This window comes from Pseudomonas sp. P5_B3 (assembly GCF_056400405.1).
Genome location: NZ_JBFULI010000013.1, coordinates 1 through 112,693, shown reverse-complemented (window position 1 = coordinate 112,693; position 112,693 = coordinate 1). Strand labels below are relative to the sequence as shown.

Sequence of the window (112,693 nt, the reverse complement as noted above, 5' to 3'; positions counted from 1 at the left end):
CTTGCCTTCTTACCCCGCTGCGCCGCCTCTATCCGCTTCCTGTTCGTCAGGCCAGCATTTTGCCTCGGGCTTCCTTCAGATTCGCAGTCACCCGCGACACCCTTGCCTCTGGCTAACACTTCCCCTTGCCGGGTGTGTAGAGGACTTTCACCTCCAAGTCACCAGCGAGGCCACCACAGCCAAGCTGGTTGCGCTTACGCGCAACGCGCCATGCCTGGCGCACAAGCAAAAGAGCAGCCGAGGCTGCTCAATCTGTTTTGCCGATTATCCCGCGCACCGCGCGGGAATAACCATTTCAATCAACGTTTCTGGGTCAGGGCGCGGCGTTCAAATTCCACGATCCGCTGACGGTAATGCTCGATCGTCTGGGCGGTCAGTACGCTGCGCTGGTCGTCCTTCAGTTCGCCGTTGAGCTCCTGGGACAATTTGCGCGCCGCTGCCACCATCACATCGAAGGCCTGCTTCGGATGACGCGGGCCTGGCAGCCCCAGGAAGAAACTCACCGCCGGGGTGCTGAAGTGGTCGATGTCGTCCAGGTCGAATACGCCCGGCTTGACCGCGTTGGCCATGGAGAACAGGACTTCACCGTTGCCGGCCATGCTTTCGTGGCGGTGGAAAATATCCATCTCACCGAAACGCAGGCCGCTCTCCAGAATGTTCTGCAACAGCGCCGGGCCCTTGAAGCCGGCAGCGTCGCGGCAGATCACGCTGATCACCAGCACTTCTTCAGCTTGCGGTTGTTCTTTGCCGTTGACCGCTGGCGAAGCCTTGGTGTCATCCGGGAAATCGTCGTCGCGGCTGCTGAAGCTCGGGCCGCCGTCCAGATCCAGGCTGAGGTTCATATCGCCCTGGGAAGGTTCGCCGTGGCCACGCTTGCCGCGCTTGGACCCCGACTCGCGAGGCTCGCGGGCCGGCATGCTCACCGACGGCAGATCCTGCTCGTCCAGTTGCGGCTCTTTATGTGTGTCCAGCACGCGCGGCGGGCCCAGCAGCTCGGCGCTGGTGCTGCCTTCCTCGTCTGGCAGGCTGGACAGACTTCGATCAAGACGGAACTTCAGTTTTCCCTTGCCGCCGCGCATACGGCGCCAGCCATCGAAAAGAATACCGGCAATGACAATAATGCCGATGACGATCAGCCACTCGCGCAGACCGATTTCCATGTAATCCCGTGCCTCTATGAAAAATGCTGAAAAATAAGGGGTTTACAACCTGCAAACCGCTTTAAAACGTGGCGCCAACTCTATGTTCTGACAGGCGTTTTGCCCACGTATACGAAAAATTGACATTAAACTAGCACGACCAAAGGTAACTTTACACCGTCTACCACATTGGCTAGCGCGAATATGTCGATTGGCCAGCAAGTCGAAGCCAGTAAAAGAGTCCTACAAACCGTAAACACCCTTTCCTGCAACCACGACTCAGGCATCCACCATTGCCATCGCCTCCTCGACATCCACCGCCACCAGACGTGAGCAACCGGGTTCATGCATCGTTACCCCCATCAGTTGTTCGGCCATTTCCATGGCGATCTTGTTGTGGGTGATATAGATGAACTGCACTGTCTGTGACATTTCTTTTACCAATCGCGCGTAGCGTCCAACGTTAGCGTCATCCAGCGGCGCGTCAACCTCATCGAGCATGCAGAACGGCGCCGGGTTCAATTTGAAGATCGCAAAAACCAGGGCCAATGCAGTCAGGGCTTTTTCGCCGCCGGAGAGCAAATGGATGGTGCTGTTCTTCTTTCCTGGCGGCTGCGCCATGATTGTTACCCCTGTATCGAGTAGATCTTCGCCCGTCAGTTCCAAATACGCGCGGCCTCCACCGAAAACTTTTGGGAAAAGCGCCTGTAAACCGCCATTGATCTGATCAAAGGTATCCTTGAAACGGTTACGGGTTTCCTTGTCGATCTTGCGAATCACGTTCTCAAGGGTATCGAGCGCTTCCACCAGATCGTCGTTCTGCGCATCCAGATAACGTTTACGTTCCGATTGTTGCTGGTACTCATCGATGGCCGCCAGGTTGATCGCGCCCAGACGCTGAATCCTCGCGGCGATACGCTCGAGTTCTTCCTCGGCCTCTTTCTCGCTGGCCTCTGCAGTCAATGTCGCGAGTACGCCGTGGAGATCGTAGCCGTCTTCCAGCAATTGGTCCTGCAAGGTCTTGCGGCGCACGCTCAGGGCTTGCCATTCCATGCGCTGGGTTTCGAGCTGGCTGCGAATCAACTGGGATTGCTGTTCGGCCTGACTGCGACGCTTTTCGGCGTCGCGCAGTTCGCGGTCGGCGTCTTCGAGGGTGATCTGCGCGGTCTTGAGTTCTTCGTCGACGGTCATGCGCTTGTCGAGCAACTCCTCGAGTTTCAGGCGCAGCTCTTCCAGCGGTGCTTCGCCCTCCTCCAGATTGAGGCTCAGTTGCTCGCGTTTTTCCGTCAGCCGCTCGGACTGCATCTCCAGACGCTCCAGCGCCTGGCGCGTGGAATCGTGCTGCGCCTTGAGCGAGCCCAGACGCACCGCCAACTGGTGGGCGTGATCCTTGTGCTGCCGGGCTTCCTGACGTACCCGGTCAAGACGCTCACGCAGGCTGTCGCGCTGGGCCAACAGCAACTCACGCTGCTCGGTGTCCAGCGCCATGCTGTCGAGGGCTTCCTGCAATTGCAGGCGCGCTTCACCGATGTTTTCGTGCTCCAGGGCCCGCTGCTCGTCCAGCTCGGTGAGCTCTTCGTCGAGGCGGCTACGGCGCAGGGTCAATTGTTCGGCCTTGGCTTTGCCGGCGGACAATTGAGCCTTCAATTCACCTTGCTGGCGTGCTTCGTCCTGCAGCAAACGGCGCAAATGTTCGCGACCGTTTTCCTGCTGACGCTGCTGCGCCCTGAGATTCTGCAGCCGGGTTTCCAGGGTTTCGACGGCGGCTTCGCGCTCTTCACGCTCAAGGCCCAGTTGCTGGATTTCCTGACCGCGAGCGAGCACACCGCTTTCCGCTTCACTGGCCCGACGCACCCGCAGGAAATGCCGTCCAACCCAGTAACCGTCACGACTGATCAGGCTCTGCCCGACGGCCAGTTGACCGCGCAAGGCCAAGGCCTGCTCGAGGCTGTCGACCGGCTTGACCTGCCCCAGCCATGGCGACAGATCGAGCTGCGCCTCGACCTTGTCCAGCAGGCTGCCCGGCACCCGTACGCCATCGCTGGACGGGCTGAGCAAACGCAAATCGCCCTGGGCAAACCCGGACAGATCGAAATCGTTGAAGTCGTCCACCAGCACCGCTTGCAGGTCGGCGCCGAGCACGGTTTCCACCGCCAGCTCCCAACCGGCTTCAACCTTCAGGCCTTCGGCCAGGCGCGGGCGATCCGCAAGATTCTGATCGCGCAGCCATTCGGCGGTGCCGGTGCCCGGATCGAGCGCGGCTTGTTGCAAGGCTTCGAGTGAAGCCAGTCGACCGTTGAGGCGCTGCAAATCGCCCTGGGCCTGCTGTTGCGCCGACAGCGCCTGCTGCAACTCCTGACGCAATTGCTCAAGCTTTTCGACCTGAGCTTCTTCACTGGTCTGCAAATCTTCAAGGGTCGCTTCGGATTCAGCGAGCTGCTCGCTGAGCTCCATGATTGCCGCGTCTTCGGGATCTGCCGAAAGCAAGGCGCGTTCTTCGCCAAGGCGCTTGTGCCGGTCCGCCAGACGTTCCAGGCTGGTTTCCAGCTGCTGGATCCGCGACTGCTGCACTTCGGCCTGACGGCGCGGCTCGGCGGCGGTGAGGTTGAACGTATCCCACTGCTCTTGCCAGCCGTGCATGGTGGTTTCGGATTCTTCCAGCGCGGCAGCGGCCTCTTCGGCGGCGGCGCTGGTGACTTCCTGCTCCGGGGTGAGCATGTCCAGCTCTTCGCCGAGGGTCAGCAGCAGCGTGCGGTCGTGGCCCAGGTGCGATTCGGTTTCCAGGCGTGCGCGCTCGGCCTCTTTCAGGTCGTCCTGCAACTGGCGCAAACGCTGCTGACCGTGCTGGATGCTCTGCTCGACCCGGGCGATGTCGCCACCGACCGAGTAGAAGCGTCCCTGCACCAGATTGAAGCGTTCCGAGAGATCGTGATGCCCGTCGCGCAGGCGCTCGATGCTCGCATCGGCGTTACGTTGCTCGGCGACCAGGGCTTCGAAAGAAACTTCCTGGTTGCCGATGATCGCTTCACGCTGGCCAACCTGATCGTTCAGCGCCTGCCAGCGCAGGGCCGACAGCTGGGCCTTGAGCTGACGCTCCTCGCCCTTGAATTCCTGATACTTCTTGGCGGCCTCGGCCTGGCGATGCAAGCGTTCTAGTTGACGCTCAAGCTCTTCGCGCAGGTCGGTCAGGCGCTCGAGGTTTTCGTGGGTGCGGCGGATGCGGTTTTCCGTCTCTCGCCGGCGCTCCTTGTACTTGGAGATGCCTGCGGCTTCTTCGATGAAGTTACGCAGGTCTTCGGGCTTGGACTCGATCAGCTTGGAAATCATCCCCTGCTCGATGATCGAGTAGCTGCGCGGGCCAAGGCCGGTGCCGAGGAAGATGTCAGTGATGTCGCGGCGGCGGCATTTGGTGCCGTTGAGGTAGTAAGTCGTCTGGCTGTCGCGGGTCACTTTGCGGCGAATGGAAATTTCCGCATAGGCGGCGTACTCGCCAAGCAGTGTCCCGTCGGAGTTGTCGAACACCAGTTCGATGCTCGCCTGGCTCACCGGTTTGCGACTGGTGGAGCCATTGAAGATAACGTCGGTCATCGACTCGCCGCGCAGGTTCTTCGCCGAGCTCTCGCCCATCACCCAACGCACGGCGTCGATGATGTTCGACTTGCCGCAGCCATTGGGCCCGACCACTGCCGCCATGTTACTGGGGAAGTTCACCGTGGTCGGGTCGACGAAGGACTTGAACCCCGCCAGCTTGATGCACTTGAGCCGCACGTTTAAGCGTCCGTCAGGGCAGAAACCACCAGATCGCAACTGCGCTGGGCGTAAGCCGTCAGCACTTCGCGGATCTGCGGAAAGTCACGGGCCAGCACGGCAGCGAGCAAGCGCTCGAACAGTTCCAGGAATTCGCTCATCGACGCTTTGCGCTGGTCCAGCGCGAGGAAATACGCACGGCTCATGGCCGGTTGCAGATTCTCGACGGTTTCCTGCAAGTACGGGTTGTTGGCGAACGGATACGCGGCGCGCATCACATTGAAGCTATCGTCGACGAAGGTGCGGATGTCCTGACGCTCGTAGCTGGCAGTCAGGCGCTGCTGGATCTGCAAGAACGGCGCCATGTCGGCCTGGGTTTTCCAGCCACTGGCCACCGAGTTACCGAGCAGAATGTAGAGCTCGCTCATCAGCGTGCACAGACTCCGCACCTTGTGCGCGGTGAGTTCGGTAACGTGGGCGCCACGTCGCGGCAGGATCGCGATCAGGTGCCGACGCTCGAGGATCAGCAAGGCCTCGCGAACCGAACCACGGCTGACATTGAGGGCCAGCGTGACTTTCTGTTCCTGGATGCGCTCTCCGGGCTTCATTTCGCCGCGAATGATACGTTCGGCGAGGTGGTGAGCGATTTGCTCGGCGAGGCTGTCCGGCGCCTTGAACGTCATGGTTGTCCTTCAAACTCTTCGATCTGTACAAGCGGCGCAGTGTAGCGCAATTGCTGCATCAGGGCGGAGTGCCCGTCCGGAGGTTTTTGGCACGATTCAAGCAAAAAAGCAGGCTATCGAACCAACGACAATAATTAAGGAACAGGTGGTTGATCGACAAATTGCAATTTCCTGACCTTTAAGTCAGAAAATCATTGACCGAAAAGTCAGACCTGCTAAATTCAGTTCCTGTCGGTTAACAACAATAATGAGTCTGCGAGGCCTTCCGTGATCCAGTTTTTACTAAACCAGGAACTCCGTAGCGAGCACGCCCTGGACCCGAACCTGACCGTGCTCAATTATCTGCGCGACCATGTGGGCAAACCCGGTACCAAAGAAGGCTGCGCCAGCGGTGACTGTGGCGCCTGCACCGTGGTGGTCGGCGAGTTGCAAACGGATGATGACGGCCGCGAACACATTCGCTATCGCAGCCTCAACTCGTGCCTGACGTTCGTGTCGTCCCTGCACGGCAAACAGCTCATCAGCGTTGAAGACCTCAAGCACAAGGGTGAACTGCACAGCGTGCAGAAAGCCATGGTCGAGTGCCACGGCTCGCAATGCGGTTTCTGCACCCCCGGTTTCGTGATGTCGCTGTTTGCCCTGCAAAAGAACAGCGATGCACCGGACCATGCCAAGGCCCACGAAGCACTGGCCGGCAATCTGTGCCGCTGCACCGGCTACCGGCCGATCCTGGAAGCCGCCGAGCAGTCCTGCTGCGCCAAGCAGCCGGACCAGTTCGACGCCCGCGAGGCCGACACCATCGCGCGCCTGAAAGCCATTGCCCCGACCGATATCGGCGAACTCAACAGCGGCGACAAACGCTGCCTGGTGCCGCTGACCGTGGCCGACCTGGCCGACCTCTATGACGCCTATCCACAGGCCCGCCTGCTGGCCGGCGGTACCGACCTGGCGCTGGAAGTCACGCAGTTCCACCGCACCCTGCCGGTGATGATCTACGTTGGCAACGTCGCCGAGATGAAGCGCATCGAACGTTTTGACGACCGCCTGGAAATCGGCGCCGCCACGGCCCTGTCCGATTGCTACGAGGCCTTGAACGCCGAGTACCCGGACTTCGGTGAATTGCTGCACCGCTTCGCGTCCTTGCAGATCCGCAATCAGGGCACCCTTGGCGGCAACATCGGCAACGCCTCGCCGATTGGTGACTCACCGCCCCTGCTGATCGCCTTGGGCGCGCAAATCGTGCTGTGCAAGGGCGAAACCCGCCGCACCCTGGCGCTGGAAGATTACTTCATCGATTACCGCGTCACTGCGCGTCAGGAAAGCGAGTTCATCGAGAAGATCATCGTGCCGCGTGCCAGCGCCGAAAAACTGTTCCGTGCCTACAAGATCTCCAAGCGTCTGGACGATGACATTTCGGCGGTGTGCGCCGCCTTCAACATTCGCCTGGAAAACGGTGTAGTCGCTGAAGCCCGCGTCGCCTTTGGTGGCATGGCGGCTATCCCGAAGCGCGCCGCCGCCTGCGAAGCCGCGTTACTCGGTGCGCCGTTCAACAACGCCACCATCGAGCGTGCCTGCGCTGCCCTGGGCGAAGACTTCACGCCGCTCTCGGACTTCCGCGCCAGCAAGGAATATCGCCTGCTCAGCGCGCAGAACCTGCTGCGCAAATACTTCATCGAACTGCAAACACCGCACATCGAGACTCGGGTGACCGCTTATGTCTAATCATCACGCCGTAGAGAAGACCCAAGCCGAATTGGCTGAACTGTTCGCCAAGGACCTGACCACCGGTGTCGGCCGCAGCGTCAAGCACGACAGCGCCGCCAAGCATGTGGCCGGTGAAGCGCAGTACATCGACGATCGCCTGGAGTTTCCGAACCAGTTGCACGTTTATGCGCGCATGTCGGACCGTGCCCACGCCCGGATCATCAGTATCGACACCGCCCCCTGCTACGCCTTCGAAGGCGTGCGCATCGCCATCACCCACGAAGACGTGCCTGGCCTGAAGGACATCGGTCCGTTGCTGCCGGGCGATCCTCTGCTGGCCATCGACACCGTGCAATTCGTCGGTCAACCGGTGGTCGCCGTTGCCGCGAAAGACCTGGAAACCGCGCGTAAAGCGGCCATGGCCGCGATCATCGAATACGAAGACCTCGAGCCCGTGCTGGATGTGGTCGAAGCCCTGCGCAAACGCCACTTCGTACTCGACAGTCACACCCACAAACGCGGCGATTCAGCCACGGCGCTGGCCACTGCCGAACATCGCATCCAGGGCACCCTGCACATCGGTGGCCAGGAGCACTTCTACCTGGAAACCCAGATCTCTTCGGTGATGCCCACCGAAGATGGCGGCATGATCGTCTACTGCTCCACGCAAAACCCCACCGAAGTGCAGAAACTGGTGGCGGAAGTGCTGGACGTGTCGATGAACAAAATCGTCGTCGACATGCGCCGCATGGGCGGCGGTTTCGGCGGCAAGGAAACCCAGGCGGCGAGCCCCGCGTGCCTGTGCGCGGTGATCGCGCACCTCACCGGCCAGCCGACCAAGATGCGCCTGCCGCGGGTCGAAGACATGCTGATGACCGGCAAGCGTCACCCGTTCTATGTCGAGTATGACGTCGGCTTCGACAGCACCGGCCGCCTGCACGGCATCAACCTGGAACTGGCCGGCAACTGCGGTTGCTCCCCTGACCTGTCGGCGTCGATCGTCGACCGGGCGATGTTCCACTCGGACAACTCGTACTACCTGGGCGATGCGACCATCAACGGTCATCGCTGCAAGACCAACACCGCATCGAACACCGCCTACCGTGGGTTCGGCGGCCCGCAAGGCATGGTCGCCATCGAAGAAGTGATGGACGCCATCGCCCGGCACCTGGCCCTGGATCCGTTGGCGGTGCGCAAGGCCAACTACTACGGCAAGACCGAGCGCAACGTCACCCACTACTACCAGACTGTCGAGCACAACATGCTCGAAGAGATGACCGCGGAACTTGAAGAAAGCAGCCAGTACGCCGAGCGTCGCGAAGCGATCCGTCGCTACAACGCCAACAGCCCGATCCTGAAAAAAGGCCTGGCGCTGACCCCGGTGAAATTCGGCATTTCCTTCACCGCGAGTTTCCTCAACCAGGCAGGAGCACTGGTGCACGTCTACACCGACGGCAGCATCCACCTCAACCACGGCGGCACCGAAATGGGCCAGGGCCTGAACACCAAGGTCGCGCAGGTCGTGGCCGAAGTGTTCCAGGTGGAAATGGACCGCGTGCAGATCACCGCGACCAACACCGACAAAGTGCCGAACACCTCGCCGACCGCCGCTTCCAGCGGTGCCGACCTGAACGGCAAGGCCGCGCAGAACGCTGCCGAAACCATCAAGCAACGCTTGGTGGAATTCGCCGCTCGCCAATACAAGGTCAGCGAAGAAGACGTGGAATTCCACAACGGCCACGTGCGGGTTCGCGATCACATCCTGACCTTCGAAGCACTGATTCAGCAGGCGTATTTCGCCCAGGTGTCGCTGTCGAGCACCGGCTTCTACAAGACCCCGAAAATCTACTACGACCGCAGCCAGGCCCGTGGCCGGCCGTTCTACTACTTCGCCTTCGGCGCGGCGTGCTGCGAAGTGCTGGTCGATACCCTGACCGGCGAATACAAGATGCTGCGCACCGATATCCTCCACGACGTCGGCGCCTCGCTGAACCCGGCCATCGACATCGGTCAGGTCGAGGGCGGTTTCATCCAGGGCATGGGCTGGCTGACCATGGAAGAGCTGGTGTGGAACAACAAGGGCAAGCTGATGACCAATGGCCCGGCCAGCTACAAGATCCCGGCCGTGGCGGACATGCCGCTGGACCTGCGGGTGAAGCTGGTGGAAAACCGCAAGAACCCGGAAGACACGGTGTTCCATTCCAAGGCTGTGGGCGAGCCGCCGTTCATGCTCGGCATTGCCTCGTGGTGTGCGATCAAGGACGCGGTGGCAAGCCTGGGCGATTACAAGCATCAACCGAAAATCGACGCACCGGCGACTCCGGAGCGGGTGTTGTGGGGTTGTGAGCAGATGCGCCAGTTGAAGGCGGCGAAGGCTGTCGAAGCCGAGACCGAGTTGGCTTCGCTCTAAGACCGAGGTGCGGCTATCGCGAGCAAGCTCGCTCCCACAGGGTTATGTGCTGACTGATGGACCTGTACAAATCCAATGTGGGAGCGAGCTTGCTCGCGATGGCGGACTAACAGACACACAGATGTCGAGGTGAACATGTACAACTGGATCGACGCCCTCGCCGACCTGCAAAACCGGGGTGAGCCCTGCGTGCTGGTCACTATCATCGAAGAGCTCGGCTCGACGCCGCGCAACGCTGGCTCGAAGATGGTCATCAGCGCGAACCAGAGCTTCGACACCATCGGTGGCGGGCACCTGGAATACAAGGCCATGAAGATCGCCCGCGAGATGCTCGCCAGCGGCAAGCAGGACACGCATCTGGAGCGCTTCAGCCTCGGCGCCAGCCTGGGCCAATGCTGCGGTGGTGCGACGGTATTGCTGTTCGAACCGATGGGCCAGGTGCAGGCGCAGATCGCCGTGTTCGGTGCCGGCCACGTGGGCCGCGCACTGGTGCCACTGCTCGCTGGCCTGCCCTGCCGGGTGCGCTGGATCGACTCGCGGGAGGAAGAATTCCCCGAGCAGATCCCCCACGGTGTGCGCAAGATCGTCAGCGAAGAACCGGTGGATGAAATCGATGACCTGCCCGCCGGCAGCTATTGCATCGTGATGACCCACAACCATCAACTCGACCTCGAACTGACCGCTGCGATCCTCAAGCGCAACGACTTCGCCTACTTCGGTCTGATCGGCTCGAAGACCAAACGCGTGAAGTTCGAACATCGCCTGCGCGACCGCGGTTTCGACAGCAGCGTTGTGCAACGCATGCGCTGCCCGATGGGCATCGGCGAAGTCAAAGGCAAATTGCCTGTGGAAATCGCCATCTCCATCGCCGGCGAAATCATCGCCACCTATAACGCGAACTTCGGGCAGCACACCGCCAGCGCCGGATCGATTGCCAAACTGCTGCCTGCGTCACGCCGCAGCCAAGCGTCGAACTAAAGAGCCACCATTTGAGAACGCCCATGCCACTGACTCGCAAAGCCTACCGCGCCGCCATCCTGCACAGCATCGCCGACCCCGCCATCGTGGGCATCGAAGCCTCCTACGAGTATTTCGAAGACGGCTTGCTGGTTGTGGATAACGGCCAAATCAGCGCCCTCGGCCACGCCAGCGAATTGCTGCCGACCCTGCCGGCTGACGTCGAAATCACCCACTACCAGGATGCACTGATCACTCCAGGTTTCATCGACACCCATATCCACCTGCCGCAAACCGGCATGGTCGGTGCCTACGGCGAGCAATTGCTGGACTGGCTCAACACCTACACCTTCCCGTGCGAAAGCCAGTTCGCCAACAAAGCCCATGCCGATGAAGTCGCGGAGATTTTCATCAAGGAACTGCTGCGCAACGGCACCACCACTGCGCTGGTATTCGGCAGCGTGCATCCGCAATCGGTGAACTCGTTCTTCGAAGCCGCCGAGCAGTTGGACCTGCGGATGATCGCCGGCAAGGTGATGATGGACCGCAACGCCCCGGACTACCTGACCGACACCGCCGAATCCAGCTACGTACAAAGCAAGGCGCTGATCGAGCGCTGGCACGGCAAGGGTCGCCTGCACTACGCGGTCACCCCACGCTTCGCACCGACCAGCACTCCGGAACAGCTAACCCTGGCCGGCCAATTGCTGACCGAATACCCGGATCTGTACATGCAGACCCACATCAGCGAAAACCTCAAGGAAATCGAGTGGGTCAACGCGCTGTTCCCGGAGCGCAAGGGTTACCTGGACGTCTACGATCACTACCAGTTGCTCGGCGAGCGCTCGGTATTCGCCCACGGTGTGCATCTGTGCGATGACGAGTGCGCGCGACTGGCGGAAACCGGTTCAGCCATCTCGTTCTGCCCGACCTCGAACTTCTTCCTCGGCAGCGGCCTGTTCAACCTGCCGATGGCCGAGAAGCACAAGCTCAATGTCGGCATCGGCACCGATGTGGGCGGCGGCACCAGTTTCTCGCTGCTGCAAACCCTCAACGAAGCCTACAAGGTCATGCAGCTGCAAGGTGCACGCCTGAGCCCCTTCAAGTCGCTGTACCTGGCGACCCTCGGCGGCGCCCGTGCACTGCGCCTGGAAGACAAGATCGGCAACCTGCAACCGGGCACCGACGCCGACTTCCTCGTGCTGGACTACAACGCCACGCCGCTGCTGGGCTATCGCCTGAAGCAGGCCAATAACATCGCCGAGACGTTGTTTGTGTTGATGACGCTGGGTGATGACCGGACTGTGCTGCAGACTTATGCGGCGGGGAATCTGGTGCATCAGCGCTAAAAGTTTGCGCCCATAAAAAATCCCCCGTCGCTGTACAGCCCGGGGGATTTTTATTGCCTGTCAGATCGTCATCGCGAGCAGGCTCGCTCCCACAGTTGATCTTCAGTGATCACAAATTTCGCATTCGACACAAAACCCTGTGGGAGCCAGCCTGCTGGCGATAGGCGCGACGCGGTCTATCAGAGTTTCGCGGTCGACCGCCCTGGCTTCTTGGTCTGCAACAAATGCGAGAACACCGCATGCAGATCATCCGAAGCACTTTCTTCGTCGAGGTTGAGCTTGCTGTCGATGTGATCCATGTGGTGCATCATCAGGTCGACCGCCAGTTCAGCGTCGCGTTTTTCGATGGCGTCGATCAACTGGGTGTGCTCGTCGTAGGAGCAGTGGGAGCGGTTGCCGCTTTCGTACTGGGCGATGATCAGCGAAGTCTGGGACACCAGGCTGCGCTGGAAACTGATCAACGGGGCGTTTTTCGCCGCTTCGGCCAGTTTCAGGTGGAATTCGCCCGACAGGCGGATGCCGGCACCACGGTCGCCACGGGAAAAGCTGTCGCGCTCGTCGTTGACCATCTGGCGCAGTTCGGCGATCTGCTCGGCGGTGGCGTGCTGCACCGCAAGCTCAGTGATCGCGCGCTCGACCAGACGCCGGGCCATGAACACCTGGCGCGCCTCCTCGACACTCGGACTGGCGACGACGGCACCGCGGTTCGGACGCAACAGCACCACGCCTTCATGGGCCAGGCGCGACAAGGCGCGGCGAATGATGGTGCGGCTGACCCCGAAAATTTCCCCCAGCGCTTCTTCGCTCAACTTGGTGCCGGGCGCCAGGCGCTGTTCGAGGATGGCCTCGAAGATATGCGCGTAGACAATATCGTCCTGGGTGCCGCTACGGCCGGCTTTGCCTGCTCGCGGTTGTTTCTTTAGGGGTTGCAACTGTTCGTTCATGGGCACTCGAGTCGGAAGAACTGCGGCGAATTGACGGTGACTGTATTACGGCACGGTGGGTCGCTGGCAAGTATCGCGTAAATAACACTGTGATTGTACACAATGGTTAGTGCCAACACGACTGTACGGCTGAATGTTGCTACGGCTGTATTGCAACGTCTGGTTACTTTTGAGTTTAGGCTTGTTCGTAGAATCCGCCTTTGTAACGCGATCCCTGTGGGAGCGAGCTTGCTCCGGGCGGCGTTCCGACGATGGCGGCGTCACATTCAGCACTCCTGTTGGCTGATCCACCGCTATCGCGAGCAAGCTCGCTCCCACAGGGGTTCAGACGTTGCCGCGGACATCTTCATTTGTAAAAGGAACACCATCCGTCATGAACGACGCCACCCAAACGCAGCTCCGCCCGTTGGCCGACACCTCGCCCTCGGCCATCGTCGCCGGATTCATCGCCATGATGACCGGCTACACCAGCTCCCTGGTGCTGATGTTTCAGGCCGGGCAAGCGGCGGGCCTGAGCAGCGGGCAGATTTCTTCGTGGATCTGGGCCATCTCGATCGGTATGGCGGTGTGCTCCATTGGCCTGTCCCTGCGCTATCGCACGCCGATAACCATTGCCTGGTCGACCCCCGGCGCCGCGCTGCTGATCACCAGCCTGGGCGGCGTGAGCTACGGCGAAGCCATTGGTGCCTATATTACCTGCGCGGTGCTGGTGACGATTTGCGGGCTGACCGGCAGCTTCGAACGGCTGATGAAAAAGATTCCCGCATCCCTGGCCGCCGCCCTACTGGCGGGGATCCTGTTCAAGATCGGCAGCGAGATTTTCGTCGCAGCGCAACACCGCACCGCCCTGGTACTGGGGATGTTTGTCACTTATCTGGTGGTCAAGCGCCTGTCGCCACGCTATTCGGTGTTGGCAGCATTGCTGATCGGCACGGCATTGTCAGGCTTCATGGGGCTGCTGGACTTCAGCGGTTTTCACCTGGAGGTGGCGACGCCGGTCTGGACCACGCCGCACTTCTCCCTGGCCGCGACCATCAGCATTGGCATCCCGCTGTTTGTCGTCGCCATGACCTCACAAAACATGCCCGGTATCGCCGTATTGCGCGCCGATGGCTACACGGTGCCTGCCTCGCCGCTGATCACCACCACCGGCATCGCCAGTTTGCTGCTGGCACCGTTCGGCTCCCACGGGATCAACCTGGCGGCGATCAGCGCAGCGATCTGCACCGGACCGCACGCCCATGAGGATCGCCACAAGCGCTACACCGCAGCCGTCTGGTGCGGGATTTTCTACGGGATCGCCGGGGTGTTCGGCGCGACGCTCGCGGCATTGTTTGCCGCGCTGCCCAAGGAGCTGGTGCTGTCGATTGCGGCGCTGGCGCTGTTCGGCTCGATCATCAACGGCTTGAGCATCGCCATGAGCGAAGTGAAGGAACGTGAAGCAGCGTTGATCACCTTCATGGTCACGGCATCGGGGCTGACGCTGTTTTCCATCGGTTCGGCGTTCTGGGGGATTGTCGCGGGGGTGGTGACTCTGCTGATCCTGACCTGTAGGAGCGAGCCTGCTCGCGATGGTCGTCAACGATAACGCTGGAAACCTGAGACCCCGCAGCGCTCTCAGGTTCATCGCGAGCAAGCTCGCTCCTACAAAAAAAGCAAAAAAAACGGCGACCCTTGAGTCGCCGTTTTTTACTGGAACATCAAGCTACCGGATTGATCGGCTTTTCCGGGTACCAGACGTCCAGCAGCGGGCTGACTTCAACGCTGGTCAGCTCGGTGCGGCCTTTGAGCCAGGCTTCAACGGCAGCGCGCTGTTCAGCGCTGACCGAGCCACGCTTCTGCAGGCAAACCAGACCGTAGTCGTCGCCGCCAACATAACCCAGACCGTTGGCTTCCATGGCTTCTTTGAGGAACGCATCGAGGAAAGCATCAATGGCTTCATCAGCCAAATCTTCTTTGAAATCCAGGTTCAGTTCGAAACCCAGCTCTTGAAATTCATCGACGCACAGTTTTTTGCGCAGACGCTGGGAACGGTTAGTCGCCATTGAAACAATCCTCTTAAGTAATAACGGCCGGCACTTTAGCAGTTTAAGCCGCCGATTGCCTGACTCTCTGGGCCACGATGCCTACCGTCGGTAAAAAAATAGCCGATCAGACAGCCCGCGCACGGCACAAGCTGTGACACCTTGGGGCATAATGCCGACACTTTCATGACCATTGAGGGAATTTATCTCCATGCCCTCATCTTTTTTCCCCTCGACTGTAGGGTTTTATTTCAGATGATCAGATCTTTGCGTCCATTGCTGTTGGCCGGTTTTCTTCTCCCCCTGGCCCTCTCCGTTTCCGCCGCTCCAATCAATACCGCGTTGTCGCCCAACGTTGAAAAAGCCCTGAAAGCCAGCAAGTTGCAGGACAACGCCCTGTCGCTGGTGATGATCCCGCTCACCGGCCCCGGCACCCCGACAGTGTTCAACGCCGACGTGTCGGTCAACCCGGCGTCGACCATGAAACTGGTCACCACCTACGCAGCCCTGGAAATGCTCGGGCCGAACCACCAGTGGAAAACCGAGTTCTACACCGACGGCACCTTGAGTGGCGGCATTCTCAACGGCAACCTCTACCTCAAGGGTGGCGGCGATCCGAAGCTGAACATGGAAAAACTCTGGTTGCTGATGCGCGACCTGCGTGCCAACGGTGTCACCCAGGTCACTGGCGACCTGGTGCTGGATAAAACCTTCTTCGTGCAACCGCAATTGCCGGAGTTCAATGACGACGGCAACGACGAGAACAAACCGTTCCTGGTCAAACCCGATTCGCTGCTGGTCAACCTCAAGGCGCTGCGCTTCGTCGCGCGCAATGACTCGGGCAAGGTGCTGATCTCGGTGGAACCGCCGATTGCGACCATCCGTATCGACAACCAGGTCAAGGCCCTCAATTCCAAACAGTGCACCGGCGGCGTGCGCTACAACCCGGTGGCACAGGCCGACGGCAGCATGACCGTGACGGTCGGCGGTCAGCTGGGTGAAGGCTGCAGCTCGCAGACTTACCTGTCGCTGCTCGACCACGCGACCTACACCGCTGGCGCCGTCCGCGCGATCTGGAAGGAACTGGGTGGCAGCATTCAGGGCAAGGATGTGCTGGCGCCAACACCGAAAGACGCCAAGGTCCTGGCCCGGGCGTTTTCGCCAGACCTGGCGGAAATCATCCGCGACATCAACAAGTACAGTAACAACACCATGGCCCAGCAGTTGTTCCTGAGCCTGGGCCAACGCTTCCGCACCGATGCCGATGGTGACGACGCCAAGGCCGCCCAGCGCGTCGTGCGTCAGTGGCTGGCGAAAAAGGGCATCACCGCACCGCATCTGGTAATGGAGAACGGCTCCGGCCTGTCCCGTGCCGAGCGCGTCAGCGCCCGGGAAATGGCCTCGATGCTCGAAGCTGCGTGGCACAGCCCGTATGCCGCCGAGTACATCAGTTCGATGCCGATTGCCGGCACCGACGGCACCATGCGCAAGCGCCTGAAGACCACTGCGATGCGCGGTGAAGCCCACGTCAAGACCGGCACCCTGAACACTGTGCGGGCGATCGCCGGTTTCAGTCGCGACGTCAACGGCAACACCTGGGTGGTGGTGGCGATCCTCAACGACAAGGCCCCGTTTGGCGCCTCTTCGGTGCTCGATCAGGTGCTGCTCGACCTGTACCGCCAACCGAAACTGCCGCAGACGGCTTCGGTGTTGTAACCCGGCCCCTGAGAACTACAGAGATCCACTGTGGGAGCGAGCTTGCTCGCGATGACGGAGTGTCAGTCACATTAATACTGACTGAACTGTTGCTATCGCGAGCAAGCTCGCTCCCACAGGGTTAGCGTGCAACCCGGGTTAATTCATCTCCCCTTCTACCCGATCCCTTCCCGCCTGCTTCGCCGCGTAAACTCCCGAATCCGCGCGCAACAGCAAGGCATCGGCGCCCTCCCCGGCCCGCCAACTGGCAATCCCGAAACTGGCGGTGACCGTACCTACATCGTCAATGGGTGAACTGCGCAAGCCTTGCCACAATTGCCGGGCCAACACAAAGGCATGTTCGCCGCTGATATCCGGGCACAGCACCATGAACTCCTCACCGCCCAGGCGGCAGAACACATCGGTCCGGCGCAGCCGGTGACCGATCCGTTGGCACACGGCCTGCAACACCCGATCACCGATGGCATGCCCATGCAGGTCATTGATGCGTTTGAAATGGTCGATATCGAGCATGATCACCGACAGATCCCCACCGCCGCGCTCCACCCGGGCCATTTCGGTGGTCAAGCGCTCCTGGAAATAGCGCCGGTTGTGGATACCGGTCAGCGAATCGGTGACCGACAACGCGCGCAACTCTTCCTCCACCCGCTTCATATCGGAAATGTCCGAGACGTAGCCGTGCCACAGCACGCCGCCACCGGGCAGTTCCTCCGGAGTGGCTTCGCCGCGAACCCAACGCAAACCACGTTGAGGCAGTTGCACCCGGTATTCCTCGCGCCAGGGGCTGAGGGTGTCGGCCGAGGCGCGGATCGAGGCGCGGACACGAGTGGTGTCCAGAGGGTGAATCCGGGTAAAGATCGCTTCGGCATTGAGCACCAGCACGTCGGATTCGAGTTCGTAGATCTCGCGAATGCCGTCGCTGGCGTAGATCACACTGAAGCGTCCGTCGAACTCCATCTTGAACTGGTAGATGCCACCGGGCACGTGGGCACTGAGTTTCTTCAACAGCAGGTCCCGCGCCGCGAGCGCTTCGTGGACTCGTTTGCGTTCGGTGATGTCGATGCACACCGCCAGGTGCCCGACCCACAGGCCTTGCTCATCGAGCACTGGCGTGGCGAGCATGTTGACCATCAAATGGCTGCCATCGTCGCGCACCAGCGTCCATTCCCGCGCCTCGTGGTTGCCCTCTACGTCGCCTTCGACCAGCATCGCGTGGCAGGTTGGAACCGGCTTGCCATAGCGTGCGCTCAACTCCGCCGAGCGAGCGACCAGCTCCCGGGGCAGGTGCAGGTTCTCCAGGGTCATGTGCCCCACCACCTCGGCGCTGGCATAGCCGAGCATCTGCTCGGCACCGGCATTGAAGGTGCTGATGACGCCACGCAGGTCGGTGGCGATGATCGCAACCTGAGTGGCGGCATTCAGCACGCCACGCAACTGACCATGGGTACGACGCAGCTCCTGTTCTCGATCCCGCAGCTCCCGGGTGCGTTGCTCGACCAGTTTCAGCGCCCGCTGCCGCTGACTGACCAGCACATACAGCAAGGCACTGAGCAACACGCTGAGCAAACCACCCAACACCACCAGACTGRTCACGGAGGAATGGTTGGCCTGTACGAACGCGTCGCTGGGCTGGATATCGACTTGATAGTCATGGTCGGCCATGCGCAACAGGCGCGTGGCGGACAACTCGCTGATAGCCGGCGGGTTGGCCGACTCGAACAGCACCTCGTGCTGCTTGTCGGTCGACAAATCGAGGATGCGCACCGAGAGATAGTCACGGCTCGCTTCCGGCAGTCCGTCCGCCAGCAACTGGCGCATGCTGATCACTGCCATGACATAACCGTAGGGCTTCGTGAGATTGAGGTCTTGACTGTTGCGTTGCGTGACCGGCGCGACCAGCAGCACGCCTCGCGCATAAGCCGGCTCGATACTCACCAGATGCATCGGTTGCGACACTGCCATGCCACCACGCTGATCGGCCCGATCGAGCGTGGCACGCCGTAGCGGCTGGGCCAGCAAGTCGTAACCGAGGGGGGGGCCGAGTCTGCTTTGCGTCTGGCTATACAGGACCGCTACGTATTCATCTCGCTCACCGGCCAGTTGCAATTGGCCGTCAGCGTTGAGTTCTCTCAGGGTGAAGCTGCTCAAGCCTTCGTCACGCACTCGCCCCTCGAACGCCGCCCGCTCGTCACGAGTGACCCGTTTGGCAAAGGAGTAAGCCTGGGTTCGCAGCAGTAAAGGCTGGGTGTAACCGTCGAAATCCGCTCGAGAAACCGATTCGGAGTTGGCGAAAAACCGGCGCAGGCCATCGAGGCGCTGCTCCTGATCTTCGAAACGCTCTTCGATACGGCTGTAACGCTCACTGGCCAGCAGTTGGAAACGTTGCCGCAATTGATGGTGATACAGATTCAGCGTCGACCACGCCAGCAACCCGGTGAGCACCCCGCCGACAAGCAATGCCAGCAGCGCGACCAGCCAGGCCGAAACATCTTCACTGATAAAACCCAGGATCTTGGGGCGCACGGCGTGCAACGACATAAAACGCAAACTCAAAACGCCAGGTGCGGAGAAGCCCTTTGGCCATGGACTGAGTTATAGCTATTAGCCACTAATTTGACCAGCACTGTAGGAGCGAGCTCGCTCGCGATGGACTCAAGAACACCGCGTGCATTCAGAAAGCACGCGTTATCGTTGTCGACCATCGCGAGCAGAGCTCGCTCCTACACAGATCCAGGTGTCAACGAGCCATGATTTTCCAGGCACGATGGATTTTGGCGTTGCGGGAAAAATCCGGATCGATGGTCTGGGCAGTGATTTCCTCGACCGCATAACGCTCGCCGAGGTTGGCCTCCAGTTCGAACTTGCGGAAGTTGTTGGAGAAGTACAACACGCCGCCGGGTGCCAGCCGCGCCATGGCCAGGTCAATCAATTGCACCTGGTCGCGCTGCACGTCGAACACACCTTCCATGCGCTTGGAGTTGGAGAACGTCGGCGGGTCGATGAAGATCAGGTCGTACTCGTCACGACTGGCTTCAAGCCACGCCATCACATCGCCCTGCTCCAGGCGGTTCTTGTCGGAAAAACCGTTCAACGACAGGTTGCGCCGCGCCCAGTCCAGATAGGTTTTCGACAGGTCGACACTGGTGGTGCTGCGCGCGCCGCCCTTGGCCGCATGCACACTGGCCGTTGCGGTGTAGCAGAACAGATTGAGGAAGCGTTTGCCGGCCGCCTCCTTCTGGATACGCATGCGCATCGGCCGATGGTCGAGGAACAGCCCGGTGTCGAGGTAGTCGGTGAGGTTCACCAGCAGCTTCACGCCGCCTTCATTGACTTCGACGAACTTGCCCTGCGCCGCCTGGCGCTCGTATTGTTTGGTGCCGCTCTGACGCTCGCGGCGCTTGACCACCACACGGTTCTTGTCGATGTTCAACGCCTGCGGGATGGCTGCCAGGGCATCGAACATACGGCCCGAAGCCTTTTCCGGATCGATGGATTTCGGCGCGGCGTACTCCTGGACGTGGACCCAATCGTGATACAGGTCGATGGCCATGGAGTATTCCGGCATGTCGGCGTCATACACGCGGTAGCAGTCGATGCCTTCACGCTTGACCCACTTGCCCAGGGCCTTGAGGTTCTTTTGCAGGCGGTTGGCGAACATCTGCCCGCCTTCGCTCAGGCGCGGCTGCTCGATCACCGGAGCCGGTGCCGGCGTCGGTTTGATCGGGTTGCCGTTTTTGTTGAACTTGCGTTCCTGCGGCTCGTTCGGCGCCTGATCGTAGGCAGCTTGCTCACGCTCGACCTGGCGTTGCTCCGGGGTACGACGCTCGCCGGTGACGAACTGGTCCGGCAGCACCTTGATCAGCAGCAGCTTGCACGGCAAGGCGCCGTTCCAGAACGAATACTGCTTGTGGCTGCGGATGCCCATGCGCTTGCCCAGGTCCGGCGCACCGGTGAACACCGCCGCCTCCCAGTTCAGGCAGGCCTGACGCAGGCGCTCGCCGAGGTTCTGGTAGAGGTAGAGCAGGCTCGCCTCGTCACCCAGACGCTCGCCGTATGGAGGGTTGCAGATCACCAGGCCTTTCTGGTTCTGGTCCGGACGCGGCTCAAAAGTCGCGACTTCGCCCTGGTAGATCTTGATCCACTCGCTCAGGCCGGCTCGCTCGACGTTGTTGCGACCCGGTTGAATCAGCCGTGGATCGGCTTCGTAGCCGCGAATCCACAAGGGTGTTTTGGCCAGGCCGGCCGCAGCACGTTCGGAAGCTTCTTCGTGGAGTTTTTTCCACAGCGCCGGGACGTGACCGAGCCAGGCGGTGAACCCCCACTGCTCGCGACGCAGGTTCGGCGCGATGTCGGCGGCGATCATCGCCGCTTCGACCAGGAAGGTACCGACACCGCACATCGGGTCGGCCAGCGCGCCGCCTTCGGCCGCGATACGTGGCCAGCCGGAACGGATCAGGATGGCGGCCGCGAGGTTTTCCTTGAGCGGCGCCGCACCTTGCTGCAGGCGATAGCCGCGCTGGTGCAGGCTGTGGCCGGACAGGTCAAGGGACAGAATGGCTTCGCCACGGTCCAGGCGCAGGTGAATGCGCAGGTCCGGGTTGAGCTTGTCGATGGACGGACGGTCGCCTTGCGGGGTGCGCAGTTTGTCGACAATGGCGTCCTTGACCTTCAGCGCGCCAAAGTGGGTGTTGTCGATACCCGAGCCATGACCGCTGAATTCGACGGCCAGGGTGCCGTCATTGAGCATGTGGTCTTGCCACTCGATGTCCAGCACGCCGTGGTACAGGTCTTCGGCGTCCTTCATCGGAAAACGCTTGAGCACCAGCAGCACGCGGTTGGCCAGGCGCGACCACAGGCACAGGCGATAAGCGGTTTCCATGGTGGCCATGCCGCGCACGGCCGAGGTGTGCTCCCGCGCTTCCTCAAGGCCAAGCCCGACGGCTTCCTCGATGAGCAGGCCTTCAAGGCCTTTTGGGCAAGTGAGGAAGAGTTCGAAACGATCGGACATGGGAATTCCAGAACCTTTAGCTGAGTGACCGGGCAACGCATTGCCGGTCCGGTTTTCAATCAGGCGCTTTTCTCGAAGAGCGCCCGCGTGGCACGAAGGTGTGCCGTTCCACCCTTGCTGCCCGGGTTAAAAGAGCTTAGATGCAAGGACAGATAAAAAAGTTGATGCAACAAAATGTCATAAGTCGACCCTTCGTCGAATAGTGCTTCCCGGTAACGGGAGCCATTCTCACTAAAGGATTAAGCCCATCATCCAGCGCGGGGCCGATCATACCGGGGTTTGGCCAATAAATACGGTAAAACACGCTGTTACTTATGGCCTTAACATATGAACGGTTACGTCCTTATGACAAAACGATCATTCCCTCGATGTGACGCATTGGTTAGAACTCAATACAGGTTGGCGCCGCAATGACGCCAACACTTTGGCTCGTCACGCCGGCAACGAGCCCCCAACGGCAGAATTTTTCTGCCAGACCTCAATTGAGGTCGACGCGATAAATACAGTCAACAAGTGAGGGCAACACCCTATGAGAAGACTTAAGCGTGATCCGTTGGAAAGAGCATTTTTGCGCGGATATCAATATGGCGTTGGTGGTAAATCCCGTGAGCTTTGCCCATTTACTCTACCGTCGGTACGTCAAGCCTGGATCAATGGCTGGCGAGAAGGACGCGGCGACAACTGGGACGGTATGACCGGCACTGCGGGAATCCACAGACTCAACGAACTTCACGCCGTCGGCTAATTACAGGGCATAACACTCCGACACGACAATCTGATTTTGTACCGAATTAACCATGCGCGTCCCATCCGGACGGCGGGCTCCGGCCCAGGGGCTCCTTTTAAGGAGCCCTTTTTTATGTCTGACGATTCAACGTTCGAACTGCAAACACACCTGTGGGAGCGAGCTTGCTCGCGATAGCGGTTTAACATTCAACGATGATGTTGACTGAAAGGCTGCCATCGCGAGCAATCGAGCGTCGACCGGCTGCTCCCACAGGGGATCAGCGTAGCGCTGCGATTGCGTCTACCGACTCGCGAATCAGCGCCGGGCCTTTGTAGATGAAGCCCGAGTAGATCTGCACCAGGCTCGCGCCTGCGGTGATTTTTTCTGCAGCGTGCTTGCCTTCGGTAATGCCGCCGGCAGCGATGATCGGCAGGCGACCACCCAGCTCCGATGCCAGCACTGTCACGGTGTGGGTGCTCTTGTCGCGAACCGGTGCGCCGGACAGACCACCAGCTTCTTCGCCATGCTCCATGCCTTCGACGCCTACGCGGCTGAGGGTGGTGTTGGTGGCGATGACGGCGTCCATTCCGGTTTCGATCAGCGCTTGTGCAACCTGGGCGGTTTCTTCGTCGCTCATGTCCGGCGCGATCTTGATCGCCAGCGGTACATGTTTGCCATGACGCAATGCCAGTTCCGCGCGGCGCTCGGCCAGATCGGCCAGCAACTGCTTGAGCGAGTCGCCAAATTGCAGGCTGCGCAGGCCCGGCGTGTTCGGCGAACTGACGTTGACCGTCACATAGCTGGCGTGGGCGTAAACCTTGTCCAGGCAGATCAGGTAGTCATCCACGGCACGCTCGACCGGGGTATCGAAGTTCTTGCCGATGTTGATGCCCAGCACGCCCTTGTACTTGGCCGCCGCCACGCGGGCCAGCAKGTGATCGACGCCGAGGTTGTTGAAGCCCATGCGATTGATGATCGCCTCGGCTTGCGGCAAACGGAACAGGCGTGGCTTCGGGTTGCCCGGCTGTGGACGCGGCGTGATGGTGCCGATCTCGACAAAACCGAAACCCAGTTGGGCGAAACCATCGATGGCCGCACCGTTCTTGTCCAGACCGGCGGCCAGTCCCACCGGATTCGGGAAGTCCAGGCCCATCACATTCACCGGCACCTTCGCCGGGGCCTTGCACAGCAAGCCGTTGAGCCCAAGACGTCCGCCCGCGCCGATCAGGTCCAGGGACAGATCGTGGGAGGTTTCCGGAGAGAGTTTGAACAACAGCTGACGGGCCAGGGTGTACATGGGCGGATTTGACTCGATTGGCGGCGAATTGAGGCGGCGATTATAGCCGGGCAACGGGGTTGCAAGCGAGGCGCGTGAGCAAATCAGCGGTTAATGGCATATGCCTTGCACCAATCCAGGTACCAGCACTCATGCCGACGACGGAATGTGTGCAAAGACAATGGCGTCGTCCACGGCCTGCTCATGCAAGGACTCGGGACGACGTTTTTTTTGCAAGGTGAACACGCGATGAACGAACCGTCAGCCGGCCCTTTGGCCTGGGTCAATGGCAGCGATGCCCCGGAAAAAACCGAAATCAATCTCGGCTTCATGGCCCTGAGCGACTGCGCCTCGGTGGTGGTCGCCGCCACCCAGGGCTTCGCCCAACCCCACGGCTTGACCCTGAATCTCAAGCGCCAGTCGTCCTGGGCCAACCTGCGGGACAAACTGGTCAGCGGCGAACTCGATGCAGCCCACAGCCTCTACGGACTGATTTACGCCGTACACCTGGGCATCGGTGGCGTGGCCGCGACCGACATGGCCGTACTGATGGGCCTGAATCAGAACGGCCAGAGCATCAATCTTTCCGGAGGCTTGCAGGCGCTTGGAGTGACCAGTCCTGAAGCACTGGATCGGCACGTGCACCAAACTCGCTCAAAACTCACCTTCGCCCAGACGTTTCCAACCGGCACCCACGCCATGTGGTTGTATTACTGGCTCGCCAGCCAGGGCATTCACCCATTGCAGGATGTCGACAGCGTGGTGGTGCCGCCACCGCAAATGGTCGCGCACCTGCGAGCCGGACGTATCGACGGGTTCTGCGTCGGCGAACCCTGGTCCGCCAGTGCCGTGCAACAGGACCTCGGCTTCACCCTGGCCACGTCCCAGACCATTTGGCCCGATCATCCGGAAAAAGTCCTGGGCTGCACCCACGCGTTCGTCGAGCAATACCCCAATACCGCCCGGGCATTGGTGATGGCGGTTCTGGAGGCCAGCCGCTTCATCGAAGAAAGCACCGAGAATCGTCGCAGTACCGCACAATTGCTCAGCGCCGATCAGTACCTTGACGCGCCACTGGACTGTATCGAACCGCGCCTGCTGGGTGAATACGCCGACGGCCTTGGCCACCGCTGGCAAGACCCGCACGCGCTGCGCTTGCACGGGGATGGCGAGGTCAACCTGCCGTACCTGTCCGACGGCATGTGGTTCATGACCCAGTTCCGCCGCTGGGGCTTGTTGCGCGATGACCCGGACTATCTCGCGGTGGCCCGGCAGGTCCAGCAACTGGACCTGTACCGTGAGGCCGCCAGTGCCGTCGGCGTCGCCTCACCAGCCGAGGAAATGCGCAGCAGCCAGTTGATCGACGGCAAAATCTGGGACGGCTCGGACCCGACCGGTTATGCCCGCAGTTTCAAACTGCACGCCATGAGCGACAGCTCCCATCGATCCGCCAGCCGCTGACAGGAGACCACGACCATGCTGCGTATCCTGCTGATCAACGACACCGCGAAAAAAGTCGGACGCCTGAAGGCCGCCCTGACCGAGGCCGGATTCGAAGTGATCGATGAATCCGGCCTGACCATCGACCTGCCCGAACGCGTCGAAACGGTGCGTCCGGATGTGATTCTGATCGATACCGAGTCACCGGGTCGCGATGTCATGGAACAAGTGGTGCTGGTGACTCGTGACCAGCCACGACCGATTGTGATGTTCACCGACGAACACGACCCCGGTGTGATGCGACAGGCGATCAAGTCCGGGGTCAGTGCCTACATCGTCGAAGGCATTCACGCACAACGCCTGCAGCCGATTCTCGATGTGGCCATGGCACGCTTCGAAAGCGATCAGGCCTTGCGTGCCCAGTTGCAGGCCCGCGACCAGCAACTGGCCGAGCGCAAGCGCATCGAACTGGCCAAAGGGCTGCTGATGAAAATGAAGGACTGCAACGAAGAAGAGGCCTACACCCTGATGCGCCGCCAGGCGATGAGCCGTCAGCAGAAGCTGATTCAAGTGGCGGAGCAGATTATTGCCATGAGCGAGTTGCTCGGCTGAAGTCCTGTAGCGCCTGTCCAGCCGCCATCGCGAGCAAGCTCGCTCCCACAGGGGAATTGTGTTCGACGTCATTCCCTTGTGGGAGCAGGCAAGCCCGCGATTGGCCACGACTCGATTTCGAGTGTTGGCACAGATCTCGCTATGTAATCACCACAGGTAACCAACGGCGGTTGCCCCACCTACGACAAAGACGTCGCGCACCTCATTTGCCCTTGGCGAATCGGGTGGCGGCGTTTTTTCGTTTTGGCCCCACAGCACGGGGCCGGTGGTGCGGCCGTAACGGCGCCCCACCTGCAAGCTCATGACTCCTTTCGAGACTCTTCACAGCTGAGGTGCGCGATGAATTCAAGCTTCTGGAAATCCGGCCATACACCCACATTGTTCGCAGCCTTCCTCTATTTCGACCTGAGCTTCATGGTCTGGTACCTGCTCGGTCCGTTGGCGGTACAGATCGCCGCCGACCTGCACCTGACGACGCAGCAACGCGGGCTGGTGGTCGCCACGCCGATTCTGGCCGGGGCGGTCTTGCGTTTCGTGATGGGGATGCTGGCTGATCGCCTGTCGCCAAAAACTGCCGGCCTGATCGGTCAGGTCATCGTGATCTGCGCATTGTTCGGCGCCTGGAAGCTCGGTATCCACAGCTACGAGCAAGCGCTACTGCTGGGGCTGTTCCTCGGCATGGCCGGCGCGTCTTTCGCCGTCGCCCTGCCCTTGGCATCGCAGTGGTATCCGCCGCAGCATCAAGGCAAGGCCATGGGCATCGCCGGCGCGGGGAACTCGGGTACGGTGTTCGCTGCGTTGATCGCCCCGGTGCTGGCGGCGGCGTTTGGCTGGAGCAACGTGTTCGGGTTCGCCCTGATCCCGCTGATTCTGACCTTGATCGTCTTCGCCTGGCTGGCCAAAAACGCCCCCGAGCGGCCAAAAGCCAAATCCGTGGCCGACTACTTCAAAGCCCTGGGTGATCGTGACAGCTGGTGGTTCATGTTTTTCTACAGCGTGACATTCGGCGGTTTCATCGGCCTGGCCAGCGCCCTGCCCGGTTACTTCAACGACCAGTACGGCTTGAGCCCGGTGACTGCCGGCTACTACACGGCAGCCTGCGTGTTCGGCGGCAGTCTGATGCGCCCCTTGGGCGGCGCGCTGGCTGATCGGTTTGGCGGCATTCGAACCCTGTTGGCGATGTACACCGTCGCGGCAATCTGCATTACCGCGGTCGGTTTCAACCTGCCGAATTCCTACGCCGCACTGGCGCTTTTTGTCTGCACCATGCTCGGTTTGGGTGCAGGCAATGGCGCCGTATTCCAGTTGGTGCCACAGCGTTTTCGTCGGGAAATCGGCGTGATGACCGGTCTGATCGGCATGGCTGGCGGCATCGGTGGTTTTGCCCTCGCGGCCGGCATGGGCGCGATCAAGCAAAGTACCGGCAGCTATCAACTGGCGCTGTGGTTGTTCGCCAGCCTCGGTGTACTGGCGTGGTTCGGTCTGCACGGTGTGAAACGGCGCTGGAGAACCACCTGGGGTTCGGCTGCCGTGACGGCTGCGCGGGTCTGAGGTCTCGATGAGCCTGCAACTGAGTTTCGCCGAAGCCAGCGCCATCGGTCCTCGCGAGGAAAACCAGGATGCCCTGCGCCTGGTCACGCCGGCTCCGGCGCTGGCCGCGAGCAAAGGTTACCTGTTCGCCATCGCCGACGGCGTCAGCCAGTGCGCCGATGGCGGTCTGGCTGCCCGTTCGACGCTGCAGGCCCTGGCGCTGGATTACTACGCCACGCCGGAAACCTGGGGCGTCGCCCAGGCACTCGATCGTCTGTTGTTGGCGCAGAACCGCTGGTTGCAGGCCAATGGCGGCGGACAACCGTTGCTGACCACCCTCAGTGCACTAGTCCTGCGCGGCCGGCGTTTCACCCTGGCCCATGTCGGCGATTGCCGGGTGTATCGCTGGCACGCCGACCAATTGCAGCGGATCAGCGAGGATCACGTCTGGGACCAGCCGGGCATGCAGCATGTGCTGAAACGGGCGCTGGGGCTCGACCAACATCTGGTGCTGGATTTTCTCGACGGTGAGTTGCGCCTCGATGAAAGCTTCGTCCTGCTCAGCGACGGCATCTGGGCGGTCCTGGGCGATACCGCCATTGCGGCGATCCTGCGCGATCAACCGGATTTGCACAGCGCCGCGCAAACCCTGGTCAATGCCGCGCACCTGGCGGGCAGCCAGGACAACGCCAGCGCCCTGCTGGTGCGAGTCGATGCCCTTGGTGAAGCGAGCATTGGCGATGCGTTGATTCACTTGCAGCAATGGCCACTGCCGCCAGCCCTGAAACCGGGTCAGGCGTTCGAGGGCTGGCAGGTCGAAGGAATCGTCGCGCAGAGCCAGCAATCGCTGCTTTATCGGGTGCGCGACAGTCAGCACCAACCCTGGCTGCTGAAAACCCTGCCGGGACGTCTGCACGACGATCACCAGGCCGGACAGGCGTTACTCTCGGAAGAGTGGTTTCTCAAACGCGTGGCCGGTCGACATTTTCCTGAAGTGCATGCCGCCAGTCAGCGTCAGCATTTGTACTACGTGATGCGTGAATATTCGGGCGCTACCCTGGCCCAACGGCATGAGCGAAGCGGACCGTTGCCGCTGCCCCAGTGGCAGGACATCGCCGAACGTTTGCTGCGGGCGGTCGGCCTGTTGCATCGACGGCAGATTCTGCATCGCGATATCAAACCGGAAAACCTGTTGCTGGGGGACGATGGTGAGTTGCGCCTGCTGGATTTCGGCCTCGCCTATTGCCCCGGTCTCTCGCAAGATCTGCCCTGGGCTCTGCCGGGTACACCCAGTTACATCGCGCCAGAAGCCTTTCGCGGCGACATGCCAACGCCACAGCAGGACTTGTACGCCGTCGGTGTGACCTTGTATTTCCTGCTCACCGGGCACTATCCCTATGGCGAAATCGAAGCGTTCCAGCGCCCGCGGTTTGGCCTCCCGGTCAACGCCAGCCGCTACCGGCCCGACCTGCCGGACTGGATCGCCCATAGCCTGGAACGCGCCGTGGCGGCGGCCCCCGAACAGCGTTTCGAAACGGCGGAAGAATGGTTACTACTGATCGAGCAGGGCGAACGCCGCAGTTTGAATGTGCGCCCAAAGCCGTTGTTGGAGCGCGAGCCGCTGAAAGTCTGGCGGACATTGGCGCTGGTATCGTTGCTGCTCAACCTGGCGCTGCTGGTGGTCGCGCTCCATTAGCGGGCAGCGCGCTTTGAATCAGTGCATTCCCTCACGATTCTGCCCTTGTGAACTGGAAGAAAGCCAACGAATACGGGACCTGAGCGAGTTGGCACAACCACTGCATTACCTCTTTCAACAGACATAAAGCGCGGGCTTCAACGACGAAGGCTGCACTTCCCGAGAGAACGGGACCAGGACAAAGGCGTCCTCGCTAGGCAACTAGCGGGACGCCTTTTTTTGTTTGCGCAAAATTTGTCGAGCGTGGCCTGAACCCTGATGAGGCAGGTCTGAGCTCCCCGGAGAACCTGATGAAAAAACTAAAACTGGTGATGATCGGCAACGGCATGGCCGGGGTCCGGACCCTGGAAGAACTGCTCAAACTGAGCACAGAGCTGTACGACATCACGGTCTTCGGTGCCGAACCGCACACCAACTACAACCGCATCCTGCTGTCGCCGGTGCTGGCGGGCGAACAGACCTTCGAAGAGATCGTGCTCAACGACCTGGACTGGTACCTGGACAACAACATCAAACTGCTGCTCAACCGCAAAGTGGTGGAGATCGACCGGGTCAAGCGCCGGGTCATTGCCGAAGACGGCAGCGAAGCCGAATACGATCGCCTGCTGATCGCCACCGGCTCGACGCCTTTCATCCTGCCCATTCCCGGCAACACCCTCGAGGGCGTGATCGGCTACCGCGACATCGCCGATACCCAGGCCATGATCGACACCGCGAAAACCCACCGGCACGCCGTGGTGATCGGTGGCGGCCTGCTCGGTCTGGAAGCCGCCAACGGCCTGATGCTGCGGGGCATGCACGTCACCGTGGTGCATCTCGGCGAGTGGTTGCTCGAGCGGCAACTGGACAAGACCAGCGGCCAGCTGCTGCAAACGGCCCTGGAGTCTCGCGGCCTGCACTTTCGCCTGTGTGAGCAGACCCAGGCCTTGCACGACGCAGGCAACGGCCGCGTCGGTTCAGTGCAATTCAAGAACGGCGACATCATCCCCGCTGACCTGGTGGTGATGGCTGCCGGCATTCGCCCCAATACCGAACTGGCGGAAAAATCCGGCATTCCGTGCAACCGCGGGATTCTGGTCAACGACACCCTGCAAACCTACGATCCCCGGATCTATGCCATCGGTGAGTGCGCCAGCCACCGAGGCATCGCCTATGGTTTGGTGGCGCCATTGTTCGAACAGGCCAAGGTCTGCGCCAATCACCTCGCTCAACTGGGTTTCGCCCGTTATCAAGGCTCGGTCACGTCGACCAAGCTGAAAGTCACCGGCATCGATCTGTTTTCCGCCGGCGACTTCATGGGCGGTGAAGGCACGGAAACCATCACCCTCTCCGACCCGATTGGCGGGGTCTACAAAAAACTGGTGATCAAGGATGACGTGCTGGTCGGTGCCTGCCTGTACGGCGATACGGCAGATGGCGGCTGGTACTTCCGGCAGATCCGTGAGAATCACGCCATCGGCGAGATCCGCGATCACTTGATGTTTGGTGAAAATGCGCTTGGCGACGTAGGACATCAGGGCCAGGACAAAGCCATGAGCATGGCCGACACGGCCGAAGTCTGCGGCTGCAACGGCGTGTGCAAAGGCACCATCGTCAAGGCCATTCAGGAACACGGGCTGTTCAGTGTCGACGAAGTCAAGAAACACACCAAGGCCGCCAGCTCCTGCGGTTCCTGCGCCGGCCTCGTCGAACAGATCCTGATCAACACCGTGGGCGGCGCCGCCGACGTCAAACCAAAAAGCGAAAAGGCCATCTGCGGCTGCAGCGACCTCAACCACGGGCAAATCCGTCAGGCCATCCGCGAGCAGCACTTGCTGACCATCGCCGGCACCATGAGCTACCTGAACTGGCGCACCCCCAATGGCTGCGCCACCTGCCGGCCGGCGCTCAACTACTACCTGATTTCCACCTGGCCGGGGGAAGCCAGGGACGACCCGCAATCGCGCCTGATCAACGAAAGGGCTCATGCCAACATTCAGAAAGACGGCACTTACTCTGTAGTCCCGCGGATGTGGGGCGGTGTGACCAATCCTTCGGAACTGCGGCGCATTGCCGATGTTGCCGACAAGTACAACGTGCCGATGGTCAAGGTCACCGGTGGCCAGCGCATCGACTTGCTGGGCATCCGCAAGCAAGACCTGCCGGGGGTATGGAAAGACCTGGACATGCCGTCCGGCCATGCCTACGGCAAATCCATCCGCACGGTGAAAACCTGCGTCGGCAGCGAGTTCTGCCGCTTTGGCACGCAGAACTCCACACAGCTGGGTATCGAGCTGGAACATGACCTGTTCAACATGTGGTCACCGCACAAGGTAAAACTGGCGGTCTCCGGTTGCCCACGCAACTGCTCGGAAGCCGGCATCAAGGATGTGGGGATCATCGGCGTGGACTCCGGCTGGGAGATGTACATCGGTGGCAACGGCGGGATCAAGACCGAAGTCGCGGAATTCTTCGTCAAACTGAAAACCGCCGAAGAAGTCCGCGAATACAACGGTGCATTCCTGCAACTGTATCGCGAAGAAGCCTTTTACCTCGAACGCACCGTGCACTACCTGCAACGGGTCGGCATGGACCACATCAAGAAAGCCGTGCTCGAGGACCCGGAGCGTCGCAAGGCGCTCAACGATCGCCTGCAATTCTCCCTGTCGTTCGAACAGGACCCGTGGAAGGAACGCCTGGAACAGCCACAACTGAAGAAAGAATTCGACGTCATCCCCGTGAAAAACCTGGAGGTGCTGGCATGAACTGGCTGGATATCTGCGCACTGGAAGAGATCAATGCCCTGGGCTCGCGGATTGTCGCCGGCCCCAAGGGTGACATCGCGATTTTTCGCACCAGCGACGACGAAGTGTTCGCCCTCGACGACCGTTGCCCGCACAAGGGCGGGCCGCTGTCCCAAGGCCTGATCTACGGCAAACGGGTGGCCTGCCCGTTGCACAACTGGCAAATCGACCTGCAAAGCGGTGAAGCCCTGGCCCCGGACATCGGCTGCGCCCATCACCATCGCACCCGGGTGGAAAATGGCCGGGTCCTGCTGGCCCTGCGGGATGCAGGCTGATGGACCGCCAGATCACCGCGTCCACCTGCTGTTACTGCGGGGTCGGTTGCGGGGTGCTGATCGAGCATGACGGCGAGCGCATCCTCGGCGTCAGCGGCGATCCGGCGCACCCGGCCAATTTCGGCAAACTGTGCAGCAAGGGCTCGACCCTGCACCTGACCGGCGACGAGACCGCGCGGGCGCTTTACCCCGAGCTGCGCCTCGGCAAAGGCCTGGCCCGCCACCGCACCGACTGGGATACCGCCCTCGATCACGCCGCCAGCGTTTTTGCCGCGACCATTGCCGAACATGGCCCGGACAGCGTGGCGTTTTACATTTCCGGGCAACTGTTGACCGAGGACTACTACGCCTTCAACAAGCTGGCACGTGCCCTGGTGGGTACCAACAACATCGACAGCAATTCGCGGCTGTGCATGTCCTCGGCGGTGGTCGGCTACAAGCGCAGCCTGGGTGCCGACGCGCCGCCCTGCAGCTACGAAGACCTGGAATCGAGCGATTGCGTGATGATCGTGGGCAGCAACATGGCCTACGCCCATCCGGTACTGTTTCGTCGGCTGGAAGAAGCCAAATCCCGCCGACCGCAGATGAAGGTCATCGTCATTGACCCACGTCGTACAGACACCTGCGATCTGGCTGACCTGCACCTGCCGATCTTGCCGGGCACCGATGTCGCTTTATTCCATGGGATTTTGCATTTGCTGCTGTGGGAAGACTGGATCGATCGTGACTTCATCAAAGACCACACCGAAGGCTTGCCCGATCTGAAGAAACTGGTGCGCGATTACACACCGCAGATGGTGTCGCAGCTGTGCGGAATCAGCGTTGAGCAACTGCAGCAATGCGCTGAATGGGTCGGTACTTCACCGTCTTTCCTGTCGTTGTGGTGCATGGGGTTGAACCAGTCCACCGCCGGCAGCGCGAAAAACAGTGCACTGATCAATCTGCACCTGGCCACCGGGCAAATTGGTCGCCCGGGTGCAGGACCTTTCTCGTTGACCGGCCAGCCGAATGCCATGGGTGGGCGGGAAACCGGTAGCCTGTCTAACCTGCTGCCGGGCCATCGTGACGCCGCCAACCCTGAGCACCGTGCCGACGTGGCCGCTTACTGGGGCGTTGATCAACTGCCTGAAAAACCGGGGCTGACTGCCATCGAGTTGTTTGAGCAGGTGGGCAACGGAAAGATCAAAGCCTTGTGGATCGCCTGCACCAACCCCGCGCAATCTCTTCCCGATCAGACTGCCGTGCGCGCGGCACTGGAAGCCTGCCCGTTCGTGGTCCTGCAGGAGGCTTTTCGCACCACTGAAACCGCCAGGTTTGCCGACCTGTTGTTGCCCGCCGCCAGTTGGGGCGAAAAGGACGGCACGGTGACCAACTCCGAACGGCGTATTTCCCACGTCCGCCGCGCGATCGTCGCACCGGGTGAAGCGCGTCCGGACTGGGCGATCACGGTGGATTTCGCGCAGCGCCTGGAGAAACATCTGCGTCTGGAAGCGACCAGCCTGTTTGCCTTTGAAACCTCGGCACAGGTCTTCGACGAATACAAACAACTGACGCGTGGCCGCGATCTGGATTTGTCCGGGATCAGCCACGGGTTGATCGACAAAATCGGCCCGCAACAATGGCCCTTTCCTACGGGGTCCAGCGCAGGCACCGCCCGCCTCTATCTCGACGGTATTTTCCCGACTTCCAGCGGACGCGCGCAGTTCGTGGCCGATCCCTATCGCGCCGCCAAGGAACAACGTGATGCGCGTTTCCCGCTAACGCTGATCACCGGTCGTCTGCGCGATCAATGGCACGGCATGAGCCGCACCGGCACCGCCGCGCAGTTGTTCGGTCACGTCAGTGAAGCTGTATTGAGCCTGCACCCGGATGAGCTGCGCCGGCATCGCCTGCAAACGGGCGATTTGATCTGCCTGAAAAGCCGACGCGGCGCGGTGATCGTACCGGTCGCCAGTGACGACAGCGTGCGTCCGGGCCAAGCCTTCTTGCCGATGCATTTTGGTGACCGTTTCCTCAAGGGGGGCGTGAACAGCCTCACCCTGCCCGCCTTCGACCCGTTGTCGAAACAACCGGAACTCAAACACAGCGGCGTGCGCCTGGAACCGGTGCATTTACCTTGGCACCTTTTCGCGCTGATAGAGGGCGATGTCCAACAACACTTTGAGACTCTGCGCCCCCTTTGCGAGGCGTTTTCCTACGTCAGCGTCAGTTTGACCGGCCGTGAGCGCCCTGCGCTGCTGATACGCGCGGCCAGCGCCATGGCGCCAGATCCGCAACTGCTGCGCGATATCGATCAATGCCTGGGGCTAAACGATGGACCGGTCCTGGCCTACGACGATCCACGACGCTCAATCGGTAAGCGGGTGCGGATCGAGAACGGCCGGATCACCGCGATCCGCTTGGCGGGTGAAACCCTCGCCCGGCACTGGCTGCAAAACCTTTGGCTCGAAGGTCGCACCGATGAACAACTACGGCGCTGGCTGCTCGCGCCACTGAGTGCCCCACCGGGCCAGGTTGACGCCGAAGCGACCGGCAACAAAACCCTGTGCAACTGCAAAAACGTCAGCCAAAACGCGGTCTGCGCTGGCATCCGCCGCGGCCTGGACTTGCCGGGTTTGAAACAAGAATTGGGTTGCGGCACGCAATGCGGCTCCTGCGTCCCGGAAATCAAGCGTTTGCTGGCCGCCACCGCGCAGTCGCAAGCCGCCATCTCGTGAGGAAAACACTATGAGCGCAAAAGTCTGGCTGGTGGGTGCAGGTCCCGGTGATCCTGAATTACTGACCCTCAAAGCTGTTCGGGCGTTGAGTGAAGCGGATGTAGTGCTGATCGACGATCTGGTCAACGACGCGGTGCTGGAGCACTGTCCCGGCGCGCGGATAATTCCGGTGGGCAAGCGCGGCGGCTGTCGTTCAACGCCGCAAGCCTTTATCCATCGCCTGATGTTGCGTTATGCCCGTCAGGGCAAATGCGTGGTGCGCCTCAAGGGTGGCGACCCGTGCATCTTCGGGCGTGGCGGTGAAGAAGCGCAGTGGTTGCGTGAGCGCGGGGTCGAGGTTGAGCTGGTCAATGGCATCACCGCCGGCCTGGCGGGCGCGACGCAATGCGATATTCCATTGACCCTGCGCGGCGTGGCACGAGGGGTGACTCTGGTGACCGCCCACACTCAGGATGACAGTAGCCTGAACTGGCAAGCGCTGGCCCAAGGCGGCACGACACTGGTGATCTACATGGGGGTGGCGAAGCTCAGCGAGATCCGTGAGCAACTGCTGGCGGGGGCAATGGCGGCAGATACGCCGGTGGCAATGATTGAAAACGCATCGTTGCCGCATCAACGAGAGTGTCGAAGCAGCCTGATGGCAATGGAGGAAGATGCCTGTGCTTTCGAGTTGAAAAGCCCGGCAATCCTGGTGATTGGCGCAGTCGCAGCCAACGCCATCCCCTCCTGTGGGAGCGAGCCTGCTCGCGAAGAGGTTCTGTCCGTCGACATCAATGTTGGATTTCAACGCGCCTGACGCGTCCTTCCTCACCAAATCGCAGACAAAGAAAAGCCCGGCCTAAGCCGGGCTTTTCTCGGAGCTGCGAGCTAATTACTTAGCGTGAGCTTCAACCTGCGCTTCTACGCGACGGTTAACAGCACGACCAGCTTCAGTTTTGTTGTCAGCAACCGGGCGGGACTCGCCGTAGCCAACGGACTGAACGCGGGACGATTCAACACCGTACTGGTTGGTCAGAACTTGCTTAACGGCGCTTGCACGACGCTCGGACAGTTTCTGGTTGTAAGCGTCAGGACCGACGTTGTCAGTGTGACCTTCAACAGTAGTGGTGGTGGATGGGTACTGCTTCATGAAGTCAGCCAGGTTCTTGATGTCAGCGTAGCTGCTTGGCTTGACTGCCGACTTGTTGAAGTCGAACTTCACGTCCAGCTCTACACGAACGACTTCAGCAACTGCTGGGCAACCATCAGCGTCAACAGTAACGTTGGCTGGGGTGTCCGGGCACTTGTCAACGTTGTCGCAAACGCCGTCGTTGTCGCTATCGGAGCAGACTTCTGGTGCTGGAACCGGAGCAGCAGCAGGCTTGTTGCCGCCACCGAAGTTCACACCCAGACCTACGGACGGGATGTAGTCCCACTTGCCGTTGTCCAGCTTGTAGTCAGCTTCTACGCCAGCACGAGCGTAAACGTTTTCAACGAAGTAGTACTTAACGCCAGCGCCAGCAGTCAGGAAAGTCGACTGGTCACGACCGGTGTGGCCGTCAGCGGCTACGTTGGTCATGCTGCCGTGCTTAACGCCACCTTGAACGTAAGGACGCAGAGCGTCGCCAGCGTTGTTGAAGTGGTACTGAGCGTTCAGACCGAACTGGTCGCCTTCGATTTTCTGATTACCAGTGCCGTTGTTCGAACGGGTGTGGTCGTCATTGTTGTAGGTCAAGTTCAACGATACGTCGTCGGTCAAGAAGTAACCGATGGAGGCGCCAGGAGTGTAGCCGTCTTCAACGTTCTTAACGCTGTCGTTGTACTTCTTCCCGTAGTTGAGCTCGCCTTCAACTGCGCCTTGGCCTTGTGCCAGTGCGCCGAACGAAGTAGCGGCAATAAGAGTACCAATGGCCAAGCCCAAGGTGTTTTTCAGTTTCATCCGTTAAATCCCCATCTGGTGATTGTGAAGCAGTCCCGCAAACCGGGGGACAACTCGGCGGCAAGTCTAACAGAACTTGCCTGCACGTAAGAGATATTTGCGCTGAACTAAGTTTCAGCAATGCCTGCAAATTTCTCACGTAATTTATCTAGAGCGCGCTTGTACCGCATTTTTGTTGCACTCAAACCCATGTGCATGATGTCTGCGATCTCCTGAAACTCCAGCTCTGCGACAAAACGTAGCACCAGAATTTCGCGGTCAATCGGGTTCACATACACCAACCAGCGATCAAGTCCGCCCTTTTCCTCAGGTTTCGGCGCCTTTTCTTCGGACGCTTCCTCGAGGGGGTCAAGACTCAATGCGTCCATCAAGCGACGCTTTCGCCGTTCCTTTCGATATTGTGTGATGCACTCGTTGTACGTGATGCTATATAGCCACGTCTTGAACTTCGATTTACCTTCGAAGTTCTTCAGGCCATACAGCACCTTCAACATGACCTCCTGACAGACATCGTCTGCGTCGCGATCGTTCCCGAGATATCGTGCGCATACGTTAAATAATGTTCGTTGGTAACGCCGCATCAGTTCTTCATAGGCGCGTGTTACGTGAAACAGTTCGGTATGCGAGCGCGCGACCAACTCCTCATCAGAGAGCTCGCGGGGGTCGTAGCGCATGGATAACGATTGGGTTTTATTCAAAACAAGTCGGGCCGACAGTCAGGTCAATGTCCGCCGCAGCCAGCATCAGCAGGCATTTTGCGGCGGCATACATTAGCAGAGTTTGCCGGGTTAGYGGCTACTCACATGCTGCTCAAGGAGGATCCGATTGGAAAGAGAGACTAGCTCACCCTCATCGGTCAGCAATGTGGTTTTAACCGTGCCGATCTCTTCGATCTGGCCTTCGACCTCGCCAACACGCACTTGTTGCCCAACCTGGTACAGCTCACGCACGTAGATTCCCGCAAGAATCTGGCCGGCAATTTCCCGGCTTCCCAATCCCATGGCCAGTGCTACCGCCAGACCAACGGTTATCAACACGATCACGATCACATGGTTCAGCAGGTCAGTCTTGACCTCCAGCTGGCTGATCGCAACCGAAATACTGATGATGATCACCAGGCCCTGAGCAATTCGACCAAGCCCCGAAGCATAGTCCAGGCCCACGCCTTCTGCCGCTCCACGCACCAGCCCGTTGGCCAGTTGCGCCAGCAAAACACCTACCAGCAACACCAGCGCCGCGCCGAAAACCTTCGGCAGATACAACGCAAGCATATCCAGCGTAGCTGAAACCCGCTCAAGTCCGAGGGATTCTGCGGCAGAAACCAGAAAAATAAGCAGAATGAACCAATAGACGATCTTGCCGATCAGGGTCGAGATAGGAACCTGCAATCCAGCGCGGGACAGCAGCTTGGTCAGGCCAGTGCCGCCCATCAAGCGGTCAAGGCCCAGTTTGGCGAGCAACTTGGAGAGCAGGGTGTCCAGCAGTTTGGCCACGACAAAACCCAACAGCAGCACAACCAGTGCGCCGAACAGGTTCGGAATGAAGTTCGCAACCTTGGTCCACAACGCAGTCATTGCAGTGACGAGGCTCTGAGTCCAGAGATCAAGTTCCATATTCAATCAGCCTTATCAGCAGTGCGGGCAGCAGGTTTACGAAGACGGGATACCGGCGCGACATGGGCCGACCCGTTATTCAAGGCGATCATCATTGCGGGCAACCAGCGCCCCAGCAGGCTGAACAGATCACCGGCGCCAACCTGGCGGTTGGCGGTTTTCAGCACACGCCCCAGGCACGCATCGTCGTCCCGGGTGGACGGCGAGGCCTTGAGCATGTCGCGTAAAGACTGTTCAAACGGATCGTGCATACGCACCTCTCGTGATGTCTGTGGGAGACGCGGTCAGTTTTGGTCGGGTCACATGGTTTCCCTCAGACCCAGCGCAAACGTCGGAATAACCACCACTGCCCCAGCGCCACCGAGACCATCATCAGGCAGGCGATCAGAAAACCATAAGGGCTTGCAGAGAATGGAATTCCACCGACGTTGATCCCCAAAAGCCCGGTCAGAAAACTCATCGGCAAAAAGATCCCGGTGATGACGCCAAAGCGATACATCGTGCGATTCATGCGCACGCTCAACCGGCGATCTTCCGCCTCCAGGACCAGTCCCACCCGCTCCCGGGTCAATTCCAGCTCTTCGAGGTAGCGGGTCAGGCTGTTGTTCAATTCGTTCCAGTAATCACCATCGTCCTCGACGAACCAGGGCAACTTGATTCGCGTCAACTGCCCGAAAATATCCCGCTGCGGAGCAAGAAAGCGCTTCAACGCAGCCGCCCGGCGACGAATCTGCAAAACCGATCCGTGCTCAGGAGTATACCGTTCGTCGGCATCCAGTTTTTCTTCTTCCTCATCGACCACTTCCGAGAGACAGCTGACCAGATCCTGCACCTTGTTGGTGAGGTACTGCGCCATGCACAGGATGAGTTCGGAGGCTGTTTTCGGACCTTTGCCTTCGGCCAACTGCACCAGCAGCTCGTCAGTGGCCCGCAACGGACGCAGACGCAGGGAAATGACGCGCTGGGCAGAGCCGAAGATCCGCACCGACACCATGTCTTCAGGCTCGGCACCGGGGTTCAGATTGACCCCGCGCAAAAATAGCAGCAGTTCGCTGTCTGAAAGCTGTAAAAGTCGCGGACGGGTGTTTTCTTCGAGTAGCAAGTCACAACTGAATTCGCTCAGACCGCTGGATTTGCGTAACCAGGTCCGGGTTTGCGGATGACTGCGATCCCAGTGCAGCCACAGGCTTTCATGGGCCTGCAGTTGCAAGTCATCGAGTTCTGTCCGGGCTATCGAACGCGCACCGCCTTTACCGTCCAGCACCAGGGCATGTACCAGCCCCCATTGCGCGTTTTCTTCCTCGAACATCCGCACTCCTTTGGTCGACCAGCGCTTTATTCAGGCATTTTCAGCGGGCTGGGCGAGATGATCACGCCGTTGTTGTCCGCATAGATGTAATGGCCCGGATGGAATGTCACGCCGGCGAAGGTCACGGCAACGTTGAGATCGCCGAGCCCGCGCCTGTCGGATTTCCTCGGGTGGCTGGCGAGGGCCTGAACGCCCAGATCGGTCTGCGCGATGATATCGACGTCGCGGATGCAACCGTTGATCACCAGCCCTTCCCAACCGTTTTTCGCGGCTTTCTCGGCCAGCATGTCACCCAGCAACGCATGACGCAGGGAACCGCCACCGTCTACCACCAGCACTTTGCCATTTCCCTTGAGCTCGACCTGCTCCTTGACCCGCGAGTTGTCTTCGAAGCACTTGATGGTCACGATTTCGCCGCCGAAGGAATCACGGCCGCCAAAATTGCTGAACATCGGTTCCAGCACCTGCACCAGTTCCGGATAGGCGTCGCACAGGTCGGGCGTGAGGTAATGGATCATCGAGAAACTCCTGTAAAGAGGAAGACAGCACGAACATCGGTGATGACTCAGCCACGGAAAGTGACCAGAACAGCTCAATGCGTCATATCTTAGCCGCAAGCCGATCAGAGCGAAATGCCCTTGTTAGAGCGTCAGCCTCAGATTGCCGCGGCAAAATCCTGTTGCGCTCCCGGCAAAGGTGTCTGCTGATCGGCCAGCCAGCGAGTCACCAAAGGCCAGACTTCAGCCTGGGCCGCCTTACTGACAAGCATTTCCACGTGACCGAAATTGTCGCCGAAGCCCTGCTCGCGCCCCAGATTGATGAATTGCTTGTGCTCGGAACCAAACTGCTCGAACAGTTTGCGACACGCCCAGGCCGGGTCCTGATGATCACCCGCGGCACTGACCGCCAATACGGGTAACTTGACCTCGGCCAGGCCTTTCCACCAGTCCTTGTCGGCATCGCCGAAGCGCCCGAACAAGCCGAACCAGCGCATGCTTTCCAGGGCCAGGCCGATGGGCTCGTCCTCCGGGCCGCGCTTGAGCCTTGAGCCCGACAACTGGGCAAAACGCTTGAGAATGAAGCGACCGCTCCACTCCACTGGTGGAATCTTCAATGGCCAGTAGGTGCGGCTCACCTGGGTGCCGAAAAACGCCGCGGAAGCCACCACCGGCTCTCCGATGTACTCGCCACCCAGCGCTGCGGCCAGGGTAGTACCGCCCAGCGAGTGACCGATCCAGTGCGGCACCTGCCCGCTCTGCTCACGGACAAATGCACCTATGGCCGGCAGATCATAGCGAGCGTAGTCGGCGACACGATTCTTGCGGTAGTCGTGGTTACGCTGGGACAAGCCGTGACCGCGCATTTCCGGAATCCAGACGTCGAACCCCAGTCGGGCCAGATAAGCGCCCAATCCCAGGCCCTTGGGAGAAAACCAGAACCGGCGATTGGAAAAGCTGCCGTGCAGCAGGATCACCGGCACGCCACGGGAGGACGACTCATCGGCCATACCAAGGCGCGTCACAGCCAGTTCGACGGTGAAGTCGGGGCTGTTACCGGGTTTCAAACGATACACATCTTCGCTCAGATCACCGCGCCGTTCGGCGCTGATCAGAGCGACAGGAAATAGGTTGCTGCTGCTTTGCATAATCTCTTGCACAAAAAAGGGCGGCATCCAGATGGAGCCCGCCCTGCTTGAATCTTAAAGGCAGCGTTCACCGACCACGCTGCCAATCATTGTAGGAGCGAGCCTGCTCGCGATGGTCGCCAACGATGACGCGTTCATGCTGAAAAAACGCGGCGTTCTGCAGTCCATCGCGAGCAGGTCGGATCGCCGCACCGTCGCTCCTACAGGATCAAGCCTGCGCCTGACCCTCGGCCAGGAAGAACCAGGTTTCCAGCACGGAATCCGGGTTCAACGAAACGCTTTCAATGCCCTGCTCCATCAGCCACTTGGCCAGGTCCGGGTGGTCCGAAGGGCCCTGACCACAGATGCCGATGTATTTGCCGGCCTTGTTGCACGCGGCAATGGCGTTGGCCAACAGCTTCTTGACCGCCGGGTTACGCTCATCGAACAGGTGCGCAATGATCCCGGAGTCACGGTCCAGGCCCAGGGTCAACTGGGTCAGGTCGTTGGAGCCGATGGAGAAGCCGTCGAAGAACTCGAGGAATTCTTCAGCCAGGATGGCGTTGGACGGCAGTTCGCACATCATGATCACACGCAGACCGTTTTCGCCGCGGGCCAGGCCGTTTTCCGCCAGCAAATCGACCACCTGGCTCGCTTCGCCCAGGGTACGGACGAACGGCACCATGATTTCGACGTTGGTCAGGCCCATCTCGTTGCGCACACGCTTCAGAGCGCGGCATTCGAGTTCGAAGCAGTCACGGAACGATTCGCTGATGTAACGCGACGCACCGCGGAAGCCCAGCATCGGGTTCTCTTCTTCCGGCTCGTAGAGCTTGCCGCCGATCAGGTTCGCGTATTCGTTGGACTTGAAGTCCGACAGACGCACGATGACCTTTTTCGGCCAGAACGCCGCGGCCAGGGTGCTGATGCCTTCGACCAGTTTCTCGACATAGAAGCCGACTGGATCGTTGTAACCGGCGATGCGCTTGTCGACGCTTTCCTTGATGTCCAGCGGCAGGCCGTCGTAGTTCAGCAGTGCCTTGGGGTGCACGCCGATCATGCGGTTGATGATGAACTCCAGGCGGGCCAGGCCCACACCGGCGTTCGGCAGTTGCGCGAAGTCGAAGGCGCGGTCCGGGTTGCCGACGTTCATCATGATCTTGAACGGCAGCTCAGGCATGGCGTCCACGGAGTTCTTCTTGATGTCGAAGCCCAGTTCGCCTTCGAAGATGAAACCGGTGTCGCCTTCAGCACAGGAAACGGTCACGCCCTGGCCGTCTTTCAACAGCTGGGTGGCATTGCCGCAACCCACTACAGCCGGGATACCCAGCTCACGGGCGATGATCGCCGCGTGGCAAGTACGGCCGCCACGGTTGGTGACGATCGCGCTGGCGCGCTTCATGACCGGTTCCCAGTCCGGGTCGGTCATGTCGGACACCAGTACGTCGCCTGGCTGGACCTTGTCCATCTCGGACACGTCCTTGATGATGCGGACCTTGCCAGCGCCGATGCGCTGGCCAATGGCGCGGCCTTCCACCAGCACGGTGCCGGTTTCTTTCAACAGGTAACGTTCCATGACGTTGGCCTGGGTGCGGCTCTTCACGGTTTCCGGACGGGCCTGCACGATGTACAGCTTGCCGTCGTCACCGTCCTTGGCCCACTCGATGTCCATCGGGCACTTGTAGTGCTTCTCGATGATCATCGCCTGCTTGGCCAGCTCGCTGACTTCGGCGTCGGTCAGGCAGAAACGTGCGCGTTCGGCCTTGTCCACGTCGACGGTCTTGACCGAACGACCGGCCTTGGCTTCGTCGCCGTAGATCATCTTGATGGCCTTGCTGCCCAGGTTACGGCGCAGGATGGCCGGACGACCGGCCGCCAGCGTGCCCTTGTGGACGTAGAACTCATCCGGGTTCACCGCGCCTTGTACGACGGTTTCACCCAGGCCGTAGGCGCCGGTGATGAACACTACGTCGCGGAAGCCCGATTCGGTATCGAGGGTGAACATCACGCCGGCGGTGCCGGTTTCGGAACGGACCATGCGCTGCACGCCAGCAGACAGGGCAACCAGCTTGTGGTCGAAGCCCTGGTGCACGCGATAGGAAATGGCGCGGTCGTTGAACAGCGAGGCGAACACCTCTTTGGCGGCGCGAATGACGTTTTCGACACCACGGATGTTCAGGAAGGTTTCCTGCTGGCCGGCGAAGGAAGCGTCCGGCAAGTCTTCGGCGGTGGCGGAAGAGCGCACGGCCACGGCCATGTCAGGGTTGCCGGCGGACAGCGTGGCGAACGCGGTACGAATTTCGGCATTCAGTTTTTCAGGGAACTCGGCTTCCATGATCCACTGGCGGATCTGGGCACCAGTCTTGGCCAGGGCATTCACGTCATCGACGTCCAGGGCATCGAGGGCGTCATGAATCTGCTGGTTCAGGCCGCTCAACTCCAGGAAATCACGATAAGCCTGAGCGGTCGTGGCGAAGCCACCGGGCACCGATACACCGGCACCTGCCAGATTGCTGATCATCTCGCCGAGGGATGCGTTCTTGCCCCCCACATGCTCTACATCATGGACGCCGAGCTTATCGAGGGAAACTACGTACTCTACCAAGGTGATCTCTCCACTAACTGTGTTGGAAAAGCTCAAAACCGGCTGCTCGGGGGAGCGTTTGCCGGCTATATGGCCTGGACCTGGAAAATAAGTGAGAATGCGGGCCAACGGTGGCCGACAAATCGCGCCTATCATATCCAAGATTCGTCACTAGCTTAAGGCCCAAGGTGCAAATGAAACGATCTGCTTTCTTTATCTCCGATGGTACCGGCATTACCGCCGAAACCCTGGGTCAAAGCCTTCTGGCGCAGTTCGAAAACATTACCTTCAGCAAAGTCACGCGGCCGTATATCGACAACGTGGACAAAGCGCGGGCCATGGTACAACAAATCAACAAAGCCGCTGAAACCGACGGTTTCCGGCCGATTATCTTCGACACCATCGTCAATCAGGACATTCGTGAGATTCTCGCAACCTCGAATGGTTTCATGATCGACATATTCTCGACGTTCCTGGCACCGCTTGAACAGGAACTGACCGAGCATTCTTCCTACACCGTGGGCAAATCCCACTCCATCGGCTCCAATACCAATTACATGGAGCGTATCGAAGCGGTGAACTTCGCCCTCGACAACGACGATGGCGCCCGCACGCACTATTACGACAAGGCCGACCTGATACTAGTGGGCGTGTCGCGATGTGGTAAGACGCCGACGTGCCTGTACATGGCGATGCAATTCGGTATCCGCGCAGCCAACTACCCGCTGACCGAAGACGACATGGAACGCCTGCAACTGCCAAACGCCCTGCGCGCCCACCAGCACAAGCTGTTCGGCCTGACCATCGACCCGGACCGCCTCACCGCGATCCGCAACGAGCGCAAGCCCAACAGCCGCTATTCGAGCTACGCCCAGTGCGAGTTCGAAGTGCGCGAGGTCGAGAACCTGTTCCGCCGCGCAAACATCCCGCACATCAACTCCACGCATTTCTCTGTAGAAGAAATCTCGGCGAAGATTCTTGTGGAGAAAGGTGTGGAGCGGCGGTTCAAATAACTCTGTAGCGCCTGATCTATTGCCATCGCGGGCTTGCCCGCGATGAACGATGACGCGGTTTAACTAAATGACAAACAAATCCACAAACCGGTTCACCGCTGTCGCCTCAAGCTTCTCCTGATCATTGCACAACGCAAAAATCTCCTCGCTACGCTGACCGGTGAATCGTGTCAGTAAATTCGCCTTGAACTTGTCCTCCAGCAACGGGATACCTTCAGCCCGGCGCCGCCGATGCCCGATCGGGTACTCCACCACGACGTTATCAGTGCTGGACCCATCCTTGAAAAACACCTGCACCGCATTGGCAATGGAGCGCTTGTCGGCCTCCAGATATTCACGGGTGTATCGTGGTTCCTCGACGATAACCATCTTGTCGCRCAGCACATCGATGATTGGATGCGCCCTGTGGAAATCGTCCTCGTAGTGCTCCGCCACCAGATTGCCGAAGGCCAGCGGCACGGCGGTCATGTACTGGATGCAGTGATCGCGGTCAGCGGCGTTTGCCAATGGACCGACTTTGGAAATGATGCGAATCGCCGATTCATGGGTGGTGATGACAATCCTGTCGATTTCGTGCAGGCGATTACGTACTTGCGGATGCAAGGTCACCGCCGCTTCGCAGGCCGTTTGCGCATGGAACTCGGCCGGAAAACTGATCTTGAACAGCACGTTTTCCATCACATAACTGCCGTACGGTCGCGAAAAACCGAATGCACGTTTGTCTTCAGGCTTGAGCGCCAGGTCATTGTTGGTGTGGCTGAACAGTACGTCGTAAAAGCCCCACTGTTTGGCACTCAACACGCCGGGAATACCCATCTCGCCACGCATCGCAATATCCGCCAGGCGCACGCCACGACTGGACGCATCGCCCGCCGCCCAGGACTTGCGCGAGCCGGCATTCGGCGCATGCCGGTACGTGCGCAAGGCCTGGCCGTCAGCAAAGGCGTGGGACAACGCCGACAACAACTGCTCGCGATTGGCGCCCATGAGTTTGGCGGTGACCGCGGTCGAGGCGACTTTCACCAGAATCACGTGATCGAGGCCGACGCGGTTGAACGAATTCTCAAGGGCGATCACGCCTTGAATCTCGTGGGCCATGATCATCGATTCAAGCACCGTGCGAACGGTCAGCGGCACCTCGCCATTGGCCAGGCGTTTTTGTGAAAAATGGTCAGCCACCGCGAGAATGCCGCCGAGGTTATCCGACGGATGCCCCCACTCGGCGGCGAGCCAGGTGTCGTTGTAGTCGAGCCAGCGCACGATGCAGCCGATGTCCCAGGCCGCCTTCACCGGATCGAGCCGGTAACTGGTGCCCGGCACACGGGCGCCAAACGGTACGACGGTGCCTTCGACCACAGGTCCCAGGTGTTTGGTGCATTCGGGAAAACGCAGGGCCAGCAGGCCGCAACCCAAGGTATCGATCAGGCAGTTGCGCGCGGTGTCCAGCGCTTCTTTGGACTCGACTTTGTAGTTCAACACATAATCGGCAATGTCCTGCAGGACCTTGTCGTAGTCGGGACGGTTGTTCAGGTCGACGTTGGCACTCATGTTCGATTCACTCTATGAAGCGGGTCGTTGATGGGACCTCGGTTCAGGGACCAATCTCAGTCGGTGACCAGTTTCTTATTATCGAAATACAGTTCCCTGTGGGAGCGAGCTTGCTCGCGATGACGTCGGCACATCCAGCATTGATGTTGCCTGACACTCCGCTATCGCGAGCAAGCTCGCTCCCACAGGGTTTTGTGTTCAGCTCAAAATCGGATTAGAACGAGTCACCCGGCACCCGCACATAACCTTCCATCAACACCCGCGCACTGCGGCTCATGATCGCCTTGTTCACGGTCCACTCTCCGTTGACCAGACTGGCTTCGGCGCCAACGCGCAAGGTGCCGGACGGATGGCCGAAGCGCACCGCATTGCGTTCGATACCGCCCGCCGCGAGGTTGACCAAAGTGCCGGAAATCGCTGCTGCCGTGCCGATCGCCACCGCCGCCGTGCCCATCATCGCGTGGTGCAATTTACCCATGGACAGTGCGCGCACCAGCAGGTCGACATCCCCCGCTGCTATCGCCTTGCCGCTTGAGGCCACGTAGTCCGCAGGCTTGGCCACGAAGGCCACCTTCGGCGTGTGCTGCCGCTTGGCCGCTTCGTCGATGCTCGAAATCAGACCCATGCGCAATGCGCCGTAGGCACGGATGGTTTCGAACATCAGCAAGGCTTTCGGGTCGCCATTGATCGCGCCCTGCAACTCGGTGCCCTTGTAGCCGATGTCTTCGGCATTGACGAAAATCGTCGGGATGCCGGCGTTGATCATAGTCGCCTTGAAGGTACCGACGCCGGGCACTTCCAGGTCATCCACGAGGTTGCCGGTAGGGAACATCGAACCGCCGCCGCCCTCTTCATCCGCCGCCGGATCGAGAAACTCGATCTGCACTTCGGCCGCCGGGAAGGTCACGCCGTCGAGTTCGAAATCGCCGGTTTCCTGCACTTCACCGTTGGTGATCGGCACGTGGGCGATGATGGTCTTGCCGATGTTGGCCTGCCACACGCGAACCACCGCCACGCCGTTGTGCGGGATGCGGCTGGCGTCCACCAGACCATTGCTGACGGCGAACGAACCGACCGCCGCCGACAGGTTGCCGCAGTTGCCGCTCCAGTCCACGAACGGCTTGTCGATCGACACCTGTCCGAACAGATAATCGACATCGTGATCGGCCTTGATGCTTTTCGACAGAATCACGGTTTTGCTGGTGCTGGAGGTCGCGCCGCCCATGCCGTCGATTTGTTTGTCGTACGGGTCGGGGCTGCCGATCACGCGCAATAACAGCGCATCGCGGGCCTGGCCTGGAACCTGTGCAGCCTCGGGCAAGTCTTTCAGGCTGAAGAACACGCCTTTGCTGGTGCCGCCGCGCATGTAGGTGGCTGGAATTTTAATCTGAGCTGCGTGAGCCATGGTGCTCGTTACTCCTGATCTGAAAGCAGACACGGGACTCAAAGTCCCGTGTCTGTACTGCGTGTATTAAACGGCGACCGCCGACTCTTCGAGGAAGTCCTGGGCGAAGCGTTGCAACACGCCGCCGGCCTCGTAGATCGACACTTCTTCAGCGGTGTCGAGGCGGCAGGTCACGGGCACATCGACTCGCTCGCCATTCTTGCGATGGATCACCAGTGTCAACTCGGCACGCGGGGTGCGTTCACCGATCACGTCGTAGGTTTCGCTGCCGTCGATGGCCAGGGTATGGCGGTTGGTGCCGGGTTTGAACTCCAGCGGCAACACGCCCATGCCCACCAGGTTGGTGCGGTGAATGCGTTCGAAACCTTCAGCGGCAATCGCCTCGACACCCGCCAGCCGTACACCCTTGGCCGCCCAGTCACGGGACGAACCCTGGCCGTAGTCGGCACCTGCGATAATGATCAGCGGCTGCTTGCGATCCATGTAGGTCTCGATGGCTTCCCACATGCGCATCACTTTGCCTTCCGGCTCGACACGGGCCAGCGAACCCTGCTTGACCTCGCCGTTTTCCTGAACCATTTCGTTGAACAGTTTCGGGTTGGCAAACGTCGCGCGTTGCGCGGTCAAATGGTCGCCCCTATGAGTCGCGTAAGAGTTGAAGTCCTCTTCCGGCAGGCCCATTTTCGCCAGGTATTCGCCGGCGGCGCTGTCCATCATGATCGCGTTGGACGGCGACAGGTGATCGGTGGTGATGTTGTCCGGTAGCACCGCCAGCGGGCGCATGCCCTTGAGCGGACGTGCACCGGCCAACGCACCTTCCCAGTACGGCGGACGGCGGATGTAGGTGCTCATTTCACGCCAGTCGTACAGCGGCGCGACTTTCGGGCCGGTGTCTTCGTGGATGGCGAACATCGGAATGTAGACCTGGCGGAACTGCTCCGGCTTCACCGACGTCTTGACCACGGCGTCGATTTCTTCATCGCTCGGCCAGATGTCTTTCAGGCGGATTTCCTTGCCATCCACCACGCCCAGCACATCTTTTTCGATGTCGAAACGGATGGTACCGGCAATCGCATACGCAACCACCAATGGCGGCGACGCGAGGAACGCTTGCTTGGCGTACGGGTGAATCCGCCCGTCGAAGTTACGGTTGCCGGACAACACCGCAGTGGCATACAGGTCACGGTCGATGATCTCTTGCTGGATCACCGGGTCCAGTGCGCCGGACATGCCGTTGCAGGTGGTGCAGGCGAAGGCCACGACGCCGAAACCGAGTTGCTCCAGCTCATCGGTCAAACCGGCTTCATCGAGGTACAGCGCCACGGTTTTCGAGCCCGGCGCCAGGGACGACTTGACCCACGGCTTGCGGGTCAGGCCAAGCTTGTTGGCGTTGCGCGCCAGCAGGCCGGCGGCAATCACGTTGCGCGGGTTGCTGGTGTTGGTGCAGCTGGTGATGGCGGCAATGATCACCGCGCCGTCCGGCATTTGACCCGGCACATCGTCCCATTGGCCGGAGATGCCTTTGGCTGCCAGATCCGAAACCGCGACACGGGCGTGCGGGTTACTCGGGCCGGCCATGTTGCGCACCACCGAAGACAGGTCGAAGGTCAGGCCGCGCTCGTATTGCGCACCTTTGAGGCTGTCTGCCCACAGACCGGTTGTCTTGGCATAGTTCTCGACCAGTTGCACCTGTTCGTCTTCACGCCCGGTGAGCTTGAGGTAGTCGATGGTCTGCTGGTCGATGTAGAACATCGCTGCGGTGGCGCCGTATTCCGGGGCCATGTTGGAGATGGTTGCGCGGTCGCCAAGGGTCAGCTTTGATGCGCCTTCGCCGAAGAACTCCAGCCACGCGCCAACGACTTTTTGCTTGCGCAGGAACTCGGTCAGCGCCAGCACCATGTCGGTGGCGGTAATGCCCGGTTGCAGCTTGCCAGTCAGTTCGACGCCAACGCTTTCCGGCAGACGCATCCACGATGCGCGGCCGAGCATCACGCTTTCGGCTTCAAGACCACCGACACCAATGGCGATCACGCCCAACGCATCGACGTGCGGGGTGTGGCTGTCGGTGCCGACGCAGGTATCAGGGAAGGCCACGCCGTCACGTACCTGGATCACCGGAGACATTTTCTCCAGGTTGATCTGGTGCATGATGCCGTTGCCCGGCGGGATCACGTCGACGTTCTTGAAGGCCTTCTTGGTCCAGTTGATGAAGTGGAAACGGTCTTCGTTGCGACGGTCTTCGATGGCGCGGTTCTTCTCGAACGCCTGCGGATCGAAACCACCGCGCTCGACGGCCAGGGAGTGGTCGACGATCAGTTGCGTCGGCACTACCGGGTTGACTTGCGCAGGGTCACCGCCTTGCAGGGCGATGGCGTCACGCAGGCCGGCGAGGTCGACCAGCGCGGTCTGGCCGAGAATGTCGTGGCACACCACCCGGGCCGGGAACCACGGGAAGTCGAGGTCGCGCTTGCGCTCGATAAATTGTTTCAGGGATTCGGTGAGCGTGGCCGGGTCGCAGCGACGCACAAGGTTTTCCGCCAGCACGCGGGAAGTGTACGGCAGGGTGTCGTAGGCGCCAGGCTGGATCGCCTCGACCGCTGCGCGGACATCGAAGTAATCCAGGTGGCTGCCAGGCAGCGGTTTACGGAATTCAGTGTTCATCGTCAGGACTCGGTCACGGTAGTTACAAAAGGTGGGGCCTGGCACCAGACTTGAAGTTCACACCATCCACTGTGGGAGCGAGCTTGCTCGCGATAGCGATGGAACTGGCGACATTGATGTTGAATGTCAGCCCGTCATCGCGAGCAAGCTCGCTCCCACAGGGATCTGCGTTGCATTCAGATCCCGGTGCCGACCTCCACCATTCAGCGTTGTTCGATTGGTACGAACTTGCGCTGTTCAACGCCTACGTACTCGGCGCTTGGACGGATGATGCGGTTGTTGGCACGTTGTTCGTACACGTGGGCGGCCCAGCCGGTCAGGCGCGAGCAGACGAAAATCGGTGTGAACAACTTGGTCGGAATGCCCATGAAGTGGTACGCCGAGGCATGGTAGAAATCGGCGTTCGGGAACAGTTTCTTCTGCTCCCACATGGTCTTGTCGATGGCTTCGGACACAGGGAACAACACCTTGTCACCCACTTCGTCAGCGAGTTTTTTCGACCAGCCCTTGATCACCTCGTTACGCGGATCGTTGTCCTTATAGATCGCGTGGCCGAAGCCCATGATCTTGTCCTTGCGCTCGAGCATGCCGAGGGTGCCCTTGATCGCGTCTTCCGGCGTCGAGAAACGCTCGATCATTTCCATCGCCGCTTCGTTGGCACCACCGTGCAGCGGGCCGCGCAGCGAGCCGATGGCCGCCGTGATGCACGAATACAGGTCGGACAGGGTCGACGCGCAAACACGTGCGGTGAAGGTCGACGCGTTGAACTCGTGCTCTGCGTAGAGGATCAGCGAAACGTTCATCACCTTGACGTGCAGCTCGCTCGGTTTCTTGCCGTGCAGCAGGTGCAGGAAGTGGCCGCCGATGGACGGCTCGTCACTCACGCAATCGATGCGCTTGCCTTCGTGGCTGAAGTGGTACCAGTAAGTCATGATCGCCGGGAACGCGGCCAGCAGGCGGTCGGTCTTGTCGTGTTGCTCGGAGAAATCGTTCTCCGGTTCCAGGTTGCCGAGGAACGAGCAACCGCTGCGCATCACGTCCATCGGGTGGGCGTCGGCGGGGATGCGTTCCAGCACTTCTTTCAGTGCTTGCGGCAGGTCACGCAGCTTGCTCAGTTTGTCGATGTAGGCGTTCAGTTGCGCTTTGTTCGGCAGCTCGCCGTACAGCAGCAGGTAGGCGACTTCTTCGAACTGTGCGTCAGCCGCCAGTTCACGTACGTCATAACCACGATAGGTCAGACCGGCGCCCGACTGCCCCACGGTGGACAGTGCGGTTTGCCCGGCTACCTGGCCACGGAGCCCGGCGCCACTGAGTACTTTTGCTTCGGCCATTTTTTGTCTCCAATATTCTTTTTGTCAGAGAAACCTGTAGGAGCGAGCCTGCTCGCGAAGGTGGATGTAACACCTCGGTGCATCATGGACACCACGTAATCGTTGACGTCCATCGCGAGCAGGCTCGCTCCTACATATAAAAGGTTCGATTACTTCTTAGCGGCGAACAACGCATCGAGCTTCTGCTCGAAGGTGTGGTAGTCGATGCGATCGTAAAGCTCCATGCGCGTCTGCATKGTGTCGATGACGTTTTGTTGCGTGCCATCGCGACGGATCGCGGTGTAGACGTTTTCTGCGGCCTTGTTCATGGCACGGAACGCCGACAGCGGGTACAGCACCAGCGATACGTCGGCAGCGGCCAGCTGTTCGGTGGTGTACAGCGGCGTCGCGCCGAATTCGGTGATGTTGGCCAGGATCGGCGCTTTCACACGGCTGGCGAACAGCTTGTACATGTCCAGCTCGGTGATAGCTTCCGGGAACACCATGTCCGCACCGGCCTCGATGCACGCGGCGGCGCGATCCAGGGCAGACTCCAGGCCTTCCACCGCCAGGGCGTCGGTACGGGCCATGATCACGAAGCTGTCATCGGTACGCGCATCGACGGCGGCCTTGATGCGGTCGACCATTTCCTGCTGGGTCACGATTTCCTTGTTAGGACGGTGACCGCAGCGCTTGGCGCCAACCTGGTCTTCGATGTGAATCGCCGCGGCGCCGAATTTGATCATCGACTTGACGGTGCGAGCGACGTTGAACGCCGAGGAACCGAAACCGGTATCCACGTCCACCAGCAACGGCAGGTCGCAAACATCGGTGATACGGCGCACGTCGGTCAGCACGTCATCCAGGCCGGTGATGCCCAGGTCAGGCACGCCGAGGGAGCCGGCAGCCACCCCGCCACCCGACAGGTAGATCGCCTTGAAACCGGCGCGCTTGGCCAGCAGCGCGTGGTTGGCATTGATCGCGCCGACCACTTGCAGTGGGTGTTCGCTGGCGACCGCATCGCGGAAACGCTGGCCTGGTGTGCTCTTGTTCAAACTCATGACTCACCTCGTTTGGCTGTCGGGTTGACGCCGTCCTGGTAATGACGGGCGATATTGCGTTTGGAGGCGCCGATGTGACGGCGCATCAACAACTCGGCCAGCTCACCGTCACGGTCGGCGATGGCATCGAGAATGCGGTGGTGCTCGGCGAACGCCTGGTGCGGGCGATTGGGCGTGGTGGAAAACTGGATGCGGTACATGCGCACCAGTTGATAGAGCTCGCCGCAGAGCATTTGGGTCAGCGTGCGGTTGCCGCTGCCCTGGATGATTCGGTAATGGAAGTCGAAATCGCCTTCCTGCTGGTAGTAGCCTCTCCCGGCCTGAAACGCCTCATCGCGCTCGTGGGTTTCCAGGACCCGACGCAGCTCGTCGATTTCTTCGACGCTCATGCGCTCGGCGGCGAGGCGACAGGCCATGCCTTCCAGGGATTCGCGGATTTCGTAGAGTTCCAGCAGCTCAGCGTGATTGAGCGACACCACCCGCGCGCCGACATGCGGCACGCGAACCAGCAGGCGCTGGCCTTCCAGACGGTGGATGGCCTCGCGCAACGGGCCACGGCTGATGCCGTAGGTGCGTGCCAGCTCCGGTTCGGAGATTTTGCTGCCCGGCGCAATCTCGCCTTTGACGATAGCCGCCTGAATGCGTCGGAAGACGTTCTCGGACAGGGTCTCCGTATCGTCTTGCGCTGAAACGGGGGGATCGAGTTGATCCAGCATATTGTCGACACCTTGTGAGCCAGTGCCGCAAAAACTAACGAATACAGGCGACACAGTCAAAGGTTAAATCGATATTGTCGACAATCTTCTGATAACCGGCTGCACCATAACGAAGCAACCCCTCTGTTTATAGCCACCGGCCAGCGCTGGCGCCATCAAACTACCGTGCTAGAATGCCGCCCGCATTTGTTTGTCACATCTGCACTGCCTGTCATAAAAACCTGACAGGCATACGAGGGAGCTTGCGCAGCGATGCCAGGGCCTTGAATCAAGTCGGACCGCTGCGCACCAGGATTTATGAGACTCAAGCCCTTCCCTGCCTTCCTTTATTTCCTTTGCATGCCCGGCTTCGCAATCGCCGGGGAAAAGACCGTGTATGGCCTCAATGAGTACGCATCGCTCAATGGCATCGATCTGGAAGTGGCGGCCAAACTCGACACCGGGGCAAAAACCGCGTCCCTGAGTGCACGGGATATCAAACGCTTCAAACGCAACGGCGAGTCGTGGGTGCGCTTTTATCTGGCCATCGACACCGCCCATTCGCACCCGATCGAACGCCCGCTGGCCCGTGTCAGCAAGATCAAGCGCCGGGCCGGCGACTACGACCCGGAGGAAGGCAAGAAGTACACTGCCCGCCCGGTGATCGAACTGGACATCTGCATGGGCTCGGCCCTGCGCAGCATCGAAGTGAACCTGACCGACCGCAGCGCTTTCCAATACCCGCTACTGATTGGCTCCGAAGCCCTCAAACGCTTCGATGCACTGGTCGACCCCAGCCTTAAATATGCTGCCGGCAAACCCGCCTGCACCACCGACGCTTATACCGCCGAGTAATTCAAATGCGCTCTCTTACCCTTCATCTGAAACTGCTGATCGCCATCCTGGTGGCGCTGGGCATTTCAGTTACGGCCTATCAGATCTTCGTACTGGGCATCCCGGTGACCGAAGACGCCACTGACGACCTGTGGAACATCGACGCCAAGGTCGAGTTCGTCGCCAGTGCCAAGGACCCGGTCAAGATCCAGATGTTCGTGCCGCCGCTGAGCCGCGACTTCGTCAGCCTCAACGAGAGTTTCATCTCCAATAACTACGGCGTGGCCGTGAACCGGGTCGACGGCAACCGCAAGGTCACCTGGTCGGCGCGCCGGGCCAAAGGCAATCAGACGCTGTATTACCGCCTGGTGCTGACCAAGCGTTATTCCGGTGAGAAAGCCAAGATCAAAGGCCCGACCTTTCGCGACAGCATGGCCATCGAAGGTCCGGAAAAAATCGCCGCCGAAGCTCTGCTCGCACCGATTCGCCAGCACTCGGCCGACGTCGAAACCTTCGTCGGCGAATCCATCAAGCGAGTCAACAACCTCAACGACGACAACGTGAAGCTGTTGCTGGCCGGTGATCCGTCCACCGCACACAAGGCAAAAATCGTCGAGTTGCTACTGTCCATCGCCCACGTGCCGGTCGAGAAGGTCCACACCATCCGCCTGGTGGCCGACCAGCCGCAAATACCGGAACTGTGGCTGCGCAGTTTCAATGGCACCAACTGGCTGTACTTCAACCCGGAAACCGGTGAACAGGGCCTGCCGACCGACCGCCTGCTGTGGTGGACCGGCGACGAAAACCTGATCACCGTCGACGGCGGCAAGAAAGCCAACGTAACCTTCAGCCTGAACAACAGCGAAATGAACGCCATTCGCCTGGCCAAGCTGACCGACGAAAACACCGACGCCAACTTCCTCGAGTACTCGCTGTACGGCCTGCCGCTGCAAACCCAGCAGACCTTCATGATCATGGTGATGATCCCGATCGGCGTGCTGGTGATCCTGATCCTGCGCAACCTGATCGGCATCCAGACCCTCGGCACCTTCACCCCGGTACTGATCGCCCTGGCCTTCCGCGAAACCCAGCTCGGCTTCGGCATCATGCTGTTTACCATCATCACGGCACTGGGCCTGTCGCTGCGCTCCTACCTTGAACACCTGAAGCTGCAAATGTTGCCGAGGCTGTCGGTGGTGCTGACCTTTGTGGTGGTGTTGATCGCAGCCATCAGCCTGTTCAGCCATAAACTCGGCCTGGAGCGCGGCTTGTCGGTGGCGCTGTTCCCGATGGTGATCCTGACCATGACCATCGAACGCCTGTCGATCACCTGGGAAGAACGTGGCGGCGGCCATGCGATGAAAGTGGCCATTGGCACACTGTTCGCCGCGTCCCTGGCGCACCTGATCATGACCGTGCCGGAACTGGTGTACTTCGTGTTCACTTTCCCGGCGATCCTGCTGATCCTGGTGGGTTTCATGCTGGCCATGGGTCGTTATCGCGGTTATCGCCTGACTGAACTCGTGCGTTTCAAGGCTTTCCTGAAAAAGGCTGACGCCTGATGTTCGGCTTCTGGAAGACCTGGAAGGCCCTGGAAGCCCGAGGCATCATGGGGATCAATCGGCGTAACGCAGACTATGTGCTCAAGTACAACAAGCGCAGCCTGTACCCGATCGTCGATGACAAGATCATCACCAAGGAGCGCGCCATCGCCGCCGGCATCCATGTGCCCGAGCTGTATGGCGTGATCTCCACCGAGAAGGAAATCGACAATCTCGAAGAGATCATCGGCGCACGCAGCGACTTCGTGATCAAACCGGCCCAGGGCGCTGGCGGCGATGGCATCCTGGTCATCGCCGACCGTTTTGAAGGCCGATATCGCTCGGTGTCCGGCCGGATCATCAGCCATGAAGAAATCGAGCATCAGATTTCCAGCATCCTGACCGGCCTGTACTCCCTGGGCGGTCACCGCGACCGGGCGCTGATCGAGTACCGTGTGATTCCGGACCAGATCTTCAAGAGCATCAGTTACGAAGGCGTGCCGGACATTCGCATCATTGTTTTGATGGGCTACCCGGTGATGGCCATGCTGCGCCTGCCGACGCGCCAGTCCAACGGCAAGGCCAACCTGCACCAGGGCGCCATCGGCGTCGGTGTGGACCTGGCCACCGGCCTGACCCTGCGCGGCACCTGGCTGAACAACATCATCAACAAACACCCGGACACCACCAACGCAGTGGATGGCGTGCAACTGCCCTACTGGGACGGTTTCATGAAACTCGCCGCCGGCTGTTATGAGTTGTGCGGCTTGGGCTACATCGGTGTCGACATGGTCCTGGACCAGGACAAAGGCCCGCTGATTCTGGAGCTCAACGCCCGGCCGGGGTTGAATATCCAGATTGCCAATGACTGCGGGCTGACGTTGCGTACTCATGCGGTGGAAGCACGATTGGAAGACCTGAAGGCTCGTGGCGTGACCGAATCGGTCAAAGAGCGCGTGGCGTTTGTGCAGGAGATGTTTGGGCATATTCCTGCGGTCGAAGGCTGATCTTTTGTGGCGAGGGAGCTTGCTCCCTCGCCACAGAGTTTTGTTTCGGCCGTTATCAATATGCCTCTTTCCAACATCCCTCTAGGACCAAATCCTGCAGAGGTCTACAATCGCCACCCCGCCTCAATGGCTGATCTCCCCCGCCCATGCTGACCTGTTCCGTACACCCGCTGCCCTATCGTGCCAACCCCGCCGAGTATTTCACGGCGATACGTCATGCCCCCGGCGCCGTGCTGCTCGACAGCGGTCGCCCCAGTGCTGACCGGGGTCGCTATGACCTGCTCAGCGCCTGGCCGCTGGAACAATTGACGGTATCGCCCGACGAAAGTGGCGAAGCTTTCCTGCAACGCCTGCGCGATAACCTGACACGCCTGGGCGAAGCCGCTCTGCCAACACCCTATGAGTTGCCGTTTGCCGGTGGATTGATCGGCTACCTGAGTTACGATTTCGGCCGACATCTGGAGCGCCTGCCGAGCCAGGCACAGGACGACCTGCAACTGCCTGACGCGCGTTTCGGCCTGTACGGCTGGGCATTGGTCAGCGATCACCGTTCACTGACCAGTCAATTGGTGTTCCACCCGACACTGCCAGAGAGCGAGCGTCAGCGCCTGATCGATCTGTTCAACCAACCGGCACCTGAAGCGGTCGCGCCCTTCAAACTGCTCACCCCGATGACTGCCGAGTTGAGCGCTGACCAGTATCAACAGGCAATCGGGCGCATCCAGCAATACATTCAGGCCGGCGACTGTTATCAGGTCAACTTCGCCCAGCGTTTTCGAGCGCCCTGCCAGGGTGATCCGTGGATCGCTTACTGTGCGCTGCGCGCAGCGTGCCCGACGCCTTTTTCCGGTTTTCAGAGCCTGCCTGACGGCGATGCCGTACTCAGCCTGTCGCCGGAACGCTTCGTCAAAGTCAGCCAGGGTCATGTGGAAACCCGTCCGATCAAGGGCACTCGCCCGCGGGGCCTGACGCCTGAGCAAGACGCCGCGAACGCCGCCGAATTGCTGGCCAGCCCCAAGGATCGCGCGGAAAACCTGATGATCGTCGACCTGCTGCGCAATGACCTCGGCCGGACCTGCCGCACCGGTTCAGTACGAGTGCCGGAGTTGTTCAGCCTGGAAAGCTATCCAAACGTACATCACCTGGTGAGCAGCGTCACCGGTGAACTGGCGGATGGGCGCGATGCCCTGGACCTGATCGCCGGCAGCTTCCCCGGCGGCTCGATTACCGGCGCGCCAAAGATTCGCGCCATGCAGATCATCGATGAACTGGAACCGACCCGACGCGGACTGTATTGCGGTTCATTGGTCTACCTGGACGTGCGTGGCGAAATGGACAGTTCCATCGCCATCCGTAGCTTGCTGGTCAAGGACGGGCAGGTGTGTTGCTGGGGCGGCGGCGGGATTGTCGCGGACTCGGAGTGGCAGGCTGAGTATCAGGAATCAATCACCAAGGTGAAGGTGTTGCTCGATACCCTGCAAAACCTCTGACACCCCTGCTCCTACAGGCAATGTGTTTACAAACTCAAGGTCCGGTTCGAAGCCTTGATGAACTCCTGCTTCAACGCTTCAAACGTATGCACCGCCGGGAACTGCGGGAACTGCGCAATCACGTTTTCCGGCGCATGGAACAGAATCCCGGCATCGGCCTCGCCCAGCATCGTGGTGTCGTTGTAGGAATCCCCCGCCGCGATCACCCGGTAGTAGAGGCTCTTGAAGGCCAGGACCGACTGACGCTTGGGATCTTTCTGACGCAGTTGATAATCAGTGACTCGCCCGCTGTCGTCAGTAATCAGGCGATGGCAGAGCAAGGTCGGGAAGCCCAGCTGGCGCATCAGCGGCTGGGAGAACTCATAGAAGGTGTCCGACAGGATCACCACCTGGAAGCGCTCGCGCAACCAGTCGACGAACTCGATGGCGCCATCCAGCGGCTTGAGCGTGGCGATCACTTCCTGAATGTCGGAAAGTTTCAGGCCGTGCTCGTCGAGAATCCGCAGGCGCTGCTTCATCAGCACGTCGTAGTCGGGAATGTCCCGGGTGGTGGCCCTGAGGGATTCGATCCCGGTTTTTTCGGCGAAGGCGATCCAGATTTCCGGGACCAGCACACCTTCTAGATCCAGACAGGCAATTTCCACAAGACACTCCCATTTGTATTGATTATTGAGTCGGGCGAGCAAAAAGATTGCCGAACTCTAGCGACTCGGGCCTGCCTGCGCAACGCAGAGGATGCCCCGATCGGCGCAGCTTTTTGTTACCATCGGCCTTATATAGAGCGCCCAGCGCCACCGACCTGTAGGAAGCCGCCCTGATGAGCCCAACGTTCGACGTCGTGGAACTCGCCACGACCTATGCCAACAAATCCGCCCAGGACATCCTGAAACTCGCGTTTGCCGAGTTCGGTGATGACTTGTGGATATCTTTCAGCGGCGCCGAGGACGTGGTGCTGGTGGACATGGCCTGGAAGCTGAACAAGAACGTCAAGGTGTTCAGTCTCGACACCGGCCGCCTGCACCCGGAGACCTACCGTTTCATCGATCAGGTACGCGAGCACTACAAGATCGACATCGAACTGGTGTCGCCGGACTACACGAAACTCGAACCCTTCGTGAAGGAAAAGGGCCTGTTCAGCTTCTACAAGGACGGCCATGGCGAATGCTGCGGCATCCGCAAGATCGAACCCCTGCGCCGCAAGCTGTCCGGCGTGAAAGCCTGGGCCACCGGCCAGCGCCGCGACCAGAGCCCGGGGACCCGCAGCGCCGTCGCGGTGATGGAAATCGACACCGCGTTCTCCACCCCGGAACGCACCCTGTACAAGTTCAACCCGCTGGCGCAAATGACCAGCGAAGAGATCTGGGGTTACATCCGCATGCTGGAGCTGCCGTACAACAGTCTGCACGAGCGCGGCTTCATCAGTATCGGCTGCGAACCCTGCACCCGCCCGGTACTGCCGAACCAGCATGAGCGCGAAGGCCGTTGGTGGTGGGAAGAAGCGACGCAGAAGGAATGCGGGCTGCATGTGGGGAATATCATCAGCAAGTCGAAAGCCTGATCCCAAGCCTTGTGAAATCCCCCCCTCCCACATTGGTTATGTGTCTGCTCACAAAAAATGTGTACACACGAATGTCACCATCGGTGCCATTTGTGTGTGCACTTTTAGTTTCAGCGCCCCAAAAAGTTACATCTCCTTTCCCACCACCTCGCCTGCATCCCCCTCTCCAAAAATAAATACCTGTTCAATCGGTCAATTTAAATGTTGTGTTTTTCAGTGAGTTATTCGTTTTCGATAACAAAACGAAATGAGCACTGATTTTTATAGAATCGCGACAGGCATGGATCTGGCTTAAGTGCATACATATTTTGTATACAACAAATCCAAAACATACACACACTTTAGATCCGCAAGCCTGAAGCGCCCTATCCCGTACAGGCTGCAGATGCCCAGTAACCAATGATATTCGCCACCCGCGACGAAGATTTGTCGAGCCAACGCTCATGCACAGTCATCGCGGCGTCGAGCATCAGGAGCCTGCCGGAATGCGTACCAGTCTCTCCAATAACAACATCGCGCTGGATCTACCCTCCTCCCATTCCACCCACACCGCCGACAATCAGGCGCATCACACCCCTGTGGTGCTCAGTCCCCGACTGCATAACAAGGACCTGGCGCCGACCAAAGCCGAAGGGAGACGCTGGGGGCGCTACAGCATCTTTGCCCTGTGGACCAACGACGTGCACAACATTGCCAACTACTCGTTTGCCATCGGTCTGTACGCTTTGGGTCTGGGTGGCTGGCAGATTCTCCTGTCCCTGGGGATCGGCGCGGCGCTGGTTTACTTCTTCATGAACCTGTCTGGCTACATGGGCCAGAAAACCGGGGTGCCGTTTCCGGTCATCAGCCGGATCAGTTTCGGCATTCACGGTGCGCAGATTCCTGCATTGATCCGCGCCGTTATCGCCATCGCCTGGTTCGGTATTCAGACGTACCTTGCGTCCGTGGTCTTCCGCGTGTTGTTGACGGCGGTCCATCCCGGGTTCGCTGACTACGACCACAACTCGATCCTCGGCCTGTCGACTCTGGGCTGGGTGTGTTTCGTCGCGATCTGGTTCGTGCAACTGGCGATCCTCGCCTATGGCATGGAGATGGTGCGGCGCTACGAGGCATTTGCCGGCCCGGTGATTCTGCTGACCGTCGCCGCCCTCGCCACTTGGATGTACACCCAGGCCGATGCGACCATCGCCGTGCTGATCCTGCCGTGGAACCTCTACAACAGTCCGCTGGTGATCGTGTACTTCCTGTCCGGCCTCGGTGCCCTGCTCGGCCTGTTGTACGGCGTGATCATGGTCGACTACTGGCTGGTGCGAAAAGGCCAGGTCAACGTACCGCAGTTGTACAGCGAAGACCCGAATGGCGCTTATTACTACAGCCGCGGGGTCAATTTACGCGCGGTGGCGGCGTTCATTCCCGCCGCCCTGATCGCCATCGTCCTGGCCCTGGTGCCGGGGTTCCACAGCGTTTCGCCGTTCTCCTGGCTGATTGGTGCCGGCATCGCCGGGATGCTCTACCTGATCATCGCCAAGCGCCAACCGCACTACGCCGATGTCAGCGGTGAAGCCATCGCCGTCGATAACGTCAGCCACTGATCCTGTTGCGGCCCGGTGTTGTCGGGCCGCAGAACCAACTGCAATAAGGACTCCCCATGCGCATTCTCGTGGTCAACGTCAACACCACCGAATCCATTACCCAGGCCATTGCCCGCTCGGCGCAGGCCGTCGCGTCGCCCGGCACGGAAATCGTCGGCCTCACCCCGCACTTCGGCGCCGACTCCATCGAGGGCAACTTCGAAAGTTACCTGGCAGCCATCGCGGTCATGGACCGGGTGATGTCCTACGATCAGCCTTTCGACGCTGTGATCCAGGCCGGCTATGGCGAGCATGGCCGTGAAGGCTTGCAGGAGCTGCTCAATGTGCCAGTGGTGGACATCACCGATGCCGCCGCCAGCACGGCGATGTTCCTCGGTCACGCCTACTCCGTGGTCACCACCCTCGATCGCACCGTGCCGCTGGTCGAAGATCGCCTCAAGCTCTCCGGCCTATGGGACCGTTGCGCCTCGGTACGGGCCAGTGGTTTGGCGGTGCTGGAACTGGAGCACGAACCGCAGCGCGCACTGGAGGCCATCGTGCATCAGGCCGAACTGGCGGTGACCCAGGACAAGGCCGAAGTGATTTGCCTGGGCTGCGGTGGCATGGCCGGGCTGGACGAGCAGATTCGCCGGCGTACCGGGGTACCGGTGGTGGATGGGGTGACGGCGGCGGTGACTATTGCCGAATCGTTGGTGCGGTTGGGGTTGTCGACGTCGAAAGTGCGGACTTACGCAACGCCGCGGCCGAAGAACATCATTGGCTGGCCGGGGCGGTTTGCCCGGTAGACCGCGGCGCCCCGATCGCGAGCAAGCTCGCTCCCACAGGTTTTGCGTCGCGCCTCAGTGATGTGTACGACGCAAAACCTGTGGGAGCGTGGCTTGCCCGCGATGGCCGCACCTCGGTCTGGAGCCAAACTCAAACCGCACTGAACCTCTGCCCCAACCCCCGCTCGGCAAACTGCTCAATGATGAAATCGACAAACGCCCGGGTTTTGCCGGGCAGCAGTTTATGTTCAGCGTAGTAGACAGAAATGTTGCCGTCGTCGACATACCAGTCCGGCAACACCCGCTGCAACGTCCCCGCCTCCAGATAACCCACGGCAAACGGCATGCTCACCAAGGCAATGCCCAAACCCTGGGTCGCCGTGGCGCAGGCGGCTTCCGAATCGCTCATGGTCATCCGCGCCTTGAGGGTCAATGGACTGTGTTGCTGACTACGACTGGTCAACTGCCAGGAACGCACGCGACCGGTCTGCGGCGAGCGAATGAGGATGCCATCGTGATACTTGAGATCGTCCGGCTCGACGATTGCCTCCTGCGCCGCCAGATACTCGGTGGAAGCCACCAACACGCGATGGGCCGGTGTCAGCTTGCGCGCCACCACGCCCTGAGGCAGTTCGAATCCGCCGCCAATCGCGGCGTCGAAGCCCTGGGCAATCAGGTCGACCTGTCGGTTGTCGAAATGCCAGTCCGGGTTGATTGCCGGAAAGCGCCGCAGAAATTCCCCCAGCAACGGCACGATGTACAAGCGCCCGAACACCGTGCCCATGCTGACCTTTAATGTTCCGGCAGGACGCCCTCCGGCGCTGGCGAGATTGGCCACGGCATTCTGGATGGTGTGCAGGCTGCCGCTGACTTCGCCGAGAAACAACTGGCCGGCCTCCGTCAGCGTCAGGCTGCGAGTGCTGCGCTGAAACAATCTGACGCCCAGGCGCGCTTCAAGCTTGGCGACGCTCTTGCCTACCGCCGCCGGTGTCAGGCTCAGACGCCGCGCGGCCTCGGCGAAGCTGCCGACCTCAGCGCTGCGCACAAAGCATTCGATACTGCTGAAGGTTTCCATAGTCGCCACTATAAACTTTTGGTTTACACAGACTATCGCAATTATGGTCTACACAGCATGGAATCCTGAATCGATACTAGGCTCCATCAACCGGGACATCTCGCCTCGGGACTTGGAGATCGACATGACTACTCAGAACCTCAGCGGCAAAGTGGCATTGATTCAAGGTGGTTCCCGCGGTATCGGCGCTGCCATCGTCAAGCGCCTGGCCGCTGAAGGCGCGACCGTTGCCTTCACTTATGTCAGTTCCACGGCCAAGGCCGAAGAACTGCAAGACAGCATCACCGCCAACGGCGGCAAGGCTCTGGCCATCAAGGCCGACAGCGCCGACGCCGAGGCCATTCGCAGCGCCGTGTCCGCCACGGTAGAGACCTTTGGTCGCCTGGATATCCTGGTCAACAATGCCGGCGTGCTGGCCGTCGCACCGCTGGCCGAGTTCAAACTCGAAGACTTCGACCAGACCCTGGCCATCAATGTGCGCAGCGTATTCATCGCCACCCAGGCCGCCGCCAAATACATGACCGAAGGCGGACGCATCATCAACATCGGTAGCACCAACGCCGACCGCATGCCCTTCGCCGGTGGCGGCCCATACGCAATGAGCAAGTCGGCACTGGTCGGCCTGACCAAAGGCCTGGCCCGTGATCTCGGCCCGCAGGGCATCACCATCAATAACGTACAACCGGGTCCGGTCGACACCGACATGAACCCGGCCCACGGCGAATTTGCAGAAAGCCTGATTCCGCTGATGGCCGTGGGCCGCTACGGCAAGGCCGAAGAAATCGCCAGCTTCGTCGCCTACCTCGCCAGCCCTGAAGCCGGCTACATCACGGGGGCCAGCCTGACCATCGACGGTGGTTTCGGCGCCTGATTCGAATCTGCCAACTGCAATAACTGTGGGAGCAGGCTCGCTCCCACATTTTCAGTCGTCAGATCCATTCCAGCGCCGGCAAACCAAAAGCACTCGGCACAAACGCCTTCAACGTACGAAGAATGCCATCGGCATGTGCGTACCTGGCGTCGGCCATTGCCGCATCCGGAATCGCAATCGCCGTCATCCCCGCCGCTTTCGCCGCAGTGACACCGAAAGGCGAATCCTCGAATACCAGGCAGTCTTCGGGTGCAACGCCCAGGCGCCGCGCCGCCGTCAGGAAAATATCCGGTGCCGGTTTGGCCGCACCCACCTCGGGGTCATCGGCGGTGACGATGAAGTCGAACAAGGCGAACCAGTCGCGGTGCAAGGTGGTTTTCTGGCCGAACGACTGGCTCGAAGAACTGGTGCCGACGGCAATGGGAATGTTGTTGGCCTTCAGATGCCGTACCAGCTCCTGTGCGCCAGGCATCGCTTGCGCTGCAGGAAAGCGCTCGCGCATCAACGGCTCACGGATCACCAGAAACTCTTGCGCCGTAATCGGCAAGTCCAGCGCTTGAACCACATAGCGCGCCAGATCGCCCGCGCCCCGGCCAATGATGTTCTGTTTGATGCTCCAGTCGAAGGTTCGGCCGTAACGCGCGGCGATGATGGACGTGACTTCGGTGTAGATGCCCTCTGTGTCCAGCAACAAGCCGTCCATATCGAAAATCACGGCCTTGATCGGGMCGAATGCTTTCAGTGGTGCATTCATCGCATCTGATCCGTTTTTCTAAGGCATCCCGGGCAGCTCAGGTACGGCCTGATGCCCGAATGGATTAAAGGATTCAGCAGCATAGCGAGCGCCGCTGGCTTAGAGCAACGATGAAATCCCGATCCACGCCGAATGGCTCTGCGTGATTTAGCGAATCGCCCTACAGCAAACACCAACTTTCCCGACTTCTTTCCTTGAAGATCCTCCGCAGAGTCTGATGTCCTACATTCCGCCAAGCGAAAGTCCGCAGATGTTCGATCCCCAAAAGGTATTGGCATGCCCCGCGAGCGGCCCTCTGACACTTCGCTCCGGCAAGCATGAACACCACGACGACGCCTCCAGACAGGCAAAAAACCCCAACGGCGACTGTGCTGACACCGTCGAGCACACCGCCACCCACAACTGCCCGGTGTCGATGGTCACTGGCGAGGTATTGCTGACCCTCACGGACAGCACCCTCGACGGGATCTTGCCGTTCGACTTCACCCGCATCTATCGCACCAGTGCCGTCGAGCTCGACACCGGCCTCGGTTTTGGCTGGAGCCATTCGCTGTCCCAGCACCTGGAACTCCACGACGAGCAGGTGCTGTGGATCGACCCCGAAAACCACCGCACGCCATTTCCACGGCCGACGGCGACGCGCCCGGTGATCCACAACAGCCTGTCGCGGGCGGCGCTTTATCTCGGCGAGGAGCCGGACGAACTGATCCTCGCCCTGGCCGGCGACCGAGCGCGGTTCTACCACTTTCATGACGGCCGGCTCAGCGCGATCAGCGACGCCTACGGCAACCGCGTGACGGTGCAGCGGGACCGCTTTGACCGAATCCAACGCCTGGACAACGGCGCCGACCGCGCCTTGCTGCTGCGTTACGACCTCAAGCACCTGATGGCCGTCGATTATCAGGTGTTTCAGCGCAGCGGCCTCGAGGCGCACACCTGGCGCACCGAACAGACACTGGTCAGCTACCGCTACGACGCCCGCCAGCGTCTGATCGAGGCGACCAATGCCGCGGGTGAAAGCGAGCGCTATGACTACGACGAGCAGCACGTCATCCTGCAACGGCAACTGGCCGGCGGCGCGAGTTTCTTCTGGGCGTGGGAACGCTCCGGCAAGGCAGCCCGCTGCATCCATCACTGGGCCTCGTTTGCGCAGATGGAGGTGCGTTACGCCTGGGACGATCAAGGCTGCGTGACGGTGAGCAACGCAGACGGTAGCGAAGAGGTTTACGTTCATGACGACCGCGCGCGGTTGGTGCGCCGGGTCGGGCTGGACGGCGGTGAGCAGCACAAGGCCTACGACGATCAGGGCCGCCTGATCGTCGAGCAGGACGCCCTCGGCGCCGTCACCGAATACCATTATGACGAGGTCGGCCGGCTGATCGCGCTGCTTGCGCCGGATGAGGCGCTCACGTCCTACGAGTATCGCAACGGTTTCCTGCATACCCGCACCCGCGGTCAGGCGACATGGAGCTACCAGCGCAATGCCCAGGGCGACATCACTGCCGTCACCGATCCCGACGGACAGATCATCCGCTATTTCTACGACTCGCAGGGGCGCTTGCTGACGATCCGTTTCCCCGACCAGAGCAGTCACCGGTTTGTCTGGAACGCCTTGGGACAGTTGCTGGAAGAGACCCTGCCGGACGGTGCCCAGCGCACTTTTTCCTACAATGCGTTGGGACGGCGGATTACCCGGCAGAACGAACACGGTGCCGTCACCGGTTATGAGTGGGACGCCGTGGGCCGACTGACCCGGACCACACTGCCCACCGGTGCCCGCCGTGCCTGTCGCTACAACGCCTACGGCCAGGTCACCGCCGACACCGACGAACTGGGACGGGTAACCCGTTACGAATACGCCGACGACTTGCACTTGGTCAGCCGTCGAATCAACCCCGACGGCAGCGCGCTGAAATACCGCTACGACCATGCGCAATTGTTGCTCACCGAGATCGAAAACGAGGTCGGCGACACCTACCGGATGGATTACACCCCAGGCGGATTGATCCGACAGGAGACCGGCTTTGATGGTCGTCGTACCGCCTACAGCTACGACCTCAATGGCCAGTTGCTGGAGAAAACCGAGTTTGGCGACGACGGTTCGCTGCTGGTTACCGCTTATCAACGTGACAGTGCTGGGCGGTTACTGGTCAAAACCTTGCCCGACGGGGTCAAGGTCGAGTACCGCTACGACAGTCTCGGGCGGCTGATCAGTGTCGATGACGGCGAGAACCATCCGCTGGCGTTCGAATACGATCGCCAGGACCGGCTGATCACCGAACATCAGGGCTGGGGCACCCTGCGTTACGGCTACGACGCCTGCGGTCGGCTCAAGCGCCTGCGCCTGCCGGACGCCTGTGCCCTCATCTACCATCACGCCAAGGGGGGCGCCCTCACTGACATCGACCTCAATGGCACGCGCCTGACCAGCCATCGTTTTGTCGGCGGGCGCGAACAGCAACGCCAGCAGGGCCTGCTGCTCAGCGATTACGCCTACGACGAGCAAGGCCGTTTGCAGGCCCATGCCGTCAGCCAAAAGCAACGACCGCTGTATCGCCGCAAGTATGCCTACAGCATCAAGGGCAACCTCCTGCAGATTGCCGACAGCCGCCACGGTTCACGTCACTACCAATACGATGCGCTCGACCGCCTGACCGGCGTACGCCACGCCCGCGACCAGTTCGCGGAGAACTTCACCCACGACCCGGCCGGCAACCTGCTGATCCACGACCGCCCCGGCCCGTGTGTGCTCCAGGGCAACCGTTTGCGTCGACGTTACGACAGCCACTACGACTACGACGCCTTCGGCAACCTGATCCGCGAATGCCGCGGTATGCCGACCCAGGTCACCGAATACACCTACGACAGCCAGCACCGCCTGATCGGCGTCAGCACCCCGGACGGTAAACGTGTCAGCTACCGCTACGACGCGTTCGGCCGGCGCATCGGCAAAACCGTCGACGGCCAGACCACGCAATTCTTCTGGCAAGGCGACCAACTCATCGCCGAAAGCGGTCCCCGACACTACCGCAGCTACGTCTATGAGCCCGGCAGCTTCCGTCCGCTGGCGCTGCTCGACGGCAAAGGCCGGGAAGACGCCTGCCCGTTCTACTACCAACTCGACCACCTCGGCACCCCGCAGGAACTGACCAGCTACACCGGCGTCATCGTCTGGTCGGCCAAATACACCGCCCACGGCAAACTGCGCGAACTGAGCCACGGCGACGGCGACGGCGAACGACTCGAACAGCCGCTACGGTTTCAGGGGCAATACTTCGACGCTGAGAGCGGTCTGCACTACAACCGGCATCGCTATTACCATCCGGACATCGGTCGTTATCTGACGCCGAATCCGGTCAAGTTGGCCGCAGGGTTGAACCCGTATCGGTACACCCGGAACCCGACTGGGTGGGTTGATCCGTTGGGGTCGAGGGGGAACTGTCCACTGGCGAACAAGGCCGGGGGCTCGGCGACAGATGGGGTGGGCGGGGCAAAGGTTGATGAGGGTGAACCCAATGCGCCCTCTCCAATACCTCAAAACCGATACTTGCATCACGCAGACTCAGGCCACGACTTATCGAGGACTGGGCGATGGACGCATTCGATCAGCTAGACAACCGGTCAATCCGGCAACATGGTTCGATCAATCTTCGTCCTCCTCCTCATCTTCCCACTCAATATTCCCCACATCGCCCAAATCATCAGCATCGTTAAGCGGTACCGTCGCATCATCCATCAGCGATCCCGGATCTTCATTGCCGGGATCGTTGATGGATGGCAGTCCGCTCGAGCCTTTTTCTTCCTTGCCTTCGGTTTTCGCAGTCATGGGATGCCTCGCTCAGTCAGTGATGCTTTTTGTGGTGCTTGTTCGAGTGTTTATAACCGTTACCGGAATGGGAGTGACCGCTGTCAGTCCCCAGATCATTGCCGACCGCACCGCCGGCTGCACCGCCCAGGCCTGCGCCGATTGCCGATCCGGTCGAACCGCCAAGACTGTTGCCAACCACCGATCCACCCGCCGCACCCAAACCACCGCCTATCGCTGCCTCGGTACGGCTGTGCCTGGGCGCGGCAACGGCACTACCGGCCGCTCCGCCAACACCCGCACCAATCGCTGCGCCAGTACTGCCGCCCACCTGGCCACCAACCACATTGCCCAACACCCCACCAAGACCACCGCCCACCGCGGCATCTCCATTACCTCCCGCCAGCGCCACCTGCGAGACCAGCAATCCAAAAACAATCGCCGGCAACATTAATCGCCGAGCGCTCAGGCTTCCGTTTCTTTTGCCGCTGGTTTTCGAGTCCATGGTACGCCTCACATTCTTCAAGGGTTTGGAAGGTTTGAGCCGCTGCGGTGTAAAACGTTCATATACGAAAAAGCCCGGCATCAAGCCGGGCTCTTTTCAAATATGAATCAGGATCAGTGACGCTTATGACCATTGGCCAGGTTGCTGCCTACGCCGCCGCCCAATGCACCGCCCAGACCCGCACCGATGGTGGCACCGGACTTGCCGCCAAGGCTGTTACCGATCACCGAACCACCGGCAGCGCCGACACCGCCACCGATAGCAGCGCTGGTGCGATGACCTTTTTTGGCGGCAACTGCGCTGCCCGCCGCGCCAGCCACGCCCGCACCAATCGCTGCGCCAGTGCTGCCGCCCATCTTCTGGCCGACCACGTTACCCAATGCGCCGCCCAAGCCACCGCCCAGCGCGGCAGTGCCGTCACCAGCCATTGCACCTTGAGCAACCAGAAGCCCCAGAACCAGAGCAGGCAGTGTTAAACGCATGACAAAAACCTCAAAAATAGGGGTAAACAAAAAAGGGGGCGAGATTGAATGCTTTTGCGCGGATAAAGTCCAGCACGCCGGTCCAACTTCGCGATTGGCGACGGTTGGACAGCATTTACCGAAAAGGTTTTATCGCGGACAAAAAAAAGCCCGCTGGGGAAACGGGCCAGGTGTTGCTTTCTAACGGATGAGTCGAGATTACGGAGGGTGCTGTGAAAAGTTTGTGAAAGATCACCACTTTAAAATACTTGTCATAAAACCCTTTCAGACATCAAAAAACCCGCTAAATGACGGGGGCTGCCTAACGTTCTATTACTTCCTGACCGGTGCTGTCACCTTGGGTAAGAATTTGCCCTTCAGTACCCGGCACGCCCTGGTCTTGATCTTGCCGACCTCAGTCTGGTCCTCGCCGAAGCTGGCCACATATTGGGTCTGGCCACACTGCACGCAATTGTTGATCGGAAACTCTGCGCCATCGTCCTCGATATACGGATCTGCCATCTCTTCACCCCTTTCAAAAAGCGGGATCGACACCGGCAAGCCCTTTTGCCGAAAAAATATCGACCGCCAAGGTTTTTGAGACTAGACGGTCACTAATGGACCTGCCGTTCTTATTTCCCCGTGAGCGACGAATGGCTTCTCACCTTTCACCCCAACTTGACCGCAGTCCCGGTCACAAACACCACGACCATCCCGCCTTTGCCGGCCGGCATACTGATCTCATAATCAAGCCCGACCACTGCGTCCGCCGAAAGCGCCTCCGCCCTCTCCCTGATCTCATCGGTGGCTTGAATGCGCGCCTCCTTCAACGCCCGCTCCAGTGTTTGGGAACGCCCGCCGAAAAAATCGCGCATCCCGGCAAACACATCACGGACGACGTTGATCCCTTGCACCGACTCGGCGCTGACGATGTCCAGGTAGGCGGTAATTTGCCGGCCTTCAATGGAGTGGGTTGTGGTGGTGATCATGGGTGTTCCTTCCTGTTCAGAAATTCAGCCAGCGCATTGCCGGGAACTGGAAATAGCTGCAGTCTTCAAAACGCACAGTGCGATCAGCGGGGGGGTGGCAAACCGGCCATCCAGCCGGATCGGCTTGTTCACTGCTTAAGCATGGGCCTCGCGATCAAGAACATCAGCGACCCACTGATTGATACTTTTGTGGGCTAACTGAGCTTTCACAGCAACCGTAGCGTGAAGGGCTGGGGCCAGGCGCAGACTGAGATGGCCTGAATAGGGTTTCTGTGGGGTGCGGCCGAGTTTGGCGCAAGTCTCCAGATAATCGGTGACGGCCTCTTCGAATGCGCTGCGAAGTTCTTTGACTGACTCACCGTGAAACCCGACAACATCCTTGATGCCCGCAATGTGGCCGACGAACAGGCCGTCTTCGTCGCTGTACTCGATCCGGGCTGAGTAGCCGTTGTAGGTCATTACGCTCACGGGGTAACTCCTGCTTGTTCAAGGAAAGCCCGGGCGTCACGCACCTGGTAGGGCTTGGCTTCTTTGTCGGGGTGGGGCCGGTGAAAAGTGGCCACCACACCATTCAGTTCAAAACGTACTCGTGAACCATTGCCTTCGATGGTTCTGGCCCCTGCAGCGCCGAACAAGGATTCGATGCGGGACCACTCCATGTTTGCTGGGGCTGGTCTTGAAAATACGGCTTTGAGGGTGCTGAGCTGTTTATTATTCATGGTATTATATCATGATACCGTGCAGGGTTTAGCAACCGCGAATGACATCGCTGATGCGTGGGAGAAGCCTCTAACGCGCGCTTTAAAAAACGCCGCTTATCCAGAACAGGAAAGCGGCGTTTTCGTGTGGAAGGGTTTGTTTTGCACGGTAGGCAGGATATCGGGGTGACTCTCGCCGGGGTTGTAGGCAATTTCCTAGAGTTGCGTAAAGCGTTACGCTTGCTGCGTTTTTAGCTGGTCCCTCCCCCCACGCTAACCTATGTGGCGATCACAGAAGCGCGCCCTGTTTGCTCAGCGTTACTTAGCCAACTCAGGAGCAGGTGCACAGAGTGTTGGATTAACGCCCAGAGACATCAGCAATCAGCCCAGATCCCGGAACCTGTGGTGTTCAAATGGCGAAAGCGCTATCCGGAGGCGGGTCTTGAGGGATTGAACGACCCTGCCTCGAAGTGGCCAGCCTCGCAAGCTCAGCACTCAAAAGATGAAGAAAGCTCTTACGCTGACCACCCAGCGCGTGCCGCGTGAGGCGACGCATTGGAGTGGCAGTGATCAGAGTAGGATAAGATGCCTGCAAATCAGGCTTGCCGTGAGTAGCCCCGCATGACAGATAACAGTCGGAACACCACCCGTCTGATCAAGAAGTACCCGAATCGCCGTCTGTATGACACGCACACCAGCAGTCATTTGACCCTTGCGGATATTCGCCAATTGGTCGTCGATAGAATCCCGTTCGAGGTGGTCGACGCCAAGACTGGCGAGGATCTGACCCGAAGTATTTTGCTGCAGGTCATTCTGGAAGCCGAAAGTGGCGGTGAGCCGATATTCTCCAGCGAGATGCTCATGGGGATTATCCAGTTCTACGGTCCCTACCAGAGCGTCCTCGGCAGCTACCTGGATAAAAGCATCCAGACGGTCATCGACATCCAGTCCCAGACCGGCGCTCAGTCATCTGAAGCCTGGAGCGAGTTCATGCACCAGCAAGCACCGGTCATGCAGGATTTGATGCGCCAGTATGTCGACCAGTCAAAAGCCCTCTACCTGAACACTCAGAACCTCTTCGGCCTGTTCGGCGGCATGCCACCAGGCAAGCCAGGTGCCGGTGGCGGGCCGAAAAAAAATGGCGATGGGGAGTAAACCCATCGCCATCAGTGTAACCGCTTTAATGTGACTTACTTGTTACCGCTAGTAGCCTTGGCACCAGGAGCGGTTTTACCGGCTGCGGCGGTCGCTGCGTCAAAACTGCTCTGGGCAACGTCAGCAGCCTGTTTTACGGCATTCTGTGCGCTTTCAAAAACGGTACCGGCATTCGCCAGCGACGACTTGAACGCGGCCACAACAGGCTCGGAGCCAGCCGGTGCATTCTTGCTGATCACTTCAACGAACTCTTGCACCTGCTGGGTGCCCGCCTCGACCTGACGCGAGGTCAGTTTGGCGATTTCCGAGTGAGTGCCGACAATCAACGCTTGCACTTGGCGATTGAACTCAGCCAGGCGTTCGACTTGCACATTTGGCTGGGTGAAAGAAGTCTGGAGCTCGGTGAGCCCTTGTAGATCACGGACTGCCAGCAGCTTGCGAAAGCCGTCGAACTGCTCCTCGGTGGCGGCCTGCAATGTCTTGAACTGCAATTGGCTGAACTGTTCAACACTGGAGAAGATTTTGCCGCTGATTTGCTGCAGGAGGTCTAGGTTGGCTTTCTGAGCGTCTTGCAATTTTTCCGAGTTAAAAAAAGACATGCTTGAATCTCCTGATGCTGGAAGGCCTACATGGGCCCGAGGACGCGATAGCGATCCTGCCGGTCATCGCGCTAGCCTTAATATTGCAGTGCACAAATCCGTTTAGCAATGATTTCTTGTGCAGCGCACAAAAAATTTTCTTCTCCTGCCTCTTTTCGCTATAGACTCCTAACATCGAACAGCCAGCCAAGCCCTGCTTATTAATGAGGCGCAGGCAGCTTCTTCTCATGCATAACGCCAGGAGATCACCATGGGCCAGGAAGATATTATTGCATCGCAATATGAAAAACCCTCCTCTCAACGCGGCCTGTTCGAACACCTGAGTCATCTGCAGCAGCTCAATACCCTGAACGTCCTTGGTGCTTTGCGCCAGCGCCAGGAAAAAACCCTCGCGCCTCTGAAGCGGGGTCAGCTCAGACAACCCACGCCCACTGACTGGCAGGAATACTTCACCGACCTCGGCCAACGCAGCCTGCTGTTCTGGGACACCCTGCGCCAGCGTGGCGATAATACCCTGGCCCATGAACGCGCCGGGTATCCTCTGCTGCTCAAGTTCGATCATGAAACCCTGGTCGCAGGCTCCGACCTCCCACGCCCGGTCAACTATTCACTGTTGCGAATCCTCCCCGGACCAGAGCAAAGAATCGACAGCAACGCCCAGCCGGTGATCATCATTGACCCACGCGGCGGCCACGGCTCGGGAATCGGCGGTTTCAAACAGGATTCGGTATTAGGTGAAAGCCTCAGAGCCGGCCACCCCACCTATTTCATCTCCTTCAGTCACTCACCGCTGCCTGGGCAAACCCTGACCGATATCGTCGAAGCCCAGGCCCGGTTCATCGATGTCGTCAGCGCCCTTCACCCGGCCAACAGCAAGCCGATCATCATCGGTAACTGCCAGGCCGGCTGGGCCTTGATGGGACTGGCGGCAACACGGCCGGAACTGCCGGGATTGATCATTATCAATGGTGCCCCCTTGTCGTACTGGGCCGGTGTCAATGGACGCAATCCGATGCGCTACATCGGTGGCCTGCTGGGTGGCGGCTGGATGGCTCGCCTGGGCAGCGACCTGGGCAATGGCCGTTTCGACGGTACCTGGCTGGTCAGCAATTTCGAAAACCTGGACCCGGCCAACACCTATTGGGGCAAGTACTACCAGTTGTTCAGCCAGGTCGACAGCGAGGCTGCGCGCTTCCTCGACTTCGAACGCTGGTGGGGCAGCCCGACCCTGCTCAATGGCGAAGAGATCGAGATGATTGTCGATGACCTTTTCATCGGCAACCAGTTATCCGGCGGTCTCGGCCGCAAGAGCACCGGCATTGACCTGAAACGTATTGAAGCACCAGTGGTGGTGTTCTGTTCCTACGGAGACAACATCACCCCTCCCCAGCAGGCATTGGACTGGATCGCCGATGCCTATCCCAGCGATCTCGCTTTGCATGACGCAGGACGTACCATCGTCTACCTGCGGCACGCCAGCATCGGCCATTTAGGCATTTTTGTTTCCGGCAAAGTGGCGCGGCGCGAACACCGTGGGATGCTCGGCGCGGTCGAAACCATCAAGGCGCTGCCGGCGGGACTGTATGAAATGCTGATTGACGATCTGCCAACCTCCTCAGGCAGCGATGACATGCAATACCGAGTGCGTTTCGAATCAAGGCGAATCGCCGATATCCATGATGACGTCGAGCCGGCCCGTGATGACGATCGCGAATTCTCTCTGGTGGAGCGCGCCTCTGAAATCAACAGCGCGTTTTACGACGGGTTCATACGTCCGTGGCTACGTCAGATCGTCAACGAGCCAATTGCCGAACTGTTGCGCAGGGCGCACCCCTTCCATCAGCAGCAAGTGCTATGGAGCAGCCTGAATCCGGCGCTGTGGTGGTTAGCCGGGACCGCCTCCCAAGTGAGCAGTGATCGTCATCCTGCACGCAAAGACAACCCGCTGCTGGCCTGGCAAGCGTTGTTTTCCAACCAGATGCAAGACGCCCTGAATGCTTATCGCGATGTGCGTGACGCCACTCAGGAGCTGTGTTTTTACGGTGTTTACGGCGCACTGAGTGCCTTCACCAGCAACAAGCCTGTGCGAAATCTCCAGGCACATGCCGACCAGCTGGACCAGGCCCTGATCGAACGCCTGCAGGATGCGCYGCCTCATGGCGGCCCTCTGGAAGCATTGGTGCGGATTCTGTTTTTGCTGGGCCGCGATAGCGACAAGGCGGGCAAGGAAAGCATCGAGAAGCTGATCCAGCAGGTGCACCTGCTGGTCCAGGACTACAGCAATGAGCCCACTGCCCTGCGCGAAGCCATCCGATTGCAGAACCTGCTGGTTTTCGCCCACCCGCAGGAAAGCTTGCGCAGCCTGCCTTTGTTGCTACCAGAGGCAAAGGAGCGCCAACAGGTCCTGACAGCCGTTGGGCAATTGATGCCTGAACTGCTGGCGACCGTTGGAGCTGAAGGCGAATTCTGGCGTGAACTGCACGCGCTGCTCGAAGTCCCCCTGCCGGGCTTCAGCCTGACCCAACCACCCGGTGAAACAGTTGTCATCGCGCAGGAGCCCCCTTCGCAGCCACCTGCGGCGCCGCAGATTACACCACTGCCCGCTCCCGCCAACGTAGTCAAAGCCCCGAAGCGCAAAGCGCGCAAAGGTACAACAGGCCCCAAGCCTCAATGACCCTTCACAAGGGATTAGCGGTGAATCCGTTCGGTGAAGCCTGCGACCTTATGATCTCTGGACAGACCGATGAGGTTCATGGAACGGACCCGCGCGACTTTTTCGACCACAGGCGACAACTCGTCGGTTCGATACTGACCGGGCGTCATACCGAACCAACGGATGCACGCCTTATGGAAGCTGCTGTGATCATGGAAGCCGAGCAGGCAAGTCACATGCTTCAAGTTGAAATGAGAATGGCGCAAATAGAAGTCAGCCATCTGCCGGCGCACATCGTTCAGGACGTCCTTGAATTGCGTGCCATCCTTCTCAAGGCCTCGTTGAAGCGTTCGCTTGCTGATATTCAGTGCCGCCGCAATCGATTCCATATCGCATTGCCCTTGGCCTTGCCCCTGGCTCAAGCGCTCGGTAATCAGCGCGCGAATCCTGCCAACGATAGAGTAACCGGACAACAGGTCCAATTGAGCCTCGGCAAAACTGTCATGGAGCGTGGCCAACGCCTCGTTGGCCATGCTCAACGGACTCAGAAGCTCCTGGCCATCGAACAGGATGCTGTCATATGCCGCCCCGAAACGCAGCGGACAGCCAAAAAGCCGCTGATGCTCCGACGTGTCTTCAGGTTCGGGATAAGTGAACTCCACACTCAACGGTTGCGGTGACTTGCCACCTGCCAGCCAATGGCAGAAACCCAGCAGCGAAGCCAAGGCTGCATCCGTGTATTGCCGGGGTTTGACCGAGCCATGTTGCCGATGATCGAGATTGGCCAATCGGTAATGCTGCTGCTCCTTGACAAGGAAAAGGCTGAATCCGGTACCAATCAACGGGCTGAAACGAACCAGACGTTCAAGCGCCCTTTTCAGATTCGAACTGGACATCATCGTGTAGCCCACGATCTGAAAACTACTGGGATGGAATTCCCCGTAGGCTTTCAAACCGATATTCAGATCATCCGAAGCCTGAGCAGCCAGGTCCCAAAGACGATAGATAATGCTTCGCTCGCAGAATGCTCCTGGTTGACTCACGAACCCGACATCCAGTCCCGCCTCCTGGCACAGACCGGCAAGGTCCAGTCCTTGGGCCAGAAACGTATTCGCCAGCATGCTGGCATAACCCGAACTCATTCTATACATGGCGTCCTCATTGACCAATGGAACCGAACGTCCTGTCCGGAGCCGATACTGACATGCACTGAACATATTTCAACAGTGTTTCAGGAATATTAACTATCCATTGAGTTTTAAGAGTTGATCCAAGTATGGGTGCTCCTCATTTTTTTGCCAGCAGGCCAAAACACCCGCGTGGCACCGATGGACAGGAGAACGTCACCTTCAAACACTTCCGCACGGCCCGTCGATATCGAACAATCTTCTCTCCTGCAGCGCAAAAAAATGGAGTAGATGTATGGAATCGCGTAGTCGCATTGCTTTGGTAACGGGTGGTATGGGCGGTATCGGTACGGCAATCAGCCAACGTCTATACAAGGAAGGATTCAAGGTAATCGTCGGCTGCAGCTCTGATTCCAGCCGCAAGAACGACTGGCGTGCCAGCCAACTGGAGGCAGGTTACGAGTTCGAGTTCATCTATGGGGACGTCACCGATTGGGAGTCAACCCGCAAGGCTTTCGAGATGGCCCGTGAACAATTCGGCCCGATCGATGTGCTGGTCAACAACGCCGGCATCACCCGCGACGCGTCTTTTCGCAAGCTCACCCCGGAAGACTGGAACAGCGTGATCGGGACCAACCTGACGGGCTTGTTCAACACCACCAAGCAAGTCATTGAAGGCATGTTGTCCAAAGGCTGGGGGCGGATCATCAATATCTCCTCCATCAACGGTCAGCGTGGCCAGTTCGGTCAGACCAACTACTCCGCCGCCAAGGCTGGCATCCATGGTTTCACCATGGCACTGGCCCGGGAAGTCTCCGGCAAGGGCGTGACCGTCAATACCGTATCCCCAGGCTACATCCAGACCTCCATGACCGCGGCAATTCGTCCGGACATTCTGGAAGGCATGATCGCAGCAACTCCGGTTGGTCGCCTTGGCCAACCCGAAGAGATCGCCTCAATCGTGGCCTGGCTGGCATCCGATGAGTCCGCCTACAGCACCGGTGCCGATTTCTCGGTAAACGGCGGCATGAACATGCAATAACCCCCGATCAGGGCAGGAATGCCCTGGTTTGCTCGACGAATTTTGTCTTTTCGATGAGGTCACGCATGAACGAAGTCGTAATCGTTGCCGCTACTCGTACCGCCATTGGCAGCTTCCAGGGTGCTCTGTCTGCAATTCCCGCAACCGAACTGGGTGCCGCAGTGATTCGCCGCTTGCTGGAGCAGACGGGKATCGATGCCGCTCAAATTGATGAAGTGATACTCGGCCAGGTACTCACTGCCGGCGCTGGGCAGAACCCGGCACGCCAGACAGCGATCAAGGCTGGCTTGCCACACACCACGCCTGCCCTGACCTTGAACAAGGTCTGCGGCTCTGGTCTCAAGGCGGTCCATCTTGCCGTCCAGGCAATCCGTTGCGGCGACGCGGAACTGGTCATCGCTGGCGGTCAGGAAAATATGAGTCTGGCCCCCTATGTTCTGCCCAAGGCACGCACCGGCTTGCGTATGGGCCATGCGCAACTGCAAGACAGCATGATCCAGGATGGTCTGTGGGACGCCTTCAACGACTACCACATGGGTATCACCGCCGAGAATCTGGCGCAGAAGTACGAGATCTCTCGTGAAGCACAGGATACCTTCGCTGCCGCCTCGCAACAGAAAGCCGCAGCAGCCATTGAGGGCGGGCGCTTCCAGAGCGAAATCACCCCGATCCTGATTCCTCAGCGCAAGGGCGAACCGCTGGTCTTCGACACCGACGAACAGCCGCGTATCGACAGCACTGCGCAAGCGTTGGCGAAACTCAAACCGGCATTCCAGAAAGACGGCAGCGTGACCGCCGGCAACGCTTCGACCCTCAACGATGGTGCGGCCGTGCTGTTGCTGGCCAGCGCCGCCAAAGCACAAGCTCTTGGCCTTCCGGTACTGGCACGCATCAAAGCCTATGCCAGCGCCGGCGTGGACCCGTCGATCATGGGCATCGGCCCGGTCCCGGCTACACGCCTGACCCTGCAAAAGGCCGGCTGGAACGTCGAGGACCTGGACCTGATCGAAGCCAACGAAGCCTTCGCCGCCCAGGCGCTTGCAGTTGGTAAAGAGTTGGGTTGGGACACCAGCAAGGTCAACGTCAACGGCGGCGCGATCGCCCTTGGCCATCCGATCGGCGCGTCGGGGGCACGGATTCTGGTGTCGCTGGTGCACGAACTGATCCGTCGCGACGGCAAGAAAGGGCTGGCCACTTTGTGCATCGGCGGCGGACAAGGCGTCGGCCTGGCTATCGAGCGCTAACCAACGGCATCCGGGTAGCCCATGCGCGGACTTGGGACCCTTGTTCCGCGCATCAGGTTGGCGTCAGTCAACGCTGCCCGCATTCCTGCCGTCGCTGTGTCGGAGTCCGGCAAAGCGCGGCTTTTTTCTGCCCGGCTCATCTGTATGGGCAAGGAACTTTATGGACAACAACGCACATACATTCAAAACCTATTGGTCAGGCCAGGTTCCGTTCATCGCTTCCTTTGCAGTGCAACAATTACGCCTATGGGTCAGCACCAATCCGTGGTTTTCCGGGCATGAGCACGGCGCCTGGTTCGAGTTACCTCGCGAAACCCTGGACAGCCTTCAAGCGGATTACCAGGTTCAATGGGGCCAACTCGGCCAAAAACTGCTGACCGGCCAACCCTTCAGCTTCGATGATCGACGCTTCTCCAGCGGCAACTGGAGCGAGCCACTGTTCGGCTCCCTCGCTGCGTTTTACCTGCTCAACGCAAGCTTTCTCCTGAAACTGCTCGACAAGCTGCTGATTGACGAAAAAAAACCGCGCCAACGCCTGCGCTATCTGGTGGAGCAAGCCATTGCCGCCAGTGCGCCAAGCAATTTCCTGGTCAGTAACCCTGATGCGCTTCAGCGTGCGGTTGAGACTCAAGGTGCCAGCCTGCTCACAGGTATGCAGCATCTGGCCAGCGACATGAACGAAGGCAAAATGCGCCAGTGCGATAGCGGCGCCTTCAAGGTTGGCGTCGATCTGGCCAACACCCCCGGCGAAATCGTCTTTGAGAATCACCTATTCCAGCTAATTCAGTACTACCCGCAAAGCGAAACCCAGTACCGACACCCGGTATTCGTCGTACCTCCGTCGATCAACAAGTACTACATCCTTGATCTGCGCCCGGACAACTCGATGGTCCGCCACCTGCTGGAACAGGGACATCCCGTATTCCTGATGTCCTGGCGCAACTTTGACGAGGAGCACGCTGGCACCACCTGGGATGACCTGATTGAGCACGGGGTAATCGACGCCTTGCAGGTGACCCGCGATATCAGTGGCGAGCAGCGACTCAATTGCGTGGGCTTCTGCATCGGCGGCACCCTGCTGAGCACGGCGCTGGCAGTACTTGCTGCACGCGGCGACAGGGAGATCGCCAGCGTGAGCCTGTTCACCACGTTTCTTGACTACCTGGATACCGGTCCCATCGACATATTCGTCGACGAAGAACTGGTGGCCTATCGAGAGCGCACCATCGGCGGCATGAATGGTCCCATCGGTCTGTTTCGTGGTGAGGACATGGGCAATACCTTTTCCCTACTGCGCCCCAACGAGCTGTGGTGGAACTACAACGTCGACAAATACCTCAAGGGGCAGAAGCCGATCCCGCTTGATCTGCTGTTCTGGAACAACGACAGCACCAACCTTCCGGGGCCGATGTACTGCTGGTATCTGCGCCACACCTATTTGCAGAACGATTTGAAATCAGGCGAGCTGGAGTGCTGTGGGGTCAAGCTTGATTTGCGTGCAATTGACGCTCCCGCCTACATCCTCGCCACCCATGACGATCACATCGTGCCCTGGAAAAGCGCTTACGCCAGCACCAACCTGCTCTCCGGGGCCAAGCGTTTTGTATTAGGCGCTTCAGGGCATATCGCCGGCGTCATCAATCCACCGGCCAAGCAGAAGCGCCATTACTGGACCAATAATCGGGTCACGAAAAACCCGGAGACCTGGTTCAAGAATGCCGAGCAGCAACCCGGTAGCTGGTGGAATGATTGGTTCAACTGGCTGGCGGGACACTCCGGCGAGCGCCAACCAGCGGTTGCGCACATAGGGAATGACAAATTCCCGCCTCTGGAGCCGGCGCCAGGCAGTTACGTAAAGCAATGAAAGACTGAAATGCCCTGCTGCATGACTTCATGCAGCAGGTCAACTGCGGATCATTTGTTTCGGTACAAGGAAAGAGGCCCCATGAGCACCGCGTTGCGCATCAACGAAGCACTTTTGATTGCCGGGCACGCATTCGAACCTTTTCAATGCGTCGCCTGGGCCGCGCAAGACGGTAATGGCGAACTGAGCCTGACCGTCATCGACCGGGCAGCCACTCGTATTTGTCGCAAACAGATTCCAAGCAGTACCTATTCCGACCCGGCGCAGCTGGAAAACCTGCTGGAAGAGGTACGCGCCGAGTTGAGCCTGGGGGGCTACACGCTGCAATCCTGGGCAATGCCAGGGTAAACATTCTCGCGGATCGCTACCAGGATGTGAGGCAAATATTGGGCACGGGGCGACAATCCATTTCATCCCTGATGGAATGATTTGCCGGGCTGGAGTTTTTTCAGAAACGCAGAAACGAAAAAGCCCTGAATAATCAGGGCTTTTTCGTATAAATGTGGCGGTGAAGGAGAGATTCGAACTCTCGATACAGTTTCCTGTATACACACTTTCCAGGCGTGCTCCTTAAGCCACTCGGACACTTCACCGTATCTCTTCAAACAAGTTCTGTCTGTCGAGGCGCGCTAATGTAGTCGAAAGCATTTCCGATGGCAAACATTTTTTTCAGAATTTTCATGCGGTTAACGCGATTCAGCGTTTCCGGTCGCTCGGGGCCATGGCAAACCGGCCAATCTCCGGCTTCGTGCCCTCTTCTATATAGAGGGGAATGCGCGGCAAGCACGGCGGGCTGCGCCTGGCGGGCAGGCAAAGGGTGACTGGCGGGTCAGTCACAGCGCTTTACCTGGCCTGCAGCGGTGGGTAACGTCTGCCCAACTTTATTGAAAGGAATAGCGTCATGAGTGAGTTGATTTCCTACCATCTCGAAGACGGTATCGCGACCCTTACCTTGAGCAATGGCAAGGTCAATGCCATCTCCCCGGATGTGATTGCCGAGCTCAACGCTGCGCTGGATCAGGCCGTGACTGATCGTGCGGTGGTGATCATTACTGGCCAGCCGGGCATTCTCTCCGGTGGTTATGACTTGAAGGTGATGACGGCCGGCCCTAAAGAAGCCGTGGCACTGGTGACCTCCGGCTCGACCCTGGCCCGCCGCCTGCTGTCGCACCCCTTCCCGGTGATCGTTGCGTGCCCGGGGCATGCGGTGGCCAAGGGCGCGTTTCTGCTGTTGTCGGCCGACTATCGCATTGGCGTAGACGGTGCGTTCAGCATTGGCCTGAACGAAGTGCAGATCGGCATGACCATGCACCACGCGGGCATTGAGATCGCACGTGATCGCCTGAACAAAGTGGCGCTTCAGCGTTCGGTGGTCAACGGCGAGATGTTCAGTCCACAAGGCGCCGTGGCTGCCGGTTTCCTTGATGTCGTGGTCTCGGCTGAAGAACTGCAAGGCGCGGCACTGGCGGCGGCTCGCCAGTTGAAGAAGATCAACATGACCGCGCACAAGAACACCAAATTGAAAGTACGCAAAGCGCTGCTGGAGGCCCTGGACAACGCAATCATCCAGGACCAGGAACATTTGGGTTAAGCCCGGATCTGCTGCAACGAAAGCCCGACCGTCGTGTCGGGCTTTTTCATACATGCCTCTTCATACATACCTGTGTTAAACCTCTGTAACCGCTCTAGATCGCTTCTGACCGATTGGTCGGAAACATCAGCACAAACATCGGCTATCTCCCACTTTCCTGGGAGCAATTGCCGAAAACAGTGCACATCCGTACACTGCGCCACCTTTTGTCCCGGTGGGGCCTGTAAATGCTGTTTTTGTTCCGTATGTCATTGATGGGTCTGCACTTTATCGTGGCGGGTGTGCTGGGTGTGATTCTCGGCCTGTGCCGGCCATTCAATCCGGACAACAGCCGTCTGTGCGCACGCCTGTACGCATGGCCGGCCATGTGTATTTTGCGTTTGCGGGTGAAGGCCGACGTCGGGCCGTTGATGGATAAACCGGACAGCTGCGTGATCATCGCCAATCACCAGTCCAACTACGACCTGTTTGTGTTTGGCAACGTGGTGCCCCGCCGTACCGTGTGCATCGGCAAAAAGAGCCTGAAATGGGTGCCGCTGTTCGGGCAGTTGTTCTGGCTGGCCGGCAATGTGCTGATCGACCGCGGCAATGCGCACAAGGCGCGCAACTCGATGTTGACCACTACCCACACCCTGCAAAACAAAGACACCTCGATCTGGGTTTTCCCGGAAGGCACGCGTAATCTGGGTGAAGATTTGCTGCCCTTCAAGAAAGGCGCCTTTCAGATGGCCATTGCCGCCGGGGTGCCGATCGTGCCTGTGTGTGTCAGCAGTTACGTCAAACACATGCGATTGAACCGCTGGCGCAGTGGGAAAATTCTGATTCGCTCATTGCCGGCGATTCCCACCGCCGGATTGAGCCTGGACGACATGCCCATGCTGATCGCCCAGTGCCGCGAGCAGATGCGTGAATGCATCGAATCGATGGACCGGCAACTGCAAGCCGCCTGAAAAAGAAAACCCGCCTGGTGCGGGTTTTCTTTTGCCTGCGAGTCTTTACCCAGAACTCGGCAGATTTAACTGACTCTCAAACACTGCAAGGCTAAGCTGATCCACACTGCCATTGCATTTTTTGCCAATTAAAAGCTGCCAAAAGAAGTGAATCACCATCATGGGTAGAGTTGTTGCTTCAGCGGTTTATAGCGCCGGTAAGAGAGTCACCAATATCACCCTCGACGAAGGCGCAGCCTGGGCTGCAAAACCCGGGCACTTTGTCTGGATCGGCCTCGAAGAGCCGAACGCCGAGGAACTCTACAACCTGCAACGCCAGTTCAACCTGCACGAACTGGCCATCGAAGACGCCCTGGAAAAACACAGCCGGCCGAAGCTGGAAACCTTCGGCGATGCGCTGTTCATCGTGACCTATTCGCCCATCCGCCATGAAGGCAAACTCGAGTTCATCGAGACGCATATCTTTGCCGGCAACGGCTACATCATTACTGCGCGCAACGGTCACTCGGCGTCCTACGCCCATGTCCGACAACGCTGTGAGGCGCGTCCGCTATTGCTTGAGCACGGGGAAGATTTCGTACTCTATGCCATCCTCGATTTCGTGATCGAAAACTACCAGCCGATGGGCGAAGCCATTCACGGGGAAATCGACGAACTGGAACGCAACGTGTTATGCGGCTCATTGAATGACTACGACATCCAGAAGCTACATGGCCTGCGTCGTGATGTCTTGCGCTTGCGTCGTTATGTGGCCCCGATGATCGAGATAGGAGAGGAATTGCAAAGGCTGAGCTTCCCGTTTATCGATAAAAACATGCGCCCATACTTCCGCGATGTGCAGATCCATGTAACGCGGCAAATGGAAGACCTGACGACCCTGGCGGATATTGCCAGCCAGACGATTGAGGTCGGGGTGCTGTTGGAGGCCTCTCGACAGAGTGTGGTGCAACGCAAGTTTGCGGCCTGGGCGGCGATTCTGGCCTTCCCGACGGCGGTGGCGGGTATTTATGGAATGAATTTCCAGAACATGCCGGAGTTGAGCTGGCAATTCGGGTATTTCGGAGTGCTGGGGTTTATTACGGTGGGTTGTTTGGGGTTGTGGGCGAGTTTCAAGAAGTCGGGGTGGCTTTAGATCCCAGGCGAGTGCTTCGCACTCGATCGCGAGCAAGCTCGCTCCCACAATGGATCTTCGGTGTTGCAGAGATCAATGTGGGAGCGAGCCTGCTCGCGATGCTTTTAGTTTCAATCAGCTGCTGGCTTGTGCGCCACAAACCGCATCATCCACTCGGCAACCGTGGCGCCGTGATGTTCCTGCGCAAGGCTCGCGATACCTTTGGAGTAGACCTGCTCACCCAGTGCCTGCTGGCGAATCTCCAACAGGGCACGGGAGTAGTCGTGGATGAATTCCGGATGCCCCTGGAAGCACAGCACCTGATCGTTGATGTGGTAGGCGGCATACGGGCAGAAATCGCTGGAAGCAATGACCGTGGCGTTCTCCGGCAGCGACGTGACCTGATCCTGGTGGCTGATCAGCAACGTCAATTCTTCGCGCACCGGACTCATCCATGGCGCCTTGGCGGCCATCTTGTACTTGTGCGTGCCGACACCCCAGCCTTGGGTTGCACGCTCGCTCTTGCCACCCAGCAGCAGTGCCAGCAACTGATGACCGAAGCAGACACCCAGCAACTTGTCGCCGCGCTCGTAGCGGGTCAGCAGATATTTCTTGAGGGTTTCGATCCACGGGTCGGTGCCAAAGGAATCGGCCTTGCTGCCCGTCACCAGGTAGGCGTCGAATGTCAGGTCGTCGCTTGGGTATTCACCCTGCACCACGTTGTAGACCGTGAACTCGGCGGCAATCGGCTGCTGCGAAAACAGGTGTTTGAACATCTGCCCGTAGCCCTGATATTGGTCAACCAATTCCGGACGCAGGTGGTCGGTTTCCAGAATGCAGATGCGTAACGACATAAAAAATACCTGACACGTGATGGGAATAATGCACACCCCAGAGCCTGCCTTGAAACACCGTGACAAGGCAAGCCCCGAAATGCGTCATCGCGCCCTTAGAAGATCTCCCCTTTCGCCGCTTTTTCCAGCAACAGTGCAGGCGGCGCGAACCGCTCTCCATATTGCTTGGTCAGGTACTGGGCACGGGCGACAAAGTCCTGCACGCCGTACTGGTTGATGAACTGCAGCGCACCACCGGTCCATGGGGCGAACCCGATACCGAAGATCGAGCCAACGTTGGCATCCGCCGTCGAGGTCAACACGCCCTCCTCCACACAGCGCACTGTTTCGATGGCTTGCACGAACAGCAGGCGATCACGCACATCCTTCGGCGAAATCTGCCCGTCGGTTTTCTCGAAGCGCGCCTTCAACTCCGGCCACAGGTGTTTCTGGCCGCCCACCGGATACTCGTAGAAACCTCCACCGGCAGCCTTGCCCGGGCGCTTGAACTCATTGAGCAGCACGTCAATCACGGCAAATGCTGGATGTTCTATCAGTGGTTTCCCTTCTGCTTGCAAGTCCTTGGCGGTTTGCAGGCGGATATGGCTCATCAGGCTGAGGGAAACTTCGTCAGAGATCGCCAGCGGTCCTACAGGCATGCCGGCTTTGCGCGCTTCAGTCTCTATCATCGCCGCGTTGATGCCTTCACCCAGCATGGCGATGCCTTCGTTGGTGAAGGTGCCGAACACCCTTGAGGTGAAGAAACCGCGGCTGTCATTGACCACAATCGGGGTTTTCCTGATTTGCAGGACGTAATCGAAGCCACGGGCCAGGGTTTCGTCACTGGTGTTGGCGCCCTTGATGATTTCCACCAGCGGCATTTTCTCCACGGGGCTGAAAAAATGCAGGCCGATGAACTTGCTCTGATCGGGCACGGCGCACGCCAGGCCGCTGATCGGCAAGGTCGAGGTGTTGGAAGCGATAACCGCATCCGCGCCGACGACCTTCTGCGCCGCCAACGAAACCTTGGCCTTCAAATCCCGATCCTCGAACACGGCCTCGATGATCAGGTCACAACCGGCCAGGTCGGCATCGCTTTCGGTGGTTTGAATGCGGGACAGAACGGTGTCACGTTGCTCGATGCTCATTTGTCCGCGAGCGACTTTCTTGTCCAGCAGCGCCGCCGAATGCGCCTTGCCCTTCTCTGCCGCAGCGCGGTTGATGTCCTTGAGCACCACTTCGATACCGGCCGATGCGCTGACAAACGCAATCCCGGCGCCCATCATCCCGGCGCCGAGCACGCCGACTTTGCGGGTGACATAGGGTTCAAAACCTTGAGGCCGCGAGCCGCCGGCATTGATTTCGTTGAGCTGGAACCAGAACGTGCCAATCAGGTTTTTCGAGACCTGTCCGGTGGTCAGTTCAGTGAAATAGCGGGTTTCGATAAGGTGCGCCGTGTCGAAATCCACCTGGGCGCCCTCGACCGCCGCACAGAGGATTTTCTCCGGCGCGGGCATCGTGCCCTGGGTTTTGCTGCGCAGGATCGACGGCGCAATCGCCAGCATCTGGGCGACTTTAGGGCTTGACGGTGTACCGCCCGGAATCTGGTAGCCCTTCACATCCCAGCGTTGTACCGCCGTCGGGTTGGCGAGAATCCACGCCTTCGCCTTGGACATCAACTCTTCGGAATTCGCTGCCAGTTCATCGATCAACCCTGCCTGCAATGCCTGTTGCGACCGCACCCGCTTGCCTTCGAGCAGATACGGCAGGGCCTTTTCCAGGCCGAGCATACGCACCATGCGCACCACGCCACCGCCGCCCGGCAGCAGGCCGAGGGTGACTTCCGGCAGGCCGAGTTGCACCGATGGATTGTCCAGTGCCACGCGATAATGACAGGCCAGGCAGATTTCCCAGCCGCCGCCGAGTGCCGCGCCGTTGATCGCCGCGACCACCGGTTTACCGAGGGTTTCCAGGGTGCGCAACTGCCCCTTGAGGGTCAGCACCATGTCGTAGAAGGCTTTGGCTTCGGGCTTGCCGACCTTGATCAGTTCATTGAGGTCGCCGCCAGCGAAGAAAGTCTTCTTGGCCGAGGTGATGATCACACCGGCGATGCTGTCCTTGTCGGCCACCAGGCGTGCAACGCAGTCAGCCATGGCTTCGCGGTACACCGCGTTCATGGTGTTGGCGCTCTGGCCCGGTATGTCGATGGTCAGGACCACGATCTGGTCCTGGCCTTTTTCGTAACGAATGGCTTCGCTCATAACTGGGTTCCTTGAAGTCCGGGCTCAGAGGCGTTCGATGATGGTGGCAATGCCCATGCCGCCGCCGACACACAGGGTCGCGAGGCCATAACGCAGGCGTCGGGCTTCCAGTTCATCGAGCAGCGTGCCGAGAATCGCGCAGCCAGTGGCACCCAGCGGGTGGCCCATGGCGATGGAACCACCGTTGACATTAACCTTGTCCGGGTCGACGGCCATGTCCTTGATAAATTTCAACACCACCGACGCGAACGCCTCGTTGACCTCGAACAGATCGATGTCTTCGACCCGCAGCCCGGCCTTGGCCAGCGCCTTGCGGGTCGCCGGCGCAGGGCCGGTGAGCATGATGGTCGGATCAGTACTGGTGACCGCAGTGGCGACAATCCGCGCCCGGGGCTGCAAGCCCAGCGCCCGGCCCTTGGCTTCGGAGCCGATGAGCATCAGCGCCGCGCCATCGACAATCCCGGAACTGTTGCCGGGGGTGTGAACATGATTGATCCGCTCGACGTGGCTATAGACCCGCAGCGCGGTGGCATCGAAGCCCATCTGCCCCATCATCTCGAAACTTGGCTTGAGCTTGCCCAGGCCTTCCAGGGTCGATTCGGCGCGGATGAACTCATCGTGGTCGAGCAGGATGATGCCGTTCTGGTCCTGCACCGGCACCAGCGATTTGTTGAACGAACCGTCAGCTCGCGCACGCGCAGCCTTTTGCTGGGAATGCAGCGCGTAGGCATCGACGTCCTGACGGCTGAAGCCTTCAAGGGTGGCGATCAGGTCGGCGCCCACCCCCTGTGGCGTGAAGTGGCTGTGCAGGTTGGTCGCCGGGTCCAGCGCCCAGGCCCCGCCATCGCTGCCCATCGGCACCCGCGACATCGACTCGACACCGCCGACCACCACCAGGTCTTCGAAGCCGGAGCGCACTTTCATTGCGCCGAGGTTGACCGCCTCCAGCCCGGAAGCGCAGAAACGGTTGATCTGCACCCCCGCCACACTGACATCCCAATCGGCCACCTGAGCAGCAGTTTTGGCGATGTCAGAGCCTTGATCGCCAACCGGCGTCACGCAGCCGAGCACCACGTCATCGACCTGGCTGGTGTCCAGCGCCATGCGCTGTTGCAGTGCGGTGAGCAAACCGGCAACCAGATTCACCGGTTTGACACTGTGCAAGGCGCCGTCGGCCTTGCCTTTACCACGGGGCGTGCGTAACGCGTCGAAAATCAATGCTTGGGTCATGACGTCCTCGAACCACAGTGCAGGTGGGTAAATACCGAGCGCTCACTCTTGGCCCGAGCCGCGATTGATTCAATGACCTTAGCGCTCACTGACGTTGACGCTCACGCTCAGACGGACGGTAGTCAGCTACCGGATTAACCGATTCAAGACACCAAGCTGTCTAGCCAACGGGCGCCAAAGAAGCTGGCAATAGGCCTCATACCTTTTTTAAAGCGAATAGTAACAACTCCATATGAAATGGATCTAAACCAAGCGCAGCGCGGGCTCTAAGGTTCACTTGTACGAAGTTGTCGTCGGGTTTTGCCGAGACGCTCGTCACTACAGGAAGTGCAACGCGCTGCCAACATGGAGATATGCAGGCAGGCATCAGGAAATAACAAAAAAGGCGGTCAAGCCATGTTCAAACAATCGAAAGTACGTCAAGCCGGGCTCATCCTTTTCGCCACCACGCTGTTGTTGATATTGCCGAACCTGACCAAGGTGATCGGCTAGTCGCGTCTAAAAGATTCGGCACCACAGTTTTGAATGGCCACCATCAAAATGTGACTGGCCCGCTAGCCGGGCCAGCGTGGCTGTGCCAATCTTTGCGGCACTTGCACGACATGGACGGCGATCACTTGAAAATGCTCACTCTGCTCGGGGCCCTGCTGTTCGGGTCGCCCCTGTATGCCGCACAGCTGAACCTGGAGCTGGGCGCGAACAGTCGCACCTGGCAGACCGAGCAATTGCTCAAGCATCCTCAGGTTCAAACCATCAACATCAGCAACGACGTCTCCTACAAGCGGGACATGAGTTACCGCGCCGTGCCATTGTCCGCGCTGCTGAACGGCATCAAGCCTGAGGACCACCTGCAAGCCGTGGCCCTGGATGGCTTTGCCGCCGAAATGGCCGCGGCGCCTCTGCTCAATACCCAGGGTGCACAGGCGTGGCTGGCAATTGAAGACCCGGCCAAGCCCTGGCCACCGCTATCGGAAGGCAAGCCGGGCGCCGGACCGTTCTATCTGGTCTGGAGCAACCCGCAGGCCGGCAACATCAGCCCCGAACAATGGCCGTTCCAAGTGGCGAGCATCAAACGCCTGGCGCCCGTGGCCGAGCGCTTCCCTGCCCTGCTGCCCGATCCGGCGTTGAAGGCGGATGATCCGGTGAACAAGGGCTTTGCGTTGTTCCAGAAGAATTGCCTGGCCTGCCATCGACTCAAGGGCGCCGGGGACGCGCAATTCGGGCCGGACCTGAATATTCCGTACAACCCGACCGAGTACTTCGGCGCGGACTTCCTCAAGCGCTACATTCGCGATCCACAGAGTTTGCGCCAGTGGCCGCAGGCGAAGATGCCCGGGTTCTCGGCCGAGGTGTTACCGGATGGGGATCTGCAAATGCTGGTGGGGTATTTGCAGCATATGGTCGGGCGCAAGGTGAAGCCGTGATGCATTTACCTGTAGGAGCGAGCCTGCTCGCGATRGCGTCATGTCAGTCAATACTTCGCTGGCTGACACACCGCTATCGCGAGCAGGCTCGCTCCTACAGGGTTCGGCGGTGTTTCCGTTACTGCTGTTGTACCGAGATCACTGGCGCGGGCGTCGGTGAAACCAGCACCTTGGCGTGCATCTGCTCACACCCGCCGCCCCGGCGCATCCCGCGCACCGGACAGGCATCCAGGTAATCCAGGCCCACCGCCAGTTTCAGGTGGCGTTCCGGCCGGGCCAGTTCATTGGTCACGTCGAAGCTGTACCAGGCGTCGTCCAGCCAGGCTTCGGCCCAGGCGTGGCTGGCCAGGTGTTCGCTGTTTTCGCTGTACAGATAACCCGACACATAACGCGCAGGAATGCCCAGGCTGCGGGTGCAGGCGAGAAACGCGTGGGTGTGGTCCTGACACACGCCGGAGCGCCCGGCAAAGGCCTTGGCCGCGCTGGTGTCGACTTCCGTGGAGCCCGGCGTGTAGGTCATATGCTGGTTGAGGCCATGCATCAGATCGATCAGCGCCGTGCGATCGCGGCGTTGCTTGCATGCCTTCTCGGCGAACGCCCGCAGGGCGGCGTCGGCTTCGGTCAAACGGGTGAAGCGCAGAAACGGCAACGCCGACTGGCTCTCGTGTTCGGCCTCACGCATTTCGTCGATATCGACCTGGCCACGGGCACCGATGATGATCGCTTCGTGCGGTTCGTCCATGGTCAGCACATGCAGGATGTTACCGAACGGATCGAGTTGCGCGCGCACCGGGCGCGGCAGGTCAAGTTGCCAGCTGAGCACGTGCTGACGCTCGCTGTCGTGGGGCGTCAGTCGCAGGTACTGGATGCTCGCCCGCACCTTGTCTTCGTAGTGATAGGTGGTCTCGTGGCTAATGGAAAGTCTCATGCGGCCTCCAGATAAGAACTGTGAATCGCGTTACCCAACTGGCGCACCAGCGGGATGAACTCGGTCAGCCAGGCGTGCAGGCCTTCGTCAAGAATTTCGGTGATGCCGGTGTAGCGCAGGCGTGCGTCCATTTCTGCCGCCAGGCGTTGTGCGGGGCGACCGTTGGCCCCCGGCAATTGCGCGAGGATCTGGTCGATCTCTTCGGTGCAGGCGCGCAGGGATCGCGGCACATCGGCCCGCAGCAACAGCAACTCGGCGACATGCCGGGCGCCGGGGGCGTCGCGGTAGATTTCCGTGTAGGCCTCGAACGACGACAACGCCCGCAGCAACGCGCTCCATTGGTAATACGCGTGAGCCGTGCCATCGCTGACCGCTTCGGCCTGATCGCCAGCCATTTCGTAGCGGGCATCGAGCAGACGCAAGGTGTTGTCCGCCCGTTCGATAAAAGTCCCCAGACGAATGAAGCGAAACGCATCGTTACGCATGATGGTGCCGTAGGACGCGCCCCGGAACAGGTGGGAACGTTCCTTGATCCACTCGCAGAAACGGCTCATGCCGTAGCGACCGAGACCCTGTTCGGCGATGCCGCGAATTTCCAGCCAGGTGGCGTTGATGTTTTCCCACATGTCGGCGGTGATGCGCCCACGCACCGCATGAGCACTGGCCCGTGCGGCACCGAGGCAGCTGTAGATGCTCGCCGGGTTGGCCGCATCCAGAGCGAAGAAATGCAGCAACCGTTCGGCATGCAGTTCGCCATGGCGCTCCAGGTAATCGTCCAGGGTACCGGTGATCAACAGCGGCATGGCCAATTCGTGCAAACCATCGCCACGTCCGTCCTGCGGCATCAGCGACAGCGAATAGCTGATGTCGAGCATCCGTGCGAGGTTTTCCGCCCGCTCCAGGTAACGCGACATCCAATACAAATCCGAGGCAGTTCTACTTAACATGACAGGCTTCCTTTAATCCTCGACCACCCAGGTGTCCTTGGTTCCGCCGCCCTGGGAGGAATTGACCACCAGGGAGCCTTCGCGCAGGGCGACGCGGGTCAAACCGCCGGGCACGACCCGGGTTTCGCGGCCCGACAGGACAAACGGCCGCAAGTCGATGTGGCGCGGCGCGATGCCGCTTTCGACAAAGGTCGGACAGGTCGACAGCGACAGCGTCGGTTGTGCGATATACGCATGGGGTTTGGCGATGATCCGCGCGCGGAAGGCTTCGATTTCCGCCRCCGTCGCTGCCGGCCCCACCAGCATTCCGTACCCGCCGGAGCCTTGGGTTTCCTTGACCACCAGTTCTGGAAGATTGGCCAGCACGTGGGAAAGCTCAGACGGATTACGGCATTGCCAGGTCGGCACGTTCTTCAGGATCGGTTCTTCGTCCAGGTAGAAACGGATCATGTCGGTAACGAACGGATACACCGACTTGTCATCCGCCACCCCCGTGCCGATGGCATTGGCCAGCACCACGTTGCCGGAACGGTAGGACGACAGCAGTCCCGGCACGCCGAGCATCGATTCCGGGTTGAACGCCAGCGGATCGAGGAAGGCGTCGTCAAGGCGACGATAAATCACGTCGACCGCTTTCGGCCCGTCGGTGGTGCGCATGTAGACCTTGTCGTCACGCACGAACAGGTCCGCGCCCTCCACCAGTTCCACACCCATTTCCCGCGCGAGAAACGCATGTTCGAAGAACGCGCTGTTGAAGCGGCCGGGTGTCAGCACCACCACGCTTGGATTGTCGATGGGACTTGAGCTTTTCAGGGTATCGAGCAGCAGGTTCGGGTAGTGGTCGATGGGAGCGATGCGTTGTGCCGCGAACAGCTCGGGGAACAGCCGCATCATCATCTTGCGGTCTTCGAGCATGTAACTGACGCCGCTCGGTGTACGCAGATTGTCTTCGAGCACGTAGTAGGTGCCGTCGCCGTCGCGCACCAGGTCGACGCCGGAGATGTGCGAATAGATATCGCGGTGCAAATCCAGGCCCTGCATCGCCAACTGGTACTGCTCGTTGGCCAGCACCTGCTCGGCCGGAATGATGCCGGCCTTGATGATGCGCTGCTCGTGGTAGAGGTCGGCGAGGAACATGTTCAACGCCTTGACCCGCTGGATGCAGCCGCGCTCGACGACCCGCCATTCACTGGCGGGGATACTGCGGGGAATGGTGTCGAAGGGAATCAGGCGCTCTGTCCCCTGCTCATCACCGTAGAGCGTGAAGGTTATCCCGGCGCGATGAAACAACAGATCGGCCTCGCGTCGCCGTTGTGCCAGAAGCTCGTCAGGCGTCTCGGCCAGCCAACGGGCAAACTCCCGATAATGCGGGCGGACCTGGCCGCCGGCATCGTACATCTCATCAAAATAGTTGCGGATCATGCCGTACTCCTTGTCACTCGGACGTCCAGACCTTCGCAAGGCCCGTGCCATCGGCATAAACGCTTAGATTTCAATCGGTTGGATAATCAAGACGCACGCACCGCACCAATCCTGTGCGACAAATGCCCCAACCTGATTGCCCCCGCTTCATTGCAAGGCGCTGTGATCGCCTATCACCAGCATAGTCTGTAGGAGCCAGCTTGCTGGCGAAGGGGCCCATGAGTCATGTGTCGCTCTTCGGGGACGCCTTCACTGGCAAGTCGGATCGCCGCACCGCAGCTCCTACGGGGTCGTGTTCAATATCCTGTCGGCGAAAACGAAAACGGCCAACCCGAAGGTCAGCCGTCAATGCTGGTTGTCACTGCTCATAAGGTTATGCGAGTCGCCCTCGTACCTCCTGTTTCACACCCCAGCCTTCGATGATGCCGCCCAACGGCTCGACCACCGCTTCGAAACCCTGTTCGAAATCGCCGATGTCGTCGTAGGTGGCATACATGACTTTGCACAACTCCAGCGCCCAGGCGCCATCGTCACGCACACTGACTTGCGCATTCAGGGATTCACCACGGTGGAAATGACCTGCCGCCCTGCGTGCCCGCTCCTCATCCGGGAAAATGGCGTAGAACTCGATGGGATGAAACCGTGAAAAGTCAAAACCGCCTTCTTTCATGCGGCGCAGAACGCTGCTGCTGATGTCTTCTTGATAGGCTGTGCTCATGAAACGTCCTCCTCAAAACGATGGATAGACTTTCCGTACTCCCTCACCCGCAACCGAACAGCGCGAGCGACGGCAACCGATGTGCCGGCGGGAAACAAGCATGGAGCTGACAAGACCAGACCTTAGCGATCCGTTCGCTGATCTCGCTTGCAGAGTAGCCTCAAGATAGAGCCTCTGCCAAGGCCTGGATGTGAATGCGGGAGGTGTCGCTCAGACTGGGGTAATGCCGAGGATTTGAATGCTGTTCTGGGATTTGAGCTCTTTGACGCTCGCGTCACTGGTCCGCCCTTCCAGATCGTTCAGATCCAGTTCGGCGGCGACAGGAAGAAGCCGGGCCTTGATGAGCTTGGCGGCACGCTCGTAGTCCGGGCGCTCGGGGCACTCAAAGACTTCGTTGATGGTTTCGCCATGATCATCCATGAAAGTGACTTTCCACTTTTGCATTGGTGCCTCCTTGATGAAACCCATGCATGGGTTTACCCCTATCTCGACCTTGTTAGCCGGCTGATTGTTCCGCCTTGTTCCGCTGCATTTCAATGTGGGAGCGAGCCTGCTCGCTCCCACAGGTTTGGTGCGTGGACTGAAAGATCAGTCGTTGCTTGGCTTGTTCACTGCCTGCAACACGTATTGCGGCAGGGCGAAGGCGCCGATGTGGATTTCAGGATTGTAGTAGCGGGTGATGATGCCGCTGCCCGTGAAGCGCTGTTGCAGGGTTTCGCGGGACAACTTGCGATAAGCGGTATTGGTCGCGCCCCAGGCGAAGGTCATCGAGCCACCGATGTAGGTCGGCACGGCGGCCTGGTAGAAGTGCCAGTCCGGGAACAGGCTGCGCAAGCGACCGGCGGTGGTCTTCACTTCTTCGATCTGCATGAACGGCGTGCCGTTCTGGGTCACCAGGATGCCGCCTTCGTTCAAGCAGCGGTGACAGGCCTGGTAGAAGTTTTCCGAGAACAGCACTTCACCCGGACCGATCGGGTCGGTGGAGTCGGAAATGATCACGTCGAACTTTTCAGTGGTGGTGGCGACGAAACGCATGCCGTCGTCGATCACCAGGTTCAGGCGTGGATCATCGAATGCACCCTTGGAGTGGTTCGGCAGGAATTCCTTGCACATGTCGACCACGGTGCCGTCGATCTCGACCATGGTGATGTGCTCGACACTGCGGTGCTTGGCCACTTCACGCAACATGCCACCATCGCCGCCGCCAATGATCAGCACGCGCTTGGCGGCGCCATGGGCTAGGATCGGCACGTGGGTCAGCATTTCGTGATAGATGAACTCGTCGGCTTCGGTGGTCTGGATCACGCCGTCCAGTGCCATCACCCGGCCCATGCGCGGGTTCTCGAAGATCACCAGGTGCTGGTGTTCGGTGCGCACTTCGTGCAGCAGTTTTTCCATGCGAAAACGCTGGCCGTAGCCTTCGTAGAGGGTTTCCAGGTAGTCGCTGGTCGGGGTGATGCTCATGGGAAGTGCTCCGATGAATGCGGGTGGCAACGGACGGTTACCCGCCCATGATGGCCAATCGAGCGTCTCGATTGACCGGGAAAGGCGCGCATTCTACGTCGCGGAACATGACAGGTCGAACCTCAGTTGATCAGCATTCCACAATCCTGTGGGAGCGTGGCTTGCCCGCGATGCAGGCGCCACGGTCTGTCAGTTACACCTCGGTGATCCCATCGCGGGCAAGCCACGCTCCCACAGGTTCCGTGTCGCCTGTTCAGAACTTGACATTGCCCCGCGGCCCGGCGATGGCCCAGATGATCAGTCCCAGCACTGGCAATAGCGCGATCAACAGCACCCAGAGGATTTTCATCCCGGTCTCGGCGCTACTTTTGAATACGTTGATGATGGCCCAGATGTCCAGGGCAAAAATGATCAAGGCAACCAGGCTGTTGAACGTGGAACCCATGGTGACGCTCCCAAAGAGTGATTTGCCCTCTCAGGATAGACGGTCGTCGCGAGGGTTCCTTTTTATTGACAGTGTTTGGCTATCAGACGTGGATCGCCACTTTCAGGGCTTCCAGGGATGGCGCGGCTGCGATACCGGCTTCAGTGCACAATTCCAGCACCCGTGGCACGTCATTGCCGTAGACCAGCACCACCTGCAACTCGTCATCGAGCAACTGGCTGAAGTTCATCAGCGTGTAGCCGCCGTTTTCCTTGTTCAGGCTGCTCATCTGCACCTGGATGCGATTGAGCGCGGTCAGGGCTTCGGTCTTGGCCAGTTGCTTGGGCTTGAGATTGAATTCCACCCCCGGGCCGAACGAGGCGACGATTTGCGCGAACAGGTCCATGTAGGTGTCAGCCTGGAACAGCACCGTTTCCGGCAGGCTGCCGACCACCACCCACTCACCCAACGGGATCGGGAAGGTTTCGTCGTAGTTGATGTCCGGATTGGCAGTCAGAAAAGCCTGCGGCTCGGCGTAGGCCTGGGCTGCTTCGTCCGCGATCTTGAGAATTTCGTCTTCGCCCATGCACCCGGAGCTGATTTTGCTGATGAGTTCGACGAGTGCAGCTTTCATGGGGCGGATCCTGTAGCGAGGGGAGTATTGAGGGCGCGAAGGATAGCGCAAGGATGGATTCGAATGCCCAAAAAAGATCGCAGCCTTCGGCAGCTCCTACAGGTATACGCCACTCAATGTAGGAGCTGCCGAAGGCTGCGATCTTTTAAAGCAATCAGCCAATCAGCTTCTCAAGCTGAGCAACCGTATCGGAAGCCCCCATGGTCTTGGCCGCTTCCAGCGCGGTGATGCCATTGGCGTCCTTGGCTTTCGGGTCGGCACCCTTGCTGATCAGGTAATCGACCACTTCGACGCGGTTGAACATCGCCGCCATCATCAGTGCCGTCCGGCCATCGAAGGACGAACCTTCAACCTGCGCGCCACCTTCGACCAATGCCTTGATCACCGCCAGGTCGCCTTTGAAAGCGGCGCCGGCAATCGGGCTCTGGCCGTTGTCGTTGCGGATCTCCGGATCGGCCTTGTGCTCGAGCAGGACTTTTACCGTGTCCACATGACCGTGATAAGCGGCCAGCATCAGCAAGGTATCGCCCTTGTGATTACGCAGGTTCGGCGACAAACCCTTGGTCAGCAGCGCGGCCATCATCGCCGCATCGCCCTCCCGTGCCTTGTTGAATACCTGTTCGGTGAATTCGGCGGCTTCTTCGGGGGTCATCTGGCGGCTTTTGTCTGACATTGGGCACTCCCTTTTCTGTCATTCGTAAAAGCCGACAGTTTCCCGAGCGGCCCCGGCACTGTCACTTGTTTTTTCTCATGGGCCGCCATAGCCAGATTCAATAGCGGTACTTGCCGCCGTGGATGTCAGACAACAACTGCTGCGTGACCTGTACGTAAGTCCGGGTCCCCGGCAGCCAGGCATAGATCGGGTCATCTCCGGTTTTATCCGGGTCAAAGCCCTCGTCCTTGAGTCGGGTCTTCTGATACTTGAAAGTCCCGGTGGTTTCCATTTTCACTTTCACCCGCAGGAACAGCGGCACCGCATAGGCCGGCATTTGCTCGCGAGCGAACGCCAGCAGTTCACTGAAGTCCAGGGTTGCCAGGGATTCGGCCGGGGTAATCGCCGCCATCCCGGCCCGGCCATTGGTGTTGCGGATTTCCACGCCATAGGCCACGGCTTCGGAAACAAGCGGGTGTTGCAGGAGGATGTTTTCGACCTCCGTGGTCGAGACGTTTTCGCCCTTCCAGCGGTAGGTGTCGCCCAGGCGGTCGACAAACTGCGCATGCCCAAAGCCGATGTTGCGCAACAGGTCGCCGGTGTTGAAGTAGCGGTCGCCCTTTTCGAACACATCCTGAAGCACGACCTTGGCGGTTTTCTGCGGATCGGTGTAGCCGTCCAGGGGCGCCTTGTCGTCGATTTTTGCCAGCAACAACCCCTGCTCACCCTTGGCGACCTTGCGCATCAGGCCGTTGGCCTGACGAATCGGCGCGCCGCTGTCGTGGTCGTAAGCGACCAACTCCCAGCGCATCAGGGAAAAACCGATGGTGTTGTCGAAGTTAAGAATATTGGTGAAGCCGATATTGCCGTCACTGGCGGCGTACAGCTCGCAGATGTGATTCACCGCAAAGCGGGTCTTGAACTCGTTCCAGGCACCGGGACGCAAGCCGTTGCCGATCATTTTCTTCACATCGTGCCGGCTGTCGTCGGCGCAGGGCGGTTGATCGACCAGGTAGCGGCACAGTTCGCCGACATAACCGATGGTTGTCGCCCGGTACTTGCGCGCATCGTTCCAGAACTGACTGGCGCTGAATTTGCGGCGGATGGCGAACCCACTGGCACCACTGACGGCCGACCCCCAGCACACGCAAAGGCCCGTGGCGTGGTACAGCGGCAAGGTGCAATAGACGACATCGTCGGGGCGCATGTCCAGGGCGATCATGCCGAAGCTCGCAGAGCTGCGCATCCAGCGTCCGTGCTTGAACACGCCAGCCTTGGGCAGCCCAGTGGTACCCGAGGTGTAGATATAAAAACAGGGATCGTCGAAGAAAATCTGCTGGCTGCTGGGCGGGTTGTCGCTGGCATCGTCGAGACTGGCGGTCATCAGGTTGACGAAACCTTCAGGCGCGATACCCGGTTGGCGAGAGGTGTCCTGATCGGCGACGAACCAGGTCCGGTCAGCCTTGATCGACACCCGATCACGTACCGCCAGGTACGCGGGGACCAACTCCTCACCGACAATGATCGCCACCGGCGCCACCAGATTCACACTGTGCACCAGGGTGTCGCGGGTCTGCGAGGTATTGAGCAGCGCACTGATCGCGCCGACCTTGGCCACCGCAAGAATCGTCACCAGCAGTTCCGGACGGTTCTCGATAAAGACCGCCACCACATCACCCTTGCCGATGCCTTGGCCGATCAGGTGATGGGCAATGCGGTTGGCCCATTGGTTGGCCTCGGAGTAACTGAGCGTTACGTCGCCTTGCAACAGCGCCGGGCCATCCGGGTTGCGCAACGCAGCTTGCTCGAAACTCCAGCCTAAACCACACGCTTGGGTCGGGTCCTTGACGTTGGCGGCCTTCATCCCCTTCACCACCCGGGGGATGGCTTTGGCGATGGAAGGCAACTTGCGGAGCATCATGCCCCAGGTAATCGTGTCGTTCGACATACGGCTCATGATTGCTCCCGTTCGATCTTTTTTTATTGTCGGGTGGCGATGACTGAGCCCGAAAATACGTCAACGGTTCTTGAGCTGTACACGCGGTTTTTGAAATGTTTTGTATCTGCGATCTTGATCCGCGATCTTGATCCGCAATAGCGCTGCGCGAAGATGATCCCGTGCGCGCCAATTGGTTCCATCGAGTCGCCGACGTACCTGCAAAATGCAGGATGCACGATGGCCATTCATGCAGATTGCACGAAAGCGAAAATCACTCAAAACCGTAACATGTTGATTTTACTTAATATTGTTCAGCTGAAATGAATGGCACAAAGACTGCAACAGTCTCTCCATGCTTGCCATTCAAGTCATCATGGAGCTGAACGACATGAGCCTTATCCAGGAAAAATTTTCGTCCTTGTTCTCCAACTTCGCAGTCACTACCCAGGACCGCCCTGATGGCGGGATTCTGCTGACCTTGCGCAGCGCCGACGGCAGAGAATTCATACGCTCGATCTCCTACCAGCAATTGCACAATGGTGATCAACTGTCCTGGGTCATCAGCGCGATTCGCCGTGACCTCGCCGAACAAGCCAGTGAGCTGCCGCAGATTTCAATGCTGCAGAGCCAGCAACGGTTTGCCCTGCCGACCTATCATTCGCTGTAAAAAACACTGTAGGAGCGAGCCTGCTCGCGATTGCAATCTGTCATTCAACATTGACGTTGACTGACACTCCGCAATCGCGAGCAGGCTCGCTCCTACAAGTGGTGTAGTGCTTAGAAGGCAGCAGGATTTATCCGCGCAAAGCTGTCCACAGTGACATGCCCCGCCAGTTCGCCGCCTTCGCGGGCCAGTCCGCAAGTAGCCATCCCCGCCGTGCGCGCCGCGTCGAGCTCTTCGACGATGTCCGACAGAAACAGAATCTGCCCTGCCTCAAGGTTGATCGCCTGGGTGATGTTGGCGTAAGACTGCGCCTCGCGCTTGGGCCCTGAAGTGGTATCGAAGTAACCACTGAACAACGGCGTCAGATCCCCCGCCTCGGAGCAGCCGAAGATAAGCTTCTGCGCCTGGATCGAACCGGACGAATAAACAAAAAGTTGAAAGCCTTCCTGATGCCAGCGCTTGAGCGCTTCAACGGCGTCCGGGTACACGTGCCCCTTCAACTGCCCGGCCAGATAGCCCTGCGCCCAGACCATGCCCTGCAACGCTTTCAACGGCGTGGCCTTGCGGTCTTCGGCAATCCAGCCCAGCAGGATCTCGACAACGCGTTCGACATCGGCGTCCGGCTCATTGCTGTCTCGGCGCACGGCGTCCAACTGTGCCGCCACGTCTACACGCCCGGCGTGCTCACGAACGAAGTCCGGCAGATGCTTCGCCGCGTAAGGAAACAGCACGTCGAACACAAAACTCACCGCGCTGGTGGTGCCTTCGATGTCGGTGAGAATCGCTTTGATCGGCATCGACTCAGTCCTCCAGGCGCGGGAATTGGCTGGCGATGTCTTCGCCGGTGAAGTTGGCCACCCAGCCTTCCGGGTTGTTGAACAGACGGATCGCAATGAAATGCGGGTGCTCGCCCATGTCGAACCAGTGTTTGGTGCCCGCCGGCACCGAGATCAGGTCGTTTTTCTCGCAGAGCACTGCGTAGACGTAATCGTCGATGTGCAGGGTAAACAGGCCACGGCCGGCGACGAAAAATCGTACTTCATCTTCGCCATGGCGGTGTTCGTTGAGGAACTTGGCACGCAATTCGGCTTTTTGCGGGTGGTCGCTGTTGAGGCTGATCACGTCAACGGTGATGTAACCGCGTTCGGTCATCAGCTTGTCGATTTGCTCTTGATAGGCGGCGATCACTTCATCCTGGCTGGCGCCCGGCTGGAGTTTTGTGGCGGCCTGCCAGCGGTCGAAACGCACGCCCTGCTCAGCCAGGGTCGAGGCGATGTCTTCGAAATGGGTCAGCACCTTGTTGGGGATTTCAGGGCTGGAGACGTGATAAACGGACAGGCTGCTCATCAGGGCAACTCCTTAACGGTTCATGCTTTAAAGTTCAGGAGCGAGCGCATCTTCAACTCGCACTCGAACAAAAATTCAAAGGCCTCGATCTGCCGCAGGGCATCGCTCATGCGCGCGCCCCAGGTGTAGAGGCCGTGCCCGCGGATCAGGTAGCCGACGCAATCGGGATGGGCGTCAAGCCAAGGCTGCACCTTGGCGGCCAGGCGCGCAATATCCTGATCGTTGTCGAAAATCGGCACCCGCACCCGGGATTCGTGGGTGGTCACACCGCTGAAGGCTTTTTGCAGTTCGTAGTCTTCGAACTCGATGAAGTCTTGCGACGTCAGGCGCGACAGCACGGTGGCATTCACCGAATGGGTGTGCAACACCGCACCGATCTCCGGACGCCAGCTGTAGAGCTGGGTGTGCAACAGGGTTTCGGCGGACGGTTTCTTGCCCGGTTCCAGGCTGTTGCCTGACAGGTCAGTGGCCAGCACATCGTCCATGCCGAGTTGCCCCTTGTGCTTGCCGGACACGGTCAGCAAGGCTTCGGTCGGCGACAGGCGGGTCGAATAATTGCTGCTGGTGGCCGGCGACCAGCCGCGGCCGTACAGAAAACGCCCGGCGTCGATGATTTCCTGGGCGAGGTGTTCACGGGTAAGGCTCATGGCCTGTCCTCTTGCATACGTGTGGCAATGATAACGGCAGCCGCGACGGCTGCGAGACTGGCAATACTAAAGGTCCATGCCGCACCGAGGGCGTTCCAGCTGTAACCGGAATACAACGCGCCCAATGCACCACCGGTGCCGGCCAGGGCGGCATACAGTGCCTGGCCCTGACCTTGCTGGCGCGCACCGAAGCTACGTTGCACGAATGAAATGGCAGCGGCGTGAAAGCTGCCGAATGTCGCCGCGTGCAACACCTGGGCGAACAACAGCACCCACAAAAATTCGGCCAACGAGCCGAGCAGTAACCAGCGTAGCGCCGCCAGCAGAAAACTCGCCATCAGCACCCGGCGCAGGGAAAAACGCGCGAAGATCCGACTCATGGCCAGAAACATCAGGACTTCGGCGACCACGCCGACCGCCCAGAGCATGCCGATCACGCCACGGCTGTACCCCAGGTGCTCAAGATGCAAGGTCAAGAACGTGTAATACGGTCCGTGACTCATCTGCATCAGCGCCACACAGGCGTAAAAGGCCAACACGCCGGGGCTGCGCAATTGCTTGAGAAATCCTTCCCCCGTCACCCGGTTGCCCGGCGCCGGTTGGGCATTGGGCACCCACAGGCTACTGAGTACGATGCCGGCCATGATCAGCACCAGCGCCGCCGGGTAGATGTCCAGGCTCAGCCATTCGAACAGCCGACCCAGCGCGACCACGGTGATGATGAAACCGATCGAGCCCCACAGGCGAATCTGGCTGTAGCGCGAGGTCTGGCCCTGCAAATGCGCCAGGGTGATGACTTCGAACTGCGGCAGCACCGCGTGCCAGAAGAACGCGTGCAAGGCCATGACCATTGCCAGCCAGGCGTAGGTCTTGCTGACGAAAATCAGCGAGAACGTCAGCAGCGTGCACACCGCGCCGAAACGCACGATGGCCAGCCGCCGACCGCTGTAGTCGCCCAGCCAGCCCCAGATGTTCGGCGCCACGCAGCGCATCAGCATCGGGATCGCCACCAGTTCACCGATGCGCGCGGCACTGAATCCGAGGTGATCGAAGTACAGCGCCAGAAACGGCGCTGTCGAACCGAGCAAGGCGAAATAGAACAGATAGAAACTGGAGAGCCGCCAGTACGGGAGCGCCGCAGTCGCCATCAGACGGCTGCGACCATGAGGTCAGCCATTTACAGCTGACCCAGCACCGGCGTGCTCACACGCACATCGGCGTTCTGCCCACGGTGACGCAGCAGGTGATCCATCAGCACGATGGCCATCATCGCCTCGGCAATCGGCGTGGCGCGGATGCCGACGCACGGGTCGTGACGGCCCTTGGTGATCACTTCCACCGGGTTGCCATGGATGTCGATGGAACGGCCCGGCGTGGTGATGCTCGACGTCGGCTTAAGCGCCAGGTGCGCAACGATTGGCTGACCGGAGGAAATACCGCCGAGAATGCCGCCCGCGTTGTTGCTGAGGAAACCTTGCGGGGTCATTTCATCGCGATGCTCGGTGCCACGCTGGGCGACGCTGGCGAAACCGGCGCCGATTTCCACACCCTTGACCGCGTTGATGCTCATCAGCGCATGGGCCAGTTCGGCGTCGAGACGGTCGAAGATCGGTTCGCCCAGGCCCGGCATCACGCCTTCGGCGACCACGGTAATCTTTGCGCCGACCGAATCCTGGTCTCGGCGCAACTGGTCCATGTAGGCTTCCAGTTCCGGCACTTTGTCCGGGTCCGGACTGAAAAAGGCGTTCTGCTCCACTGAATCCCAGGTCTTGAACGGGATTTCAATCGGCCCCAGCTGGCTCATGTAGCCGCGAATGACGATGCCCTGGCTGGCCAGGTATTTTTTCGCAATCGCACCGGCCGCAACGCGCATTGCGGTTTCACGGGCCGAGCTGCGACCGCCGCCGCGGTAGTCGCGCTCGCCGTACTTGTGATGGTAGGTGTAGTCGGCGTGGGCCGGGCGGAACAGATCCTTGATCGCCGAGTAGTCCTTGGACTTCTGGTCGGTGTTGCGGATCAACAAGCCGATGGCGCAACCGGTGGTGCGACCTTCGAACACGCCGGAGAGGATTTCGACTTCGTCGGCTTCCTGGCGCTGGGTGGTGTGGCGGCTGGTGCCGGGTTTGCGGCGGTCCAGGTCACGCTGCAGATCCTCCAGGGATATCTCCAGGCCCGGCGGGCAGCCATCGACAATGGCGACCAACGCCGGACCATGGCTTTCGCCCGCGGTGGTGACAGTGAACAGCTTGCCGTAGGTATTGCCGGACATGCAGGACGCTCCGTGAAATGAACCTGAATACGTAATGCGCGCCAGTATACGCAGGCTACCCAAGTAGTTCATCCTCGAACCTTATGGGTGCCTGTGAGTCCAACCGGCATCTTCTGAATGATGGCGCGATGATGCTGCGAGTTCTTGCCTTGAGCCTTACCCTGATTTCCGGCTTTGCCCAGGCGACTGTCCTGCAACGACCGATCACATTGGATACCGGCACCGGCGAGCTTTTCGGCTCGCTGTTACTGCCAAAATCCGACAATCCAGTGCCGGTCGTCCTGATCATTTCCGGCTCCGGCCCTACGGATCGTGACGGAAACAACGCCGACGGCGGGCGCAATGACAGCCTCAAGCGCCTGGCCTGGGTGCTGGCCAAACACAACATTGCCAGCGTGCGTTACGACAAGCGTGGCGTGGCCGCGAGCCTGGCCGCCACGCCGGACGAACGCAATCTGACGGTGGAAGCCTATGTGGCCGACGCCGAAGCATGGGGTCAGAAGCTCAAGACCGATCCGCGTTTCGGCAAGCTGATCGTGCTGGGGCACAGCGAAGGCGCCTTGATCGCCAGCCTCGCGGCGCCAGGCATCGATGCCGACGCGGTGATTTCTGTCTCCGGCAGCGCCAGGCCGGTCGATCAGGTCATCCGCGAGCAACTGGGTAATCGTCTGCCTCCACCGCTGATGCTGCGCAGCAATGAATTGCTCGACAGCCTCAAGGCCGGGAAACCCGACGACAATGTGCCGCCTCCGTTGCAGGCGATTTTCCGTCCGAGCGTGCAGCCGTACCTGATTTCCCTGTTCCGCCAGGACCCGGCCGCGGCGTTTGCCAAGCTGAAAATGCCGGCGCTGATCATCCAGGGCAGCAACGACATCCAGGTCGGCGTCAATGACGCAAGGCTGCTCAAGGCCGCCAAACCGGACGCCGAACTGGCGCTGATCGAGGGTATGAACCACGTCATGCGCATCGTGCCCAACGACGTCAAACGCCAACTGGCCTCCTATAAAGACCCGCAGTTGCCCCTGGCGGCGGAACTGGGCACGCGAATCATCGGTTTTATTGACGGACTTCGCACCAGTTAACCTCCAGTCCTGAAAAAAACGGCCGATAAGCCTTTGTCGCCAGCACATTGCCTGGCGACAAGCTGAGCTTGGACAGGATCTCGCCGTTATGACCGACACCCAGACTTCACCCGACACCACCGCTGAAACTGACGCACCGCCGGCGGTCGAGCTGCCCTGGGCGGACGTCCACGTCGAGCACCACAAGATGCTCCGTCTGGCGCCGCTGCAGACTGACCGCAACACCGGCGGGCGCCCGTTGCGCTTTGTCGAATCAGGCTATGCCGAACGCAACGACAAGGAACGCAGCCTGATGCGCATGAGCATCACCCTGCCCGGCCAGCGTGTACGCAAGGAACAGAATCATCTGGACGTGTGGGTCGATCACGCCGAAAAGCGCGTGCATTTCGGCCCGGACAGCGGTTTGCAGGTTGAACCGCTGAACCGTGGCATTGGCCGCTACCTGGCGGCCCAGGGCATCAACTGGGCGAAGAAACGCTGGCCGACCTACACCGTCGACGGCTTTGACCTGAACAACAAGGATGCGCTGAACGAAGACACCCGCCTGCGCCGCGATCACTTTTTGCGTGTGCACGGTTTCGACGTGGTGTATGCCGATGCCCAACATTTGAAAGGCAGCGTCAAGCCGGTCAAGGTCGGCGACCTTTCTGGCGACTGGAACAGCGAAAAACTGCAGGTCGTGGAGATTCTCGAGGCGGCGCAGATGCTCCAGCAAGCCGAGCAGAACCTGGCCGAGCAAGAAGTCAAACTCAAGAAGCACGAAGAGAAAGTCAGCAAGTACAAGCGTGAAGACGCCGGGCTGCGTTTCACCATCACCTGTCTGGTGGCGTTCGCGGTGTTTCAGGCGGGGTTGTTGATCTGGATTGCCACGCACCGATAGTTGGCGGTGCGGCCATTCCTTGTAGGAGCGAGCCTGCTCGCGATGGGCTAAAGGGCGACGCGTTTTTCCAGAAAACACGCGTCATCGTTAACGTCCATCGCGAGCAGGCTCGCTCCTACAGGGGTTAAACGCGGGAAGCGAACAACGCCTGATGCTCCCGGCACTGCTGCGCGCTCAGCATGAACACACCATGGCCGCCACGCTCGAACTCCAGCCAGGCGAAGTCGACTTCCGGGTACAACGCCTCGACGTGCACCTGGCTGTTGCCCACCTCGACTATCAGCAAGCCCTTCTCGGTCAAATGATCCGCCGCTTCGGCGAGCATGCGCCGTACCAGGTTCAAACCGTCGTCACCGCAGGCCAGGCCCAGCTCCGGTTCGTGCTGGTATTCGTCCGGCATGTCAGCGAAATCTTCCGCATCGACGTAGGGCGGGTTCGACACGATCAGGTCGAAACGTTGTCCCGGCAAGCCCTCGAAACCGTCGCCCTGCACCGTGTACACACGCTCATCGACACCATGGCGCTCGATGTTCTGATTGGCCACTTCCAGCGCTTCGAACGACAGGTCCGCCAAAACCACCTCGGCATGCTGGAACTCGTAGGCGCAGGCGATACCGATGCAACCGGAACCGGTGCACAGGTCGAGAATTCGCGCCGGCTCGTTAGCCAGCCATGGAGTAAAACGATTTTCGATCAACTCGCCGATGGGTGAACGCGGGATCAACACACGCTCATCGACGATGAACGACATGCCACAGAACCAGGCCTCGCCCAGCAGATAAGCGGTAGGCACCCGATCTTCGATACGGCGTTTGAGCAAAAGCTGCAGGTGAACGACTTCCTCTTCTTCCAGATTGCAGTCGAGGTAGCTGTCGGCGATTTCCCACGGCAGGTGCAGCGCACCCAACACCAATTGCCGGGCTTCGTCCCAGGCATTGTCGGTGCCATGGCCGAAAAACAGATCCTCCCCATGGAAGCGGCTGACGGCCCAACGGATATGGTCACGCAGGGTGCGAAGGCGGGAAGTGATCACGACGGCAAACTCCAGAAAAATCGACGGGCGATTCTACCAGTCAAACGGCGTCACGACGACGCGGGAAAACTACCGATTCAAATGTAGGAGTTATCCGTTTTTTCGCCAGGCTATTGAACAAAACGCGACTATTGACAAGGCTACAGGCCAGCAACGACGGCATCTACGATCGTAGCGATTCACAGAACCGCTCAGCCAGAGGACAATGTCGCAAAAGCCCCACTCCAAGGAGCCCCAGAATGTCCGTTCCAAAAACGATGTTTCAACTCAGCGGCCGCGGTTATCCGGCAGCCAAACTGAGCCATGCGACCCTTATCATCATCGATGCCCAGAAAGAATATTTGAGCGGGCCACTGGCCCTCAGCGGCATGGATGAGGCCGTCGCGAACATCAAGCAATTGCTCGCCGCTGCCCGTGCCGCCGGCCGGCCGATCGTGCATGTCCGCCATCTCGGCACCCTCGGCGGAATGTTCAACCCGCAAGGCGTCGGTGGTGAATTCATTCCGGACCTGGAGCCACAGAGTGACGAGACCGTCATCGGTAAATTGCTGCCAAGCGCATTCCACGGCACCGAACTGGCCAAACGCCTGGAAGACCTCGGCGCCCTCGACTTGATCGTCTGCGGTTTCATGAGTCACTCCAGCGTCAGCACCACCGTGCGCGCAGCGAAGAACCTTGGCTTCCGCTGCACACTCATTGAAGATGCCTGCGCCACTCGCGATTTGCCTTACAAGGGCGGCGTGCTCAGCGCCGAACACGTTCATCAGACCGAAATGGCGATCATGGGGGACAACTTCGCCACCCTCGCGCTGACCCGTGAACTGATCTGATCGAGGCTCAATGAGCGGCCTGGAATGCCGCTCATCCGCAAAAGCCTCTCAATTGCCGTAATTGTCTTAGCCTCAGGAACATCCCGGTCAACTCCCGGTCGAAGGGCCGATACCCATTGAGGAAGGTCGGAATGAAGTTATCCGATGGTTTTGACGCTCGCCGCTTGCGGCCCAAAGGCCAAAGCAACTGGCGTTTTCGAATCGGCGCGACGTTCGCGGCGTTGCTGGCGATGTGCGGCGTGCTGCTTGCCATGGCCGGTGTCGCCAGCCTGCTCGGCCACGCACCCGCCCTGGGTGAATTGAACACAAGCCGCACCGGTGCTGCCGTGATCCTGGTCATCGGCCTGTTCGTGCTGTACCTCGGTGTCTGGCTATGGCGCCGTTGCCGTCGTCGCTCTCGGCAGTCGCGGGAACTGGCCATGTCGCCGCACCTGATGAAAAAACACGACTGAACCAAGCGTCACACGCGTTTTTGTCGCGCCCGATTCGCTTCGAGTTGGGTAAACTGGCCGCCCTTCGCGGAGGCTGACATGCAAGACGACGATTTTTCCCTGTTCAAAAGCGCGATCCTGGGCGTCAAGCCAATCAGGCACGATCGCGCCGAAACCGGCAAACCCAAGGCTGACCGCACGCAGATCGCCATGCTGCGCCAAGCGGCCACCGTGCGCACCGAATCCACCACCGTAGACGGGCTGTCCGATCAGTTCGTCATCGACGTCGGCCCTGAAGACGAGCTGATGTGGGCCCGCGATGGCGTGCAGGAAAGCCAGATGCGCAAGCTCAAGATCGGACAGATTCCGTTCGAAGGCAGCCTCGACCTGCACGGCATGAGCGTGGAAAAGGCCCGGGAAACCCTCTGGGCGTTCCTGGCCGAAGCCACCAAATTCGAAATCCGCTGCGTACGCGTCACCCATGGCAAGGCGGTACGCCTGGATGGCAAGCGGCCGATGATCAAAAGCCACGTCAATACCTGGCTGCGCCAGCATCCACAGGTGCTCGGCTTCACCTCCTGCCAGGCGAAACACGGCGGTGCGGGAGCCGTTTATGTGATGCTCAAACGCACCATGATGGAAGGTCGCGACGAGTAAAGCCGACGCGCCACGCTTGCAGCGTCGTGTCCGCCACCGTACCCTTGCCCTTTGCGTAAAATCCCACAGGTAGTTTCATGTCCCTGGAACAGAATTACACCGCGATCCTTGGCCAACTGGGCGAGGACGTCTCCCGCGAGGGCCTGCTCGACACGCCAAAGCGTGCCGCCAAAGCCATGCAGTACCTCTGCCGCGGCTATGAACAGACACTGGAAGAGGTCACCAACGGTGCCCTGTTCAGCTCCGACAACAGCGAAATGGTGCTGGTCAAGGACATCGAGTTGTACTCGTTGTGCGAACACCACCTGCTGCCGTTCATCGGCAAGGCTCACGTCGCCTACATCCCGAGCGGCAAGGTCCTGGGCCTGTCGAAGGTGGCGCGGATCGTCGACATGTACGCCCGTCGCCTGCAGATCCAGGAAAACCTCAGCCGCCAGATCGCCGACGCGGTCCAGCAGGTCACCGGCGCCCTGGGCGTTGCGGTGGTGATCGAGGCCAAGCACATGTGCATGATGATGCGTGGCGTGGAAAAGCAGAATTCGTCGATGATCACCTCGGTGATGCTCGGCGAGTTCCGTGAGAACGCAGCCACCCGCAGCGAATTCCTCAGCCTCATCAAGTGATTCGCGGCACGAAGAAAACCGGCGTTCATCGCCGGTTTTTTTTCGTCCGCAGAAAATCAGGTAAGCTGCGCGCCCTTATTCATTATCACCGTGAGGCTTTCAACGTGTTCGTAAAAGCGCTTCGTGTCGGCCTTGGCCAACTGATCATTTTCATCGACTTCATTACTCGTCCAAGCAAGAAAAAGCGCCCTGCCGCCGCTCAGGCCCAAGTCGAATCCGCCGCCAAGGGTCTGACCCTGTATCAATTCCACGCCTGTCCGTTCTGCGTGAAGACCCGCCGCACCCTGCGCCGCCTGAATGTGCCGGTGGCCCTTCGCGACGCGAAGAACAACGAACAGGATCGCCAGACCTTGCTGGAGCAAGGCGGCAAGATCAAGGTGCCGTGCCTGCGCATCGAAGAGAATGGCCAGACCACCTGGATGTATGAGTCCAAGGTGATCATTGATTATCTGGACAAGCGATTCGCGGCAGCCTGATTTGCTTGCGGTGTTATGACTGACGCCATCGTCGGAACGCCGCCCGGAGCAAGCTCGCTCCCACAGTGGTTTTGTGGCGCTCACAAAATCTGTGGGAGCGAGCTTGCTCGCGATGAGGCCGGCCCAGACAACGCAAATCCCGAACGCACCACCGCCGCCAACCGCCTCAGCCCCTCATCCAGCCGCGCCGGATCAATGTGGCTGAAGTTCAACCGCAGATACCCCGGATGGTTATCCGGCTCGGGGAAAAACGGCTCGCCCGGCATGAACGCCACGTCATTAGCCAACGCGGCGTCGAGCAAGGTGCGGGTGTCCTGCGGCTCCTTGAGTTTCAACCAGAAAAACAGCCCGCCCTGCGGCACGTTCCAGTCCGCCAGATCGGAGAAATGAGCTTCCAGCGCCGATTGGAACGCATCCCGACGCCGCCGATAAAAATCGCGCAACTCACTACGGTGTTGCTGATATTTCTCGGTGCCGATCCATTGCAGCGCCTGCCACTGGCCGACCCGATTGGTGTGCAAGTCTGCCGATTGCTTGAGTTTCAACAGATGGGGAAACAGGTCCGGGCTGGCAATCAAGTAACCAACGCGCAAACCCGGCAACAGGGTTTTCGACACGGTACCGGTGTAGATCCAGCTGGCCTTTTTCAAGCGACTGACAATCGGCGTGGCACTGCTGCCATCGAAGGTCAGTTCGCGGTAAGGCTCGTCTTCAATCAGGGTGGCGCCGAACTCATCGAGCAGCGCTGCCACCGCGTCGCGTTTGGCTTCGCTGTAACGCACCGCCGATGGATTCTGGAAGGTCGGTATCAGGTAGATGAAAGCCGGGCGGTGTTGTTCCAGACGAGCGCGTAACTCCGTCAAGTTCGGCCCATCAGCCTCCAGCGGCACGGTCAGGCAATCGGCGCCGAACAGCTTGAATATTTGCAGCGCCGCCAGATAAGTCGGCGCTTCGAGCAGGATCTCGGTGCCCTTGTCGATGTACAGCTTGGCGGCCAGGTCGAGGGTCTGCTGTGAGCCGCTGACCACCAGTACCTGGCTTGCCTCACATGGCACTCCCAACGTTCGCGCCTCGGCGGCCAACGCTTCACGCAACGCCGGTTCGCCTTCGCTCATGCCGTATTGGCCGATGGACACCGGCATCTCGCTCCACTCGACCTTCGGCAGCATGGCTTCGGCCGGCAAACCGCCAGCAAACGACATCATCTGCGGACGCTGGGCCGCGGCGAGGATTTCACGGATCAAAGAACTTTCAAGGCGCGAGACACGTTCGGAAAAAGCCATGGGGATCACCGGTAGCGAGGCACGTGGAAAATGAGTCAAACTTGTTGACCGAAATTACGCCAGCCCGAACGGATACGTCAATATGCTTGACCTTAAAAGCCCGCTTTCCCAGCAGCAAGCCATGGAAGCGTTTTTCTTCGGCTACCAGGCCTTCACCGCCAAGGCCGATGAAATGCTCGAACGTCGCGGCCTGAGTCGGGTGCATCAGCGCATCGTGTTTTTCATCGCCCGCTATCCGAACCTGAGCGTCAAGGAGCTGTTGGCGTTGCTCGGCGTGAGCAAGCAGGCGCTGAACATGCCGTTGCGGCAATTGTTGGAGATGCATCTGGTCGACAGCGTTGCGTCCGAGACTGACAAGCGCAAGCGCCTGCTGGAGTTGACAGCGGAAGGCGTGCGGTTTGAACAGGCGCTGCGCCGTGAGCAGGTGAAATTGCTGGAGCGGGTGTTTGGTGAGGCTGGGGAACAGGCAGTGAATGGCTGGTTGGCGGTGAATCTGGCGCTGGGGAAAAGCCAGTAAAAATCTACCTGTCCTCAAGTCAGTCATCGCGGGCAAGCCACGCTCCCACAGGTTTTGTGTCGTTCGCTGACCCTGTGAACGTCGAAGACCCTGTGGGAGCGTGGCTTGCCCGCGATGACTGACTTGAGGACAGGTAGATTTTTACTGGCTTTTCCCCAGCGCCAGATTCACCGCCAACCAGCCATTCACTGCCTGTTCCCCAGCCTCACCAAACACCCGCTCCAGCAATTTCACCTGCTCACGGCGCAGCGCCTGTTCAAACCGCACGCCTTCCGCTGTCAACTCCAGCAGGCGCTTGCGCCCAGCAGGCGCTTGCGCTT

General features: G+C 59.7%; 98 protein-coding genes, 1 tRNA gene and 2 pseudogenes. 45 read left to right on the top strand and 56 right to left on the bottom strand.

Translation table 11 applies throughout. The features are described from left to right. Window positions 1–299: 299 nt before the first annotated feature. The 3 genes from zipA to AC1DRN_RS10845 form a co-directional block, all read right to left on the bottom strand. Window positions 300–1,160 carry a cell division protein ZipA gene (gene zipA / locus AC1DRN_RS10855; RefSeq protein WP_223462912.1) on the bottom strand — a complete coding sequence of 287 codons (861 nt, stop codon included), beginning with the start codon at window positions 1,158–1,160 and terminating at the stop codon, window positions 300–302. Between the two features lie 258 nt (window positions 1,161–1,418). Beyond that, complete coding sequence (gene smc / locus AC1DRN_RS10850; RefSeq protein WP_223462913.1) at window positions 1,419–4,907, bottom strand: chromosome segregation protein SMC; 3,489 nt, start codon at window positions 4,905–4,907, stop codon at window positions 1,419–1,421. A 2-nt stretch (window positions 4,908–4,909) separates the two neighbouring features. After that, complete coding sequence (locus AC1DRN_RS10845) at window positions 4,910–5,569, bottom strand: GntR family transcriptional regulator (protein ID WP_223462914.1); 660 nt, start codon at window positions 5,567–5,569, stop codon at window positions 4,910–4,912. Between the two features lie 267 nt (window positions 5,570–5,836). Between AC1DRN_RS10845 and xdhA the strand changes: the two genes are divergently transcribed. The 4 genes from xdhA (at window position 5,837) to guaD (ending at window position 11,989) form a co-directional block, all read left to right on the top strand. Beyond that, window positions 5,837–7,291: a xanthine dehydrogenase small subunit gene (gene xdhA, locus AC1DRN_RS10840; RefSeq protein WP_223462915.1), complete on the top strand. Its 1,455-nt coding sequence runs from the start codon at window positions 5,837–5,839 to the stop codon at window positions 7,289–7,291. Next, window positions 7,284–9,683: a xanthine dehydrogenase molybdopterin binding subunit gene (gene xdhB, locus AC1DRN_RS10835; protein WP_223462916.1), complete on the top strand. Its 2,400-nt coding sequence runs from the start codon at window positions 7,284–7,286 to the stop codon at window positions 9,681–9,683. The genes xdhA and xdhB overlap by 8 nt, the downstream gene beginning before the upstream one ends. Before the next feature lie 135 nt (window positions 9,684–9,818). Then, a complete protein-coding gene (xdhC, locus tag AC1DRN_RS10830) occupies window positions 9,819–10,661 on the top strand; it encodes a xanthine dehydrogenase accessory protein XdhC (protein WP_223462917.1) in 843 nt (280 codons plus the stop codon). Between the two features lie 23 nt (window positions 10,662–10,684). Continuing rightward, window positions 10,685–11,989, top strand: coding sequence for a guanine deaminase (guaD, locus tag AC1DRN_RS10825; RefSeq protein ID WP_223462918.1), 1,305 nt, complete (start codon window positions 10,685–10,687; stop codon window positions 11,987–11,989). 179 nt (window positions 11,990–12,168) lie between these two features. Here the strand turns inward: guaD and AC1DRN_RS10820 are convergent, their stop codons facing one another. Then, window positions 12,169–12,933, bottom strand: coding sequence for a GntR family transcriptional regulator (locus tag AC1DRN_RS10820; protein ID WP_007993504.1), 765 nt, complete (start codon window positions 12,931–12,933; stop codon window positions 12,169–12,171). A 373-nt stretch (window positions 12,934–13,306) separates the two neighbouring features. On the opposite strand from AC1DRN_RS10820, the gene AC1DRN_RS10815 reads away from it, so the two are divergent. Continuing rightward, window positions 13,307–14,521 carry a benzoate/H(+) symporter BenE family transporter gene (locus AC1DRN_RS10815; protein ID WP_223462919.1) on the top strand — a complete coding sequence of 405 codons (1,215 nt, stop codon included), beginning with the start codon at window positions 13,307–13,309 and terminating at the stop codon, window positions 14,519–14,521. Between the two features lie 112 nt (window positions 14,522–14,633). Here the strand turns inward: AC1DRN_RS10815 and AC1DRN_RS10810 are convergent, their stop codons facing one another. Continuing rightward, complete coding sequence (locus AC1DRN_RS10810; RefSeq protein WP_007971486.1) at window positions 14,634–14,978, bottom strand: YggL family protein; 345 nt, start codon at window positions 14,976–14,978, stop codon at window positions 14,634–14,636. Between the two features lie 234 nt (window positions 14,979–15,212). Between AC1DRN_RS10810 and dacB the strand changes: the two genes are divergently transcribed. Further along, on the top strand, window positions 15,213–16,673 hold the full coding sequence (gene dacB, locus AC1DRN_RS10805; protein WP_223462920.1) for a D-alanyl-D-alanine carboxypeptidase/D-alanyl-D-alanine endopeptidase: 1,461 nt from the start codon (window positions 15,213–15,215) through the stop codon (window positions 16,671–16,673). A 138-nt stretch (window positions 16,674–16,811) separates the two neighbouring features. On the opposite strand, the gene AC1DRN_RS10800 is transcribed toward dacB, so the two are convergent. Both AC1DRN_RS10800 and rlmKL read right to left on the bottom strand, forming a co-directional pair. Then, the gene (locus AC1DRN_RS10800; RefSeq protein WP_477786707.1) at window positions 16,812–19,211 is read right to left on the bottom strand and encodes a sensor domain-containing diguanylate cyclase; all 2,400 of its coding nucleotides are present in this window, start codon (window positions 19,209–19,211) and stop codon (window positions 16,812–16,814) included. A gap of 199 nt (window positions 19,212–19,410) precedes the next feature. Beyond that, window positions 19,411–21,681, bottom strand: a complete 2,271-nt coding sequence (gene rlmKL, locus AC1DRN_RS10795) for a bifunctional 23S rRNA (guanine(2069)-N(7))-methyltransferase RlmK/23S rRNA (guanine(2445)-N(2))-methyltransferase RlmL (RefSeq protein WP_223462922.1) — start codon at window positions 21,679–21,681, stop codon at window positions 19,411–19,413. Between the two features lie 529 nt (window positions 21,682–22,210). Between rlmKL and rmf the strand changes: the two genes are divergently transcribed. Further along, a complete protein-coding gene (rmf, locus tag AC1DRN_RS10790) occupies window positions 22,211–22,426 on the top strand; it encodes a ribosome modulation factor (RefSeq protein WP_003223300.1) in 216 nt (71 codons plus the stop codon). A 259-nt stretch (window positions 22,427–22,685) separates the two neighbouring features. On the opposite strand, the gene AC1DRN_RS10785 is transcribed toward rmf, so the two are convergent. Further along, window positions 22,686–23,705, bottom strand: coding sequence for a quinone-dependent dihydroorotate dehydrogenase (locus AC1DRN_RS10785; RefSeq protein ID WP_477786706.1), 1,020 nt, complete (start codon window positions 23,703–23,705; stop codon window positions 22,686–22,688). Window positions 23,706–23,933: 228 nt separating this feature from the next. Between AC1DRN_RS10785 and AC1DRN_RS10780 the strand changes: the two genes are divergently transcribed. The 8 genes from AC1DRN_RS10780 to cobA all read left to right on the top strand — a co-directional run bounded on the left by AC1DRN_RS10780 (window position 23,934) and on the right by cobA (window position 35,533). Further along, on the top strand, window positions 23,934–25,145 hold the full coding sequence (locus AC1DRN_RS10780) for a CmpA/NrtA family ABC transporter substrate-binding protein (RefSeq protein ID WP_223462924.1): 1,212 nt from the start codon (window positions 23,934–23,936) through the stop codon (window positions 25,143–25,145). A 15-nt stretch (window positions 25,146–25,160) separates the two neighbouring features. Further along, a complete protein-coding gene (locus tag AC1DRN_RS10775; protein ID WP_108218906.1) occupies window positions 25,161–25,736 on the top strand; it encodes an ANTAR domain-containing response regulator in 576 nt (191 codons plus the stop codon). Window positions 25,737–26,075: 339 nt separating this feature from the next. Beyond that, window positions 26,076–27,287 (top strand): nitrate/nitrite transporter, encoded by a 1,212-nt coding sequence (locus AC1DRN_RS10770; protein WP_223462925.1) that lies wholly within the window; start codon window positions 26,076–26,078, stop codon window positions 27,285–27,287. Window positions 27,288–27,294: 7 nt separating this feature from the next. After that, window positions 27,295–28,962 carry a bifunctional protein-serine/threonine kinase/phosphatase gene (locus AC1DRN_RS10765; protein ID WP_223462926.1) on the top strand — a complete coding sequence of 556 codons (1,668 nt, stop codon included), beginning with the start codon at window positions 27,295–27,297 and terminating at the stop codon, window positions 28,960–28,962. Window positions 28,963–29,252: 290 nt separating this feature from the next. Next, window positions 29,253–31,706 (top strand): nitrite reductase large subunit NirB, encoded by a 2,454-nt coding sequence (gene nirB, locus AC1DRN_RS10760; RefSeq protein ID WP_223462927.1) that lies wholly within the window; start codon window positions 29,253–29,255, stop codon window positions 31,704–31,706. Then, window positions 31,703–32,020: a nitrite reductase small subunit NirD gene (gene nirD / locus AC1DRN_RS10755; protein WP_223462928.1), complete on the top strand. Its 318-nt coding sequence runs from the start codon at window positions 31,703–31,705 to the stop codon at window positions 32,018–32,020. The genes nirB and nirD overlap by 4 nt, the downstream gene beginning before the upstream one ends. After that, window positions 32,020–34,737 (top strand): nitrate reductase, encoded by a 2,718-nt coding sequence (locus AC1DRN_RS10750; RefSeq protein ID WP_223462929.1) that lies wholly within the window; start codon window positions 32,020–32,022, stop codon window positions 34,735–34,737. The genes nirD and AC1DRN_RS10750 overlap by 1 nt, the downstream gene beginning before the upstream one ends. Window positions 34,738–34,747: 10 nt before the next feature. Beyond that, window positions 34,748–35,533, top strand: coding sequence for a uroporphyrinogen-III C-methyltransferase (gene cobA / locus AC1DRN_RS10745; RefSeq protein ID WP_223462930.1), 786 nt, complete (start codon window positions 34,748–34,750; stop codon window positions 35,531–35,533). A 75-nt stretch (window positions 35,534–35,608) separates the two neighbouring features. On the opposite strand, the gene AC1DRN_RS10740 is transcribed toward cobA, so the two are convergent. The 8 genes from AC1DRN_RS10740 to ppsA form a co-directional block, all read right to left on the bottom strand. Further along, window positions 35,609–36,655: an OmpA family protein gene (locus AC1DRN_RS10740; RefSeq protein ID WP_223462931.1), complete on the bottom strand. Its 1,047-nt coding sequence runs from the start codon at window positions 36,653–36,655 to the stop codon at window positions 35,609–35,611. A gap of 107 nt (window positions 36,656–36,762) precedes the next feature. Next, a complete protein-coding gene (sigX, locus tag AC1DRN_RS10735) occupies window positions 36,763–37,353 on the bottom strand; it encodes an RNA polymerase sigma factor SigX (RefSeq protein WP_081501652.1) in 591 nt (196 codons plus the stop codon). Between the two features lie 90 nt (window positions 37,354–37,443). Continuing rightward, on the bottom strand, window positions 37,444–38,268 hold the full coding sequence (locus AC1DRN_RS10730; protein WP_477786705.1) for a mechanosensitive ion channel family protein: 825 nt from the start codon (window positions 38,266–38,268) through the stop codon (window positions 37,444–37,446). A 2-nt stretch (window positions 38,269–38,270) separates the two neighbouring features. After that, the gene (locus tag AC1DRN_RS10725; protein WP_223454991.1) at window positions 38,271–38,519 is read right to left on the bottom strand and encodes a CrfX protein; all 249 of its coding nucleotides are present in this window, start codon (window positions 38,517–38,519) and stop codon (window positions 38,271–38,273) included. A 62-nt stretch (window positions 38,520–38,581) separates the two neighbouring features. Continuing rightward, complete coding sequence (locus AC1DRN_RS10720; protein ID WP_223462932.1) at window positions 38,582–39,577, bottom strand: zinc transporter ZntB; 996 nt, start codon at window positions 39,575–39,577, stop codon at window positions 38,582–38,584. 26 nt (window positions 39,578–39,603) lie between these two features. After that, a complete protein-coding gene (gene rraA / locus AC1DRN_RS10715; RefSeq protein ID WP_223462953.1) occupies window positions 39,604–40,092 on the bottom strand; it encodes a ribonuclease E activity regulator RraA in 489 nt (162 codons plus the stop codon). Window positions 40,093–40,232: 140 nt separating this feature from the next. Beyond that, a complete protein-coding gene (locus AC1DRN_RS10710; protein WP_223462933.1) occupies window positions 40,233–41,222 on the bottom strand; it encodes an alpha/beta fold hydrolase in 990 nt (329 codons plus the stop codon). 208 nt (window positions 41,223–41,430) lie between these two features. Next, window positions 41,431–43,806 carry a phosphoenolpyruvate synthase gene (ppsA, locus tag AC1DRN_RS10705; protein ID WP_223462934.1) on the bottom strand — a complete coding sequence of 792 codons (2,376 nt, stop codon included), beginning with the start codon at window positions 43,804–43,806 and terminating at the stop codon, window positions 41,431–41,433. 173 nt (window positions 43,807–43,979) lie between these two features. Here ppsA and ppsR point away from each other — a divergent pair, with 173 nt between their 5' ends. Beyond that, window positions 43,980–44,798, top strand: a complete 819-nt coding sequence (ppsR, locus tag AC1DRN_RS10700; protein ID WP_223462935.1) for a posphoenolpyruvate synthetase regulatory kinase/phosphorylase PpsR — start codon at window positions 43,980–43,982, stop codon at window positions 44,796–44,798. 63 nt (window positions 44,799–44,861) lie between these two features. On the opposite strand, the gene prpD is transcribed toward ppsR, so the two are convergent. From prpD to AC1DRN_RS10670, 6 genes are all read right to left on the bottom strand, one after another. Then, window positions 44,862–46,346, bottom strand: coding sequence for a 2-methylcitrate dehydratase (gene prpD / locus AC1DRN_RS10695; RefSeq protein WP_477786704.1), 1,485 nt, complete (start codon window positions 46,344–46,346; stop codon window positions 44,862–44,864). A gap of 214 nt (window positions 46,347–46,560) precedes the next feature. Further along, window positions 46,561–47,751, bottom strand: a complete 1,191-nt coding sequence (gene prpF / locus AC1DRN_RS10690; protein WP_223462937.1) for a 2-methylaconitate cis-trans isomerase PrpF — start codon at window positions 47,749–47,751, stop codon at window positions 46,561–46,563. 66 nt (window positions 47,752–47,817) lie between these two features. After that, a complete protein-coding gene (gene acnD / locus AC1DRN_RS10685) occupies window positions 47,818–50,412 on the bottom strand; it encodes a Fe/S-dependent 2-methylisocitrate dehydratase AcnD (RefSeq protein ID WP_223462938.1) in 2,595 nt (864 codons plus the stop codon). Between the two features lie 203 nt (window positions 50,413–50,615). After that, window positions 50,616–51,743: a bifunctional 2-methylcitrate synthase/citrate synthase gene (gene prpC, locus AC1DRN_RS10680; protein ID WP_223462939.1), complete on the bottom strand. Its 1,128-nt coding sequence runs from the start codon at window positions 51,741–51,743 to the stop codon at window positions 50,616–50,618. Window positions 51,744–51,892: 149 nt separating this feature from the next. Further along, entirely contained in the window at window positions 51,893–52,783 is an 891-nt protein-coding gene (gene prpB, locus AC1DRN_RS10675) for a methylisocitrate lyase (protein ID WP_223462940.1), read from the bottom strand. Next, a complete protein-coding gene (locus tag AC1DRN_RS10670) occupies window positions 52,780–53,499 on the bottom strand; it encodes a GntR family transcriptional regulator (RefSeq protein WP_411740714.1) in 720 nt (239 codons plus the stop codon). Before AC1DRN_RS10670 ends, prpB begins: the two co-directional genes overlap by 4 nt. Window positions 53,500–53,796: 297 nt before the next feature. On the opposite strand from AC1DRN_RS10670, the gene rloA reads away from it, so the two are divergent. The 4 genes from rloA (at window position 53,797) to pabB (ending at window position 58,350) form a co-directional block, all read left to right on the top strand. Further along, entirely contained in the window at window positions 53,797–54,333 is a 537-nt protein-coding gene (rloA, locus tag AC1DRN_RS10665; RefSeq protein ID WP_223462941.1) for a retropepsin-like aspartic peptidase RloA, read from the top strand. A gap of 5 nt (window positions 54,334–54,338) precedes the next feature. Further along, window positions 54,339–55,874, top strand: coding sequence for an osmotic stress tolerance membrane protein RloB (gene rloB, locus AC1DRN_RS10660; protein ID WP_223462942.1), 1,536 nt, complete (start codon window positions 54,339–54,341; stop codon window positions 55,872–55,874). Further along, complete coding sequence (locus tag AC1DRN_RS10655; protein ID WP_223462943.1) at window positions 55,874–56,860, top strand: alpha-L-glutamate ligase-like protein; 987 nt, start codon at window positions 55,874–55,876, stop codon at window positions 56,858–56,860. The genes rloB and AC1DRN_RS10655 overlap by 1 nt, the downstream gene beginning before the upstream one ends. Before the next feature lie 146 nt (window positions 56,861–57,006). Next, window positions 57,007–58,350 (top strand): aminodeoxychorismate synthase component I, encoded by a 1,344-nt coding sequence (pabB, locus tag AC1DRN_RS10650; protein ID WP_223462944.1) that lies wholly within the window; start codon window positions 57,007–57,009, stop codon window positions 58,348–58,350. A 26-nt stretch (window positions 58,351–58,376) separates the two neighbouring features. On the opposite strand, the gene thrH is transcribed toward pabB, so the two are convergent. Beyond that, window positions 58,377–58,994 (bottom strand): bifunctional phosphoserine phosphatase/homoserine phosphotransferase ThrH, encoded by a 618-nt coding sequence (thrH, locus tag AC1DRN_RS10645; RefSeq protein ID WP_223462945.1) that lies wholly within the window; start codon window positions 58,992–58,994, stop codon window positions 58,377–58,379. Between the two features lie 173 nt (window positions 58,995–59,167). Here thrH and AC1DRN_RS10640 point away from each other — a divergent pair, with 173 nt between their 5' ends. The 3 genes from AC1DRN_RS10640 to AC1DRN_RS10630 all read left to right on the top strand — a co-directional run bounded on the left by AC1DRN_RS10640 (window position 59,168) and on the right by AC1DRN_RS10630 (window position 62,285). Further along, window positions 59,168–59,908, top strand: a complete 741-nt coding sequence (locus AC1DRN_RS10640) for a phosphoadenylyl-sulfate reductase (protein WP_223462946.1) — start codon at window positions 59,168–59,170, stop codon at window positions 59,906–59,908. 485 nt (window positions 59,909–60,393) lie between these two features. Continuing rightward, the gene (locus AC1DRN_RS10635) at window positions 60,394–61,500 is read left to right on the top strand and encodes a cytosine permease (RefSeq protein WP_223462947.1); all 1,107 of its coding nucleotides are present in this window, start codon (window positions 60,394–60,396) and stop codon (window positions 61,498–61,500) included. Between the two features lie 56 nt (window positions 61,501–61,556). Beyond that, a complete protein-coding gene (locus AC1DRN_RS10630; RefSeq protein ID WP_223462948.1) occupies window positions 61,557–62,285 on the top strand; it encodes an aspartate/glutamate racemase family protein in 729 nt (242 codons plus the stop codon). 130 nt (window positions 62,286–62,415) lie between these two features. Here the strand turns inward: AC1DRN_RS10630 and AC1DRN_RS10625 are convergent, their stop codons facing one another. Then, window positions 62,416–63,339, bottom strand: a complete 924-nt coding sequence (locus AC1DRN_RS10625) for a LysR family transcriptional regulator (RefSeq protein ID WP_223462949.1) — start codon at window positions 63,337–63,339, stop codon at window positions 62,416–62,418. 124 nt (window positions 63,340–63,463) lie between these two features. Here AC1DRN_RS10625 and AC1DRN_RS10620 point away from each other — a divergent pair, with 124 nt between their 5' ends. Beyond that, window positions 63,464–64,210: a 3-oxoacyl-ACP reductase family protein gene (locus tag AC1DRN_RS10620; RefSeq protein ID WP_223462950.1), complete on the top strand. Its 747-nt coding sequence runs from the start codon at window positions 63,464–63,466 to the stop codon at window positions 64,208–64,210. A 58-nt stretch (window positions 64,211–64,268) separates the two neighbouring features. Here AC1DRN_RS10620 and AC1DRN_RS10615 read toward each other — a convergent pair whose 3' ends face one another. Then, complete coding sequence (locus AC1DRN_RS10615; protein WP_477786703.1) at window positions 64,269–64,964, bottom strand: HAD-IA family hydrolase; 696 nt, start codon at window positions 64,962–64,964, stop codon at window positions 64,269–64,271. A gap of 415 nt (window positions 64,965–65,379) precedes the next feature. Between AC1DRN_RS10615 and AC1DRN_RS10610 the strand changes: the two genes are divergently transcribed. Continuing rightward, complete coding sequence (locus AC1DRN_RS10610) at window positions 65,380–68,577, top strand: RHS repeat-associated core domain-containing protein (RefSeq protein ID WP_457266106.1); 3,198 nt, start codon at window positions 65,380–65,382, stop codon at window positions 68,575–68,577. A gap of 30 nt (window positions 68,578–68,607) precedes the next feature. On the opposite strand, the gene AC1DRN_RS10605 is transcribed toward AC1DRN_RS10610, so the two are convergent. The 7 genes from AC1DRN_RS10605 to AC1DRN_RS10575 form a co-directional block, all read right to left on the bottom strand. Beyond that, window positions 68,608–68,790: a hypothetical protein gene (locus AC1DRN_RS10605; protein WP_223462222.1), complete on the bottom strand. Its 183-nt coding sequence runs from the start codon at window positions 68,788–68,790 to the stop codon at window positions 68,608–68,610. Between the two features lie 16 nt (window positions 68,791–68,806). Continuing rightward, window positions 68,807–69,274 (bottom strand): glycine zipper domain-containing protein, encoded by a 468-nt coding sequence (locus tag AC1DRN_RS10600; RefSeq protein ID WP_223462221.1) that lies wholly within the window; start codon window positions 69,272–69,274, stop codon window positions 68,807–68,809. A 113-nt stretch (window positions 69,275–69,387) separates the two neighbouring features. Beyond that, window positions 69,388–69,756 carry a hypothetical protein gene (locus AC1DRN_RS10595; RefSeq protein WP_007988063.1) on the bottom strand — a complete coding sequence of 123 codons (369 nt, stop codon included), beginning with the start codon at window positions 69,754–69,756 and terminating at the stop codon, window positions 69,388–69,390. 312 nt (window positions 69,757–70,068) lie between these two features. Then, window positions 70,069–70,257, bottom strand: a complete 189-nt coding sequence (locus tag AC1DRN_RS10590; RefSeq protein ID WP_015096086.1) for a hypothetical protein — start codon at window positions 70,255–70,257, stop codon at window positions 70,069–70,071. Between the two features lie 146 nt (window positions 70,258–70,403). Beyond that, window positions 70,404–70,724: a YbjQ family protein gene (locus AC1DRN_RS10585; protein WP_223462220.1), complete on the bottom strand. Its 321-nt coding sequence runs from the start codon at window positions 70,722–70,724 to the stop codon at window positions 70,404–70,406. Between the two features lie 135 nt (window positions 70,725–70,859). Then, window positions 70,860–71,192, bottom strand: a complete 333-nt coding sequence (locus tag AC1DRN_RS10580; RefSeq protein WP_223462219.1) for a type II toxin-antitoxin system HicB family antitoxin — start codon at window positions 71,190–71,192, stop codon at window positions 70,860–70,862. Further along, complete coding sequence (locus AC1DRN_RS10575) at window positions 71,189–71,443, bottom strand: type II toxin-antitoxin system HicA family toxin (protein ID WP_223462218.1); 255 nt, start codon at window positions 71,441–71,443, stop codon at window positions 71,189–71,191. Before AC1DRN_RS10575 ends, AC1DRN_RS10580 begins: the two co-directional genes overlap by 4 nt. 334 nt (window positions 71,444–71,777) lie before the next feature. Between AC1DRN_RS10575 and AC1DRN_RS10570 the strand changes: the two are divergent. Both AC1DRN_RS10570 and phaR read left to right on the top strand, forming a co-directional pair. Next, a pseudogene (locus tag AC1DRN_RS10570) lies at window positions 71,778–71,984 on the top strand (helix-turn-helix domain-containing protein); the annotation flags it as partial. Between the two features lie 59 nt (window positions 71,985–72,043). Further along, complete coding sequence (gene phaR, locus AC1DRN_RS10565; protein ID WP_223462217.1) at window positions 72,044–72,577, top strand: polyhydroxyalkanoate synthesis repressor PhaR; 534 nt, start codon at window positions 72,044–72,046, stop codon at window positions 72,575–72,577. Window positions 72,578–72,612: 35 nt separating this feature from the next. Here the strand turns inward: phaR and phaP are convergent, their stop codons facing one another. Then, window positions 72,613–73,176: a TIGR01841 family phasin gene (gene phaP, locus AC1DRN_RS10560; RefSeq protein ID WP_223462216.1), complete on the bottom strand. Its 564-nt coding sequence runs from the start codon at window positions 73,174–73,176 to the stop codon at window positions 72,613–72,615. Window positions 73,177–73,426: 250 nt separating this feature from the next. Between phaP and AC1DRN_RS10555 the strand changes: the two genes are divergently transcribed. Continuing rightward, window positions 73,427–75,850, top strand: a complete 2,424-nt coding sequence (locus AC1DRN_RS10555; protein ID WP_477786702.1) for a DUF3141 domain-containing protein — start codon at window positions 73,427–73,429, stop codon at window positions 75,848–75,850. A 14-nt stretch (window positions 75,851–75,864) separates the two neighbouring features. Here AC1DRN_RS10555 and AC1DRN_RS10550 read toward each other — a convergent pair whose 3' ends face one another. Continuing rightward, window positions 75,865–76,980 (bottom strand): AraC family transcriptional regulator, encoded by a 1,116-nt coding sequence (locus AC1DRN_RS10550; protein ID WP_317851125.1) that lies wholly within the window; start codon window positions 76,978–76,980, stop codon window positions 75,865–75,867. A gap of 271 nt (window positions 76,981–77,251) precedes the next feature. Between AC1DRN_RS10550 and phbB the strand changes: the two genes are divergently transcribed. The 4 genes from phbB to AC1DRN_RS10530 all read left to right on the top strand — a co-directional run bounded on the left by phbB (window position 77,252) and on the right by AC1DRN_RS10530 (window position 81,454). After that, entirely contained in the window at window positions 77,252–77,998 is a 747-nt protein-coding gene (gene phbB / locus AC1DRN_RS10545; RefSeq protein ID WP_007988010.1) for an acetoacetyl-CoA reductase, read from the top strand. Between the two features lie 65 nt (window positions 77,999–78,063). Beyond that, a complete protein-coding gene (locus AC1DRN_RS10540) occupies window positions 78,064–79,242 on the top strand; it encodes an acetyl-CoA C-acetyltransferase (protein ID WP_054593293.1) in 1,179 nt (392 codons plus the stop codon). Between the two features lie 160 nt (window positions 79,243–79,402). After that, window positions 79,403–81,106 (top strand): class I poly(R)-hydroxyalkanoic acid synthase, encoded by a 1,704-nt coding sequence (phaC, locus tag AC1DRN_RS10535; protein ID WP_223462213.1) that lies wholly within the window; start codon window positions 79,403–79,405, stop codon window positions 81,104–81,106. 81 nt (window positions 81,107–81,187) lie between these two features. After that, window positions 81,188–81,454: a hypothetical protein gene (locus tag AC1DRN_RS10530; RefSeq protein ID WP_223462212.1), complete on the top strand. Its 267-nt coding sequence runs from the start codon at window positions 81,188–81,190 to the stop codon at window positions 81,452–81,454. 155 nt (window positions 81,455–81,609) lie between these two features. On the opposite strand, the gene AC1DRN_RS10525 is transcribed toward AC1DRN_RS10530, so the two are convergent. Continuing rightward, window positions 81,610–81,699 (bottom strand) — tRNA-Ser (locus AC1DRN_RS10525). A 308-nt stretch (window positions 81,700–82,007) separates the two neighbouring features. On the opposite strand from AC1DRN_RS10525, the gene AC1DRN_RS10520 reads away from it, so the two are divergent. The 3 genes from AC1DRN_RS10520 (at window position 82,008) to AC1DRN_RS10510 (ending at window position 84,779) form a co-directional block, all read left to right on the top strand. Beyond that, a complete protein-coding gene (locus AC1DRN_RS10520) occupies window positions 82,008–82,697 on the top strand; it encodes a crotonase/enoyl-CoA hydratase family protein (RefSeq protein ID WP_223462211.1) in 690 nt (229 codons plus the stop codon). 227 nt (window positions 82,698–82,924) lie between these two features. Then, window positions 82,925–83,647, top strand: coding sequence for a lysophospholipid acyltransferase family protein (locus AC1DRN_RS10515; RefSeq protein ID WP_223462210.1), 723 nt, complete (start codon window positions 82,925–82,927; stop codon window positions 83,645–83,647). 160 nt (window positions 83,648–83,807) lie between these two features. Then, window positions 83,808–84,779, top strand: a complete 972-nt coding sequence (locus AC1DRN_RS10510; RefSeq protein ID WP_223462209.1) for a magnesium and cobalt transport protein CorA — start codon at window positions 83,808–83,810, stop codon at window positions 84,777–84,779. A 110-nt stretch (window positions 84,780–84,889) separates the two neighbouring features. Here the strand turns inward: AC1DRN_RS10510 and AC1DRN_RS10505 are convergent, their stop codons facing one another. The 3 genes from AC1DRN_RS10505 to AC1DRN_RS10495 all read right to left on the bottom strand — a co-directional run bounded on the left by AC1DRN_RS10505 (window position 84,890) and on the right by AC1DRN_RS10495 (window position 89,082). After that, entirely contained in the window at window positions 84,890–85,612 is a 723-nt protein-coding gene (locus AC1DRN_RS10505) for an amidotransferase (protein WP_223462208.1), read from the bottom strand. Between the two features lie 95 nt (window positions 85,613–85,707). Next, window positions 85,708–87,852 (bottom strand): 3-hydroxyacyl-CoA dehydrogenase NAD-binding domain-containing protein, encoded by a 2,145-nt coding sequence (locus AC1DRN_RS10500; protein ID WP_223462207.1) that lies wholly within the window; start codon window positions 87,850–87,852, stop codon window positions 85,708–85,710. Between the two features lie 24 nt (window positions 87,853–87,876). Continuing rightward, complete coding sequence (locus AC1DRN_RS10495; RefSeq protein WP_223462206.1) at window positions 87,877–89,082, bottom strand: acetyl-CoA C-acetyltransferase; 1,206 nt, start codon at window positions 89,080–89,082, stop codon at window positions 87,877–87,879. Window positions 89,083–89,684: 602 nt separating this feature from the next. Here AC1DRN_RS10495 and AC1DRN_RS10490 point away from each other — a divergent pair. Next, a complete protein-coding gene (locus tag AC1DRN_RS10490) occupies window positions 89,685–90,506 on the top strand; it encodes a c-type cytochrome (RefSeq protein ID WP_477786701.1) in 822 nt (273 codons plus the stop codon). A gap of 118 nt (window positions 90,507–90,624) precedes the next feature. On the opposite strand, the gene AC1DRN_RS10485 is transcribed toward AC1DRN_RS10490, so the two are convergent. From AC1DRN_RS10485 to AC1DRN_RS10440, 10 genes are all read right to left on the bottom strand, one after another. Beyond that, the gene (locus tag AC1DRN_RS10485; protein ID WP_223462204.1) at window positions 90,625–91,434 is read right to left on the bottom strand and encodes a transglutaminase family protein; all 810 of its coding nucleotides are present in this window, start codon (window positions 91,432–91,434) and stop codon (window positions 90,625–90,627) included. Then, complete coding sequence (locus tag AC1DRN_RS10480) at window positions 91,431–92,381, bottom strand: alpha-E domain-containing protein (protein WP_223462203.1); 951 nt, start codon at window positions 92,379–92,381, stop codon at window positions 91,431–91,433. The genes AC1DRN_RS10485 and AC1DRN_RS10480 overlap by 4 nt, the downstream gene beginning before the upstream one ends. A gap of 12 nt (window positions 92,382–92,393) precedes the next feature. Beyond that, complete coding sequence (locus tag AC1DRN_RS10475; RefSeq protein WP_477786700.1) at window positions 92,394–93,803, bottom strand: circularly permuted type 2 ATP-grasp protein; 1,410 nt, start codon at window positions 93,801–93,803, stop codon at window positions 92,394–92,396. Window positions 93,804–94,176: 373 nt separating this feature from the next. Continuing rightward, window positions 94,177–94,521: a ribonuclease E inhibitor RraB gene (locus AC1DRN_RS10470; RefSeq protein ID WP_108218961.1), complete on the bottom strand. Its 345-nt coding sequence runs from the start codon at window positions 94,519–94,521 to the stop codon at window positions 94,177–94,179. 210 nt (window positions 94,522–94,731) lie between these two features. After that, a complete protein-coding gene (locus AC1DRN_RS10465) occupies window positions 94,732–94,965 on the bottom strand; it encodes a hypothetical protein (protein WP_223462201.1) in 234 nt (77 codons plus the stop codon). Between the two features lie 144 nt (window positions 94,966–95,109). Next, a complete protein-coding gene (gene speE, locus AC1DRN_RS10460; protein ID WP_223462200.1) occupies window positions 95,110–95,985 on the bottom strand; it encodes a polyamine aminopropyltransferase in 876 nt (291 codons plus the stop codon). A 253-nt stretch (window positions 95,986–96,238) separates the two neighbouring features. Beyond that, window positions 96,239–96,430, bottom strand: a complete 192-nt coding sequence (locus tag AC1DRN_RS10455; protein WP_007993066.1) for a PLD nuclease N-terminal domain-containing protein — start codon at window positions 96,428–96,430, stop codon at window positions 96,239–96,241. A gap of 82 nt (window positions 96,431–96,512) precedes the next feature. Beyond that, on the bottom strand, window positions 96,513–97,043 hold the full coding sequence (locus AC1DRN_RS10450; RefSeq protein WP_223462199.1) for a hypothetical protein: 531 nt from the start codon (window positions 97,041–97,043) through the stop codon (window positions 96,513–96,515). A gap of 154 nt (window positions 97,044–97,197) precedes the next feature. Continuing rightward, window positions 97,198–97,716 carry an ankyrin repeat domain-containing protein gene (locus AC1DRN_RS10445; RefSeq protein ID WP_477786699.1) on the bottom strand — a complete coding sequence of 173 codons (519 nt, stop codon included), beginning with the start codon at window positions 97,714–97,716 and terminating at the stop codon, window positions 97,198–97,200. Between the two features lie 97 nt (window positions 97,717–97,813). Continuing rightward, complete coding sequence (locus AC1DRN_RS10440; protein WP_223462197.1) at window positions 97,814–99,652, bottom strand: long-chain-acyl-CoA synthetase; 1,839 nt, start codon at window positions 99,650–99,652, stop codon at window positions 97,814–97,816. Window positions 99,653–100,022: 370 nt separating this feature from the next. Between AC1DRN_RS10440 and AC1DRN_RS10435 the strand changes: the two genes are divergently transcribed. Further along, on the top strand, window positions 100,023–100,301 hold the full coding sequence (locus AC1DRN_RS10435) for a DUF3509 domain-containing protein (RefSeq protein WP_317851124.1): 279 nt from the start codon (window positions 100,023–100,025) through the stop codon (window positions 100,299–100,301). 110 nt (window positions 100,302–100,411) lie between these two features. Here AC1DRN_RS10435 and mtnC read toward each other — a convergent pair whose 3' ends face one another. From mtnC to aroC, 5 genes are read right to left on the bottom strand one after another with little or no spacing between them, the layout of a single operon-like run. Continuing rightward, on the bottom strand, window positions 100,412–101,095 hold the full coding sequence (mtnC, locus tag AC1DRN_RS10430) for an acireductone synthase (protein ID WP_223462195.1): 684 nt from the start codon (window positions 101,093–101,095) through the stop codon (window positions 100,412–100,414). 4 nt (window positions 101,096–101,099) lie between these two features. Continuing rightward, a complete protein-coding gene (locus AC1DRN_RS10425; protein WP_223462194.1) occupies window positions 101,100–101,645 on the bottom strand; it encodes a 1,2-dihydroxy-3-keto-5-methylthiopentene dioxygenase in 546 nt (181 codons plus the stop codon). A 20-nt stretch (window positions 101,646–101,665) separates the two neighbouring features. Continuing rightward, window positions 101,666–102,292 carry a methylthioribulose 1-phosphate dehydratase gene (locus AC1DRN_RS10420; protein ID WP_223462193.1) on the bottom strand — a complete coding sequence of 209 codons (627 nt, stop codon included), beginning with the start codon at window positions 102,290–102,292 and terminating at the stop codon, window positions 101,666–101,668. Further along, window positions 102,289–103,440 (bottom strand): MFS transporter, encoded by a 1,152-nt coding sequence (locus tag AC1DRN_RS10415; protein ID WP_223462192.1) that lies wholly within the window; start codon window positions 103,438–103,440, stop codon window positions 102,289–102,291. Before AC1DRN_RS10415 ends, AC1DRN_RS10420 begins: the two co-directional genes overlap by 4 nt. A gap of 29 nt (window positions 103,441–103,469) precedes the next feature. Further along, window positions 103,470–104,561, bottom strand: coding sequence for a chorismate synthase (gene aroC, locus AC1DRN_RS10410; RefSeq protein ID WP_085723208.1), 1,092 nt, complete (start codon window positions 104,559–104,561; stop codon window positions 103,470–103,472). 83 nt (window positions 104,562–104,644) lie between these two features. On the opposite strand from aroC, the gene AC1DRN_RS10405 reads away from it, so the two are divergent. Together AC1DRN_RS10405 and AC1DRN_RS10400 are read left to right on the top strand one after the other, a co-directional pair. Then, complete coding sequence (locus tag AC1DRN_RS10405; protein WP_223462191.1) at window positions 104,645–105,643, top strand: alpha/beta hydrolase; 999 nt, start codon at window positions 104,645–104,647, stop codon at window positions 105,641–105,643. 88 nt (window positions 105,644–105,731) lie between these two features. After that, on the top strand, window positions 105,732–106,523 hold the full coding sequence (locus tag AC1DRN_RS10400) for a hypothetical protein (protein ID WP_223462190.1): 792 nt from the start codon (window positions 105,732–105,734) through the stop codon (window positions 106,521–106,523). 124 nt (window positions 106,524–106,647) lie between these two features. Here AC1DRN_RS10400 and prmB read toward each other — a convergent pair whose 3' ends face one another. Further along, a complete protein-coding gene (gene prmB / locus AC1DRN_RS10395) occupies window positions 106,648–107,556 on the bottom strand; it encodes a 50S ribosomal protein L3 N(5)-glutamine methyltransferase (protein ID WP_223462189.1) in 909 nt (302 codons plus the stop codon). Between the two features lie 239 nt (window positions 107,557–107,795). On the opposite strand from prmB, the gene AC1DRN_RS10390 reads away from it, so the two are divergent. The 5 genes from AC1DRN_RS10390 (at window position 107,796) to AC1DRN_RS10370 (ending at window position 110,573) form a co-directional block, all read left to right on the top strand. Continuing rightward, window positions 107,796–108,386, top strand: a complete 591-nt coding sequence (locus tag AC1DRN_RS10390) for a cysteine hydrolase family protein (RefSeq protein ID WP_223462188.1) — start codon at window positions 107,796–107,798, stop codon at window positions 108,384–108,386. A 131-nt stretch (window positions 108,387–108,517) separates the two neighbouring features. Further along, window positions 108,518–108,838 (top strand): hypothetical protein, encoded by a 321-nt coding sequence (locus AC1DRN_RS10385; RefSeq protein WP_223457892.1) that lies wholly within the window; start codon window positions 108,518–108,520, stop codon window positions 108,836–108,838. 78 nt (window positions 108,839–108,916) lie between these two features. Next, on the top strand, window positions 108,917–109,474 hold the full coding sequence (locus tag AC1DRN_RS10380; RefSeq protein WP_223462187.1) for a Smr/MutS family protein: 558 nt from the start codon (window positions 108,917–108,919) through the stop codon (window positions 109,472–109,474). 77 nt (window positions 109,475–109,551) lie between these two features. Further along, window positions 109,552–110,097, top strand: coding sequence for a GTP cyclohydrolase I FolE (gene folE, locus AC1DRN_RS10375; RefSeq protein WP_003204506.1), 546 nt, complete (start codon window positions 109,552–109,554; stop codon window positions 110,095–110,097). 104 nt (window positions 110,098–110,201) lie between these two features. Then, the gene (locus tag AC1DRN_RS10370) at window positions 110,202–110,573 is read left to right on the top strand and encodes a glutathione S-transferase N-terminal domain-containing protein (RefSeq protein ID WP_150724597.1); all 372 of its coding nucleotides are present in this window, start codon (window positions 110,202–110,204) and stop codon (window positions 110,571–110,573) included. A gap of 80 nt (window positions 110,574–110,653) precedes the next feature. On the opposite strand, the gene AC1DRN_RS10365 is transcribed toward AC1DRN_RS10370, so the two are convergent. Beyond that, on the bottom strand, window positions 110,654–111,856 hold the full coding sequence (locus AC1DRN_RS10365) for an aminotransferase-like domain-containing protein (RefSeq protein WP_223462186.1): 1,203 nt from the start codon (window positions 111,854–111,856) through the stop codon (window positions 110,654–110,656). Window positions 111,857–111,938: 82 nt separating this feature from the next. Here AC1DRN_RS10365 and AC1DRN_RS10360 point away from each other — a divergent pair, with 82 nt between their 5' ends. Continuing rightward, the gene (locus AC1DRN_RS10360) at window positions 111,939–112,373 is read left to right on the top strand and encodes a MarR family winged helix-turn-helix transcriptional regulator (protein ID WP_223462185.1); all 435 of its coding nucleotides are present in this window, start codon (window positions 111,939–111,941) and stop codon (window positions 112,371–112,373) included. A gap of 141 nt (window positions 112,374–112,514) precedes the next feature. On the opposite strand, the pseudogene AC1DRN_RS10355 reads toward AC1DRN_RS10360, so the two are convergent. Further along, a pseudogene (locus AC1DRN_RS10355) lies at window positions 112,515–112,693 on the bottom strand (hypothetical protein); the annotation flags it as partial.

Coding starts and splice junctions, on each gene's coding strand:
- AC1DRN_RS10600 (WP_223462221.1), bottom strand. CDS start 69,274: ATGGACTCGAAAACCAGCGGCAAAAGAAACGGAAGCCTGAGCGCTCGG.
- guaD (WP_223462918.1), top strand. CDS start 10,685: ATGCCACTGACTCGCAAAGCCTACCGCGCCGCCATCCTGCACAGCATC.
- AC1DRN_RS10465 (WP_223462201.1), bottom strand. CDS start 94,965: ATGCAAAAGTGGAAAGTCACTTTCATGGATGATCATGGCGAAACCATC.
- AC1DRN_RS10725 (WP_223454991.1), bottom strand. CDS start 38,519: ATGCACGATCCGTTTGAACAGTCTTTACGCGACATGCTCAAGGCCTCG.
- AC1DRN_RS10520 (WP_223462211.1), top strand. CDS start 82,008: ATGAGTGAGTTGATTTCCTACCATCTCGAAGACGGTATCGCGACCCTT.
- nirB (WP_223462927.1), top strand. CDS start 29,253: ATGAAAAAACTAAAACTGGTGATGATCGGCAACGGCATGGCCGGGGTC.
- rloA (WP_223462941.1), top strand. CDS start 53,797: ATGAGACTCAAGCCCTTCCCTGCCTTCCTTTATTTCCTTTGCATGCCC.
- AC1DRN_RS10815 (WP_223462919.1), top strand. CDS start 13,307: ATGAACGACGCCACCCAAACGCAGCTCCGCCCGTTGGCCGACACCTCG.
- AC1DRN_RS10380 (WP_223462187.1), top strand. CDS start 108,917: ATGCAAGACGACGATTTTTCCCTGTTCAAAAGCGCGATCCTGGGCGTC.
- AC1DRN_RS10450 (WP_223462199.1), bottom strand. CDS start 97,043: ATGAAAGCTGCACTCGTCGAACTCATCAGCAAAATCAGCTCCGGGTGC.
- AC1DRN_RS10455 (WP_007993066.1), bottom strand. CDS start 96,430: ATGGGTTCCACGTTCAACAGCCTGGTTGCCTTGATCATTTTTGCCCTG.
- AC1DRN_RS10505 (WP_223462208.1), bottom strand. CDS start 85,612: ATGTCGTTACGCATCTGCATTCTGGAAACCGACCACCTGCGTCCGGAA.
- AC1DRN_RS10765 (WP_223462926.1), top strand. CDS start 27,295: ATGAGCCTGCAACTGAGTTTCGCCGAAGCCAGCGCCATCGGTCCTCGC.
- zipA (WP_223462912.1), bottom strand. CDS start 1,160: ATGGAAATCGGTCTGCGCGAGTGGCTGATCGTCATCGGCATTATTGTC.
- xdhC (WP_223462917.1), top strand. CDS start 9,819: ATGTACAACTGGATCGACGCCCTCGCCGACCTGCAAAACCGGGGTGAG.
- AC1DRN_RS10480 (WP_223462203.1), bottom strand. CDS start 92,381: ATGTTAAGTAGAACTGCCTCGGATTTGTATTGGATGTCGCGTTACCTG.
- AC1DRN_RS10845 (WP_223462914.1), bottom strand. CDS start 5,569: ATGACGTTCAAGGCGCCGGACAGCCTCGCCGAGCAAATCGCTCACCAC.
- prpF (WP_223462937.1), bottom strand. CDS start 47,751: ATGGCTCACGCAGCTCAGATTAAAATTCCAGCCACCTACATGCGCGGC.
- AC1DRN_RS10485 (WP_223462204.1), bottom strand. CDS start 91,434: ATGAGACTTTCCATTAGCCACGAGACCACCTATCACTACGAAGACAAG.
- pabB (WP_223462944.1), top strand. CDS start 57,007: ATGCTGACCTGTTCCGTACACCCGCTGCCCTATCGTGCCAACCCCGCC.
- AC1DRN_RS10550 (WP_317851125.1), bottom strand. CDS start 76,980: ATGTATAGAATGAGTTCGGGTTATGCCAGCATGCTGGCGAATACGTTT.
- AC1DRN_RS10585 (WP_223462220.1), bottom strand. CDS start 70,724: ATGATCACCACCACAACCCACTCCATTGAAGGCCGGCAAATTACCGCC.
- speE (WP_223462200.1), bottom strand. CDS start 95,985: ATGAGCATCACCCCGACCAGCGACTACCTGGAAACCCTCTACGAAGGC.
- ppsR (WP_223462935.1), top strand. CDS start 43,980: ATGAAACGATCTGCTTTCTTTATCTCCGATGGTACCGGCATTACCGCC.
- AC1DRN_RS10820 (WP_007993504.1), bottom strand. CDS start 12,933: ATGAACGAACAGTTGCAACCCCTAAAGAAACAACCGCGAGCAGGCAAA.
- AC1DRN_RS10740 (WP_223462931.1), bottom strand. CDS start 36,655: ATGAAACTGAAAAACACCTTGGGCTTGGCCATTGGTACTCTTATTGCC.
- AC1DRN_RS10610 (WP_457266106.1), top strand. CDS start 65,380: ATGGTCACTGGCGAGGTATTGCTGACCCTCACGGACAGCACCCTCGAC.
- AC1DRN_RS10415 (WP_223462192.1), bottom strand. CDS start 103,440: ATGGCGACTGCGGCGCTCCCGTACTGGCGGCTCTCCAGTTTCTATCTG.
- AC1DRN_RS10595 (WP_007988063.1), bottom strand. CDS start 69,756: ATGCGTTTAACACTGCCTGCTCTGGTTCTGGGGCTTCTGGTTGCTCAA.
- AC1DRN_RS10425 (WP_223462194.1), bottom strand. CDS start 101,645: ATGAGCAGCCTGTCCGTTTATCACGTCTCCAGCCCTGAAATCCCCAAC.
- AC1DRN_RS10810 (WP_007971486.1), bottom strand. CDS start 14,978: ATGGCGACTAACCGTTCCCAGCGTCTGCGCAAAAAACTGTGCGTCGAT.
- AC1DRN_RS10720 (WP_223462932.1), bottom strand. CDS start 39,577: ATGTTCGAGGAAGAAAACGCGCAATGGGGGCTGGTACATGCCCTGGTG.
- AC1DRN_RS10445 (WP_477786699.1), bottom strand. CDS start 97,716: ATGTCAGACAAAAGCCGCCAGATGACCCCCGAAGAAGCCGCCGAATTC.
- folE (WP_003204506.1), top strand. CDS start 109,552: ATGTCCCTGGAACAGAATTACACCGCGATCCTTGGCCAACTGGGCGAG.
- dacB (WP_223462920.1), top strand. CDS start 15,213: ATGATCAGATCTTTGCGTCCATTGCTGTTGGCCGGTTTTCTTCTCCCC.
- AC1DRN_RS10365 (WP_223462186.1), bottom strand. CDS start 111,856: ATGGCTTTTTCCGAACGTGTCTCGCGCCTTGAAAGTTCTTTGATCCGT.
- AC1DRN_RS10590 (WP_015096086.1), bottom strand. CDS start 70,257: ATGGCAGATCCGTATATCGAGGACGATGGCGCAGAGTTTCCGATCAAC.
- AC1DRN_RS10655 (WP_223462943.1), top strand. CDS start 55,874: ATGTTCGGCTTCTGGAAGACCTGGAAGGCCCTGGAAGCCCGAGGCATC.
- AC1DRN_RS10670 (WP_411740714.1), bottom strand. CDS start 53,499: ATGCTGGATCAACTCGATCCCCCCGTTTCAGCGCAAGACGATACGGAG.
- AC1DRN_RS10630 (WP_223462948.1), top strand. CDS start 61,557: ATGCGCATTCTCGTGGTCAACGTCAACACCACCGAATCCATTACCCAG.
- aroC (WP_085723208.1), bottom strand. CDS start 104,561: ATGTCCGGCAATACCTACGGCAAGCTGTTCACTGTCACCACCGCGGGC.
- AC1DRN_RS10750 (WP_223462929.1), top strand. CDS start 32,020: ATGGACCGCCAGATCACCGCGTCCACCTGCTGTTACTGCGGGGTCGGT.
- AC1DRN_RS10625 (WP_223462949.1), bottom strand. CDS start 63,339: ATGGAAACCTTCAGCAGTATCGAATGCTTTGTGCGCAGCGCTGAGGTC.
- acnD (WP_223462938.1), bottom strand. CDS start 50,412: ATGAACACTGAATTCCGTAAACCGCTGCCTGGCAGCCACCTGGATTAC.
- AC1DRN_RS10635 (WP_223462947.1), top strand. CDS start 60,394: ATGCGTACCAGTCTCTCCAATAACAACATCGCGCTGGATCTACCCTCC.
- AC1DRN_RS10575 (WP_223462218.1), bottom strand. CDS start 71,443: ATGAATAATAAACAGCTCAGCACCCTCAAAGCCGTATTTTCAAGACCA.
- phbB (WP_007988010.1), top strand. CDS start 77,252: ATGGAATCGCGTAGTCGCATTGCTTTGGTAACGGGTGGTATGGGCGGT.
- AC1DRN_RS10440 (WP_223462197.1), bottom strand. CDS start 99,652: ATGAGCCGTATGTCGAACGACACGATTACCTGGGGCATGATGCTCCGC.
- prpC (WP_223462939.1), bottom strand. CDS start 51,743: ATGGCCGAAGCAAAAGTACTCAGTGGCGCCGGGCTCCGTGGCCAGGTA.
- AC1DRN_RS10710 (WP_223462933.1), bottom strand. CDS start 41,222: ATGCAAAGCAGCAGCAACCTATTTCCTGTCGCTCTGATCAGCGCCGAA.
- AC1DRN_RS10390 (WP_223462188.1), top strand. CDS start 107,796: ATGTCCGTTCCAAAAACGATGTTTCAACTCAGCGGCCGCGGTTATCCG.
- rlmKL (WP_223462922.1), bottom strand. CDS start 21,681: ATGTCCGATCGTTTCGAACTCTTCCTCACTTGCCCAAAAGGCCTTGAA.
- mtnC (WP_223462195.1), bottom strand. CDS start 101,095: ATGCCGATCAAAGCGATTCTCACCGACATCGAAGGCACCACCAGCGCG.
- AC1DRN_RS10530 (WP_223462212.1), top strand. CDS start 81,188: ATGAGCACCGCGTTGCGCATCAACGAAGCACTTTTGATTGCCGGGCAC.
- cobA (WP_223462930.1), top strand. CDS start 34,748: ATGAGCGCAAAAGTCTGGCTGGTGGGTGCAGGTCCCGGTGATCCTGAA.
- AC1DRN_RS10515 (WP_223462210.1), top strand. CDS start 82,925: ATGCTGTTTTTGTTCCGTATGTCATTGATGGGTCTGCACTTTATCGTG.
- AC1DRN_RS10435 (WP_317851124.1), top strand. CDS start 100,023: ATGAGCCTTATCCAGGAAAAATTTTCGTCCTTGTTCTCCAACTTCGCA.
- AC1DRN_RS10780 (WP_223462924.1), top strand. CDS start 23,934: ATGAACGAACCGTCAGCCGGCCCTTTGGCCTGGGTCAATGGCAGCGAT.
- phaR (WP_223462217.1), top strand. CDS start 72,044: ATGACAGATAACAGTCGGAACACCACCCGTCTGATCAAGAAGTACCCG.
- rloB (WP_223462942.1), top strand. CDS start 54,339: ATGCGCTCTCTTACCCTTCATCTGAAACTGCTGATCGCCATCCTGGTG.
- AC1DRN_RS10405 (WP_223462191.1), top strand. CDS start 104,645: ATGGGTGCCTGTGAGTCCAACCGGCATCTTCTGAATGATGGCGCGATG.
- phaP (WP_223462216.1), bottom strand. CDS start 73,176: ATGTCTTTTTTTAACTCGGAAAAATTGCAAGACGCTCAGAAAGCCAAC.
- xdhB (WP_223462916.1), top strand. CDS start 7,284: ATGTCTAATCATCACGCCGTAGAGAAGACCCAAGCCGAATTGGCTGAA.
- phaC (WP_223462213.1), top strand. CDS start 79,403: ATGGACAACAACGCACATACATTCAAAACCTATTGGTCAGGCCAGGTT.
- AC1DRN_RS10495 (WP_223462206.1), bottom strand. CDS start 89,082: ATGACCCAAGCATTGATTTTCGACGCGTTACGCACGCCCCGTGGTAAA.
- AC1DRN_RS10400 (WP_223462190.1), top strand. CDS start 105,732: ATGACCGACACCCAGACTTCACCCGACACCACCGCTGAAACTGACGCA.
- AC1DRN_RS10620 (WP_223462950.1), top strand. CDS start 63,464: ATGACTACTCAGAACCTCAGCGGCAAAGTGGCATTGATTCAAGGTGGT.
- AC1DRN_RS10360 (WP_223462185.1), top strand. CDS start 111,939: ATGCTTGACCTTAAAAGCCCGCTTTCCCAGCAGCAAGCCATGGAAGCG.
- AC1DRN_RS10510 (WP_223462209.1), top strand. CDS start 83,808: ATGGGTAGAGTTGTTGCTTCAGCGGTTTATAGCGCCGGTAAGAGAGTC.
- nirD (WP_223462928.1), top strand. CDS start 31,703: ATGAACTGGCTGGATATCTGCGCACTGGAAGAGATCAATGCCCTGGGC.
- AC1DRN_RS10420 (WP_223462193.1), bottom strand. CDS start 102,292: ATGAGCCTTACCCGTGAACACCTCGCCCAGGAAATCATCGACGCCGGG.
- AC1DRN_RS10385 (WP_223457892.1), top strand. CDS start 108,518: ATGAAGTTATCCGATGGTTTTGACGCTCGCCGCTTGCGGCCCAAAGGC.
- AC1DRN_RS10470 (WP_108218961.1), bottom strand. CDS start 94,521: ATGAGCACAGCCTATCAAGAAGACATCAGCAGCAGCGTTCTGCGCCGC.
- AC1DRN_RS10770 (WP_223462925.1), top strand. CDS start 26,076: ATGAATTCAAGCTTCTGGAAATCCGGCCATACACCCACATTGTTCGCA.
- AC1DRN_RS10775 (WP_108218906.1), top strand. CDS start 25,161: ATGCTGCGTATCCTGCTGATCAACGACACCGCGAAAAAAGTCGGACGC.
- AC1DRN_RS10490 (WP_477786701.1), top strand. CDS start 89,685: ATGGACGGCGATCACTTGAAAATGCTCACTCTGCTCGGGGCCCTGCTG.
- AC1DRN_RS10640 (WP_223462946.1), top strand. CDS start 59,168: ATGAGCCCAACGTTCGACGTCGTGGAACTCGCCACGACCTATGCCAAC.
- AC1DRN_RS10605 (WP_223462222.1), bottom strand. CDS start 68,790: ATGACTGCGAAAACCGAAGGCAAGGAAGAAAAAGGCTCGAGCGGACTG.
- AC1DRN_RS10500 (WP_223462207.1), bottom strand. CDS start 87,852: ATGAGCGAAGCCATTCGTTACGAAAAAGGCCAGGACCAGATCGTGGTC.
- rmf (WP_003223300.1), top strand. CDS start 22,211: ATGAGAAGACTTAAGCGTGATCCGTTGGAAAGAGCATTTTTGCGCGGA.